This is a genomic window from Gordonia malaquae NBRC 108250 (assembly GCF_000344135.1).
GTDB lineage: Bacteria > Actinomycetota > Actinomycetes > Mycobacteriales > Mycobacteriaceae > Gordonia > Gordonia malaquae.
This window is the reverse complement of the sequence record NZ_BAOP01000005.1, coordinates 114,506-207,623: the sequence shown is the minus strand read 5'-3', so window position 1 is coordinate 207,623 and position 93,118 is coordinate 114,506. Positions and strand designations below refer to the sequence as shown.

At 67.0% G+C, this 93,118-nt stretch carries 78 protein-coding genes, 1 tRNA gene, 1 other RNA gene and 1 riboswitch (1 of these 81 only partly in view); of the genes, 31 read left to right on the top strand and 49 right to left on the bottom strand.

The window, feature by feature from the left end; all coding sequences use genetic code 11:
• Window positions 1-145 precede the first annotated feature (145 nt).
• On the bottom strand, window positions 146-1,123 hold the full coding sequence (locus tag GM1_RS05630; RefSeq protein ID WP_008377246.1) for a helix-turn-helix transcriptional regulator: 978 nt from the start codon (window positions 1,121-1,123) through the stop codon (window positions 146-148).
• A gap of 32 nt (window positions 1,124-1,155) precedes the next feature.
• Here GM1_RS05630 and GM1_RS05625 point away from each other — a divergent pair, with 32 nt between their 5' ends.
• A complete protein-coding gene (locus GM1_RS05625) occupies window positions 1,156-2,700 on the top strand; it encodes an MFS transporter (protein WP_008377245.1) in 1,545 nt (514 codons plus the stop codon).
• Between the two features lie 80 nt (window positions 2,701-2,780).
• Here GM1_RS05625 and GM1_RS05620 read toward each other — a convergent pair whose 3' ends face one another.
• The 3 genes from GM1_RS05620 to GM1_RS05610 all read right to left on the bottom strand — a co-directional run bounded on the left by GM1_RS05620 (window position 2,781) and on the right by GM1_RS05610 (window position 5,921).
• Window positions 2,781-3,848, bottom strand: coding sequence for an alpha/beta hydrolase (locus GM1_RS05620; RefSeq protein WP_008377243.1), 1,068 nt, complete (start codon window positions 3,846-3,848; stop codon window positions 2,781-2,783).
• A 30-nt stretch (window positions 3,849-3,878) separates the two neighbouring features.
• Window positions 3,879-5,381 carry a sugar porter family MFS transporter gene (locus GM1_RS05615; protein WP_008377242.1) on the bottom strand — a complete coding sequence of 501 codons (1,503 nt, stop codon included), beginning with the start codon at window positions 5,379-5,381 and terminating at the stop codon, window positions 3,879-3,881.
• A 63-nt stretch (window positions 5,382-5,444) separates the two neighbouring features.
• Window positions 5,445-5,921 carry a hypothetical protein gene (locus GM1_RS05610; RefSeq protein WP_008377241.1) on the bottom strand — a complete coding sequence of 159 codons (477 nt, stop codon included), beginning with the start codon at window positions 5,919-5,921 and terminating at the stop codon, window positions 5,445-5,447.
• Window positions 5,922-6,011: 90 nt separating this feature from the next.
• Between GM1_RS05610 and GM1_RS05605 the strand changes: the two genes are divergently transcribed.
• Together GM1_RS05605 and GM1_RS05600 are read left to right on the top strand one after the other, a co-directional pair.
• Entirely contained in the window at window positions 6,012-7,283 is a 1,272-nt protein-coding gene (locus tag GM1_RS05605) for a MurT ligase domain-containing protein (RefSeq protein WP_008377240.1), read from the top strand.
• Window positions 7,283-7,996, top strand: a complete 714-nt coding sequence (locus GM1_RS05600; protein WP_008377238.1) for a type 1 glutamine amidotransferase — start codon at window positions 7,283-7,285, stop codon at window positions 7,994-7,996. The genes GM1_RS05605 and GM1_RS05600 overlap by 1 nt, the downstream gene beginning before the upstream one ends.
• Before the next feature lie 26 nt (window positions 7,997-8,022).
• On the opposite strand, the gene GM1_RS05595 is transcribed toward GM1_RS05600, so the two are convergent.
• From GM1_RS05595 to GM1_RS05570, 6 genes are all read right to left on the bottom strand, one after another.
• On the bottom strand, window positions 8,023-8,577 hold the full coding sequence (locus GM1_RS05595) for a uridine kinase family protein (RefSeq protein ID WP_008377236.1): 555 nt from the start codon (window positions 8,575-8,577) through the stop codon (window positions 8,023-8,025).
• The gene (recR, locus tag GM1_RS05590; RefSeq protein WP_008377235.1) at window positions 8,577-9,188 is read right to left on the bottom strand and encodes a recombination mediator RecR; all 612 of its coding nucleotides are present in this window, start codon (window positions 9,186-9,188) and stop codon (window positions 8,577-8,579) included. The genes GM1_RS05595 and recR overlap by 1 nt, the downstream gene beginning before the upstream one ends.
• Window positions 9,189-9,197: 9 nt before the next feature.
• On the bottom strand, window positions 9,198-9,551 hold the full coding sequence (locus tag GM1_RS05585) for a YbaB/EbfC family nucleoid-associated protein (protein WP_008377234.1): 354 nt from the start codon (window positions 9,549-9,551) through the stop codon (window positions 9,198-9,200).
• Between the two features lie 23 nt (window positions 9,552-9,574).
• The gene (locus tag GM1_RS05580; protein WP_008377232.1) at window positions 9,575-9,904 is read right to left on the bottom strand and encodes a hypothetical protein; all 330 of its coding nucleotides are present in this window, start codon (window positions 9,902-9,904) and stop codon (window positions 9,575-9,577) included.
• A complete protein-coding gene (locus GM1_RS05575) occupies window positions 9,904-10,788 on the bottom strand; it encodes a pseudouridine synthase (protein ID WP_008377231.1) in 885 nt (294 codons plus the stop codon). Before GM1_RS05575 ends, GM1_RS05580 begins: the two co-directional genes overlap by 1 nt.
• A 62-nt stretch (window positions 10,789-10,850) precedes the next feature.
• Complete coding sequence (locus GM1_RS05570; protein ID WP_008377229.1) at window positions 10,851-11,288, bottom strand: SRPBCC family protein; 438 nt, start codon at window positions 11,286-11,288, stop codon at window positions 10,851-10,853.
• 124 nt (window positions 11,289-11,412) lie between these two features.
• Here GM1_RS05570 and GM1_RS05565 point away from each other — a divergent pair, with 124 nt between their 5' ends.
• Both GM1_RS05565 and GM1_RS05560 read left to right on the top strand, forming a co-directional pair.
• Window positions 11,413-12,825, top strand: coding sequence for an FAD-binding oxidoreductase (locus GM1_RS05565; protein ID WP_008377227.1), 1,413 nt, complete (start codon window positions 11,413-11,415; stop codon window positions 12,823-12,825).
• A complete protein-coding gene (locus tag GM1_RS05560; RefSeq protein WP_008377225.1) occupies window positions 12,822-14,090 on the top strand; it encodes a class I SAM-dependent methyltransferase in 1,269 nt (422 codons plus the stop codon). The genes GM1_RS05565 and GM1_RS05560 overlap by 4 nt, the downstream gene beginning before the upstream one ends.
• Before the next feature lie 4 nt (window positions 14,091-14,094).
• On the opposite strand, the gene GM1_RS05555 is transcribed toward GM1_RS05560, so the two are convergent.
• The 3 genes from GM1_RS05555 to ffs form a co-directional block, all read right to left on the bottom strand.
• Window positions 14,095-16,338 carry a DNA polymerase III subunit gamma and tau gene (locus GM1_RS05555; protein WP_008377224.1) on the bottom strand — a complete coding sequence of 748 codons (2,244 nt, stop codon included), beginning with the start codon at window positions 16,336-16,338 and terminating at the stop codon, window positions 14,095-14,097.
• A gap of 43 nt (window positions 16,339-16,381) precedes the next feature.
• Window positions 16,382-17,653, bottom strand: coding sequence for an aspartate aminotransferase type Ic (locus GM1_RS05550; RefSeq protein WP_008377222.1), 1,272 nt, complete (start codon window positions 17,651-17,653; stop codon window positions 16,382-16,384).
• A 62-nt stretch (window positions 17,654-17,715) separates the two neighbouring features.
• Window positions 17,716-17,810, bottom strand: an RNA gene (gene ffs / locus GM1_RS21865) — signal recognition particle sRNA small type.
• Between the two features lie 60 nt (window positions 17,811-17,870).
• On the opposite strand from ffs, the gene GM1_RS05545 reads away from it, so the two are divergent.
• Window positions 17,871-17,959, top strand: a tRNA-Ser gene (locus GM1_RS05545).
• Between the two features lie 101 nt (window positions 17,960-18,060).
• On the opposite strand, the gene GM1_RS05540 is transcribed toward GM1_RS05545, so the two are convergent.
• Window positions 18,061-19,299, bottom strand: a complete 1,239-nt coding sequence (locus GM1_RS05540) for a tyrosine-type recombinase/integrase (RefSeq protein WP_008377221.1) — start codon at window positions 19,297-19,299, stop codon at window positions 18,061-18,063.
• Window positions 19,300-20,640: 1,341 nt separating this feature from the next.
• A complete protein-coding gene (locus GM1_RS05535) occupies window positions 20,641-20,952 on the bottom strand; it encodes a putative quinol monooxygenase (RefSeq protein WP_003941073.1) in 312 nt (103 codons plus the stop codon).
• Between the two features lie 107 nt (window positions 20,953-21,059).
• On the opposite strand from GM1_RS05535, the gene GM1_RS05530 reads away from it, so the two are divergent.
• Together GM1_RS05530 and GM1_RS05520 are read left to right on the top strand one after the other, a co-directional pair.
• Window positions 21,060-22,001: a GlxA family transcriptional regulator gene (locus tag GM1_RS05530; RefSeq protein WP_008377214.1), complete on the top strand. Its 942-nt coding sequence runs from the start codon at window positions 21,060-21,062 to the stop codon at window positions 21,999-22,001.
• Window positions 22,002-23,024: 1,023 nt separating this feature from the next.
• Window positions 23,025-23,576, top strand: coding sequence for a hypothetical protein (locus GM1_RS05520; protein WP_008377210.1), 552 nt, complete (start codon window positions 23,025-23,027; stop codon window positions 23,574-23,576).
• Window positions 23,577-23,771: 195 nt separating this feature from the next.
• Here GM1_RS05520 and GM1_RS05515 read toward each other — a convergent pair whose 3' ends face one another.
• The 5 genes from GM1_RS05515 to GM1_RS05495 all read right to left on the bottom strand — a co-directional run bounded on the left by GM1_RS05515 (window position 23,772) and on the right by GM1_RS05495 (window position 29,150).
• Window positions 23,772-24,971 (bottom strand): acetate kinase, encoded by a 1,200-nt coding sequence (locus tag GM1_RS05515; RefSeq protein WP_008377208.1) that lies wholly within the window; start codon window positions 24,969-24,971, stop codon window positions 23,772-23,774.
• Between the two features lie 96 nt (window positions 24,972-25,067).
• Complete coding sequence (pta, locus tag GM1_RS05510) at window positions 25,068-27,143, bottom strand: phosphate acetyltransferase (protein WP_040519550.1); 2,076 nt, start codon at window positions 27,141-27,143, stop codon at window positions 25,068-25,070.
• Window positions 27,144-27,237: 94 nt separating this feature from the next.
• The gene (locus GM1_RS05505; protein WP_040519549.1) at window positions 27,238-27,786 is read right to left on the bottom strand and encodes a TetR/AcrR family transcriptional regulator; all 549 of its coding nucleotides are present in this window, start codon (window positions 27,784-27,786) and stop codon (window positions 27,238-27,240) included.
• Between the two features lie 22 nt (window positions 27,787-27,808).
• A complete protein-coding gene (locus GM1_RS05500; RefSeq protein ID WP_008377203.1) occupies window positions 27,809-28,180 on the bottom strand; it encodes a DUF5709 domain-containing protein in 372 nt (123 codons plus the stop codon).
• A 46-nt stretch (window positions 28,181-28,226) separates the two neighbouring features.
• Window positions 28,227-29,150, bottom strand: coding sequence for a cation diffusion facilitator family transporter (locus GM1_RS05495; RefSeq protein WP_040519548.1), 924 nt, complete (start codon window positions 29,148-29,150; stop codon window positions 28,227-28,229).
• A gap of 71 nt (window positions 29,151-29,221) precedes the next feature.
• Between GM1_RS05495 and GM1_RS05490 the strand changes: the two genes are divergently transcribed.
• Window positions 29,222-29,689: a hypothetical protein gene (locus tag GM1_RS05490; RefSeq protein ID WP_157435831.1), complete on the top strand. Its 468-nt coding sequence runs from the start codon at window positions 29,222-29,224 to the stop codon at window positions 29,687-29,689.
• A 145-nt stretch (window positions 29,690-29,834) separates the two neighbouring features.
• A complete protein-coding gene (locus tag GM1_RS05485; protein WP_008377198.1) occupies window positions 29,835-30,398 on the top strand; it encodes a hypothetical protein in 564 nt (187 codons plus the stop codon).
• Here the strand turns inward: GM1_RS05485 and GM1_RS05480 are convergent.
• Entirely contained in the window at window positions 30,395-30,958 is a 564-nt protein-coding gene (locus tag GM1_RS05480; RefSeq protein ID WP_008377197.1) for an HdeD family acid-resistance protein, read from the bottom strand. The two genes, GM1_RS05485 and GM1_RS05480, sit on opposite strands and share 4 nt — an antisense overlap.
• Window positions 30,959-31,165: 207 nt before the next feature.
• Here GM1_RS05480 and GM1_RS05475 point away from each other — a divergent pair, with 207 nt between their 5' ends.
• From GM1_RS05475 to GM1_RS05465, 3 genes are all read left to right on the top strand, one after another.
• Complete coding sequence (locus GM1_RS05475) at window positions 31,166-32,050, top strand: acyl-CoA thioesterase domain-containing protein (protein WP_008377195.1); 885 nt, start codon at window positions 31,166-31,168, stop codon at window positions 32,048-32,050.
• Window positions 32,051-32,072: 22 nt separating this feature from the next.
• Window positions 32,073-32,840, top strand: a complete 768-nt coding sequence (locus GM1_RS05470) for a deoxyribonuclease IV (protein WP_008377193.1) — start codon at window positions 32,073-32,075, stop codon at window positions 32,838-32,840.
• Window positions 32,841-32,990: 150 nt separating this feature from the next.
• Window positions 32,991-34,817, top strand: coding sequence for an acyl-CoA dehydrogenase (locus tag GM1_RS05465; RefSeq protein WP_008377191.1), 1,827 nt, complete (start codon window positions 32,991-32,993; stop codon window positions 34,815-34,817).
• A gap of 73 nt (window positions 34,818-34,890) precedes the next feature.
• Here GM1_RS05465 and GM1_RS05460 read toward each other — a convergent pair whose 3' ends face one another.
• From GM1_RS05460 to GM1_RS05425, 8 genes are all read right to left on the bottom strand, one after another.
• Window positions 34,891-36,306, bottom strand: a complete 1,416-nt coding sequence (locus tag GM1_RS05460; protein WP_008377190.1) for an ATP-binding cassette domain-containing protein — start codon at window positions 36,304-36,306, stop codon at window positions 34,891-34,893.
• Window positions 36,299-37,156: an ABC transporter permease gene (locus GM1_RS05455; protein WP_008377188.1), complete on the bottom strand. Its 858-nt coding sequence runs from the start codon at window positions 37,154-37,156 to the stop codon at window positions 36,299-36,301. Before GM1_RS05455 ends, GM1_RS05460 begins: the two co-directional genes overlap by 8 nt.
• Window positions 37,153-38,103 (bottom strand): ABC transporter permease, encoded by a 951-nt coding sequence (locus tag GM1_RS05450; protein ID WP_008377186.1) that lies wholly within the window; start codon window positions 38,101-38,103, stop codon window positions 37,153-37,155. The genes GM1_RS05455 and GM1_RS05450 overlap by 4 nt, the downstream gene beginning before the upstream one ends.
• Window positions 38,100-39,686, bottom strand: coding sequence for an ABC transporter substrate-binding protein (locus tag GM1_RS05445; RefSeq protein WP_008377185.1), 1,587 nt, complete (start codon window positions 39,684-39,686; stop codon window positions 38,100-38,102). Before GM1_RS05445 ends, GM1_RS05450 begins: the two co-directional genes overlap by 4 nt.
• Window positions 39,683-41,134: an MFS transporter gene (locus GM1_RS05440; RefSeq protein WP_223291306.1), complete on the bottom strand. Its 1,452-nt coding sequence runs from the start codon at window positions 41,132-41,134 to the stop codon at window positions 39,683-39,685. The genes GM1_RS05445 and GM1_RS05440 overlap by 4 nt, the downstream gene beginning before the upstream one ends.
• On the bottom strand, window positions 41,092-41,778 hold the full coding sequence (locus GM1_RS05435; protein WP_008377182.1) for a tRNA-dependent cyclodipeptide synthase: 687 nt from the start codon (window positions 41,776-41,778) through the stop codon (window positions 41,092-41,094). Before GM1_RS05435 ends, GM1_RS05440 begins: the two co-directional genes overlap by 43 nt.
• Window positions 41,778-42,602: a 2OG-Fe(II) oxygenase gene (locus tag GM1_RS05430; protein ID WP_008377179.1), complete on the bottom strand. Its 825-nt coding sequence runs from the start codon at window positions 42,600-42,602 to the stop codon at window positions 41,778-41,780. The genes GM1_RS05435 and GM1_RS05430 overlap by 1 nt, the downstream gene beginning before the upstream one ends.
• A gap of 155 nt (window positions 42,603-42,757) precedes the next feature.
• Window positions 42,758-42,849: riboswitch (SAM riboswitch) on the bottom strand.
• 125 nt (window positions 42,850-42,974) lie between these two features.
• Complete coding sequence (locus GM1_RS05425) at window positions 42,975-46,721, bottom strand: nSTAND1 domain-containing NTPase (RefSeq protein WP_008377178.1); 3,747 nt, start codon at window positions 46,719-46,721, stop codon at window positions 42,975-42,977.
• A 194-nt stretch (window positions 46,722-46,915) separates the two neighbouring features.
• Between GM1_RS05425 and GM1_RS22265 the strand changes: the two genes are divergently transcribed.
• On the top strand, window positions 46,916-47,080 hold the full coding sequence (locus GM1_RS22265) for a hypothetical protein (RefSeq protein ID WP_008377176.1): 165 nt from the start codon (window positions 46,916-46,918) through the stop codon (window positions 47,078-47,080).
• A 110-nt stretch (window positions 47,081-47,190) separates the two neighbouring features.
• Here GM1_RS22265 and GM1_RS05415 read toward each other — a convergent pair whose 3' ends face one another.
• Entirely contained in the window at window positions 47,191-47,514 is a 324-nt protein-coding gene (locus tag GM1_RS05415; protein ID WP_040519546.1) for an ArsR/SmtB family transcription factor, read from the bottom strand.
• Between the two features lie 91 nt (window positions 47,515-47,605).
• On the opposite strand from GM1_RS05415, the gene GM1_RS05410 reads away from it, so the two are divergent.
• On the top strand, window positions 47,606-48,820 hold the full coding sequence (locus tag GM1_RS05410) for an MFS transporter (RefSeq protein WP_008377174.1): 1,215 nt from the start codon (window positions 47,606-47,608) through the stop codon (window positions 48,818-48,820).
• 61 nt (window positions 48,821-48,881) lie between these two features.
• Here GM1_RS05410 and GM1_RS05405 read toward each other — a convergent pair whose 3' ends face one another.
• Entirely contained in the window at window positions 48,882-49,394 is a 513-nt protein-coding gene (locus tag GM1_RS05405; RefSeq protein WP_008377172.1) for a glycine cleavage system transcriptional repressor, read from the bottom strand.
• A 23-nt stretch (window positions 49,395-49,417) separates the two neighbouring features.
• Window positions 49,418-50,317, bottom strand: coding sequence for a LysR substrate-binding domain-containing protein (locus GM1_RS05400; protein ID WP_040519587.1), 900 nt, complete (start codon window positions 50,315-50,317; stop codon window positions 49,418-49,420).
• A 92-nt stretch (window positions 50,318-50,409) separates the two neighbouring features.
• Here GM1_RS05400 and GM1_RS05395 point away from each other — a divergent pair, with 92 nt between their 5' ends.
• A complete protein-coding gene (locus GM1_RS05395; RefSeq protein WP_008377168.1) occupies window positions 50,410-51,870 on the top strand; it encodes a malate:quinone oxidoreductase in 1,461 nt (486 codons plus the stop codon).
• Window positions 51,871-51,959: 89 nt separating this feature from the next.
• On the opposite strand, the gene GM1_RS05390 is transcribed toward GM1_RS05395, so the two are convergent.
• From GM1_RS05390 to GM1_RS05380, 3 genes are all read right to left on the bottom strand, one after another.
• Window positions 51,960-52,736: an SDR family NAD(P)-dependent oxidoreductase gene (locus tag GM1_RS05390; protein WP_040519586.1), complete on the bottom strand. Its 777-nt coding sequence runs from the start codon at window positions 52,734-52,736 to the stop codon at window positions 51,960-51,962.
• A gap of 63 nt (window positions 52,737-52,799) precedes the next feature.
• The gene (locus GM1_RS05385) at window positions 52,800-54,419 is read right to left on the bottom strand and encodes a VanW family protein (protein ID WP_040519585.1); all 1,620 of its coding nucleotides are present in this window, start codon (window positions 54,417-54,419) and stop codon (window positions 52,800-52,802) included.
• A 267-nt stretch (window positions 54,420-54,686) separates the two neighbouring features.
• Complete coding sequence (locus tag GM1_RS05380) at window positions 54,687-56,021, bottom strand: acetyl-CoA C-acetyltransferase (protein ID WP_040519545.1); 1,335 nt, start codon at window positions 56,019-56,021, stop codon at window positions 54,687-54,689.
• A 155-nt stretch (window positions 56,022-56,176) separates the two neighbouring features.
• On the opposite strand from GM1_RS05380, the gene GM1_RS05375 reads away from it, so the two are divergent.
• Together GM1_RS05375 and GM1_RS05370 are read left to right on the top strand one after the other, a co-directional pair.
• Entirely contained in the window at window positions 56,177-57,538 is a 1,362-nt protein-coding gene (locus GM1_RS05375; RefSeq protein ID WP_040519544.1) for a 3-oxoacyl-ACP reductase, read from the top strand.
• The gene (locus GM1_RS05370) at window positions 57,538-58,419 is read left to right on the top strand and encodes a MaoC/PaaZ C-terminal domain-containing protein (protein WP_008377159.1); all 882 of its coding nucleotides are present in this window, start codon (window positions 57,538-57,540) and stop codon (window positions 58,417-58,419) included. The genes GM1_RS05375 and GM1_RS05370 overlap by 1 nt, the downstream gene beginning before the upstream one ends.
• A 59-nt stretch (window positions 58,420-58,478) precedes the next feature.
• Here the strand turns inward: GM1_RS05370 and ctaD are convergent, their stop codons facing one another.
• The 3 genes from ctaD to GM1_RS05355 all read right to left on the bottom strand — a co-directional run bounded on the left by ctaD (window position 58,479) and on the right by GM1_RS05355 (window position 62,132).
• Window positions 58,479-60,137, bottom strand: a complete 1,659-nt coding sequence (ctaD, locus tag GM1_RS05365) for an aa3-type cytochrome oxidase subunit I (protein ID WP_052005326.1) — start codon at window positions 60,135-60,137, stop codon at window positions 58,479-58,481.
• Window positions 60,138-60,322: 185 nt separating this feature from the next.
• Window positions 60,323-60,931, bottom strand: coding sequence for a TetR/AcrR family transcriptional regulator (locus tag GM1_RS05360; RefSeq protein WP_008377154.1), 609 nt, complete (start codon window positions 60,929-60,931; stop codon window positions 60,323-60,325).
• A 25-nt stretch (window positions 60,932-60,956) separates the two neighbouring features.
• Window positions 60,957-62,132 carry a glycoside hydrolase family 3 N-terminal domain-containing protein gene (locus tag GM1_RS05355; protein WP_008377152.1) on the bottom strand — a complete coding sequence of 392 codons (1,176 nt, stop codon included), beginning with the start codon at window positions 62,130-62,132 and terminating at the stop codon, window positions 60,957-60,959.
• Between the two features lie 97 nt (window positions 62,133-62,229).
• Here GM1_RS05355 and GM1_RS05350 point away from each other — a divergent pair, with 97 nt between their 5' ends.
• Window positions 62,230-62,433, top strand: a complete 204-nt coding sequence (locus GM1_RS05350; protein ID WP_040519543.1) for a DUF2613 domain-containing protein — start codon at window positions 62,230-62,232, stop codon at window positions 62,431-62,433.
• Between the two features lie 4 nt (window positions 62,434-62,437).
• Complete coding sequence (locus tag GM1_RS05345) at window positions 62,438-66,805, top strand: alpha-(1->3)-arabinofuranosyltransferase domain-containing protein (protein ID WP_008377148.1); 4,368 nt, start codon at window positions 62,438-62,440, stop codon at window positions 66,803-66,805.
• On the opposite strand, the gene GM1_RS05340 is transcribed toward GM1_RS05345, so the two are convergent.
• A complete protein-coding gene (locus GM1_RS05340; RefSeq protein WP_040519541.1) occupies window positions 66,703-67,857 on the bottom strand; it encodes an acyltransferase family protein in 1,155 nt (384 codons plus the stop codon). The two genes, GM1_RS05345 and GM1_RS05340, sit on opposite strands and share 103 nt — an antisense overlap.
• A 38-nt stretch (window positions 67,858-67,895) precedes the next feature.
• On the opposite strand from GM1_RS05340, the gene pgfA reads away from it, so the two are divergent.
• Window positions 67,896-68,966, top strand: a complete 1,071-nt coding sequence (gene pgfA / locus GM1_RS05335) for a cell envelope lipid trafficking protein PgfA (protein ID WP_008377145.1) — start codon at window positions 67,896-67,898, stop codon at window positions 68,964-68,966.
• Here pgfA and GM1_RS05330 read toward each other — a convergent pair.
• Window positions 68,963-70,132, bottom strand: coding sequence for a polysaccharide biosynthesis protein (locus GM1_RS05330; protein WP_157435829.1), 1,170 nt, complete (start codon window positions 70,130-70,132; stop codon window positions 68,963-68,965). The two genes, pgfA and GM1_RS05330, sit on opposite strands and share 4 nt — an antisense overlap.
• A gap of 87 nt (window positions 70,133-70,219) precedes the next feature.
• On the opposite strand from GM1_RS05330, the gene GM1_RS05325 reads away from it, so the two are divergent.
• Both GM1_RS05325 and GM1_RS05320 read left to right on the top strand, forming a co-directional pair.
• Window positions 70,220-71,134, top strand: a complete 915-nt coding sequence (locus GM1_RS05325; RefSeq protein ID WP_008377142.1) for an HpcH/HpaI aldolase/citrate lyase family protein — start codon at window positions 70,220-70,222, stop codon at window positions 71,132-71,134.
• Window positions 71,135-71,137: 3 nt separating this feature from the next.
• On the top strand, window positions 71,138-72,823 hold the full coding sequence (locus tag GM1_RS05320; RefSeq protein ID WP_008377141.1) for an MmpA family trehalose lipid delivery protein: 1,686 nt from the start codon (window positions 71,138-71,140) through the stop codon (window positions 72,821-72,823).
• On the opposite strand, the gene GM1_RS05315 is transcribed toward GM1_RS05320, so the two are convergent.
• Window positions 72,766-73,893 carry a glycosyltransferase family 4 protein gene (locus GM1_RS05315; protein WP_008377140.1) on the bottom strand — a complete coding sequence of 376 codons (1,128 nt, stop codon included), beginning with the start codon at window positions 73,891-73,893 and terminating at the stop codon, window positions 72,766-72,768. The two genes, GM1_RS05320 and GM1_RS05315, sit on opposite strands and share 58 nt — an antisense overlap.
• A gap of 47 nt (window positions 73,894-73,940) precedes the next feature.
• Here GM1_RS05315 and GM1_RS05310 point away from each other — a divergent pair, with 47 nt between their 5' ends.
• On the top strand, window positions 73,941-74,687 hold the full coding sequence (locus GM1_RS05310; protein WP_008377138.1) for a class I SAM-dependent methyltransferase: 747 nt from the start codon (window positions 73,941-73,943) through the stop codon (window positions 74,685-74,687).
• A 106-nt stretch (window positions 74,688-74,793) separates the two neighbouring features.
• Here the strand turns inward: GM1_RS05310 and GM1_RS05305 are convergent, their stop codons facing one another.
• The 7 genes from GM1_RS05305 to GM1_RS05275 all read right to left on the bottom strand — a co-directional run bounded on the left by GM1_RS05305 (window position 74,794) and on the right by GM1_RS05275 (window position 82,877).
• On the bottom strand, window positions 74,794-75,285 hold the full coding sequence (locus GM1_RS05305) for a hypothetical protein (protein ID WP_008377136.1): 492 nt from the start codon (window positions 75,283-75,285) through the stop codon (window positions 74,794-74,796).
• On the bottom strand, window positions 75,282-77,831 hold the full coding sequence (locus GM1_RS05300) for an ABC transporter permease (protein ID WP_040519582.1): 2,550 nt from the start codon (window positions 77,829-77,831) through the stop codon (window positions 75,282-75,284). Before GM1_RS05300 ends, GM1_RS05305 begins: the two co-directional genes overlap by 4 nt.
• 14 nt (window positions 77,832-77,845) lie before the next feature.
• Window positions 77,846-78,628, bottom strand: coding sequence for an ABC transporter ATP-binding protein (locus GM1_RS05295; protein ID WP_052005325.1), 783 nt, complete (start codon window positions 78,626-78,628; stop codon window positions 77,846-77,848).
• Between the two features lie 224 nt (window positions 78,629-78,852).
• Entirely contained in the window at window positions 78,853-80,673 is a 1,821-nt protein-coding gene (locus GM1_RS05290) for a phosphoenolpyruvate carboxykinase (GTP) (RefSeq protein ID WP_008377131.1), read from the bottom strand.
• Between the two features lie 112 nt (window positions 80,674-80,785).
• On the bottom strand, window positions 80,786-81,088 hold the full coding sequence (locus GM1_RS05285; RefSeq protein ID WP_008377130.1) for a DUF6802 family protein: 303 nt from the start codon (window positions 81,086-81,088) through the stop codon (window positions 80,786-80,788).
• A 53-nt stretch (window positions 81,089-81,141) separates the two neighbouring features.
• Window positions 81,142-82,218 carry a hypothetical protein gene (locus GM1_RS05280; RefSeq protein ID WP_008377128.1) on the bottom strand — a complete coding sequence of 359 codons (1,077 nt, stop codon included), beginning with the start codon at window positions 82,216-82,218 and terminating at the stop codon, window positions 81,142-81,144.
• Window positions 82,215-82,877, bottom strand: a complete 663-nt coding sequence (locus GM1_RS05275; RefSeq protein ID WP_008377126.1) for a hypothetical protein — start codon at window positions 82,875-82,877, stop codon at window positions 82,215-82,217. The genes GM1_RS05280 and GM1_RS05275 overlap by 4 nt, the downstream gene beginning before the upstream one ends.
• 68 nt (window positions 82,878-82,945) lie before the next feature.
• Between GM1_RS05275 and trmB the strand changes: the two genes are divergently transcribed.
• The 5 genes from trmB to GM1_RS05250 all read left to right on the top strand — a co-directional run bounded on the left by trmB (window position 82,946) and on the right by GM1_RS05250 (window position 89,073).
• Window positions 82,946-83,731 carry a tRNA (guanosine(46)-N7)-methyltransferase TrmB gene (trmB, locus tag GM1_RS05270; RefSeq protein WP_040519540.1) on the top strand — a complete coding sequence of 262 codons (786 nt, stop codon included), beginning with the start codon at window positions 82,946-82,948 and terminating at the stop codon, window positions 83,729-83,731.
• Complete coding sequence (locus GM1_RS05265) at window positions 83,728-84,381, top strand: NYN domain-containing protein (protein ID WP_008377123.1); 654 nt, start codon at window positions 83,728-83,730, stop codon at window positions 84,379-84,381. Before trmB ends, GM1_RS05265 begins: the two co-directional genes overlap by 4 nt.
• Window positions 84,382-84,455: 74 nt before the next feature.
• The gene (locus GM1_RS05260) at window positions 84,456-87,482 is read left to right on the top strand and encodes an MMPL family transporter (protein ID WP_008377121.1); all 3,027 of its coding nucleotides are present in this window, start codon (window positions 84,456-84,458) and stop codon (window positions 87,480-87,482) included.
• 27 nt (window positions 87,483-87,509) lie between these two features.
• A complete protein-coding gene (locus GM1_RS05255) occupies window positions 87,510-88,658 on the top strand; it encodes a lysylphosphatidylglycerol synthase transmembrane domain-containing protein (RefSeq protein WP_008377120.1) in 1,149 nt (382 codons plus the stop codon).
• A 4-nt stretch (window positions 88,659-88,662) separates the two neighbouring features.
• Window positions 88,663-89,073, top strand: a complete 411-nt coding sequence (locus tag GM1_RS05250; protein WP_008377118.1) for a DUF3054 domain-containing protein — start codon at window positions 88,663-88,665, stop codon at window positions 89,071-89,073.
• 9 nt (window positions 89,074-89,082) lie between these two features.
• Here the strand turns inward: GM1_RS05250 and GM1_RS05245 are convergent, their stop codons facing one another.
• Window positions 89,083-90,732, bottom strand: coding sequence for an NTF2-like N-terminal transpeptidase domain-containing protein (locus GM1_RS05245; RefSeq protein WP_040519539.1), 1,650 nt, complete (start codon window positions 90,730-90,732; stop codon window positions 89,083-89,085).
• A gap of 198 nt (window positions 90,733-90,930) precedes the next feature.
• On the opposite strand from GM1_RS05245, the gene GM1_RS05240 reads away from it, so the two are divergent.
• Together GM1_RS05240 and GM1_RS05235 are read left to right on the top strand one after the other, a co-directional pair.
• Window positions 90,931-91,656 (top strand): pirin family protein, encoded by a 726-nt coding sequence (locus tag GM1_RS05240; RefSeq protein WP_008377115.1) that lies wholly within the window; start codon window positions 90,931-90,933, stop codon window positions 91,654-91,656.
• Between the two features lie 19 nt (window positions 91,657-91,675).
• On the top strand, window positions 91,676-93,118 hold the 5' portion of the coding sequence (locus tag GM1_RS05235; RefSeq protein ID WP_040519537.1) for a M13 family metallopeptidase. 552 nt of this gene lie beyond the right edge of the window; 1,443 of the gene's 1,995 nt are visible here — the first part of the coding sequence; the start codon lies at window positions 91,676-91,678; the stop codon falls past the right edge of the window.

Below are 93,118 nucleotides of genomic sequence, written 5' to 3'. Positions count from 1 at the left end.
CTCTCGGGCTCACCATCAGTCACGACGTCGGATACGAACTCTCACCGCGAGGTGCCGCGTATCTGGCACACCTCGACTCCGCTCGATGAGCCGAGAAAGCCCCGCTCGATGAGCTGAGTAAGCTCCGCTCGATGAGCAGGAAGGATCAGCGTTCGGCGAGGTAGAGGGCCCTCGCTTCGCGGGCATTGCGGCCCCGCAACTCGTGCAGCACGGCGGGCGGGATCTCGATGAACTCGTAGTCCGCGTCGAGGCCGCCCATGGCGACGGCGATCCACCTCGCGTCGTCCACCTGCATGGTGACCTCCGCGCCGTCAGCATGGTCGGCGACCTCGGCGTGACGACCGATCCGCGACCGGACCAGATCGGCGTCGGTGTGCACGAGCAGCCTCACGACATGCTGATCGCGTCCCGCCCGCAAGCTGTTCCGGACGTATGCCGCCGCGTCCCCGCCGGGGACCGTCCGAGGACCGAAACGACGTTTCTCCGGTTTGGCGTCGGCGAGCCTGTCCAGTCGGAAGGTGCGCCAGTCGAGGCGGTCGAGGTCGTACGCGAGCAGGTACCAGCGTCGTCCCACCGGGACCAGACGAAGCGGCTCCACACGACGGCGTCCGGGCACCCGCCCGTCCCGGGCCGCGGGCGCGTAGTCGAAAGTGAGTTCCGTCGAGTCACGGCACGCGAGCGCCACCGTCGTCAGGGCCTCCGCATCGAGCACCGGAACTTCCGCTTCACCCGGCAATGTCACGCTCATCGCGCGGACGGCATCGGCTCGCCGTCGAAGTTTGGGCGGCAGCACCTGCATCACCTTCGCCAACGCACGGACCGACGCCTCCGCCAATCCTGCGGCAGGGCCCGACGCCGCACTCCGCAGTGCCGTAACGATCGCGACGGCCTCCCCCTCGTCCACCACCAACGGAGGCAGCGCGCCGCCCGGCGCGAGCTGATAGCCACCACCTGCACCGCGCACCGACTCGACCGGGTAGCCGAGTTCACGGAGTCGTTCGACGTCGCGACGCACGGTCCGCTCGGTGGTGTCGAGTCGATCAGCAAGTTCGGCTGCCGCCCACAGCCGATGTGCCTGCAGGAGCGCAAGCAGCTTGAGTGTCCGCGTCGTCGTGTCGGCCATACAGTGATCCTCACCCCGGTAGCGGACAGAAAATGACCGGAATAGTCCCCGATCTTACCGGACAGATGTTGTCCACATTGCTTCGTAACGTCATCGGTGACCGAAAGACCACTCACCGGCAGGAGCACCTCGTGAGCACCACCCTAGACACCCCGGCGCCCGGCGCGCCGACCCTCGATTCCGGCCCGAACATCGGAGGACGAGCGCGCACGATCGCCCTCATCTGTCTACTCGCGGCGTCGTTCATGGAGCTCATGGACGCGACGATCGTGAACGTCGCGCTCCACACTCTGCAAGAAGACCTCGGGGCCTCCCCCGCCGCTCTGCAGTGGATCGTCGCAGGCTATCCGCTCGCCTACGCGATCGGACTGATTCTCGGCGCACGCCTCGGTGACCGGTACGGCAGGCGTCGACTGTTCATTCTTGGACTCGTCGCTTTCGGTGCGGCGTCCCTCGCCTGTGGTCTCGCCGCGGATCCGACCCAGCTCGTCACGTTCCGCCTCATCCAGGGCGCCGCAGCCGCATTGATGGTTCCGCAGGTCCTGACCAACATCCAGGTCCTCTACCCGCCGGCCGAACGCGGCCGCGCCATGGGACTGTTCACTTCGGTCATCGGTGTCGCCGCAGTCACCGGACCGGTGCTGGGCGCAGTGATCACCAACGGCGACTGGTTCGACCTCTCATGGCGTCCCGCATTCCTGATCAACGTCCCGATCGCCGTCGTCGCAGTGATCGCCGCTCGAATCTTCATCCCGGAGACTCACGCCGACCGTCCGGCGCCGATCACCCTCGGCTCTGTCGCACTGCTCGGAGGCTCGCTCGCCGCGATCATGGCTCCGATCACCCTCGGTCCTGAGAACGACTGGCCCGCATGGGGATTCGTCCTGATCGCGCTCGGTGTGGTGGGACTGGCCCTGTTCGGCGCTCGTCAGGTCGCCGCTGAACGTGCAGGCTCCGTGCCCATGGTCCCGCCGTCGGTGTTCGGCACGGTCTCGTTCCGCTCCGGGCTCGCCGCATTCGCAGCACTGTCGATCCCGACGGGCGGCTACTTCCTGGTGCAATCCCTGCACGTCCAGTTGTCTCAGGGCTGGTCCGTGTTGCACACCGGCCTCATGTGGATCCCGTTCTCGTTGGCCGTCCCGATCGCGGCAGGCCTGTCGGCCACAGTGCTCGCGGCCAAGTTCGGCAAGCACGTCCTCCAGGCCGGCGCGGCCGTACTGATCACCGGCATGACTTCGATGATCGTCGCCAACGGGTCCGCCCACCCGGGAATCTGGTTCGCGGTCGCTCTGACAGTCGCAGGTCTCGGTTTCGGACTGATCGTCGGCGCGGCCGGGCTGCTCGTTCTCAACGATGTCCCGGTCGAGCAGGCGGGCGCGGCCTCCGGTGTGTTCAACACGGTCCAGGCGCTGACGGTGGCGATGGGCGCCGCGGTGATCGGCACCGTGTACAGCACGGTGTCGGAGTCGTCCGGCTTCGACGACGCCTACCGCATCGCGATGTGGATCATGATCGGCCTCGTCGCCTTCGGCGCCGTGATCGCGCAAGCCATGCCGAAGGTGAAGATCACCATCTGAACAACACAAAGATCGCCCGTCTCGCGCGAGACGGGCGATCTTTGTGTTCGTTCAGGAAGCCTCCCCCACGCGACGGCAGGTCAGGAAGCTGCGTCCATCGCCGCCGCGGCAGCGGCAGCCATCGCGGCGACCACGTCGCGTGCGGTCGGGCTGATCAGCCCCATGTTCGCGAACCCGTGGATCATTCCGCCTGCACGGTTCACCGTCACGTCAACGCCCGCCTTCTCAAGAGCCGCGGCGTAATCAAGTCCTTCGTCTCGCAGCGGATCGAAGCCCGCGACCACAACGTACGCCGGCGGGAGTCCTGCCAGTTCGCCCTTCAGCGGCGACGCTCGCGGGTCGTCCACGTCGTCTCGTGACGGAAGGTACGTGTCGATGAAGAACTCCATGTCCGCCTCGGTGAGGAACAGGCCTTCGGAGAACTCCTTGATGGACCCACGCTTGGTCGACACGTCGGTCACGGGATAGATGAGGAGTTGGAGGCACGGCTGCACAACGTCGTCGCGCACCTGCTGCGCGACGACCGCGCTCAGATTGCCGCCTGCCGAATCGCCCGCGACGACGATGCTGCGAGGGTCGAGCCCCCACGTCGGCGCCTGCTCAACGGCGTATCGGAAGGCCGCGACCGAGTCGTCCACAGCTGCCGGGAACTGGTGCTCGGGTGCGAGACGGTAGTCGACGGACAGGACGTCGGCACCAGACGCGACCGCCAACGCCCGGACCAGTGAGTCGTGGCTGGCTCGACTTCCCACGACGAACCCTCCGCCATGCAGGAACACAATCAGGCCGCGGGCACCGGACTCGCTGACTCGGTATCGCGTCGCGGGGATCGGACCGTCCGCGGACGGAATGATCAGGTCCTCTTCGATCGCGAACGGCGGGAACGTCTGCGCCATCGATGCAGACGTCTGGTCGAGGATCGTCCGCGACTGCGCGACGTCGCCGTTCAGCAGTGCCGCACCCGGAAGGTGCCGAGAGGCCACCGCGATGACCGCCATCTCGGGAGCGAGGCTCTCGCCGTCGGAGTTGGTTCGGGTGGCCCGAGTGAGCGCGACGAGCACACCGCGCGGAAGCAGGCCGAGCGCCTTCATCGCCGGGCGCTGGGCGCGTGCTTGCAGGGACAGGCTGACTGACGTTGCGCGGCTCACAATTGCCGAACTTATCACCAACCGTTGTCACTATGCGTCGTCGGTCACTCCGGCGAGACGATCCATGTCCTCCAGCGACCGTCCTTTCGTCTCCGGTACGAACTTGGCCACGAAGAGGAACGACAAGAAGGCGAACGCCGCGTACATGAAGTAGCCGAAGGTCAGACTGAAGTCCTTGATCGCCGGGAAGGTCATGGTGATGACCCAATTCGCGGCCCATTGTCCAGCCGCTGCGACCGACAGCGCCGCAGCGCGGAACCTGTTCGGGAACATCTCACCGAGCAGAACCCACACCATCGGCCCCCAGCTCATGCCGAAGAAGACGACGAAGCCGTTCGCGGCGATGAGCGCGACGACACCCCACGCGCCCGGCAGAGTCTGCACCGCCTCGCCGTCCTTCATCACTACCTGACCGTTCTCGATCTTGTCGGTGAGCTGACCGAAGCACACCGCCACAGCGGCGAGCGTCACCGTCATGCCGACCGAGCCGACGAGAAGCAGTGGCCGACGCCCCACCCGATCGACGAGGGCGATCGCGACGAGTGTCGTCGCGATGTTGATGACCGAGGTGATCGTGGACGTGAGGAACGCCTGACTCTCGTCGAAGCCCGCGGCCTCCCACAGCACGTTCGAGTAGTAGAACACCACGTTGATCCCGACCGCCTGCTGAAAGACCGACAGCAGGAGACCGATCCAGACCACCGGGTAGATTCCACCCGCCGGGCGTTTGAGGTCGCGCCAAGACGGCTTCTTCTCGCTGTTCATGCTCGCCCGGATGCTGTCGATAGTGAGTTCGAGATCGCGTGCACCGAGAAGCCGTTCGAGCACGGCACGTGCTTCGGGAAGTCGTTGCTGCGAGATCAAGTAGCGCGGTGATTCCGGAATGGTGCCCGACAGCACTCCGTAGAGGATCGCGGGCACAGCCATCATCAAGAACATCCACCGCCAGGCGTCCATGCCGAGCCACAGCACTTCGTTCGCACCGCCGGCGATGTTGCGCAGCGCGAGGTTGACCAAGAACGACAGGAAGATGCCGAGCACGATCGCGAGTTGCTGCAGGGAGCCGAGCCTGCCCCGGATACCCGCAGGCGACGTCTCCGCGATGTAGGCGGGCGCGATCACCGACGCGACGCCGACCGCGAATCCCCCGACGACGCGGAACACGATGAAGAGCACCAGCCCGCCCGTTCCCCAGCTGGACGGCGCAAAGGCACAGCCGACAGCACTGAGGACGAACAGCACTGCGGCAATCTTCATCACCATCAGACGACCGATCCGGTCGGCGATCCGACCCGCGGTCAAGGCGCCTGCTGCTGCTCCGAGAAGCGCAGAGGCGACGGCGAAACCGAGTGCACCGGAGTTGATCGCGAAGTCTTCTTCAAGCGCCTTAGTCGCCCCGTTGATGACGGATGTCTCATAGCCGAACAGCAGTCCACCCAAGGCGGCGACGGAGGCGATGCGAACCACTCCGTGTCCGGTCCCCTGGTCGTCAGATGTCGCACCTGCGTCAGAGGTGGGGCCGGAGACGTTCATGTGCACCCTTCGAGAGACGGACGAGTAGTCCGATCGTATGACGATTGAGGAGTCTCGTGGTGCCTATCCCTCGCCAACGCTCGGCGCATCCGCATCGTCGATCCCATCGACTGGCGGCGCCGAGCCTCCGAGCACGCCGTGAAGCCCACCAGAAACGATCAGCGCCAGGGTCAGAAACATCGCAACGGGAAGCCCTGGCATGAAGAACACCAGGCCAGGAAGACATAACTGCGCCTCGGCGCATACCGCTGGATCGGTCAGCATGCGTGCCAGCACAAACGAGAGTCCGGCAACCATCAGCCATGCGACTACAAAGGTCCACGTGGCCCCGCCACTGGCCCCTCGTCGACGCAGCACAGCCGCATTGCACGCCAGGCCGAGAGCCACGACCCCCGCGCCGAAGGTGATCGTCGCCGACAGCCGGGCGTCCTCCTCCATGCTCGAAGGCCCTGCAGTGTTCCAGTAGATCGCGATGGTCAGCCACGGCGCCGACAACGCCACGACAAAATGGCAGAGTCGCCATACCGCGTTCGACGTCATCCTCACGAAACTCCTCCCGCCACGATCCTGTCACGACGCTCACAGCGAGCGCAGACTGTCGAGACCGGCGGGTGTGGGAAACTCGACGGTATGCCGGATGCCCCTCGCCTCCCGATTCGCACCCGTACCGCCCTCGCGGCCGCGGCGTCAGCCCGCTGGGCGTCGCGCACCGCAGGTCGCGGCAAGGGATCGATGATCGGTGGTCTGATCGCCGAGAAGATCGACCCGAAGATCATGGCTCGCCTCGCTGCAGGCAAGAAGACGGCGTTGATCACCGGGACCAACGGCAAGTCGACCACCACGCGTATGACTGCTGCCGCACTCGCCACCATCGGCGACGTCGCGACGCAGGAGGACGGCGCGAACATGGACGCGGGCATCATCGCGACGTTGACGCTGCACCGGCCCGCACTGCTCGCAGCCCTCGAGGTGGACGAGCTGCACGTGCCGAACGTCGCCGACAGCACCTCTCCCGCGGTGATCACGATGCTGAACCTGTCGCGCGATCAGCTCGACCGGGTCGGCGAAATCAACGTGATCGAACGCCGCCTGCGCGGCGCTGTTGATGCGCACCCGGAGTCGACGGTTGTCGCGAACTGCGACGACGTCCTCGTGACGTCGGCCGCATACGACGGCAAGAACGTCGTGTGGGTGGCCGCCGACGCGGCGTGGGTCGGCGACTCGGTCGGCTGCCCACGGTCGGGCGAACCGATCATCCGACGCGACGGCGACTGGTACTCGAGCGGCGCTCCGTCGTTCCGCAGGCCGACGCCCGACTGGTGGTTCGACGACGACAACGTCTACGGGCCCGACGGTTTCACCGCTCCCCTCACACTGAAGGTGCCCGGCCGCGCGAACCGCGGCAACGCGACGCAGGCGATCGCGACGGCCGTCGCCATGGGCGCTGATCCCGCTGCCGCCTCGAAGGCGGTCGGCACGGTCGGCGAGATCGCGGGCCGGTACGGAGTCCAGCGTCTCGGCGATCACCGCGTCCGCACGCTGCTCGCCAAGAACCCCGCCGGCTGGCAGGAGGCATTGTCGATGATCGACCCGGACGCCGACAGTCTCGTGATCGCGGTGAACGGCCAGGTCCCGGACGGCGAGGACCTCTCGTGGCTCTGGGACGTCCGCTTCGAAGAGTTCGAGAACACGAAGGTCATCGCGGCAGGTGAAAGAGCCGCGGATCTGTCGGTCCGCCTGTTGTACGCGGGTGCCGAGCACACCGTCGTCGACGATCCGTTGGCCGCGATCCGGTCCTGCCCACCGGGCCGAGTCGAGGTCCTTGCCAATTACACGGCGTTCCGCGATCTCGCGATCGCGATGAACAGGGCCGGCGCTGCTACGACGGTCGAGGAGAAGTGATGAGCGAGTCGACACTGCGGATCGGTCTGGTCCTGCCCGACGTGATGGGCACCTACGGCGACGGCGGCAACGCGCTGATCTTGCGCCAACGTGCGCGCATGCGCGGGTTGGACGCCGAGATCGTGGAGCTCACGCTGGACGACGACGTCCCCGACTCCCTTGACGTCTACACGCTCGGCGGTGCCGAGGACGCGGCTCAGCGCATCGCCACCCGGCACCTCGCCGAGCATCCCGGCCTGCAGCGCGCAGCGGAGAAGGGCACGCCCGTCCTCGCGATCTGCGCAGCCATTCAGGTACTCGGCCACTGGTACGAGACGTCGGCGGGCGAGCGCGTGTCGGGCATCAGCATGCTCGATCTGACGACGTCACCTCAGGAAGTCAGGGCGATCGGCGAACTCATCACCGATCCACTGCTCGACGGTCTCACGCAGCCGCTGTCGGGGTTCGAGAACCATCGCGGCGGAACGACGCTCGGGCAGGCAGCGAAGCCCCTCGGCCGGGTCAAGCACGGCGTCGGCAACGGCGGCGGCGAACCCGTCGAAGGCGTTGTGCAGGGCAGCGTTCTCGCCACCTACATGCACGGCCCCCTCCTCGCCCGGAACCCGGAACTCGCGGACTACCTGCTGGCGAAGGCCACCGGAACTGAGCTCGCTCCTCTCGACCTCCCCCAGGTCGACCGACTCCGCCGGGAACGTCTCGCAGCAGGACGCTGACCTTCGGCGAGGTCGCGGCGGATCGATCAGAGCTCGGCTGAGCCGAGCACCCGGCACCGGTCCCGCGTCTCGTCGACGGCGAACCAGCCGTCCTCGAACTGCTGCCACGCCGCGAGGTGCGCCCGGCTGGCTTCGCCGTCCCGTGCGACGGTCCGCTCGAGACGCTCTGCCGCGGACGGGCCGTCGATCCAGTAGGCGGTGGTGAGTCGATCGAACACGGTGCGCCGCGCCGACGTGACTCCCTCGATGATCAGGATCGGTTTCCAGCGGAGCCACACCGACGGGCCGACCTGCGGTGCCCCGTCCACCCAGATCCGCGGGTGATAGACGTAGTCGTGGCGTCGCTCGAAGGCGCGGATGACGTCGCGTTCCATCTCCGGCCACCACGCTGCAGGCTGATCCCACGTCGCGAAGTCGTCGGTGCTGACCAGCACACTCGACCGTCCACGGTCGGCGAGGGCACGCACCAGTTCGGCGCCGAACGTGCTCTTGCCTGAACCGGAACGACCGTCGATCGCGATCATGCCCTCGGTGAGACCGTCGCGGACCGCGACCTCGTCGGCGAGACGCGCCCAATCCATCAGACCAGCACGCGACGTCCGGACAACGCGCGGCCGAGCGTCAGTTCGTCGGCGAACTCAAGGTCGCCGCCCATCGGCAGGCCGGACGCGAGACGCGTCACCGACAGTCCGGGAAAGTCCTTCAGCATGCGCAGCAGATACGTCGCCGTCGCCTCGCCTTCGGTGTTCGGGTCGGTGGCGACGATGATCTCGCTGACGACCGAGCCGTCCGACTGCTCCGCGAGCCGTTTGAGCAGTTCACGAATGCGGAGCTGATCCGGGCCGACGCCCGACAACGGATCGAGCGCCCCGCCCAGCACGTGATAGCGACCGTCGAACTCTCGGGTCCGCTCGATCGCGTAGATGTCCTTCGGCTCCTCGACGACGCAGATCTTGGTCGCGTCGCGTCGCGCGTCCGCGCAGATCCGGCAGAGGCGGTCGGCGGCGATGTTGCCGCATTCAGCGCAGAAGGTCACGTCGTCGCGGACTTTGCCGAGGGCGGCGGTGAGCCGATCGATCTCGGCGTTCTCACCCGCCAACAGATGAAATGCGATGCGCTGCGCGCCCTTCGGACCCAGTCCGGGCAGTTTCGCCAACTGGTCGATCAGATCCTGAATGGGTCCTTCGTACATGAGGTCTGCTCAGCCCAGTCCGGGCAGGCCGCCCGCCAGCGGGCCCATCTTCTCTGCGGTGACGGCGTCACGATTGTGCGCCAGGTCGGCGAGTGCGCCGACGAGCAGGTCCTGCAGGGTCTCGATGTCGTCCGGGTCGACGACGTCGCGCTTGATCTCGACCCCGGTCACCTCACCCGTGCCGGTTCCGGTCACCGTGACGAGGCCGTTTCCCGCCTGGCCTGTCACGGTGGTGTTCGCGATCTCGTCCTGCGCCGCCACGAGCTTGGCCTGCATCTCCTGCGCCTGCGCGAGAAGTCCGGCCACCGGGTTGTCTCCGCCGCCGCCACCGAAGAGGGCGCTGGGATCGAATGCGTCAGTCACGGAGTCCAGGATAGTCGCTGCGGTCAGCGGAGCAGTCGCTCCACATGCTCGGCGAGTTGGTCGACGCTCACGTCACCGTCGGTGACGACGTCGAACGAGATCACCTCGTCGCCGAACAGCCGTGCCGCCCTGGGGATCAGAGCGAACTCGAACCGGTCCCCGACGCGGCGCCACTGGGCGACCGCGTCGTAGACGGGCGCACTCGCGCCCGTGGTCAGGCAGTACTCCGCAGACCTCGGCCGGCCCGGCAGATCACGTTGAAGTTGCACGCACGCATCCGACTCCTCGTCGAGGAACACGACGGCCTCACATCCGAGGTCCGGATGTCGCTCGTAACTCCCGATGATCGCCATCAGCCGATGCTACCGACGTGCGATTCCAGTGACAGGCCACTCGCGAAGTGCCTCGACGCCCCGGTGAAAGGGTCGTCGAATGTCACGGAGTATGCAAGGAGCCGAAGCGGCCTGGTGAAGTCGTCGACTGCGGCGTCGACCCGCTCCCGATCGACGACCGGGTAGAGCGGGTCGTCGACGATGGGCACCCCGAGTCCGGCCATGTGGAGTCGGAGTTGATGAGTCCGTCCGGTCGACGGTCGAAGGCGGTAGAGACCGAACCCCGACTCTCGAGTCTCGACCAGATTGATGTCGCTGACCGCGTTGATCTCGCCCGGCACGACACGAGCACGAAGGTCACCGGTGTTCTTCTCGATGCGGTTCTCGATGTGGACGCCGTCGACGAGCGCAGCATCGGCGTTCGCGAGCGCCCGGTACTCCTTCGTCACCTGCCTGGACGCGAAGAGATCCTGGTAAGCGGACCGCGCGTCCGGCCTGCGGGTGAAGAGCAGAACACCTGCAGTCAACCGGTCGAGCCGGTGAACGGGCGCGACATCGTCGCCGAACTCGCGACGAAGCCGGACGAGCGCGGTCTGTGTGACATGCGAGCCGCGGGGCATCGTCGCGAGGTAGTGCGGCTTGTCGACGACGATCAGCCGATCGTCGACGTGCAGGATCGGCATGTCGAACGGGACCTCGTGCTCATCCGGCAGATCGCGGTAGAGGTAGACGGGAACCGGCCTGCTGACGATCTGCGTCAGATCCACAGGCGCCCCGTCGACATCGACGATCTCCCCCGCGGCGGCGCGTCTGTCCAGGTCGTCGCGGGTCCAATCACTCAACGAGGGCGTCAGCAGCAACGTCTCGGCGACGCTGCGAGGGACGTCGTCGGTACGCAGAACCACCCGGGTGGCGTCGACACCGTCCCGGGCGGCCAGCGGTTTTGTCCGGCGACGTCCCCTGCGACTCACTTCTCGAGGCGAGCCTTCAGATTGCCCAGCAGCTCGTTCTGGATGCGGTTCAGACCCTTGGGCGCGAACGTGCGCTCGAAGAAGCCGCCGATCCCTCCGGCGCCCTTCCACGACGTGGTGGTCTCGACCTGCGAGCCCGCACCCGCCGCAGTGACGCGGTAGGTGGTCACCATCGTCGAATTGCGGTCGGTCTCGGTGATGGTGTCGCCCGTGACGGTCACGTCGGCGAGGACGTCGCGCGAACGCTTCTCGGTGGCCTGCAGGATCCAGTGCACAACGGTGCCTGCACCGACGCCGCCCTCGACGACGGTGTAGTCGCGGTAGTTGGATGGGAGGAGCTCGGCGCGAACCGATGCGTAGTCGGCGAGTGCCGCGGACACGGCGTCCACGGGTGCGGCGATCTGAACTGTTGCGGTGGCGGTGACCTGACCCACTTGAGGTGACTCCTTCATGAAAAACGCTGTTCTCGCGGCTTCAGTGTCGCGTGAACCTGTACCCCACCACGGTACTGGCGATATCCGCTGTTGCCGGAATCGTGACCAGCGCTACGGTGGCTAGGTGGCCGCCATACGTTCGGAGTACAACGTCGCCGCGTTCGATCGTGGAGTGAACCGTCTCGTGGAGAGCTACCGCGCGATCCCGCCGGGCTCGACAGTCCGGCTCGCCAAGAAGACGTCGAACCTGTTCCGCAAGCGCGCCGACGTATCCGCTCCCGGGTTGGACGTCTCAGGCCTGGACTCGGTGATCTCGATCGACCCGGCCACGAGGACCGCACAGGTAGCCGGAATGTGCACCTACGAAGACCTCGTCGATGCGACCCTCGCACACGGACTCGCGCCTACGGTCGTCCCGCAGCTCAAGACGATCACCCTCGGAGGCGCTGTCACCGGTATGGGCATCGAGTCCAGCGCATTCCGCGCAGGTCTCCCCCATGAGGCGGTTCAGGAGATCGAGATCCTCACCGGCACAGGTGAACTCGTCGTCGCACGACCCGACAACGAGTACCGCGATCTGTTCTTCGGATTCCCCAACTCGTACGGCACACTCGGATACTCGGTTCGACTCGCGATCACGCTGGAGGAGGTCGAACCGTTCGTCGAACTGCGCCACGTCCGGTTCACCGACCTCGACACCATGGAAGCGACGATGACCGCCGTCGCCGACGACCACGTCTACGACGGCGAACGGGTCGACTACCTGGACGGTGTCGTCTTCTCCGCCGACGAGTGCTACCTCGTGCTCGGCCGTCAGACCGACGAACCCGGCCCGGTCAGCGATTACACCGATCGCGACATCTACTACCGATCGATTCAGCACGACAACGTCGACACCCCGAAACGGGACCGTCTGACGATCCGCGACTACCTGTGGCGCTGGGACACCGACTGGTTCTGGTGCTCGCGTGCGTTCGGCGCCCAGAACCCGCGCATCCGCCGATTCTGGCCCAAGAAGTACCTCCGAAGCAGCTTCTACTGGAAGCTCATCGGCTACGACCACCGGTGGAACATCGCCGACAGACTCAACGCCCGCAAGGGACTGCCCGCCAACGAGCGGGTGGTCCAAGACATCGAGGTGCCCATCGATCGGACCGCCGACTTCATGCGCTGGTTCCTGCGAGAGGTGCCGATCGAACCGATCTGGCTGTGCCCGCTCAAACTGGCCGAACCGTCGCCCGGAGCCGCCGAGCAGCCGTGGCCCCTGTATCCCCTGCAGCGCGGTCGCACCTACGTGAACGTCGGCTTCTGGTCGGCGGTCCCAGTGACCCCCGGGCATCCGGGACACACGAACAGGCTGATCGAAGAACAGGTCAGCGAGTTGGGCGGCCACAAGTCGCTGTACTCGGAGTCGTTCTATCCGAAGGATGAGTTCTCCCGCCTCTACGGAGGCGAGGCGTATTCGGCATTGAAGAATCGGTACGACCCGGACGGCAGACTCCTCGGCCTCTACGAGAAAGCGGTGAAGCAGCAGTGAAACTGGCGCACATCTTCGAAAAGCTCGTCGGGCACGAACTCGGCATCCGGGTGACCGCGTACGACGGCAGCAGCGCCGGTCCGGCCGATGCAGACTACGGCCTGCACTTGAAGAACCCACGCGGCACGACGTACTTGGTCACCGCCCCGGGTGATCTCGGTCTGGCGCGGGCCTACGTCTCGGGCGACCTGGACTTGGTCGGCAGCCATCCCGGCGACCCGTACGCGACACTGCAAGCTCTCGCGGGCGACCTCAAGTTCACCAAGCCGGGGCCCCTCGAACTCGCGCAGATGGCGCGCGACATCGGTGTTGAGCATTTCAAACCGATCGCGCCGCCGCCGCAGGAGTCGCTGCCGAAATGGCGACGGTTCGCCGAAGGACTCCGCCACAGCAAGGAGCGAGACGCCGAGGCGATCAGTTACCACTACGACGTCTCCAACCGGTTCTACGAACTCGTCCTCGGTGAGTCGATGACGTACACGTGCGCCGTGTATCCGACCGAGGACGCGACCCTCGAGCAGGCGCAGGAGAACAAGTACCGCCTGATCTTCGACAAGCTGCGGCTGCAGCCCGGTGACCGCCTGCTCGACATCGGGTGCGGCTGGGGCGGCATGGTCCGGTACGCGGCCCGCCGTGGCGTCCACACGCTCGGCGTGACGCTGTCGCAGGAACAGGCTCAGTGGGCGCAGGCCGCGATCGTCGCCGAAGGTCTGTCGGAGTTCGCCGAGGTACGGCACAGCGACTACCGGGACGTCCCTGAGTCGGGGTTCGACGCCGTCTCCTCGATCGGCCTCACCGAGCACATCGGCGTCGCGAACTACCCGAAGTACTTCACGTTCATGCGCGACAAGGTCCGGCCCGGAGGGATGATCCTCAACCACTGCATCACCCGGCCGGACAACCGTCACAAGAGCAAAGCGGGCCCGTTCATCGAGCGGTACGTGTTCCCCGACGGCGAACTCACCGGTGCCGGCACGATCATCTCCAAGATGCAGGATGTGCCGAACCTCGAAGTGATCCACGAGGAGAACTTCCGCATCCACTACGCGATGACGTTGCGGGACTGGAACGCCAACCTCGTGAAGAACTGGGACGAGGCCGTCGCCGAAGTCGGTGAGGGCACCGCACGGCAGTGGGGCCTCTACATGGCCGGGTGCCGGATCGGTTTCGAACGCGACATCGTCCAACTCCACCACGCCCTGGCCACCCGTCTGGACGAGGACGGCGCACAGACGCTCCCCCTCCGACCGTGGTGGGACGCCTGACGGGCTACTCGACGGGTCGCGCTCCGAGCTCTGACTTGAGCAGTTCGAGCGCGACCTGATCGGGGTCGAGTCGGGCGTCCGGGCTCGCGTTGTGAGCCTCGGCGACCATCTCGTCACGCTCGTCGTCGGTGAGGTCTTCGTCCGCTGTGAGCGGCTCGGGTTCCGGCTCCGGTTCGGGTTCGGGCTCGGGCGCCTGCTCCTCCTGCGGACGGCTGGGCCGAGTGAACGTCTGACGCTTCTGCGGTTCCTGCGGGGCGACTGTCTTGACCGCGGCGGGCGCGGAGTCCGGCGTCGCCTGAACGACGCTCACGCTGTTGCCCGGCCCGAATACCTCTCCGATCGCAGTCGTCAGTGCCCGCAGTCCGCGTTCGTCTGCGAGACGCCCCACGAGTGCACTGTGCGGGTGTCCGAGGACGATCTCGGTTCCCGCGACCGCGTGCACAAAAGCCGCCGACAGCATCGCTTCAAGGACAGTGCTCTGTGTTCGGACGGCAGCTCGGATGTCGGGCCACCGCGCCGACACCTCGTTCACCGTCAGTCCACTCGCCACAGGCTGAGGCTCCGGTTCCGGCGTCGGCTCGGGCGCACGACGACGCGGGGCGTCGTACGGCTCCGGCGGCGCGTCCATCGCAGGCTCCGGCGGGAGCGGGATGTCGTCGACGGGATCCGGTCGACGTTGCTCGCCCTGCGATTCCGAACGCTGGGGTTCGGCGCGCTGGGGTTCGGGGCGCTGGGGTTCGGGGCGCGTCGGTTCCTGCCGAGGAGGCTCCGGTCGGGGAGATTCTCGACGCTCAGGCTCCTGCCGCGGGGCCTCTTCGCGCTGCGGGTCCGTACGGACGGGCTCGGAAGCCGAGGGCTCGACCCGAGTCGGCTTCTGTTCGGGCTGCGGAGCCGGAGCCGGATCGGTTCGCACCGGCGCCGTCTCTGCAACAGGTGGCGCGGCGGGGGTCGCAGGCTCCGGCGCCGGAGTCTCCTCGACCGCCTTGCGCTGAGACGGACGGACGAAACGCGACGGCGGCTCGTCGGGCCGCGGAGCGGCGGGAGCCGAGGGACGTTCAACGGCGGGAGCTGAACCTGCAGGTCCGGGTGCCACTCCGGCCGGACGTCGTTCCAGGGTCTCAATGCGTTGCAGGAGCGCCGCAGCGTCGGAGGACGCACCGGGCAGCAGCATCCGGGAGCACATCACTTCGAGGAGCAGGCGCGGAGACGTGGTGCCCCGCATCTCGCCCAACGACGCGTGCGCCACCTCCGCATACCGAGTCAAGGTGGCCGCACCGAGGTGATCGACTACAGCGCGCATGCGGGTGAGCTGATCGTCGGGGGCCTCGACGAGGCCCCGTTCTGCGGCGTCCGGCACTGCCTGCAAGAGGATCAGGTCGCGGAAACGGTCGAGGAGGTCGATCGCGAACCGGCGCGGATCATGTCCTGCGTCGACGACACGTTCGACGACCTCGAACAACGCCGATCCGTCGCCTGCGGCGAGCGCGTCGACTGCGGCGTCGATAAGCGCGGAGTCCGTGACGCCCAGCAGGGAGAGGGCACGGTCGTAGGTGACGCCGTCGACGTCCGCGCCGGCGAGGAGCTGATCGAGGATGCTGAGCGAGTCTCGCGGCGATCCGCCTCCCGCGCGGATCACCAGCGGGTACACCTCGGGTGCCACGAGCACGTTCTCCTTGGCGCAGATGCCTTCGAGGAGTCCACGCATCACCGGCGGCGCCAGCAGACGGAACGGGTAGTGATGGGTGCGCGACTTGATGGTGGTGAGCACCTTTTCGGGCTCGGTGGTCGCGAAGATGAAGATCAGGTGCTCCGGCGGCTCCTCGACGATCTTCAGGAGCGCGTTGAAGCCCGCCGACGAGACCATGTGCGCCTCGTCGATGATGAAGACGCGGTATCGCGATTCAGCAGGTGCGTAGAACGCGCGGTCGCGGAGGTCACGGGTGTCGTCGACACCGCCGTGGCTGGCGGCGTCGAGTTCAACGACGTCGAGGTTCCCCGCACCGCCGGGGCCGAGCGACTCGCACGAGTGGCAGACGCCGCACGGTGTGGACGTCGGCCCCTCAACGCAGTTCAGGGAGCGCGCGAGGATGCGCGCGGACGACGTCTTGCCGCAGCCGCGCGGCCCCGAGAACAGGTACGCGTGGTTGATTCGGCCCGCATCGAGCGCTCTGCTGAGCGGGGCGGTGACGTGTTCCTGGCCTACGACTTCAGCGAACGTCGCCGGGCGATACGTGCGATAGAGGGCCACACGTGAAGCCTACCGGCGGCCTCCGACAGCGGTGCCGGACGGCCTACTGCTCGCCGAGCAGGACTTCGGTGGCGCCGAGCAGCGCGCAGGTCGCGACGCCGTCCATGGCGGTCCGGAGTTCGTCGATCGGCGGGAACGTCGGAGCGAGTCGGATGTTCCGGTCGTGCGGGTCGTTCTTGTACGGGAACGTCGACCCGGCCGCGGTGAGCGCGATGCCCGCTTCTTTCGCGAGGGCGATGGTCCGTGCCGCGGCGCCGTCGACGACATCGAGGCTGATGAAGTAGCCGCCCTCGGGGGTGGTCCACGACGCGATCTTCGACTCGCCGAGACGTTCCTCGAGGATGTCGAGGACGAGGGCGAACTTCGGGGCGATCAGCTCGCGGTGCCGGTCCATGTGAGCGCGCACGCCGTCGGCGTCTTTGAGGAACTGCAGATGACGCAGCTGGTTGATCTTGTCGGGGCCGATGGTCGACGCCGAAAGATGCTTGGAGTACCAGTCCAGGTTGGCCTTGGACGACGCGAAGAACGCGACGCCCGCGCCCGCGAAGGTGATCTTGCTGGTGGAGCCGAACACGTACACCCGGTTCGGGTTGCCGGCCTCTTCGGCGAGGTCGAGGATCGGCAGGGGCGGCGGTGCGGCGTCTACCAGAGTGTGGACGGCGTACGCGTTGTCCCAGTAGATGCGGAAATCGGGTGCCGCGGGGAGCGCGAGGAGTCGGCGTGCGACGTCTTCGGACACCGAGTACCCGGTCGGGTTCGAGTAAGTGGGGACCACCCACATGCCCTTGATCGACGGGTCGGCGGCGAGGAGTTCGGCGCAGGCGTCCACGTCGGGGCCGTCGGGGTTCATCGGGACGTTGATCATCTCGATGCCGTAGAGCTCGGTGATGCCGAAGTGGCGGTCGTAGCCGGGGACGGGGCACAGGAACTTGATCGGTTCGGCCGACCACGGCTTCGCGGAGTCGACGTTGCCGTGCAGGAGAGAGAACACGGTGACGTCGTGCATCGACTGCAGGCTGGCGTTGCCGAGGGCGAAGGTGCGGTCGGCGCCGGTCCCGAGGAGTTCACCGAAGATCGCGCGCAGTTCGGGGAGTCCGGAGACGCCGCCGTAGTTGCGGGTGTCGGTTCCACTCGGGCTGCGGTAGTCGTCGCCGGGCAGGGACAGCATCGGGTTCGACAGGTCGAGCTGGTCGGGTCCGGGCTTGCCGCGCGTGAGGTCGAGGTTCAGGCCTGCGGCTTTGAGCGTCTCGTAGCGCTGGCGCAGGTCGTCTCGGGTGGTACGGAGCTCGTCGACACTCATCGAGTGGTAGTTCAACGTGGAGCCTCTCGCGCTGTCCCGGTCAGGCCGGGGACGCCTCGTTGTGGAACGCCTGAAAGATAAGAGGATCCCGCGCACCCGGCAGAGCCCGTTGACCCTTGCTGCCTTCCGGCCCTGGGGGAGTTCACAGGATGCTCGCCGCGCGGGATCCGTAGACCAGTGTAGCGGGGCCGTTTTGAGATCCCAACCCGGGACCAGCTAGCATCTTGGTGCTGGAGGATTCGCCTAGTGGCCTATGGCGCTCGCCTGGAACGCGGGTTGGGTTAATAGCCCTCAGGGGTTCGAATCCCCTATCCTCCGCCAGGAACAGACCGCCCGTGACCTGCACTAAGCAAGGTCTCGGGCGGTCTCGTTTCCCGTGTCATGCAACGACCTATGCAACAAGGTGCCGGAAATCGGGCCGATCAGCTACCCGACAGCGCCTCAGCAAACCGCTCCGCCGCCGCCCGTTGCGCGCCCTCGAGCACATGCGCATACGTGTTCAGCGTCACGGTGGGCGTCGCATGTCCCAACTGCTTCGCGACCGCGTGCACCGGCACGCCCGCCGCAAGGAGGATCGATGCGTGCGTGTGCCGCACGTCGTGCAGCCGAATAGCCGGCAACGCATCCTCGCCCAGCGCAGTCCGCGCGTTCTTGATCCGAGTTCGCCATCGTCGCGACACCTCGTTCGGCGACCGCGCTGCACCCGTAGTCACGTTCGGAAACACGAACGCCGTCGGCCGCGTGTAGTCGAGGGTCACCGCGCCGAGCTCGCGACGCCACGCCTTCACCACGCCCATCGTGTCCATGTCGACGTCGACCGTCCGCACACTGCCTGTCTTCGTCGCCTTCGTCGTCCCCGTCGGCGCAGCAGTGTCGAGTGCGCGGCGGATCGTCACCTGCCCCGCAGTTAGGTCGACGTCGCGCCACTGCAGCGCGAGGAGTTCCGACCGACGCGCGCCCGTACCGGCGGCCAGCACCCACAGCGGATACAAGACGTCGTCTGTGTCGACCGACCACTGCAGAAACGACCGCAGTTGCGGCCCCGTCCACGCGTGCACCTCTGGCCTGCTCGCGCGGATCGTCAGGCCAGTGGGTGCGTTCACGATCCCGCGGCGGCGTGCGACGTTCACCGGCATCAGCCCGTCCTCGACTGCCGCGTCGAGGACCGATGCGAGAAGCGCGTGAACTTTGCTGACGCTATTCTCCGACAGCGCTTTGCCCTGTCCCTTGACGTCGCGTCGGCCCGACTGCCGCAGTTCGGCGTAGTGACGAGCGATCATCGTCGGAGTCACCTTGTCGACCGCTGTCGATCCGATCCGGTACGGCCGTAGGCGGTTCTTCACGATCCGCTCGTAGGCCGCGATCGTCGACCGCTCCAATCGTCGCGCGGCAATCCACGCGTCGGCATAATCGCCGACCGTCGGCACGTTCTTCGCGAACGACTGCCGCGCCTTGACCTTCGCCTTCGCGTCGTCGAGCGCTTCGTCAGCCTCCGCAGCCGTTGCGAATCCAGCCTTGCCCGACTGTCGCAGTCCGCTGCCTGGATCGGCCCAGTCGACAGGCACCCACAGTTGGTAGCGCCAGCGGGTGCCAGCCTTCGTCGTGTAGCTCGTGATCGACCCGACTCCACGACGCCGGCTCGACGCTTTCCGCTTGGTCACCGCTCTCCTCCTTGTGGTTTCTGACTTGGCTTCGTGCGTCTCCGGTATCCAGCGTCAGTCGCTTGTTGTATCGCCCGTCGGGCCGTGCTTTCACTTACGTGCAACCGTGCCGCGACAGCCTTGTGCATCGGCATCCCGGCCCCGCGTGCCTCCTCTGCGATCCGCGCGACCTCCATCAGCTCTGAGGGGCTTCGGCGGGGGCGTCCGCGCGTTCGCTTGGGCGCGTCATCCGGCGCCTCCACAAGCTCGGTCGCAGTCAGGTCCGGTAGTCCGACGCCGGGAGCGTGGTTATCGCGGTCGTTCACGTGAACATGCGCGGCCGCGGCAGCTAGTCGACGGGCCGGGATACGCCGCAGATCGTCGCGCGTTATCGGCCCCCCGTCGGTCCTGCGCATCGCGAGGTCCATGAGGGCCGGGCCGTCTTCCGTAATCGCAGCGCGGACGTAGTAGACGACGTCGTGTTCGGTGAGTTCGTGCCGTAGCCGCCCGACAGCACGTCCGCCACACCGAAACGGCGTACAGCCTCAACGCACCCCAGTACGCCGCCCTGTACGCCGTACAAGGCCGAACGTGCGCCATCTGTCAACGAGCCACCGGCAAGACCAAACGACTCGCCGTCGAGTCGTTGTCCGGTCACGCGCAGACCGAGGCCGTCGAGTCGAGCGAAGGCGGTCAGGTCAGGGCGGCCGAAGCCGGCCGGCGGGGTTGTGTCGGTCACGTCGAGGTCTTTCGGATGGATGGCGTAGGAACCTCCGTCGTCGGGAGACCTCGACGTCTATCTGCGGACCGACGCGCCCGGCCGACCTACACCGGCATCTGAGAAAAACGTCTTCGACGAAGACGGGACCGGCGAGGAGGAGGGCGCGGTGAGCTAAAGAATGGAGCTTGCTCGGCTTCGACGCCGCCGCAAGCTCCGGTGAAACGGTCGGTACTGGTCGGTCGTCGTCGGTCACCACCGGATGGCGGCGTCCCACACGCTCGGCGTTTGCGCAGGTCAGCGGCTCGTTCGCCCAGTGGGCGCATCAGGCGATAGACGCAAAGCCGACGTGATTAGGTCGTCGGTTCGATTCCGACAGGCGGCTCCGGCGAACAGCCCCTGACCTGCGGAAACGCAGGGCAGGGGCGGTTCGGTTCTGGTGGTCGCGCGATGCGCTGGCCTCACGGCTCTGCCCGACACCGACGTCGCTCTCCTCTGCGACGGACCCCTCGCCGGCTGAGCGCTCGCGGCCGGCATCCTGTCCGTGTGCCGATAGGCCTCGCACCGCTCGGCAACGCAGCGTGGCGTTGCGTCGCGACCTCGCGACGGCTCGGCGGGGCGCGATCGTCTCGTGCGTTGGCGGACTACGGGAGCTTGGACGCGAGGACGTCGGCCGCCAGGATCTCGGGTGCTGCGCCGAGGAGGTGCTGGTTGGCCATCAGGGCTGCGACGATGGCGCCGTTGGCGTGGGCGTCGCGAGCGGCCTCGTCGGGGAATGCATCGAAGATCCAGAAGGTGTCGGCGTGGGTCCTGACCGCGAACCAGACAATCGTTCCTACTTCTTCGTTGGCGAGCGCGACAGCGCCGGCGAGCAGATCGGCGAGCGCGTCGTGCTGTCCATCGGCCGCGACGATCTTGGCGACGAAGGCATACGGAAGTGATGCGGGTGTGGACATGAGGGACTCTCCTTGAAATCGGGGTTCTTCGTGGGACGAGTTCAGCGTATGACGAGCAAGGGCATGTGGGAAGTGGCGTATACGGCAGTATTGCTATTGTTTACGTCATGCGTATTGGACTGATCGCGATCGACGGCTGCTTCGGTTCGGCTATCGCGTCGATCATCGACATCGTGCGGGTGGCCGACGGAGCCCGCAGCGATATCGACCCGCGGATCGACCCGATCGAACTCGCCATCCTCGGACCGAAACGGCGAGTGACCACGACGGCATCGATGACCCTGTCGGTGGACCACCCGCTGTCGGAGTCCGCAGAGTTCGACGTGGTCGTCGTCCCTGCGCTTGGAACCCTCACGGCCGCCGCGACCCACGACGCCCTCCAGAGCCGAGATGCTCGTTCGGTCATCGCCTCGCTCGGGCGCCTCGACGAGGCGACCACCCGGATCGCCGCGGCGTGCACCGGCGTGTTCGCCGTCGCCGAGACCGGACGGATGCATCATCGGCGGGCGACGACCAGCTGGTTCCTGGGGCCGGAGTTCCTGAAGCGCTATCCGACCGTCGCCCTCGATCTCGACACCATGGTCGTGGTCGACGGGAACCTCGTCACCGCCGGCGCCGCGTTCGCCCACATCGACCTCGCGCTCTCACTCGTGCGATCGATCAGCCCCGACCTGGCCCAACATGTCGCCAAGCTCCTCGTCATCGACGAGCGTCCGTCGCAGGCGGCCTTCGTCGCCTACGAACATCTCCGGCACGAGGACCCGATCGTCGTCGAGTTCGAACGCTTGGTGCGCGCCCGCCTGGACGAACCGTTCAACGTCGCCTTCGTCGCGCAGTCGCTCGGCACCAGCCGGCGCACCCTCGAACGACGAGTCCGTGCGGCGCTCAACCTCACTCCGCTCGGCTTCGTCCAACGGCTTCGCATCGAACGAGCTCGGCACCTCTCAGCAACCACGGACCTCACCTCCGCCGAGATCGCGCTACGGGTCGGCTACGCGAACGCCGAGACTCTGCGCTCCCTCCTGCGTAGGGAGCGACGCCGTTCCTGACCTATCGCCATGCCTGTAGCCGGTGTCCTAGTGCTCGACTGGAACCACCTCTGAGCACGTCGCGTCGACGCTCCTGCGTCGCCCCTGGACGACCCACTCGACACGCCCGCAGCACAGGCCATGTGACGTGTCCCGGCTTCCCGGACGGTCGGGGTTGGGTGGCTGTGATGTCGCTGCGTTCTCGTCGAGGGGGTCAGCAGACTCGATCAGGGTCGATTGGGATGAGACGCGAAGGCGGTCAGGTCAGGGCGGCCGAAGCCGGCCGGCGGGGTAGCGTCGGACACGTCGAGGTCTTTCGGATGGATGGCGTAGGAACCTCCGTCGTCGGGAGACATCGACGTCTATCTGCGGACCGACGCGCCCGGCCGACCTACACCCTCATCTGAGAAGACCCCCAATCGCATCGGGGAGCGCTCGTTCAGTTCTTGCAACGAACCATGCAACACCACAGATGCATGGCGATGTGCTCGGATGCACCTACACGACAGCTGTCAGCGGCCCGCCGCACGTCAGCGGCGTTTCCATGCCCCGCCTGGTACCGCCATGCGTCTACGCCCGCGAGAGTTCGAATCCCCTATCCTCCGCCAAACGCAAGAACCCTGCCTGAGGAACGAAGGCAGGGTTCTTGCGTTTATTGGGCACAGCGGATTCGGGAGGAGGGGCGTTCGGAGTCGGAGCCCTTGCGGTGGCATCGACGGTCGCGGTTATCTGGACCGACGATCGTTCCAGGTCCGCAGCGGAGACGTCGACCGCCGCTTCCGCGGATTGGACACCGGAGTCGGTCAGGTCCGCGACGTCCGGTTCATCGAATCGCGTGGAGGCGGTGAAGCGCGTTCGCGAGGCGGACCGACGCTTGAGCCTGCTCGACGCGAAGCGCCTGGTCGACCGATACGCCGGCTTCTGACATCGCATCTTCTTCACGCGTGCCGCGTAGCTTCCCGCTATTCGTCGGACAATTAGCGGGAGTCTTCGCATCATGCGTGAACCGCCGAGCCGACCACGGCGGGCTGCAAGTATGAACGAATGAAGCAGACATTCGGATTTGCGCTCTTCGGCGGGTACCTGGGGTTGATGACCGCCTCGCTGACAGTGTCGATGCGGATCATCTATCCGTTCACCGCGTACACACCTCTAACGAGCCACGCCGACGGAACAGCAGACTTCATTTCGAGCAGTGTCGGTGTGGCGGGCGAGGGAGTGTTCACCGTGCCTGTCCTCGTCGGCGTGATCGTGGGCGGCGTTGTGGGGGTGCTGACCCGACTGACCGGGCTGGTGATGCGGGGCCCCGATCGCAACTGTTTCGTGCGGGTCGGCGTCGCCGGCCTGGTCGGGGCCGGGATCGGCGTAGGACTTGCGACCACCGTCGCGTTCGGCGGACTGGTCCGGCCGGCACCCGACACCGGCACGGTTCTCGCGATCTACGCCGGTTGTGGGCTGCTCGCTTATGCCCTTGCGCTCGCCGCGATCTACGGCGTCCTACGGATGTCGGACGACGACCCCACCGTTCCCACGGTGAAGACAGCGGCGTGCGCTCTACCGATAGGGGGCGCTGCGGCGACCGGTGTCGGCATGTAGGTCGCGAGCCTGTCCGACTTCGGCGTCTCGACGGCGACGTGGGTCGCGGTCATCACGTCTGTGGTGCTGATCGTCGCGGCGACGTTGGTCGGCGCCCGCACGGTGGCGATCCGAAGCCGGGTCTGACACGAACTTCGGCACTCTCCGCCGCGGTATGCGCGGTGGAGAGTGCCGAAGTTGTTCGTGAGGAGCGAATCAGGCGCTTACGACCCCCACCGCTGCTCGGGCGATGGCGAGTTCCTCGTTCGTCGGCACCACAAGCACGGCGACGGCCGAGTCGTCGGTGGAGATCAGCCGCGGGTCGGGCGAGCGGACCGCGTTCCGATCCGCGTCGATCCGGATTCCGTAATTCTCGAGACCGGCGAGAGAGTCGGCACGGACCGGCGCGGCGTTCTCGCCGACGCCCGCGGTGAAGACGATCGCGTCGACCTTGCCGAGCTCGATCATGTAGGCGCCGATGTACCGACGGAGTCGGTGCAGGTAGACGCGGTACGCGCGCTCGGCAGCATCGTCCCCCTCCGCGACACGTTCCAGAATCGAGCGGAAGTCGTTGTCGCCGCACAAGCCCTTCAGGCCAGACTTCTTGTTGAACAGCGTGTCGATGTCCTCGATCGACATCCCCGCCACCCGTGACAGCTGGAAGACGATGCCTGCGTCGATGTCGCCCGTCCGCGTCCCCATCACGAGACCTTCAAGGGGCGTCATGCCCATCGTGGTGTCGATCGGTGCCCCGCCGCGGACAGCCGACGCCGACGCGCCGTTGCCCAGATGCAGGACGATCTGATTGATGTCGGCGACGTCGCGCCCCAAGAAGTCGGCGGCGCACCGCGACACGTACTCGTGGCTTGTCCCGTGGAACCCGTAGCGACGCACGGCGTACTCCCGCGCCACCTCGGCGTCCAAGGCGTACGTGGCGGCCTCGTCGGGGAGATCGCTGAAGAACGCGGTGTCGAAGACTGCGACAGCCGGGACGTCGGGCAGCAACGCGCTGACGGCATTGATCCCGGTAAGGTTCGCCGGATTGTGGAGCGGCGCCAGCGGCGAGATCCGCTCGATCTCGGACCGCACCTCATCAGTGATGAGAGTGGGAGCGAAGAAGCTCCGACCACCGTGGACCACACGGTGTCCGACAGCGGACAGACCTGAATCGGCGATGTCGACGCCGTCTGCCTTGAAGAGGTCGAGGACCAACGCGATCGCCGCCTCGTGGTCCGGCAGCGCAACCTCGCGGCGTACATCGTGACCGCGGTACCAGTGCTTCACCGACGACATCGGCTCGCCGATCCGCTCAACGAGTCCGTCGGCGATCACCTCCTCGGTGACCGGATCCAACACCTGGTACTTCAACGACGACGACCCCGCGTTCACCACGAGGACCGAGCCTTCGACGATCATGAGTTCTCCTTCTCGACTTCGCTCGAAGAGCAGGTGGGACGGCCCGAAGAGCAGACGGAATGGCTTGAAAGAGCAGGCGGGGCGGCTCGGCGCACTCTAGATCATCTGCGCTTGGATGGCGGTGATGGCGACGGTGTTGACGATGTCGGAGACGAGAGCGCCGCGCGAGAGGTCGTTCATCGGCTTGTTGAGGCCCTGGAGAACGGGACCGATCGCGATGGCGTTCGCGCTGCGCTGGACGGCCTTGTACGTGTTGTTGCCGGTGTTGAGGTCCGGGAAGATCAGCACCGTCGCCTTGCCTGCGACCGGCGAGTCGGGCATCTTGGTGGCGGCGACGCTCGGCTCGATCGCGGCGTCGTACTGGATCGGACCTTCGACGAGCACTTCCGGTGCCCGCTCGCGGACAAGCGCCGTCGCCTCCCGAACCTTGTCGACGTCTTTGCCGGAACCGGATCCTCCGGTCGAGTACGACAGCATCGCGACCCGTGGTTCAACGCCGAACGCCGCAGCCGTGCGCGCCGACGAGATCGCGATGTCCGCGAGTTCCTCCGCGGTCGGATCGGGCACGATCGCGCAGTCGCCGTAGGTGAGCACCTTGTCGGCCAGACACATGAAGAACACACTCGACACCGTCGACACACCCGGCACGGTCTTGATGATCTCGAATGCCGGTCGGATGGTCTGCGCCGTCGTGTGCACCGCTCCCGACACCATGCCGTCGACACGTCCGGTGTGGAGCAGCATCGTGCCGAAGTACGACTCGTCGCGCACCACCTCGAGCGCACGCTCCCGCGTCATGCCCTTGTGCTTGCGGAGTTCGGTGTAGGCATCGGCGAACTCGTCGATCAAGTCCGATGTCGTCGGGTCGATCACGTCCACGCCCGACAGGTCGATGCCCAGTTCGTTCGCACGACGACGGACCGCGTCGACGTTCCCGAGCAGTGTCAGTTCGGCGACGCCCCGCCTGCGGAGTCGGTCGGTGGCACGGAGAATCCGGTCGTCGCCGCCCTCCGGCAGCACGATGTGCTTGACGTCCGACCGGGCCTGCGCCATCAGCTGGTACTCGAACATCTGGGGAGTGACCACTTCGGCGACGTGCAGTTTCAGCTCGTCGATCAGCTCTGTGGTCGCCACGTGGCGTTCCATCAGTGTCATCGCCGCGTCGATCTTCCGCGCCGAGCCGGACACCATCCGCCCGCGTGTGTGCGACGCGATGCGCGCCGTCTCGTACGTGCCGTGCTCGCTCGACAGGATCGGCAGCGTCGGTCGAAGCCCCTTGACCAGCGCGTCGATCATGGGGTGCGGTCGAAGCCCGCCGTTCATGACGATGCCGGCCAGCCGCGGGAAGCCTTCTGCCGCGTTGGCGTTGACCAGGGCGAGCAGAACGTCGGATCGGTCGGCGGGCGCGATCACCACCATCGACTCGCTGAGGCGTTCCAGGATGTGTTCGACGGTCATTCCGCCGACCATCACCTCGACCGCCTCACGGTCGAGCAGCGCGTCGTCGCCGCTGTAGAGAGTGGCGCCGAGGGCAGTCTGCAGTTCGCCCATCGTCGGGGCCGTCAGCACCGGGTCTTCCGGCAGCGCCCATCCGCGGACTCCGGTGCTGGTCAGGGCACTCGCCTGCGCCGCGACCCGGTCGGGGTCGCATCGATTGGCGACTACGCCGACAGTCGTCGCATGAGCGGCCTTGATGTCCGTCATCAGCATCTCGGCGATGGCCTTGACCTCGGCGGGCTCACGGTCGAGGGCCTTCACCACGAGGATGATCGGCGCCGACAGGTTCGCGGCGATCCGCGCGTTGTATCCGAGTTCGGACGGTGACGCGACGTCGGTGTAATCCGACCCGATCACGAGCACGTTGTCGCATTGTTCGGCGACGACGTGGTACTTCGCGACGATGTCGGCGATCGCGGCGTCCGGATCGCGGTGCACATCGTCGTACGTGACGCCGAGGCAGTCGTCGTACGGCACGTCGACGGATGTGAACTGCAGCAGCAGGTCGAGGATGTAGTCACGCTCCCCCGCCGCCGCTCGGGAGATCGGCCGGAACACACCGACGCGACCACCGGTCGCAGCGAGCAGTGCGAGCACTCCCAACGCGACGGTCGACTTGCCGGTGTCCCCCTCGGCCGACGCGATGTAGATGCTGCGGGCGCCAGAGCCAGTCATGGGCTCCACATTAGCGTTCATCTCGACTCCGCTCGATGACCAAGAGGGCTGCGCTCCGCCTGAGCATGAGGGCCGCGCTCCGCCGAGCGAGTGGTCAGCGGATGACGGCGCGCACCACCATGTCGGCGATCTCCTCGTCGCTCATCGACGACGACGGGACGAGCATGCACGAGTACACGGTCCGGACCATGTACTCGATCCCCGCACGCGGGTTGGGATGAATGACGGCGGCTTCGTCGTCGGTAATATCTTCCATCGCCGAGTCGACGATCAAATCGATCAGCGACGGTCCGCCCGCGCCTTCGACGGTCACGAGAGATCGGACGACTTCTTCGGGCTCGTTCCGCAGAACGTACTGCAGCGCCTGGTGGTCGCGGATGTAGCCGAGCGAGCCGATCACCCGTTTGCGCACTCGCTCTGCGACATCAGGTTCGTCGGCGGCCCAGCCTGTGAGTTCCACCCGCAGGCGCTCGCGCTCATGAGAGACGATGGCCGAGACGAGCGCCTCGCGGCCGCCGAACATCCGGTAAGCCGTGGCGCGCGCCACCCCGGCATGCCGCGCCACCGACGTCAGGCTGAGCGCCTTCGCCCCGAATCGCGACACCAGCGCGACGCCGACTTCCACCATCCGGTCACGGTCCATGCCGAGAACCGTATCGAAATCGTCAGTCGATGATGTGCATGGCGGCCTCTTCGGCCGAAGCACCTGCACCGTCGACGCCTGCGTCACGACCGAAGACGTCGGAGTCGCCCGCGATGTCGGATGCGACGATCCGGCCCGCACGTGAGTTCCCACATTCAGCCTGTTCCGGAAAGTCCGGGTCCGCGTCGTCATCGTTCGCAGCGACATCCGGTTCCTCTTCGGCCAGCCGCGAATCCAGAGTCTCGTGCTCGTGGTTCCCGGGCGCGTAGTCGGGCGGCGAGTAGCCGCGGTCGAGGATGTCACCGACCTCGGCGTCGTCAAGAGTGTCCTCAGGCTGCAGCTGATCACTCTCGTCGAGGTCGTACTCGCCGTCGTAGTCGTCCCGGGAACTCATGGTCTCAGGGTAGGTCGGTCCTGGCGACGGCGTCACGCGATTGCGGTCAGCGACGCCACGGTTCATAACTGCGCGGGTCGTCGATCGGTTCGAGGTGAATGGTGGGACGCAGGTCGTCGACGGCGTCGTGAAGCGCGGCTTCAACCTCTTCGACAAGATCGTGGGCCTGTTGGACGGTCCACGTCCCGGGGACGAGCATGTGCATTTGGACGAACCGCATGTGTCCCGCCTCCCGGGTGCGGACGTCGTGGAAGTCGACTCCGTCGCCGCGGAACTGGTCGAGGACTTCGTCGACCGCATCGCGTTCGGACTCGGGGATCACGGTGTCCATGAGTCCCATGGTGGAGTCTCTGACGAGTCGCCATCCGACGAGGATGATGTTCACCGCGACTGCCATCGCGACGAGCGAATCGAGCGGCGGCCATCCGGTGATCCCGACAAGAGCGACGCCCCCGATGACCCCGACGGTGGTCCAGACGTCGGTGAGCAGATGCTTTCCATCGGCCTCCAGCGACATCGACCGATGGGCGCGGCCGACCGTGATGAGCTTCCAAGCGACGAGGCCGTTCACCACGGTCGCGCCGACCGAGATCAGCAGACCGATCCCGACGGCTTCGAGCTCTTGCGGGTTGATCAGCCGTTCGACGGCTGTGTAGAGGATGACGCCCGCGGCGACCACGATCATCACGCCTTCCACGACCGCCGAGAAGTACTCGCTCTTCGTGTGCCCGAAGTTGTGGTCGTCGTCGGACGGCCGCGCCGCGACCTTGAGCGCGATGAACGCGCCCGCAGCCGCCACCAGGTTGACGACGGATTCCGCGGCGTCCGACAACAGACCCACCGATCCAGTGATCCACCACGCATAGGTCTTCAGGCTGATCGTGACGACGGCGGCCGCGACGCTGAGCAGCGCCCACTTGCTGAGATCTCCACGTTCGCTCACCTGTCGATCCTCCCACCGCGAAGTCATTCGCACGCAGTACTGCGTCGTCGAACGCCTTTACGGTCAGTGAAACGTCACTGTCAGGAGGAACCGTGATCGTGAATCCCGTACGCAGCCGAGTCGAGCCACGAGTCGCGTTCCGAGTCGACGTCGTCGTCACCGTCGCCGGGCTGCTCACTGCGGCGGGTGCACATCTCCTCCCCTGGTATGCATCGGCGACCCGCCCGTCGATGACGGTGAACGGATTCGGGCAGATCAGCGAGCCCGGATACCAGGCGCATGTGAATCACCTGCAGTGGATGATCGCTCTCGCCACGATCGGAGCGATCATGCTGCTCAGCGTACGCGCGACGGGCGGAACGGACCGTGCGTGGCGGCCGATCGCCAGTGCTGTCGCGACGCTCGCGGTCGTGGGTGCACTGTTCTCGGTGATCGCGGTCCCCGAGACGATGCTTCGGGCCGACGGAGTGTGGATCGCGGCGGCGGGTTCGCTGGTCACCGCACTCGGAGTGCTCCTGCTGCGGCGTACCTTCAGTTTCGCCGCCGAATGTTCCCCGAATCCGTGACGGACACCCGAGTCTCCCCCGTTCTGCGGCGAATCGGGGAACATTAGACCGCGCTGTGAACTCATCCGCCGTTGAGCGACGCCACTGCCGACAACGACTGTCCGTTTCGCTTCGCAGTCGGCCCCCGAAAAGGCACGATGGAGGCATGCTCGACGAACTGAACTCACAGGCCCGCTCGTTCTACGACGCAGGCGAGTTCACGCACGCGCTCGCCGACTACTCGGTCCTCCGCGAGATCCGATCCCGCCGCGAAGGGCCGTACTCGGTGAAGTACCTCGCCGCCCTCCACGACTGTGTGCGCTGCATGTCGCATCTGAGCCTGTGGTCGGACGCCGATCTGCTGTGCAGCGAACTGCACGCCAAGTACGTCAGAACGCACGGTCGCGGAGGCATCGACACCGTGGACGTCGCACGCCACTGGGCGTGGGCGATGGTTCACCTCGATCAAGCCGATCACGTCGCGGCGCTGTGCATGACCACCGCGGACGCGATGTGGGACACCGACCTGCTCGGTGCCGACCGTCTTCTCGGTGCAGCCGCCGCGCAGTCGGAACGATCGGTGGAACTCGCGGGCACCGGCCTCATCGACGGTGTCGCCCTCCGGCACGCCGCAGACCTGGTAGCCGGGCTGAACCGCTGGAATCAGAGGCTTCTCGACGCCCCTGCACGGACGTCGGTCACCGCAGACTCGCTGGCTCCCACCAGCTAAGCGTCGCGCTTCTTGGGAAGCGTGAGGAGGGTTGCGAGGCTGACCGCGATCAACATGACTGCGAGCACCCAGAGGATGGTCGAGAGAGTCGAGATCGCGGGCAGGACGATCATCGCGATACCTGCACCGATCGAGATCACAGCCGACAGGACAACAAGCCAGCGCGGGACGAGGAAGTTCGCCAGTCGCATCTCGAGGAGGTCCTGGAGTCCACCGAAGATCCAGCCGACACCGATGAAGATGCCGAGCAGCGTCAACGATTCGGCGGGGTTCAGAATGGACAGGACACCTGCGGCGAGCACGATCGCGCCGAACGCTCCGAGCACCACGCGCAGTACGAACGGCGCCTCCGTCGTCGCGAACGCGAGGAACAGTCGAAGGAGACCGGCGACGACAAGCGACGCACCGAAGAGTACCGCCACGACGGTGAGCGTCGCCGCGGGCCAGGCGAGCATCGCGATGCCGAGCGCGATGCCGACGACGGACGACGCGAGCAGGAACGAGCGCAGAGCGTTCACTGCATTGTCGGGGAGCGCGGGTGTTTCGGGGAGCACAGTCATGCGCCAAGGGTACTTGTGCTGAGCGAGCCCGCGAGACGAAGTGCTCGTGCTGAGCGAGCCCGCGAGACGAAGTGCTTGTGCTGAGCGAGCCCGCGAGACGAAGTGCTTGTGCTGAGCGAGCCCGCGAGACGAAGTGCTTGTGCTGAGCGAGCCCGCGAGACGAAGTGCTTGTGCTGAGCGAGGTGGGCACAAGTACTGTCGGAATGCATGTCGACGAAGTCCTATTTCATTCACGGGGAGTCGGGCCGGGTGGTCCCCACTCCGCTGGCCCTGAGTCTGTGGGGGCCGGACGCACTCAACGGACCAGCTGTATGCGGTCTCGCCGCGTACGCTGCGGAACGAGAGCACGGTCGCGAAGGCTGGTTGCCCGCCCGATTCACGCTGGAACTGTTCAAGTCGGCACGGCGAATCCCGACGAGTCTGCAGACCGAGATCCTTCGGGACGGCCGTCGGATCCGGGTCGTTCAGGTGAGTGTCCGTCAGCACGACGGGGACGACGACGAGGGCGTGTTGGTCGCCCAGGGCAACACCGTGTTTCTCAAACAGGGCGACAACCCTCCCGGCGCGCGCTGGTCGCGTCCGACGACCGACTACAACCTCCCGGAAACCGACCCGTCCGACTTCCACACGTGGTTCTACAACGACGAACTCGGGTGGAGCTCGGATATGTCGGCCTATCAGAACGGCGGACGGCGGCGCCTGTGGAGCCGTCCGGTGAACGTACTTCCCGACGTCGAGTTGACGCCGTTCCAGCGGGCCGCGATCTCAGCCGAGGGCACCAGTCTCTCGACGAACTGGGGCGAGGGCGGTATCGGCTTCATCAACGGCGACCTCACGCTCGCCTTGAGTCGGCTGCCGGTCGGCGATCGGCTCGGAGTGGAGTCCGACCATCACCTCGAGGACGCAGGTGTGTCGGCAGGCACCGCCACCCTGTTCGACGAGCACGGACCGTACGGCATCGGATTGGTGACCGCCGTCGACAACACCCGCGCGATGATCGACTTCACGAAAGTCTTGCCGTCGTCGGCGTACAAGGGCGACGGCCCGTTCACACCCGACGGTGAACGTCGCGGAGACGACCGGAACGTCTGACCCCGCGGCTATCGTTGACCGTATGCGCATCGGAGCCCACCTTCGCCAGGACGAGAACCCCGTCGCCACCGCCAACGAGCTCGGGATCGACATCTTCCAGATGTTCGTGACCGATCCGCAGAGCTGGAAGAAGCCGGAGATCCATCCCCACGCGGAGGAGATCCGAAACTCCCCGATCGACGTCGTGGTGCATTCGAGCTACCAGATCAACGTCGCGAGCCTGAACAATCGACTGCGCATGCCGTCGCGGAAGGCCGTCGAACAGCAGGCTGCCGCGGCGAAGGACCTCGGAGCGATCGGACTCGTCGTCCACGGCGGTCACCTGCGTGACGGTGAGGACGCTGCGGCGGGCTTCGAGAATTGGCGCAAGCTGTTCGAGCGGCAGGCGGACAAGGGCGGGTTCGGCGTCCCGATCCTGATCGAGAACACTGCGGGCGGGTCGCATGCGATGGCGCGCACCCTGGAGTCGATCGAACGTCTCTGGGATGCAGTCGGCGACTTCGACGAAGCGGGCTTCTGCCTCGACACGTGTCACGCCTGGGCCGGCGGAGAGGACCTCGTCGGCCTGGTCGAACGCATCAAGGCGATCACCGGACGCATCGACCTCATCCACCTGAACAATTCGCGCGACGAGTTCGACTCCGGCCGCGACCGGCACGCCAACATCGAGTCCGGTCACATCGACGCCGACGTGCTGCTCGAGCTGATGAAGACCGCCGGCGCACCGGGCGTCTTGGAGACGCCGTCCGAAGGCGTCGCAGCCGACCTCGAATACCTGCGGTCGCACTGACCTCTGAGGAACGAGACCGACGCTTGCAATTGTTAGCGCCGCCACACTCCCGACCGGTTGTTCCGCGCTGAGTCGAGGGCTATTCTGTCAATAGTTACCGGCAAGTAACATGTCCGGTCAGCCCCAGTACCTCACCGGTTAGGAAGAACCATGGGCCATTACAAGTCCAACCTCCGCGATCTCCACTTCAACCTCTTCGAGATGTACGAGCTCGACAAGGTCCTCGCGACGGGCGCCTTCGGCGACCTCGACCACGAGACGGCCGTCGACATGCTCCGTGAGGTGAAGACACTGTCGGAGGGTGTCATCGCCGACTCGTTCGTCGATGCCGACCGCAACCCGCCGGTCTTCGACCCGACCGATCACAGCGTGACCATTCCCGAGAGCTTCAAGAAGAGCTACAACGCTCTCATCGAGGCCGGCTGGGACAAGGTCGGCGTCGACGAGGAACTCGGCGGACTGCCCGCTCCGCGTTCGCTGTACTGGGCCATCGGCGAGATGATCCTCGGCGCCAACCCGCCAGTCTTCATGTACGCCGCGGGCTCGGGCTTCTCGAACATCTTCTACGACAACGGCACGGACGAGCAGAAGAAGTGGGCTGCGATCTGCTCCGAGCGCGGCTGGGGCGCCACGATGGTCCTCACCGAGCCCGACGCCGGCTCGGACGTGGGCGCGGGCACCACCAAGGCCACCCTGCAGGAAGACGGAACCTGGCACATCGAGGGTGTGAAGCGCTTCATCACCTCGGCCGACCAGGACATGACCGAGAACATCTTCCACCTGGTCCTCGCGCGCCCCGAAGGCGCCGGACCCGGCACCAAGGGCCTGTCGCTGTTCTTCGTTCCGAAGTTCCACTTCGATCACGAGACCGGCGAACTGCAGGACCGCAACGGTGCATTCGTCACCAACGTCGAGCACAAGATGGGCATCAAGGCCTCGGCCACGTGTGAGGTCAGCTTCGGCCTGCACGGCACCCCGGCCAAGGGCTGGCTCGTCGGCGAGGTCCATTCGGGCATAGCGCAGATGTTCGACGTCATCGAGCACGCACGCATGATGGTGGGCACCAAGGCCATCTCGACACTGTCGACCGGCTACCTGAACGCTCTCGAGTACGCCAAGGAGCGTGTCCAGGGCGCCGACCTGACCCAGATGATGGACAAGGCCGCACCGCGTGTCACCATCACCCACCACCCCGATGTCCGTCGTGCGCTGCTCACGCAGAAGTCGTACGCCGAGGGCCTGCGCGCCGTGTACCTGTACACCGCGTCGCACCAGGACCCGGAGGCCGCCGCGATCGTCTCCGGCGCGGATGCCGAGCTCGCACACAAGGTCAACGACCTTCTGCTCCCGATCGTCAAGGGTGTCGGCTCCGAGCGCGCTTACGAGAAGCTGACCGAGTCGCTGCAGACTCTCGGCGGCTCGGGCTTCCTGCAGGACTACCCGATCGAGCAGTACATCCGCGACTCGAAGATCGACTCGCTGTACGAGGGCACCACCGCCATCCAGGCGCAGGACTTCTTCTTCCGCAAGATCATCCGCGACAAGGGCCAGGCTCTCGCCCACGTCGCAGGCCAGATCCAGCAGTTCATCGACAACGGTGAGGGCTTCGACGACGAGCGCGCACTGCTCAAGACAGCCCTCGAGGACGTCCAGGGCATGGCCGCCAAGCTCACCGGCTGGCTGATGGCCGCCCAGGAAGACCCGAAGCAGTTGTACCTCGTCGGTACCGCATCGGTTCGCTTCCTCATGGCGGTCGGCGACCTGGTCATCGGCTGGCTCCTGCTCCGCCAGGCAGTCGTGGCCGCTGCAGCTCTCGCGAACGGCGCCTCGGGCGACGACGTCGCCTTCTACCAAGGCAAGATCGCCTCGGCGACCTTCTTCGCGAAGAACATGCTGCCGCAGCTCACCGCTGTGCGCCACATCGTCGAGAACAACGTCGACAACGACCTCATGGAGCTCGACGAAGCAGCTTTCTGATCAAGTCCTCACCAGCTTGATCTGAAGAAGAAGGACCCTGCCGACTCATGTCGGCAGGGTCCTCTGCATTCAGTCAGGTCGCGACGACCTCAAGCTCCGTCGCGACGCCGCGTCGGACTTCGACTGTGCGGTGCGCGATGTCGGCGGCGACCGTCCGGTCGTGCGTGACGAACACGTAGGCCGTGCCGTGCTCACGTTGCAGACGTGCCAGGATGTCGAGGACCGTCGCCTGCGACACCACGTCGAGTGCGGACACCGCTTCGTCGAGAACCACGATCGCCGGGCGAGCGGCGACCGCTCGAGCGATCGCCACGCGCTGACTCTGCCCTCCGGACAGCTCGTTCGGGTACCGATCGGCGAACCCGCGGCCGAGTCCGACGTCGTCGAGAGCCTCCCTCACCCGGACAGCGCGTTGATCCGAGGTGAGACCCAACGATGGATGCAACGATTCGGCGATGATCCGCCGCACGGTCCATCTCGGATCCAGTGCGGTGAACGGGTTCTGTGCGACGAGTTGCACGCGTCCTCGCGTGTCCACCGTGCCTGAATCAGGCGTAGTCAGACCGACGAGGACCCGAGCGAGCGTGGACTTCCCCGAACCAGACGGTCCGACGACGGCGACCGTCTCACCACGGTGCAACGTCAGGTCGACGGCGTCGAGAGCCGGCAGGCTGCCGAATCGCTTGGTGATCGACCTCGCCGTCAGCACCTCGTCTCGCGGTTCAGGTACCGGTGCGGGCCGCCGTCCTCCCGGGATCGCCGCGAGCAACGCTCTGCCCGCCGAACTCGACGGCGAGGACACGAGACGCTCCGACGTAGACGACTCGACCACGCGGCCGCCGTCGAGCACGACGACGCGGTCCGCACGACGTTCGACGACGGTCAGATCGTGCGTCACCAGCAGGAGTCCGGAGGTCCGTCCGACCTGAGACGTCAGGGTGTCGAGCACCTGATCAGCGACGTCGGCGTCGAGCGCACTCGTCGGTTCGTCGGCGACGATGAGGCCCGGCCGTCCCGCCAGCGCCATCGCGATCAGGACCCGCTGGCGCTGACCGCCGGACACCTCGTGGGGATACCGCTTCAGGAAGTCCGGAGACAGTCCCACCTCGGTCAGACGAGATTCCGCTTCGCGTTCGGAGTCCGCTGATCCGGAGTGCCGCAACGCCTCCCGGACCTGCGCCCCGATTCGCCGCACCGGGTTGAGAGAGCTTCCCGGGTCTTGCGGCACGTAGCCGATCCGCTGGCCTCTGACGGTCCGCCATCTCTTCGATCCGGGAGCGGGCAGATCAGTGTCTCCCAGGCGCAAACGCTGCGCAGTGACGTGCACGTCTTGTCGATGGAGACCGAGAACGGTCCGCGCGAGAGTCGATTTTCCGCTGCCCGACGCTCCCACGACGGCGACGGTCTCTCCCGGCTCCACGTGGAGATCGACTCCTTCGAGTACCGGCGTCCGACCGATCGTCACATCGAGTCCGGAGATCTCAAGCACGGGTCTCTCCGATCACACGCGACAGTCGGTAGGCAGCGAGAACAACCGCGGTGATGACCGCGGCGGGCGCGAGAGTGAGCCACCACGAGTCGGCGAGGAACGCGCGTCCGTCGGCCACCATCGCACCCCACTCGGGGGCCGGCGGAGGCGGCCCGAAACCGAGGAAGCCGAGGGCTGCCACCGCGAGCACCGCCTGACCGAACTCCACGGATGCGACGGCCGCGGTCGTCGGCCACAGGTGCGGCAGGACATGTCGGGTGATGACCGTGGGCCGTCGCCATCCGCTGACGGTCGCGGCTTCGACGAATGGCACTGACCGGAGCTGTTGGGTGCGGGCGCGGACCACCCTGGCGGCTCCCGCCACCCCGGCGATTCCGACCGCGACTCCCAACTCCAGAGTTCCGCCGCCGGTTGCCGCGATGACTGTCATCGACAGGAGCAGCGCGGGGACCGCGAGGAGGACGTCCACCAGTCGCATCCCGACCCTGTCCGTCCACCCGCCGACGTAGCCGGTGGTCACTCCGATGACAACACCACCTGCGACGGCGACCCCGACTGCGGCGAGAGCCGCCGTCAGCGACGCACCCGTTCCGTGAACGACTCGAGTGAGCACGTCGCGACCGAGTTGATCCGTGCCGAACGGGTGGGCGAACGACGGCGCCTGCAGCCGATCCGCGGGAGCCACTGCGAGCGGATCGCCACCGGTCAGGAGTCCTGGCGCGACGGCGGCGATCACCGCGAGCGCGAGTACCGCGGCAGCCACGGCGACGCTCGGCCTCGGCTTGCTCAGCCGTCGCGCCCACAGCGGCAGCCTGCGGTCTCGCAGCGCGACTCCGGCCACGCCCGTCATGACGTGCTCCGAGCACGCGGGTCGACGAGCGGACCCACGATGTCGACGACCGCCGTCACCACCACGAAGATCGCGGCCGACACCACAACCGTCGCGAGCATCACCGGTCCGTCGTGTGCAGCGACCGCCTGCTGCGTGAGACGCCCGAGCCCCGCACGTGAGAACACCGTCTCCACCACCACCGCACCGGCCAAAGCCGATCCGACGAGCACTCCGAGCGCCGACAGCGTCGGCAACGCCGCGGCGGGCGCCACGTGGCGCAGGTGGACGGTCAGGTCAGAAGCCCCGGTGGCCCGTGCGACGTCGACGAACGGTTGGGCGGCGGCCTCACGCATGCCGGAGGCCATGAGCTGCCCCAGATAGCCCGCGATCGGCACGGCGAGCGTCACGGCGGGCAGGATCGCCGACGCGGGAGTCCGGTCGCCGAATCCCGGGAGAACTCCGAGCCCGAACGCGAACACCTGGATCAGGACCAGTCCGACCGCGAACGTTGGCAACGACACCAGCACGGACGGGATCTGTCCGATCACCCGGGACGCGATCCCGTTCGGACGGTATGTCGCGGCGAACGCCAATCCGAATGCGACGACCGCGCCCAGCGCCAAGGCTGACACGGCCAGGACCGCCGTCGACGGGGGGGCGTCGAGCAGTGTCGTGGTGACGGGACGACCGGTCACCACCGACGTCCCCCAGTCACCGCGTACAAAATCACCGACGGCAGACAGATACTGCTGCCACAGCGGGCGGTCGAGCCCGTACTGCGCGCGGAGCGCGGCGAGCGTGGCTGGTGACGGCGGAGCTCCACCGGAGTCGGCGTCTGCGGCGAGGGAGACCGGATCGCCCGGCAGCACCCGCAACACGAGGAAGACGAGGGTGAAGACCGCCCATACGACTGCGACTCCAGCCGTAAGACGCGACCCGACGCGGCGTGCGAGTCTCCCGGTCATGAGTCCGTGTCTGGGTACTGCAGGCGCAGAACGCCGGACGCGTCGAAGCCGATCCCGCCGAATCCCGAAGCGACCGCTGCCACCTGCGACAGTTCGACAACCGGAATCGCGTATCCGGCTTCGATCAACCGGGTCTGCAGGGTGTCGACGAGACGCAGACGTTCCGCCCGGTCAGCGACACCCGCCTGTCGGGTCAGCAGCGGATCGATCTGCGGGTCGAAACCGCGACGCGAGTAGTTGGTTCCCTCGAAGCCGAGCCGCGAGCGGAGGATGTCCGGGTCGGCGCGCGTGACGTTGTAGTAGACCGCGTCGGAGTCGCCTGCCTTCCGTCGGGACAGGAAGTCGTCGTTCGACAACGCCGTGATCGTCAGGTCGATGCCAACCGATGCCAACTGGCGTTGGACGAGCTCGAGGACCGGCTTGTTGCCGTAGAACTCCGGCGAGTAGATGACGTCGAACGACAGCTTCTTCCCGTCCTTGGACCGTGTCCCTTCTCCGGACGACCGCCAGCCCGCGGCGTCGAGGAGCCGAGCGGACTCGGCACGGTCGAGCCTGATCGCGGGGTCGGCTCGGTACCCGGGGGTGGTGGACGCGAGGACGCTCGTCGCGGGCTTGAACGAGTCTCCGAGGACGGTGTCCACGAGTTCCTTCCGGTCCAATGCCGTGGTCACGGCACGACGGACGGCCGCATCGGCGAGAACACCGCGCGACACGTTCGACTGGAAGACATACGGGAGGCCCGGGTTGGGACGTGACGTCAGTGCGGCGCCGGACGCTTCGATCGCGCTTCGGTCCTGTGGCTGAGGATCGGCACTCGCGTCCAGTTGCCCGGACGTGACGCTTCCTGCGCGGACGCCGGACTCGGGCACCACGCTGAACTCGACCGTGCGGTAGCGCGCGTGGTCTGCGAGCCCGGTGTCCGGGGTCCACCGGTAGTCGTCTCGCCTGGTGAGCGTCGCCGATCGGTCCTGCTCCCACCCGCTGTAGGTGTAGGGCCCGCTGCCGATCACCGTGCTCGCCGTGCACCTGTCGTCGAACGACGCGGCGACCGTCGACGGCGCGAGGATCCCGAGCTGCGTTGTGGCGGCGGCCTGCAGGAACTGCACATTGGGCTCGGCGAATCGGACGATCGCGGTTCGCTCGTCCGGCGTGTCGGTCCGCTCGTAGCCGAGCAGGAAGCCAGACGCCTGCAGCGTTCGGGTGGATGTCGACTCGTCGGAGGTCAGCGCGTCGAAGTTCTTCTTGACCACATCCGACGTCAGCGGCGTCCCGTCGCTGAAGGTCACGTCGTCGCGGAGTGTGAACGTGAAACTCCGGCCGTCAGGCGATGCTGCGAACCGTTCCGCAAGCCACGGAGTGAGCTCACCGGTGTCCCGGTTCTGGTCGACGAGCGAGTCGACGACTTGGCGGGACACGTTGACGGTCTGGTTGGTGCTCGACTGCGCTGGATCGGCGCAGCTCGGTGCCGACGACAGTCCGTAGCGCAGGACGTCGGACTCCGCGTCGTCTCCCGCGCAAGCAGCGATCGGCAGGCCGGTCGCGACGGCGAGAGCGGCGACTGCCGCACGGGTGCTGTTCTTCATCGGGAAGTCTCTTCTCTGGAACCGTCGACGCCTGAGGCCTCGACTGTGGAATGCGAATCAGGAATCAGAGCATTGGCCGCGAGCGCGACGACCGCGCCGACCAGCAGGAACACCGCGGTCGAGGTCAGTCCGCCGTCGGCGTCGGACGCCGCGTACAAGGCTGCGGCGACTGCCGCGCCGAGAGCACCGCCGAGGTTGTGGAACGTCCAAGAGGCGCCGATCGCAAAACCCGCCTCACCGGTGGGGACCGCCGACAGCGCAGACAGCGTCGCGGGTGCCAGGATCAACGCCCACCCGAGGCCGAAGAACACGAAGCCGACGAGCAGAACGGCGAGTTGCGCCGAGAGCGCACCAGCGAGGAGCGCACCAGCCGACACCGCGAGCGAAGCGAATCCGAAGCGAAGCGGCCGGGACGGGCCACCGTGATCGACCCAGCGGCCCACACGCGGCGAGGCGAATGCCATGGTTCCACTGACGAGGAGCAACGACACTCCGATCAGCCGCTCACCGAGATCGTGGCGGTCGGCGAGGTACTGGGGCAGAACGAGGAGGGCAGACGTGTAGAACGCCGCCAGGAAGAAGTCCGACAGAAGCGCGGCTCGGAGTCTGGGATGAGCCAGCAGGTCGACACGCAGGAGCGGATCGGATGACCGTCGTTCCACCGCGACGAGCAGTGTCACCGCAGCCACCGCGACCACGCCCGATGTGATCACCGGGACACTCAGCCACCCGGAGCTTGCAGGCAGCGAGACGAACGCGACGGCCGCAGCAACCGCGACGGCGAGTGCCGCTTGACCGGGCACGTCGGTCCCGCGGTCCGACTCCGGTGCAGGCGACGGGACCGCACCGAGGATCAGACCGACGGCCACCAGCCCGAACGGGACGTTGATCCAGAAGACCGACGCCCACCCGAACGCGGGAACCAGAAGTCCGCCGAGGACCGGGCCGATCGCCAAGCCGACACCGTTGACCGCGTACAGCCAACCGACCGCGCGTCCACGCTCTCCCTCCGGGAACAACTGTTCCACCAGCGTGGACGTACCGGTGTAGAGCACCGCGCACGAGGCGCCCTGCACAAACCGTGCGACGATCAACCAGCCGATACCCGGAGCGAGCGCCGCACCGACCGACGCCAGGACGAACACGCCGAGCCCCGCCAGCAGCACGGTTCGGCGCCCCAGTTGGTCTCCGATTCGGCCTGCGGTCACCATGAACATCGCAAGAGCCGTCAGGAATCCGCTGAGCACGAGTTGGGAGACCGAGATCGACGTACCGAGCTCACGGGTGATGGCCGGCAGCGCCGTCGACACGATCGTCAGATCGATACAGCCGAGGAACGACGCCGTGGCCAGTCCGACGAAGCCCGCAGTCCGTCTGCCCGTTGTCACCCCGGTCTCGGTGATGCTCATCGCGCCGACTTCCGCTTCTTGAAACGAAGCGGCAGCCACGCGGCCCCCTCGGCGACGAACAGGTCACGTGTCGCCTGCATCGCAGTGGAGATCTGCTGTGGATACACCACGAAGTCGTATCCCTGTTCCGCCCACAACGGTTGGATGATCGGCACCTCCTCCAGGAGGTACGTGCGGCAGCCGTTCCGGATGCGTTCCTCGTCGGGGATGTCGTTCCCTCGTCGTGAGACGAATCGGTCGATCGTCGAATCGATCGCCGCCGCGTAGTCGGAGTTCGTCTCGTACGCGGTGCGCACCTCATCGAGGGCATGCGGATACGCGGGATCGCTGAGCGCGGTGTCCCATCGCAGGACGTCGACGTCGGCGGTCAGCAGATCCAACAGGGGGCGGTTGCGCGCGATCCACTGATCGCCCCTGCGACGCGAGAGTCGGTAGGCCTCCCCGGGCGGAACGTCCAGGTTGTGGCGCTGGAGCGTGTCTGCGACGGCGACGGTGACCCGCGAGAACCCGCTCCGGTTCAGAAGATCGACGGTCGCGCCGAACTTCTCGCCTTCGTGGTAGTCGGCGCCGACGCTGACCAGCAGGATCGTCGATCGACCCTCGTACTCGTAGTGCACGCCCTTCAGGTCTAACGCCGCCTTGTGCGACGTCGAGCCGACCGGCGCGGTGATGGCGAGTGTCATCAGCTCCACACCGCCAACGGCTGGTCCTGGCCTCGGACACCGACGAACAGACCGACAGTCACCCTCGGTCGATCGTGAGACGGCGCGACCGCGTGCACGCGGCGCGGATCGATGAAGATCGCCTCCCCGACTCCTGGTCGGACGACCAGTGCCGGATCGCCGACGGTGTCGCGGTCCACGCCCCACACCCGCTCACCCGAGAGCTCCCGATAGTCGTCCTCGGTCGGGTAGGCGTCCCAGATCTCCAGCTCTCCCCCGTTGTCCGGAACATCGAGGTAGACGTTCACCGACAACTGTCGTCGAATGTCCAGGTCGTCGTCTGGCAGGTTCCGCGCGATGTTGTCGGTATGCGGTTCCAGGTCGACACCCGCCTGCTGGTATCGCGCCACTCCTGCGAAGAACTTCTGGCTCTCCGAGGTGAGCAGTGTGGTCCCTGTCGGCCACGCCTCGTCGAGCAGGATTCGCACCGCGTCCGACGGGTACTGGTAGGGCGCGGCGATCTCCCGCAGATGGCTCCGATGTGTCGCCGCGTCGGCGAAGTACTGGCCCTGATCGGTCGGCGCGACCTCAGAGAAAGCGTGCCCGATACGGCGGAACTGCGGATCGGTGGCGAGCGGCCCGTGGTCATCGCGTCCGACGAAGCGTTCCCGGAGTCCGGCGAGGGCCTCCCCTGACACGAGTCCACGCACTCGGACGGCGTAGACGTCGCCCTTCAGCAGGCGCAGCAGGTGATCTGCTGAGAAATCGGCGACGGTGGTCGTCGCCACCCGGTTGTGTTCCTCGTCGGCGCCACTGGTGTGCGGCGCGCTCAGTGTGGTTGTCATCTGTGCCCCTCCCCTGTCCGGCTGCGACCGGACTCGAATCGTGTGTCGTCGCCCGCGTTGTGGTGCGGACGGCACATGCATCGATCACGAGCGGCTGCACCGGAACAGGTGACGGCCATGCAGACTCGAGCCCCGGCCTGCGGGGACGTCGAGATCGTTCATCGTCTCTGGCATTAGCACCTAGTGGGTGGTCCCACCGGTTGCTGCGGCGTCAAAGAGCCAGTCTCTCAGCCGCTCGTGATGAATTCTGTGCTGGTCAGAACGTAAGCGGCACAATCAATTGCGGCAATCGCACCGACGCGTGAACCGACGCGGATCCGCAGGTGAGGACCAATTAATCAGGGCGGGCCGAACGACACCGCGGCGTGCGGATCAACAGGCGTCGTCGCCCTCGGCGACACGATGTCGGTCCGCTTCCTGCGCGTTCAGGGGCGCGGTGACGGCGCAGATCCAGTCGCGCCCGTCGGAGGGGTCGAGCGACTGGGCGTACAGCAGACCCGTGGTCTCACCGGCGGTGAGGAAGAACCCGGGTGCTCCCGCGGTGACGGCCGGGAACCGCCACCGCGCAGTCGGCGCCCGCGATCCACCGAACACCGGGGTCACCACCCTGCGGTCGGATAGGCCGCCGCCGTCGCCGATCCGATAGGCCACCACGCTCCGCGCACCGGTCCCCATCAGGAGCGTGTCCCCTCCCATGACCGACAGGAGGTCTGGATCGTCGACGTCGATGCGCGTCAGGAGAGACCGGTCGTCGAGACTCCACTGTGTCAGGGTGTCCGCGGCAACGAGGATCGACTGACCCATCGGATCGAACACGACGTCACTCGCCGCGGTGCCGACCGCGATCGTGCGCAGTCGTTCGCGCGTTGCGACGTCGTACACGTAGACGTGCCGGTCGTCCGAGGTGATCGCGACACGAGTGCCGGCGGCATCGACGGCGATGGCCGTGATCAGGTCGATCGGACCGCCCACCGGGTCGCCGATCATCGTCGGCGCGGCGGCATCGGTCACATCCCACATCGCGATCTCCGTGTCGGATGATCCCCCGACCAGCACATGACGGCCGGGGATGAAGTCGATGACGGCCGTGTACCGCGTGTTGGTCGGTATCCGCGAAGCGAACCGCGGTCGGTCCGGCTCACTGATGTCCCACAGCTCGATCGATCCACCGTTGTTGTTGGCCGTCGCGACCAGCTTCCCGTCATCGCTCATCGCGACACTCGGCCGGTCGTTGACGCGCCGCTCGATGCCGACGGAGCCGCGCATGTGCCACATCGCGTCGCGCCGAGTCCAGACGTTGAGGCGCGTGTCGCTGCCCACTGTCGCGACGACGTCACCGCTTCGACTCTGCGCGATACCCGAGACCACCGCCGCCCGATCGGGGGCGGCCTGAGCCGGGATTCGCCATACGTCGATCCCGCCGTCCGACCGGCCGACCGAGAGCTCACCGCCGCGCGGGTTGAAACCGACGCTGAATGTGCGGATCGAACCGCGTGCGGCGGACCGTTGCAGGTCCCATACGATGGGCGGCGACGTCGTCGACGCGACGTTCCACACGTGGACCACACCGTCGACTCCAGCGAGAGCGATGAGAGGCGACGTCGGATCGGCGGCCATCGACCACGAGCCCGCGGTCACGCCCGACAGCCCCGAGTTCTCCATCCGAGGGGCCGCCGGATCGGCGACGTTCCACAGGGTCATCGTCGGACTGTCCCCTGACACGGCGAGCACGTCGCGTCCGGGCAGAAACGCCATCGAGTGTGTGATGCTCGGGAATCCGCGTATCGGTTCGCCCGCCGAGACGACGTCGTCGCCGGTCACCCGCCACAGGTGCACCGTCTGATCGTCGCCTCCGGAGGCCAGGAGGCGGCTCGTGGAGTCGAAGGCGACCGCACGGACCGGACCACTGTGGCTCGCAAGCTCGATGGGCGCGCGAGGCGCCGACACCGCGTCGGCGATGCGATAGACCGCGACGGTCCCGTCGTCAGACGTGGTGGCGAGCCACCTGCCGTCCGGGCTGAACCGAGTGAGGTACGACGTCCCACTGCCCGCCCGCAGTTCTGCGACCTTGCGCGGCTCGGCCGGATCCGCGACGTTCCACAGTCTCACCGCGCCGTCTCCACTCGATGCGGCGAGCAGCGGCAGCGTCGGGGAGAAGGTCACCGAGGTGGTGAAGTTGTCGAATCCGCCGAGCACCGCGGTCTGCACGAAGGGCGCTGCACCGTCGGGCGTACGTCGCCAGATCCGCACGCTGCGGTCGTTGCTCGACGATGCGAGCAGTGAACCGTCCGGTGAGTACGCGACGTCGTACACGGGCGCGCTGTGGCCTTCGAGGGTGACCGCGAGCGGCGTTGACGCCGCGGAGGTGAGCAGGGCGTGGATGGCCGGATCGTCGGGGAACCTGCGGTCCGCGGCGAGGGCGAGTCGCGCCGCCGTCGACGGGTCGGACGACACAAGCCCGTCGATGTCGGACAGCAACGCGTTGTGCTCCGCGTAGTTGCGCTGTTTCTCCAGGTCGCCTGCCTGCCGGTTGACCGTGACGGCCGCGATGCCCGCGACCAACGCGAGGATCGCGATGAGCGCCACCGCGCCGATCTGGAGACTCTTGAGGCGACGCCGACGACGGACCGACGCGTCGATGAAGTCGAGGCCGCTTGGCGGCAGCACATCCAACCGGAGTTCGCCGAGTCTCTCGACGTTCTCGAGGGATTCGACGAGGCGTCCTCCCGAATACAGGAGGTCGGCGTCTCGGTTGTCGTCTGCCCACCTCGCGGCGTCGTCGGCCAGTCGCTGACTCCAGCGAAGCATGTCCGCGTCGTCCGAGACCCACGTGGCCAGGCGAGGCCACGCTGTGAGAACCGCATCGTGGATGAACGTCACTGAGGTGCCCGCGGTGATCAGACGCGCATCGGCGAACACGTCGACGATCCGATCGGCACTGTCCGGAAAGCGCCGCCGGAGGTCGGCGAGATCGGCCCACGCGCGCAAGGGCACCCCCCGTGGACCGAACTGCACCAGCGACAGGAGAAGCGCGCGGGCCGCGTCGTGATCCTGCGGCGCGATCGTCGTCCACGCGTCCTCCGCGGTGTCCGCGATGGCCGAGGTGATGCCGCCCAGTTTGCGATAGGTGGCGACCGTGATCAAAGTGCCCGACCGCATGGCCCACAGCCGCTCGAGGGTGTGCGCCAACAACGGCAGTCGGCCTGCGTGGTCGTCCGTCTCGGTGGTGTCGTGCAAGTCGCGCACGAGAAGCTCGGCGAGACCGGGGTCGATACGTCCGCCTGCGAGTCGGATCGGTTCGCGGATCACCTGGTCGAGTTGGGCCGACGTCATCTCGCCGATGATCACCGACCGGTGCTGCCACGCCTCCGCGAGGAAGCCGATGTCGAGACAAGCGTCGAAGAAGTCGGCGCGGATGCCGAGAATCAATGTGGTGTTCGTGGCCAACCGTTGCACGGCGGCCATCACGTCGTCGCGCACCGACTGCTCGAGTGCGAAGACCCCCTCGAATTGATCGATCACCGCCAACGCGGAGAGCTCGGCCCGATCGATCTGCAGTCCGTCGTCTCCGATCGCCAGCCGGGTCGGCCGGTTCCACGGTTCCGGCGCTGCGGCGAGTCCTGCTCGCAGAACGGATGACTTCCCCGCTCCGGACACACCGGTCACGATCACGATGCGTGGACCGTCCGACGACGCGACTGCCTCCAACTGCTCGACCAACGCAGCCACCACCGACGTCCGGCCGAAGAACACGTCCGTGTCTGCCTCAGTCATCGGAGCGAGACCGCGGAACGGGGCGCTCGTCGGAGTCTGCGGAGTCGTCGGCACCGTGGACCCGCTCTGCGCCGCCGCCCAGAGTTCACGCCACGCGGGCAGCGGCAGCACGTCTCGCGCCCCGGCGTCGATCGCCCGGAAAGTCAACCACGCGACCAACGGCTCGACGACCGCGTAGTCGCGGGGGATGTGGCGGCCGTTCCGCCAATCGCTCACCCGTTGCCGGGACAGGGAAGGACCGTTCTTCGATGCTGCCTTCGCGGCCGCTTCGAGTGTTGGTCGGCCTGCTTGAGCGAACAGCGTGCGCAGCGCGGCACCAAATGCGTCTGACTGCGTCGAGGTCACGCGCTCAGCCTAGTTGGAGACCGCGCGAGGACCCTCATTTGTCCGGACCGGACAAATGAAAACATGGCCTGACCTGCCACGACACCGGGAGGAATTGCCGAGTGTTCGCCACGGGCCTCGAGTGCGCCCTAGTGTCGTCTGTGTCGGTCGACGACCGCCGAACGCCACGTACACCAGCCTTGAGGACCACCACGATGACCAGAAGCCTGCAGCTCTCACTGCTCAAGCTCGCTGCCGTAATCGTGATGGCGATAGCGCTGGTGATTCTGGTGGTGACGGGTCCGGCGCTGGAGGGAGACGCCGGACACTCGTCTGGATCGACACAAGACTCGGTGAGGCCCAACGGGAGCCTGGGCTGACCCGACGCTGACGCTGCCGTCATCATCCAACGGGGGGATGGTGACGGCAGCGTCGTCTCCAGAGTCGGGGTCGGGAACGCCGTTCTGGTTCGAGTGCGTCGCGGACGGTGTCAGTCGGCGCCGCGATCGACGTCGGCGGCCGACAGGACTGCTGTGAGCAGTCCCGGGAACGCGGCCTCGACGTCGTCCGACCGCAAGGAGTATCGAGCACTCTGCCCGGCGGCTCGGCGCTGCAGCACTCCCGCCTCCCGAAGGATCTTGAAGTGATGGCTCGCGGTCGCCTTGGTGACCGTGTCGTAGAGCTCCGAGCACGACAGCGAATCGACATGCTGCAGGCGACGCGCCATCTCCAAGCGCACCGGGTCGGCGAGAGCGGACAGCACGGCGTGCAGATCGGCGACCGGCTCGGCCGTCGCGGTGTCACTGCTCGTCATCGTCGACTCCCCAGAAATTAGTTCGATGAACATCGAACACTCGTATAGTCTCGAACCGTTCGATAATCGTCAAACATACTCGGAGGTCGCCATGACTGCCACTGTCACCGGGACTGGCGTTCCTTCGCCGTCGACCACGGTTCATCCGCAGCGTTGGTCGTTCGCCCTCCTCCTCGCACTCCTGGCTCTCGCGCTCGGCGTCTCCGGATTGCCGTCGCCGCTGTACCCGATCTACCAACAGGAGTGGCACCTCAGCCCGGTGTCGATCACCATCGTGTTCGCCGTCTACGCGATCGGCGCCCTCGGCTCGGCGCTCACCGTCGGACCGATCTCGGATGCAGTCGGGCGCAAGCCGGTGCTGATCACCGCGCTCCTCGCGATCCTGGGCGGCCTCGGACTGTTCTTGATCGCGACCTCGGAATGGCAGTTGATCGTCGCTCGCTTCCTGCACGGCGGCGCCATCGGAGCCATCACGGTTGTCGCAGGCGCTGCACTGCTCGACGTCCGTCCGCACGGCGGCGCCCGGAACGGCATGCTCAGCGGCGTGGCCTTGAACGTGGGCATCGCGATCACCGTCTTCGGCGCGGCCGCAGCGGCCCAGTGGGCGGCCAACCCGCTGCGCATCCCGTTCGCGATCGTCGGTGTTGTGGTGGCGGTGATGCTGGTGGCCGTCATCGTCCTCATCGAACCGCACACCGAGAAGACCGGTGCCCGCATCCGGATCCAGAAACCGTCCGTGCCCACTCCCATGCTCGCCGACTTCTGGTTCTCCGGCATCGGCATCCTCAGTGCGTGGTCGGTGCTCGGCGTGTTCCTCAGCCTCTACCCCGCCCTGACTCAGCATTCGACCGGGCACACGTCGATCATCTTCGTCGGGATCGTGGTCGCCGTGATGGCCGCGGCATCCGCCGTCTCCCAGTGGGTCGGTGGCCGATTCGACCCTCGCACGTCCGCGGTCGTCGGGCACATCGGCATGATCGTGTCGCTCGGCGGCGCAGTATGGGCTCTGAACACCGGTTCCACGGCGTTTGTGCTGGTCGACTCGATCGCTCTCGGAGTGGCCTTCGGCCTCGCGTTCGGCGGGTCGCTCCGACACCTCAACGACGTGACGCCGGCAGATGCTCGCGGCCGCGTGATGAGCGCGTACTACCTGCTCGGATATCTCGCGATGGGCATTCCCACGGTGATCGCGGGCGCGCTCGCGTCCCAGTACGGCACTGCCGAAGTGTTCCCCTGGTTCGCCGGAGCCATCTCGGTCGCCTGCCTCGGCGCGGCCGTCATGGGCACGCTCGGCGCGCGCCGCTAGCATCTGCGACAACTTCGGCACTCTCTGCCGCGCTATGCGCGGCAGAGAGTGCCGAAGTTGTTCAGTTGAGGTCCAGGTCGACGAGGAGTTCGGCTGCGATCCGTTCGAGGTCGGCACGAACGGCGTCGAGTTCCACACTCGGCGGCACCATCACGTGGAGTTCGGCCTCGAAGAGCATCCCGCCCGCCATCGGCGCCTCTCGAGTGCCGGTGGTCATGTTCTCGATGGTCACCCCGCTGGCGCCGAGTGCGGCGGACAACTCCTGCACGATGCCCGTGCGGTCGTTGCCGAGCACGGCGATCGTCAGCGAATCCCAGTCACCGTCTCGCGACGCGGCGACGTCTCCCGAATGGACGGCCACTTCGAGCAGTCCGTCGAGTCCGGTGACCGCCTCGATCAAGCCGTCAGCCCGGTCGGACGGCACCGCCACCACCACGATGCCTGCGAACTTTCCGGCGAGCTGAGCCAACTGACTGCGCTCCCAGTTTCCGCCGTTGGACGCGACCGCATCCGAGAGCGCCGACACCAGACCCGGCCGATCGTCACCGATCACCGACAACACGAGATTCCGCATGCACGAAGAGTATCGATGATTCCTCACGCGGGCGGGCGCACCGGCAGGTTCTCCTCGATGAACCGGCTCAGTCGGTCGACTGCGGGAGTTCGGATGGTCGACGCCCAGGCGAGGCCGATGTCGCGCTGCAGGCGTTGCGGCCGCACCTGCACCTCGACGACACCCGGCGTCTGACGTCCCGCGCGTGGTAGCAGGGCCACACCCAGCCCGCGTTCGACGAGCTCTCGGATCGTTGCGAATTCGGTGATCTCGACAGCTATGTTCGGCGCGAATCCCACGGACGCGCACCATTCGACCGTCGCTGCCCGAAGGTGGAAGTTCTCGGGATTCGCGATGAAGACCTCATCGACGAGTTCGTCGAGCGAGACATGGTCCCGCTGCGCCGCCCAGTGGCGCTCCGACGTAGCGACCACGATCTCCTGCGACCCGATGAGTACATGCGCCGTCTCGTCGGCGGGTGGGATCGTGATCGCCAGATCGAGTTCGCCCGCACGCAGATCGGCGATCAGCTCCGCGCCGTGCGCCTGCTTGAGCTGGAGATGAACGTGCGGATTCCGGTGATGAAATGCAGCGAGCACCTCCGGAACGTCGCCGGAGCCCATAGTCAGCGGGAATCCGAACCGGATCCGGCCCGACTCAGCGTCACCGTCGCTCGCTGCGCGTTCGAGCGCCCGTTCCACCTCGGCCAACGGTCGCCGAAGGTCATCGAGGAGAGATCTGGCAGCAGGCGTCAGGCGCACGTTTCGGCCCTCTCGCACCAGGAGCGGAACCGACAACCGCTCCTCGAGCGCATGCAGCCGCCTGCTCATCGAACTCTGTGAGACGCCGAGTGCTTCGGAGGCGACCGTCATCGATTCGCCGTGGGCGTCGAGCGCCGTCAACGCTCTCAGCAGCGGCGCGAAGTCCCGCGTCCATTCATGCATATTCGGATGATACTTCTCCATCTGCACATTGGACGGATCGATCAGGGGGGCAGAAGTATCGAGTCATCACCGGTCACGAGCTAGGAGAACTCATGCGAACCCGCACCGCACCCGTCGATCTGCCCGCCGGAGACGTCGTCCTCGTCGGCGCCGGAATCATGTCCGCGACTCTAGCCTCGATGCTGCGTGTTCTGGAGCCTGCATGGTCGGTCGTCGTCCTCGAGGCGGCCGACCAGGTCGCGGACGAGAGCAGTAACCCGTGGAACAACGCGGGCACCGGACATTCCGGCTTCTGCGAGCTGAACTACATGCCCGACCCGACAGACGACTCGAAGCCTGCGAGCGTCGCCGAACAGTTCCTCCTGACGCGCCAGTGGTGGGCCTCGCTAGCGGCGGCAGGCGCTGTCGAACCGGACAGGTTCATCCGGACGAGTCCCCATTTGAGCGTCGTCTTCGGTGACGCAGACAGCGAGTACCTGCGCCGGCGACACTCGACGCTGCGCGGCAACCCGTTGTTCCGAGAGCTCGAGTTCACCGACGATCCGGCCGTGCTCGCGGGGTGGGCACCGCTGGTGACCGACGGGAGGTCTCTCGGCCGCGTCGCCGCGACACGACACCCGCGCGGAACCGACGTCGATTTCGGTGCGTTGACGTCGCAACTCCTTGGAGCATCCCGCGCGTCGGTCCTCCTCGAACACGTCGTCCATCGAATCAGACGGACGACCGACGCCGGGGTCGTCGTCACCGGTCGGAGCCCTTCAGGCCGCTTCCGCATCCGCGCTCGTCACGTTTTCGTCGGCGCAGGCGGACAGGCGCTGCGCCAACTGCAGCGGGCCGGAGTCGATGATGTCCGTCAATACGGCGTGTTGCCGGTCGGCGCGGCGTTCCTCAGGTGCGGCCGTCCCGAGGTCGTTGCCCGTCTCGACGGCAAGGTCTACGGGCAGGCGCCTGTCGGCGCGCCACCGATGTCGGTGCCGCATCTCGACCGCCGGACAGTCGACGGACGCGACTACCTCATGTTCGGTCCGTACGCCACGTTCAGCACCCGACTGCTCAAGCACGGGCGGCTGACAGACTTCTTCACCACCCTGCATCCGCGGAACATGTGGACCGTCGTGTCCGCGAGCGCGACGAACTGGCCGCTGATCCGCTTCCTGGTCTCCGAGCTCCTCGCCGGCCGCCGCAAGAGGTTCTCCCAGCTGACGCAGTACTTCCCAGACGCACGCGACACGGACTGGACGATGATCCCTGCCGGACAGCGCGCACAGCTCGTCACACCGGGCCCGCGGTCCGCAGGCGTCCTACAGCAGGGGACCGAACTGATCGTCAGCTCCGACCGGCAAGTGTCTGGCCTGCTCGGCGCATCGCCTGGAGCGTCGACGGCGGCGCCGATCATGCTCGAGATGCTGGAAAGGACGTTTCCCGACGAGTGGTCGCATCGTTGGGCGACGGTCATGGCCGACGCCGTGCCCGGACTCGCCGTCGAACAGTGGACTGACGAGGACGTCGAGCAGGTGACCACGGACACGGCCAGAGCCCTTCGTCTGATCTGAAACGCAGTTCGTCCGCCAGTTGTGACCACATACGTGACACAACTGGCGGACGAAACTTCTCGACTGCGCTCGAAGAGCAGGAAGGAGTCCTACTTCGGGGGCATCCGGATGCCGCCGTCGACGCGGACGACCTCGGCGTTCATGTACGAGTTGGTGATGAGCTCTTCGACCATCGAGGCCAGCTCGTCCGGCACACCGAGGCGCTTCGGGAACAGGACGCTCTCACCGAGCTTCGCCTTGAAGGCCTCCGACGCCTCGCCGGTGCCGTAGATCGGGGTGTCGATCAGGCCGGGGGCGATGGTGTTCAGGCGGATGCCGACTGCCGACAGGTCACGCGCGACGGGCAGGGTCATGCCGACGACGCCGCCCTTCGACGACGAGTAGGCGGCCTGGCCGATCTGGCCGTCGAATGCGGCGACCGACGCGAGGTTGACGATGGCGCCGCGCTCGTTCGACGGGCCGGCCTCGTTGCGGCTCATCGCGGTGGCGGTGAGGCGAACGACGTCGAAGGTGCCGATGAGGTTGATGCCGATGACCTTCTTGTACAGCTCGAGGTCGTGGGCCGACGAGTACTCGCCGTCCTTGCCGATGGTGCGCTGCGCCCAGCCGACACCCGCCGAGTTGACGACGGCCTTCAGCGGGCCGAGCTCGAGAGCCTTGGCGATCGCCGCCTCGATCTGCTCGGTGTTGGTGACGTCGACGTTGACGAACGCGCCGCCGATCTCGGCCGCCAGGGCCTCGCCGTCTTCTGCCTTGAGGTCGGCGATGACGACCTTGGCGCCGCGGTTCGCGAGACGACGGGCAGCCGCCGCGCCGATGCCCGACGCGCCGCCGGTAACGATTGCACTTGCTCCAGTGATGTCCATGTTCGCGAGCATAACCAATCGGTGACCCCACCCACAGGCCGGGTGTGGAACACGTTCCACAGATCAACGACAGCGAACGACGGGCTCCGGTGCGTATCGGACGGTCCGCGTGTGCCGGTTGATCTCACGTCCGGTCCGGTGATCGCGGATCACGCGAGTGTCGGACGCGGTGAAGCCGGGCAGCCCACTGCTGGCGATGCAGTCGTCGCCACGCGGAACGGTCACCGTCTCCGGCGACGTCGGCAAGGTGCGGTCACCGGTGATCGACTCGACGTCGCGCGTCTTGGTGCTCCACAGTCGGACGGTCACGCTCGACGACGACCACTGCGTCTCGATGAAGACGCCGTACTTGGTGTCGTTCTTGAACTTCAGGTCGATGAGACCCTCGAAGACCGTCGCTTCACGAGCCTCCGGGTACCGCGAAATGTAGTAGGCGTGCTCGGTGTGGTCCACATCCTGCAGGCCGGCGAAGTACGCGGCGTTGTAGAGCGTCGTCGCGAACTGCGAAATGCCGCCTCCGACAGCGGTGGACGGCCTGCCGTGGTCGATGATCCCCGACTCGACGTAGCCCTGTGCCGAGCCACGCGGACCGGTGTACCCGTTGAGGGAGAACGTCTTTCCTGGAAGGACGACGGCCCTGTCGACCTTCTCCGCGACTATCCGGATGTTCTCGCCCGACGGACCGCTGAACCCGCCGGTGGTGAACTCGGAGACCATCTCGGTGACACCGAGCCGTTTCGCCGCCGACGTGGTGAGCTTCGGCTTGGAGACTGTGTACTCGACGTCTGTCGTCCGGGTGTCGGCGATCGACGCGGACGCGATCGCGTCGGCCGTCTTGGTCCAGTCCACCTTCGCGCCTTCGACGGACGGCACCACCTTTGGAGCGCCGCCGACCAGTCGGAACGTCGCGCTGACGGGTTCACTCTCGGTGCGAGCGGTACGCGCGGACAACACTTTCTCGGCGTCCGCCGCTTTCACATGTGGGACGAGGCCGCCCTTGCCGTCGGCGACGAACGTGACAACCGACCCGAGTTCTCGAGGTGTCAGCATGATGTCCCGTCCCCGACTCTTGAGCCGGAGCGGCGACGCCGTGACCTGCGGCGCGACGTCGGCGACGGTGGCGTCGACGGTGGCCCGGGCGACTGTCGGGGAGAACGGCTCCATCGCGAGGTCGAGCGGGCCGCCCTCCAGCCAGTGCTCTCCGACCGCGATCACTCCGGCGTCTCGGTCGATCCGCATCCCGGTGGCCGGGTAGTCGGCGACCGGACGCAGGCCGTCGAAGTGGACGCCGCCCTCAACGGCCGCCTTCTCGAGCGTGGTTCGGCGGGCATCGAGCGCCTTGTCGAACGATGCGCGGTTGATGTCGACGACGGGTGCCACATCACGATGCGCTCCGAAGAGCGCAGCGAGGCGGGTGAACGGATTCGCGGGCTGTTCTTTGAGTCGAGCGAGCGTGCCCTCGACGTCGAAGGAGGCGCCCAACTCGGCGGGGTCGATCGCTGCCGAACCCGAGTCCGTGCGGACGGTGATCGGCCCGTGCGCGACGACGGAGATCTGCTGGAGGATCGCCCGGGCCTGGTCGTCCGACTTCCCGCCGAGATCGAACTCGGCGATCTGCACACCACGAGCTGTCTTGCCGTGGCCGAGGGCGTAGTCGAATGCGAAGACGAGAGCTGTCAGCATGATCGCGGCGAGGAGTCCTCGCGCGATCCATCCCCGTGCGCCGACACGACGCTTCACCGATGAACTCACAACAGTCACGATCTTAGGCGGAAGACAGAACTCCGGCTGAACCGCCGGGTCGGGGGTCTGGCGGTTCAGCCGGAGCTATCTTGTCTATAGGTCCAGGTGACCGCGGCGTTACACCTTCCGGGAAGATTTCTCCGCTTGGCACGCAGAAGGCCCCGGACCGCTCGTTTTCACGAGGGTCCGAGGCCTGTGCGATGGATGTCAGCCTTCGACGATCGCCGTGACGCCCTGGCCGCCCGCGGCGCAGATGGAGACGAGGGCACGACCGCCGCCGTTCTCCTTGATCTGCTTCGCGGCCTGCGCGATGATGCGTCCGCCGGTGGCCGCGAACGGGTGACCGGCCGCCAGCGAGGAGCCGTTCACGTTGAGCTTGCTGCGGTCGATGGCGCCGAGCGCCTTGTCGAGGCCGAGGCGCTCGCGGCAGTACTCATCCGACTCCCATGCCTGCAGGGTGCACAGGACGACCGAGGCGAACGCCTCGTGGATCTCGTAGAAGTCGAAGTCCTGCAGGGTGAGGCCGTTGCGCTCGAGCAGACGCGGGACGGCGTAGGTCGGCGCCATGAGCAGACCGTCCGGGCCGTTCACGTAGTCGACGGCCGCGGTCTCGGTGTCGACCAGGTAAGCCAGGACGGGAAGCTTCTTCTCCGCGGCCCACTCGTCGCTCGCCAGCAGCACGGTCGACGCGCCGTCGGTGAGAGGGGTCGAGTTGCCCGCGGTCATCGTCGCGTCGCCGAGACTCACACCGAACGCCGGCTTGAGCGTGGCGAGCTTCTCGACGGTCGATCCGGGACGCAGGTTCTCGTCGCGGGTCAGGCCGTGGAACGGGGTGATCAGGTCGTCGAAGAAGCCGCGATCGTAGGCAGCGGCCATCTTCTGGTGGCTGGCGGCCGCCAACTCGTCCTGGTCGGCACGGCTGATGCCGAACTCCTTGGCGGTGATCGCGGCGTGCTCGCCCATCGACATACCGGTGCGGGGCTCGCCGTTGCGCGGGATCTCGATGCCGAGCTTGGCGACGAGACCGAGCGCGGCCTTGATGCGGTCCGGGGTGCTCTTGGCGCGGTTCACTTCGAGCATCTGGCGACGCATGTCCTCGGAGACGCCGATCGGGGCGTCGGAGGTGGTGTCGACGCCGCCGCCGACCGCGACGTCGTAGCGACCCGAGGCGATGCCGTCGGCCACGGCGGCGATCGCCTGGAGACCGGTTCCACACGCCTGCTGCAGGTCGAAGGCGGGCGTGTACGGAGACAGGCCCGAACCGAGGACCGACTCGCGGATCAGGTTGAAGTCACGCGAGTGCTTGAGCACGGCGCCGCCGGCAACCATGCCGAGCTGCTCACCCTGCAGGTTGAAACGGCTCACCAGACCCTGGAGTGCTGCGGTGAACATCTCCTGGTTGCTGACTGTCGCGTACGCCTTGTCCTGGCGAGCGAACGGGATGCGGTTGCCGCCGACGATCGCGACGGGACGCAGCTGACGGGTTTCCGGCTTGCGGGGCGTGAACGATGCCACGGGTTCTCCTGAATACTCGGGGACCATTGTTGTCATCATTCTTACTCCAGAGTAAGTTCGATGTCGACCTCGACGGTATGCGGTGAACGTCACAGGTGCTGACCGGTGCACGCAGCGGCCAGACGCACTTATTGTCACCGGCAGACCTCGAATCGACTCTTCGACTACTGAAGGAGCCCGCAGTGGCAGGCAACACCGATCTCTACTCGTCTTTCGTCAACTCCGGCCCCGGCGGATTCATCGCCAGCCGCGTCGGCCTCCCTCAGCCGCCGCACCTGCGCCGCTACTCGCCTTCCGCACCGGCACTCGGCGGCCCCGTGCTCCTCGGCGGACAGGGACGCCTCGTCGAACCGATCCGCGAGATCCTCACCGCCGGTGACGATTACACGCTCGTCGAGAACAACACCGGCGGTCGCAGCGCAGACAAGCTCGGTGCCGCAGTGTTCGACGCCACCGGCATCACCAAGGCCGCCGAGCTCGAGCAGCTCTTCGAGTTCTTCACCCCCGTCATGCGTTCGGCGGGCAACTCCGCACGCTTCGTGGTCATCGGCACCACCCCTGAGCTCACCGCGGGACCCGACGAGCAGATCGCTCAGCGCGCGCTCGAGGGCTTTACCCGCTCGCTCGGCAAGGAGCTCCGCAACGGCGCGACCGCACAGCTCGTCTACGTCTCGCCGAAGGCCAAGACCGGCCTGTCCGGCCTCGAGTCGACCCTGCGCTTCCTGCTGTCGGCCAAGTCCACGTACGTCGACGCCCAGGTGATCCGCGTCGGCGACGCCAACGGCACCAAGGTCGCGAACTGGGACAAGCCGCTCGAAGGCAAGGTCGCCCTGGTCACCGGTGCCGCACGCGGCATCGGCGCGACCATCGCCGAGGTCCTCTCGCGCGACGGCGCCCACGTCATCTGCGCTGACATCCCCGCTGCGGGCGAGGCCCTCTCGGAGACCGCCAATCGTGTCGGCGGCACCGCGCTCCCCCTCGACGTCACCGCAGCCGATGCGGGCGAGAAGGTCGCCGAGCACGTTCTCGAACGCCACGGCGGCCTCGACATCATCGTGAACAACGCGGGCATCACCCGCGACAAGCTGCTCGCCAACATGGACTCGGGCCGCTGGAACTCGGTGATCGGCGTCAACTTGATCGCACCGCAGACCCTCGTCAACGAGCTCGTCGAGCGCGACGCGCTCCGCAAGGGCGGCGCCGTCATCGACGTCTCGTCGATCGCGGGCATCGCGGGCAACCGCGGCCAGACCAACTACGGCGCGTCGAAGGCGGGCGTCATCGGCCTGGTCGACGCCTACGCCCCGATCCTGGCCAAGAAGGGCATCACCATCAATGCGGTCGCGCCGGGCTTCATCGAGACCGCGATGACCGCCGCGATTCCGCTCGCCACCCGCGAGGTGGGTCGTCGCATGAACTCGCTGCAGCAGGGCGGTCAGACCGTCGACGTCGCCGAGACCGTGGCGTACTTCGCCAACCCGGCCAGCAACGCCGTCACGGGCAACGTGGTCCGCGTCTGCGGTCAGAGCCTCCTGGGCGCCTGATGTCGACAGTCACCTACACGTCCCTGCCTGGGCCTGCGCAGATCTACCCGAAAGCCGTCGCAGCGATGCTGCCGGTGATCGGCAAGCCCGCGCGGGTCTCGGCGGACGCCGTGGTCCCCGACACCGTGCACCGCATCGAGAACGTGCGCATCGACCTCGATCAGCTGGCCGACTACTGCCACGCGACGGGGCTTCCGTTCGGATCGACGGTTCCGGTCACGTACCTGTTCGTGTTGCAGTTCCCGTTGGCGATGTCAGCGATGGTGGACCCGAAGTTCCCGTTGGGTGCCATCGGTTCGGTGCACATCGAGAACACGATCGAACGGTTCCGGGCGATCGGCGTCGACGAGCCGCTGACCATCGAGACGCATGCGGAGAACCTGCGCGAACACCGCAAGGGCCTGCTGGTCGACATGATCTCGGAGTTCTTCGTCGGGCGGGAGCGTGTCGCGCGGCAGACGAGCACGTTCCTCAAGCAGCAGCGCACCAGCCTGTCCGGCGGCGAACGCGGACCTGCGCCCAAGGAGACGGCTGCACCGTCGCCTGACCGAGTGCTGTCGGTGGATCTCGGACTGATCCGCAAGTATGCGGAAGCGTCCGGCGATCGCAACCCGATCCACATGGCGGACGTCACGGCCAAGGCCTTCGGGTTCAACCAGGCGATCGCCCACGGCATGTGGACGGCGGCCGCGTCACTGGCGAACATCGAGGGCGCGCTGCCCGGCGCAGTCGTCTACTCGGTGCGCTTCGGCAAGCCGATCCTGTTGCCCGCCAAGGTGAACGCGTACGCGTCACATGCCGACGGCGGCTACGACGTTTCGGTTCTCAACCGCAAGAAGGGCTACCCGCACCTGACGGGTACCGTCCGACGAATCGGCTGAGTCGACGTCGACCCGTGAAACGCGCCTCCCGCTCATCGAGCAGGAGGCGCGTTTCGCGTTCAGCCGTGTCTGCGGCCGGCATGGGCCTCGGCCCGCATGCGTTCGACCATGAACGGATAGTGCAGTTCGAAGGCTGGACGTTCCGATCTGATCCGGGGCAGTTCGGTGAAGTTGTGGCGCGGAGGCGGGCACGTCGTCGCCCATTCCAGGGAGTTGCCGAATCCCCAGGGGTCGTCCACGGTGACCACTTCACCGACTCGGCAGGAGACGAAGATGTTCCAGACCACGAACAGTGTGGAGACGCCCAGGATCAGCGAGCCGATCGACGACACCATGTTGAGCACGGTGAAGCCGTCACTCGGCAGGTAATCGGCGTACCGCCGCGGCATGCCCGCGTTGCCGAGCCAGTGCTGGACGAGGAACGTCATGTGGAAGCCGATGAACATGGTCCAGAAGTGGATCTTGCCGAGGCGTTCGTCGAGCATCCGGCCGGTCATCTTCGGGAACCAGAAGTACAGTGCCGCGAAGCCGGCGAAGACCACCGATCCGAAGATCGTGTAGTGGAAGTGCGCGACCACGAAGTAGGTGTCGGAGAGGTGGAAGTCCAGCGGCGGACTGGCCAGCAACACGCCGGTGAGGCCGCCGAACAGGAAGGTGACCATGAAGCCGGCGACAAAGAGCATCGGCGTCTCGAACGTCAGGTTGCCGCGCCACATGGTGCCGATCCAGTTGAACATCTTCACGCCCGTCGGCACGGCTATCAAAAAGGTCATGAACGCGAAGAAGGGCAGCAGGACTGCGCCGGTGACGTACATGTGGTGTGCCCACACCGCGATCGACAGCGCGGCGATGGACAGTGTCGCGTAGACGAACCCCGAGTACCCGAACAGCGGCTTTCGCGCGAAGACCGGGACGATCTCCGACACCATGCCGAAGAAGGGCAGCACGAGGACGTACACCTCGGGGTGCCCGAAGAACCAGAACATGTGCTGCCACATGATCGCGCCGCCGTTCGCCGGATCGAACAGATGCGCACCGAATTGCCGATCGACTTCCACACCGATCACCGCCGCGGCGAGCAGCGGGAAGATCAGCAGGATCAAGACACTCGTGACGAGGATGTTCCAGGTGAACACCGGCATCCGGAACATCGTCATCCCGGGCGCTCGCAGGCACACGATCGTCGTGACGAAGTTGACCGCCGAGAGGATCGTCCCCATCCCGCCGACCGCCACCCCGATGAACCAGAGGTCGGCGCCGAGTCCGGGTGAATGCGTGACGTCGCCGAGCGGCATGTACGCGGTCCAGCCGAAGTCTGCTGCGCCGCCGGGTGTGAGCAGTCCGAAGGCGACGACCAGGCCGCCGAACAGGAACAGCCAGAATCCGAGCGCGTTGAGCCTGGGGAACGCGACGTCGGGGGCACCGATGTGCAACGGAACGAAGTAGTTGGCGAAGCCGAAGGCGAACGGCATCGCGTACAGGAGGAGCATGATGCTGCCGTGCATGGTGAACAGTTGGTTGAACTGCTCGTTCGAGACGAACGACTGACCGGGCATCGCCAGCTCGAGCCGCATCACAAGAGCCATCAGACCACCGACGGCGAAGAACCCTCCCGACGCCCAGAGGTACATCAGGCCGATCATCTTGTGATCGGTCGTCGTCAGCACTCGATACAGCAGAGAGCCCGGCGCACGCCTGGCTCCTGCAGTCGGCCGCACGGCCGCAGCCGGAGCCTTCCGTTCCTCGACGGTGTCTGTCACTTCGTCCCCTTGAACCCGATGGTCGAGCAGAAATCTCGCAGCTCAGACGTTACGAAGGGAAACGACGCGCACACAGGGCCGCAACGGCCTGCTGTCGGGATCGAAAGCCCTTGCGGGCGAGGGGACTTAGGTTGTGTACGCGGTCAGTCGTCGGCGTGGGAGCCGACACCGCGCAGACCGCGCCACGTGATGCCCAGCAGCAGATCGGTGGCATCGTCCAGGTCGACGTCGCCGTCGGACATCCGATCGGCGACGGCCTCCCCCGCGCCCACGAGCGCCACTGCGGTGAGTTCGAAATCGACGTCGCGGGCGCCCTCGACGGTGGTTCCGCGGCGGATGAGGTCGGTGATCATCGCGGTGACACCGCTCCGACTCTCGGTGACGATGTGGGCGAACGCAGCGGTGCCCACAGAGACGCGGTACAGCACCCGCCATGACTGCGCGTTCTCGTGGACGAACCGCAGGAATTCACGGACCAGGATGCGTGCCTGGTCTCGCTGGCGCAGCTCGGGATCGAAGCCTGCACTCATCGACTGCATGAACCTGCCGGACTCGCGGGCGATGCACGCGGCGAACAACTCGTCCTTGGAGCCGTAGTAGAGATACAACATCGGCTTGGAGATCTCGGCCTGCGCAGCGATGGCGTCCATCGAACTGTCGGAGAATCCGTGTTCGGCGAACACGGTGATCGCCGCGTCCAACATCTGCTGCTCGCGGACCGCGCGAGGCAGCCGCTTCGTTCCGCTGGCCATACCCCTAACTTACCACTCGGTAAGTTCAGGTGCAGGTGATCACTCCCTTGGCCTTGAGGATACGGAGCACCGACGTGTCGATCCGCTTGCGGTTCAACTTCTTCGACTCGACGGCTTTCTCCAGCGAGTCGAGTACTGCCGAGACTTTGTCGGTCGACAGCCACAGCCCGACATCCGACCCGGCATTGATCGCCTTCCGTACCGCCACGTCGATCGGGAACTTGTCGCTGATCGCCTTCATGCCCGACAGGTCGTCGGAGAACACGACACCGTCGAACGGGACGCCACCGTAGCGAGTTCCCTTGCGCAGCATGCCGATGGTCGCCGGGCTGATGCTCGACGGCGTGTCCGGTCCGGTCAGACCGGGCACAATGAGGTGACCGACCATCACGCCGACGTTGCCGGGGTTCTTGAGGAGGGTCTTGTAGGGGACGAGATCGCTGGTGATCAGCTCGCTCAGTGGCGGCGTCCGGACGGTCCCCGTGTGCGAATCGCCCGAACCGTGACCGTGTCCGGGGAAATGCTTGTAGACGGGCATGATCCCGGCGTCCAGCAGGCCCTGCGCGTAGGCGCCCGCGTACTTCGCGACGACGGCGGGATCGTTCGAGAACGACCGATCACCGATCACCTCGTCGTCCGGCTCATCGCTGACGTCGGCCGACGGCGCGAAGTCGACTGTGATGCCCAGCGCTTTCATCTTCTTGCCCGCCGCCTTGGTCATCGCGCGGACTTCCTCCGGCGTCTTCGTCTTGGCGAGTTCGCGCGGAGCCGGCATGTCGATGCCGAGCTTCGCGAGGCGGCTCACGCGCCCGCCCTCCTGATCGACTGTCACCATCAGCGGAATGTCCTGTGCGTCCGACAGCTTCTTCGCCGAACCGTCGCTGAGCATGGACATGTCGGTCCAGCTGCCGATGAAGATGCCGCCGAGGTGCTCGCGTTCGACGACCTGCTTCGCGTCGGCCGCGTCGGCCACTCCGACGACGAGCAGCTGTGCCAGCTTCTGGCGCAACGTCAACGATGCGAGTTCGTCGCTTCCGCACGACTTCGGGCCCGCCGAGGTGGACGTGACCTTCGACGAGGTCTGCTTCGTCGTCGTCGGACTCGGCGACGACACTGCGTAGTTCGGCGAGTCGGAACACGCCGACACCGCGAGCAGAGACGCGGCGGTCAGAACGGCGACAAGTGAACGAGATCCACGCATGACGACAGTCTCGCACGCGACACCGCGCCGATGCCGTCGACATGCGCCGGCTCGCGGAGCAGTCGTCCGGACGGATGAGGATGGTATTTTGGGCGGCATGGTTCGCGACCGATTGATCTATGGTGCCCTCGCCGCGGTCGCCGGCGTGATCGTCGGCATCGGCGGCGTCTTCCTCGGCGGTGTGCTCGCGTCGGAGACGAAGCCGTCGACCGACATCAACAGCGTCAACGGGCAGGACGGATTCGTCCAGGGCTCCGTCGAGTACGGCACACGCGGCGGATCCACCAGCGACAATTCCTGATCGTGTGCTGACGCGCCGCGGCACGTGCGTGGTCGGCGTCGTCTTCCTCGTCCTGTCGTTCTGGCAGGCGCCGGGCCGCGTCGCCCCAGACACCAAATTCGACCTCACCGCCGATCCGATCGGTTTTCTGGCTCGCGTTACAGCATTGTGGTCGCCCACCATGCCCATGGGCCAGATCCAGAACCAGGCGTACGGGTACCTGTTTCCGCACGGTGCGTTCTTCGCCGTCGGCGACCTGTTGCACCTTCCACCGTGGGTGATCCAACGACTGTGGTGGGCCGTTCTGCTGACCGCCGGATTCATCGGCGTGGTGCGGCTCGCCGAAGCCCTGCGGATCGGCTCCCCGTGCTCTCGGCTGATCGCCGCCGCCATGTTCGTCGCGGCGCCCCGCGTGGTGACGACGCTTGGAACGATCTCGTCCGAGACTCTGCCGATGATGCTCGCACCGTGGGTGCTGCTGCCGGTTATCCGTGCGCTCGAGGATCGGCGGCGTTCGAGTAGCGGAACGACCGGGCGGCCGCTGTGGCAGGAGGCAGCACGGTCGGCCTGTGCGGTGGCGCTGATGGGCGCGGTCAACGCCGTCGCAACCGTCGCCGCGGTGAGCGTGGCCGTGCTGTGGTGGATCGCGGCGACCGTTCCCCGCAGTGGGCGTCGCACCGGACTGATGTTCGGCGGTTGGTGGGCACTCGGTCTGGCTGCGGCGTCCCTCTGGTGGATCATTCCCCTGCTGATGCTCTCTCGCGTCTCACCGCCCTTCCTCGACTTCATCGAATCAGCGCAGGTCACCACCGAGTGGACGTCTCTCACCGAGGTCCTGCGCGGGACGTCGTCGTGGACACCTTTCGTGTCCGCCGAGCGCGCAGCGGGCGCCGTCCTGGTGTCTCAGACCGCCGCCGTCATCGCGACCGGAGTCCTCGCGGCGGCAGGCCTCGCCGGATTGACGATGCGCGCGATGCCAGACCGCGGCCGATGGCTGGCGATCCTGTGCGCCGGCCTCTTCGCAATCTGCCTCGGCTATCCCGGAGCGCTCGGCTCCCCGATCGCCGAGAGCGTCCGAACCTTCCTCGACGGCGGCGGCGCCGCACTGCGCAACGTGCACAAATTCGACCCGCTCATCCGACTTCCCCTCGCCCTAGGCGTCGCCCACCTGCTGGCCCGAGTTCCTGTTCGATCGCTGCTGGCGAAGCCGTCGGCGTCGAACGGGTGGGGCAGACCCGCGGCAGCTCTGATGGTGGTTGCGGTCGCCGTGTTCGGGTCCGGTTCGCTGGCCTGGACGGGTGGGCTCGCTCCCGCGTCGAGCTACCGCGCGATCCCCGACTACTGGCAGCAGACCGCCGACTGGCTCGACTCGCACGCCGCAGGCGTCCGCACTCTTGTGGTGCCGGGAGCCCCATTCGCCGACCAGGTGTGGGGCCTCACCCGTGACGAACCTCTGCAGGCGCTCGGGTCGACCCCGTGGGCGGTCCGCGATGCGATCCCGCTGACCCCGCCGGGCGCGATCCGTGCGATGGACTCGGTGCAGCGCACCCTCACATCGGGTCGCGGGTCGACCGCCCTCGCCGACACCCTCACCGCCCAGGGCGTCGGATTCATCGTCCTGCGTGCCGACCTCGACCCGGCGACGTCCCGGTCGGCGCGCCCGTTGGTGGTCGCCGGCGCATTGCGCAGGTCTCCCGGCATCACCGTCGCGGCGCGCTTCGGGCCGGACGTCGCGCCTCCGACGATCGACGGCATCGTGGTCGACGACGGATTGCGCCCACCGATGCCCGCGATCACCGTCTACCGCGTCGGCGACGCGCGCGGCACGGGCCCGCTGCTGACCCCGCTCGACAGCATTCCGCGTGTCACCGGGGGTTCCGAGTCGCTCGCCGCGATCAACGAGGCGCGCACTCGCGACGGAAGGCCTGCGCTGGGGACCGCGTTGCTCTCCTCGGACGCGCGCAGAGCCGGAGTCGGAGACGGTCCGGGCCTCATCGTCACCGACACCCCGGCCGACCGAGAGACCGATTTCGGGAGGGTCGACGACCACTCGTCGGCCATCCGCGGTATCGACGATCCACGTCTGACGAAGAACGCCGCCGCCGACTACCCGGTCGACGGAGCGTCACTCGTCTACGGCCAGTGGCTGTTGAACAACACGCCGGATCGAGTGCGGGTGTCGTCGTCGGGGTCCGCGGCGGACGCGACCCAGCCCGGTCGGACGTCGCCCGCATCGTCGGCGGCAGCCGCGTTCGACGGCGACACGCGCACCGCATGGGTCAGTCGCGGCCTGGAGTCTGCAGTCGGACGATGGCTTGCAATCGAGTTCACCGAAGCACACCGCAACCTGGCCCTGACGGTGACCACGGCCAAGGCGTTGGGTCCGGACGTCACGTCGCTGCTGGTCACCACCGACGCGGGCAGCACTGTCGTGTCCGGTGTGACGCCGGGTGAACCGACGCGGATCGTCGCTCCCGCCGGTCCGACGAAGCGAGTGGAGATCCGCGCCATCCGAACTTCGGACGGTGGAGGAGGCAACCAGTTCGCCGTCGCCGACGTCCGGGTGGCCGACGCGGGCACCGGCCTCGGTTACTCGATCAGGCACCGCGTGGTGCTGCCTTCGTTGGACGCCGCCGACCGGGTGAACGAGTGGGTGCTGTCATCGGAGTTGGGCTCACGGTCCGAGTGCACGTCCGTCGGGGACCGTGTCCGCTGCGCTCCAGCGCTCGGTTTGGATCCGGAGTCGCCCGGCGTCTTCGGTCGCGCCCTGTCGGTGCCGTCTGCCACCGACGTGACCCCGACGGTGATCCTGCGCCCTCGGCCGGGGGGCACGCTCACCGATCTTCTCGAGGTGCCTGGACAGATCCGAGCCGAGGGCGCGTCGAGCGTGACCGATCCGCGAGGGACCGCTGCGGCGGCCGTCGACGGCGACCCGACGACAGTGTGGACTGCCCCGGAGGCTCCGGCGCCCGCAGACAAGGCGAAGGACAAGAAGAAGACGACCAAGCCGCATCTGGTGTTGCGCTTGCCCGAGCCGCGAACGGTCTCCTCACTCCGGATCTCCGGCCCCGGCGACTACCCCGCGACTCCGACCTCCGTGACTGTCGACCTCGGGACCGGGCCGCAGCGAGTGTCCGTCGGCAGAGACGGCGCTGTGCCGTTGACCCCGGCACGAACCGACCGAATCACGGTCACCGTCACCAAGACGACCGACCTGATCGATGTCAACGACCTCGGCTTCGCTCGGCAGTCGCCGCCCGGCATCGCCGAGATCGCGGTCCTGCCCGGTACCGGATCGGCCGTTCCGGACGTGGACCGTCCTATCGAAATCGGATGCGGTACCGACCCGGCGGGGCCGCTCGGCATGGGACTGTCGGCGGGCGGCGAGGTTCACCGCCTTCAGGTGTCGACGACCGCGCGTGCGCTGCGCGACGGGGAACCAATCGTCGCGACCCCGTGCCCCGGCCCAGGAGTACATCTCGCCGCGGGCGAGCAAGAGGTGTCGGTGAATCCGGGCGACGCGTTCACCGTCGACTCGGTGGACCTGCGTGCGGGCCCCGACGCCGTCGGCGTCAGCACCCCGGCGGAGACCGGGCGATGGGATGCCACCGAGCGTGAGGTGAAGGTCGACGCCGCCGGCACCGCCCGAGTCCTGTCGGTGCCGGAGAGTACCAATCCGGGATGGCACGCACGACTGGGCGGAGTGGAACTGACGCCGATCGTCGTGAACGGCTGGCAGCAGGGATGGCTGCTTCCCGCGGGCGCCGCGGGCACGGTGGCGCTGACCTTCGACCTCGACACTCCCTATCGATGGACGCTTCTCCTCGGTCTCCTGCTCGTGGCCGCCCTCTTCATCGCCGCCGCTGCTCGCCGATTCCGCTCCCCACTGCTCGTTGAGCCGGACGGAGCGCCAGCGAAGTCCGAGTCGAAGCGCCCGCACCCGAACGAAACGCGCGCGGAGGCCTCCCCCCTGCCCGTCGAACCAATCGAAGCGCGCACGGAGACCTCCCCACTGCTCGTTGAGCCGGACGGAGCGCTAGCGAAGTCCGAGTCGAAACGTCGGCACCCGGCACGAATCCCAGCAACCCTCGCCGTCGCTCTGATCGCCGCGTACCTGCTCACCGGTCCGTGGGGCGCAGCGGCGGCCGTGGTCGCGGGTTTGATCGCAGCGGCCGTGACACCCCCCGTCCGCGTGGTCGTGACGTTCTCCGCCATGCTGATCGCGACCGTCGCCCTCGCGACAGGTCCCTGGAACTCCGGGGCGGTGTACGCCGGGTACGACGCACTTCCTCAGTTGGCGGCGATCGTCGCCGTCTCTACCGCCGTGACCTCGGCGGTCCTGCCCTCGCGACGCTTCAGCGCCCGCCGGAGAGGTTCTTCGACGAAGGCGTAACCGGCCGCCGACACCGGCACCGTGATGACAGCTGTGAGGAGCCAGACGGTGACGAAATGACCGTCGAACGCGGCGATCCCGAACAAGCCGAACACCGACGCCAGAATCGCGACGTGCCAGACGAAGATGCCGTACGACCATCGTCCGAGAGCCGCCATGACCGGCGAGTCGAGGAATCGGAACCTGCCATCGCCCAGTACGAGCGGCGCGAGGACCGCGTACGCCCCGATGCCGCCGAGGAGCATCTTCGCCGCGTACTGGGCGTCGGACATCGGAGCGAGGCCGACGGGACCGGCGATCGGCGTCGACGCCAGGCCGTACGCCACGACGAACACCACGAACATGACCGGCCGGTTGGCCGACCAGCGCGCATCGACGCCAGACGCCGAGAGTTCGGCGAGGATGAGTCCGGCAGCGAACCACGGCAGATGACCGAACACCCAGTTGTGAGGTTCGACCCCGGCCTGCAGCGGCAGGAGTCCGGCCACCGGCCCCCACGCCAGGCTGAGGGCGGCCACACCGAGCAACACCGGAACGCGAAGTCGCGCCCGAGGTCCGCGCATCCGGATCAATGCATAGCCGAACACCGGCAACAGCAGGTAGAACGCCACTTCCACGGACAGGCTCCACATCTGGGTGAGTCCGGGAGCCAACGTCAGGGGAACGAACACCTGCGTGAGTGTGAGGTTCGCGATCCACACGGTGGCCGACGAACCGCGAGCCTGCGGCACCAGGAGCAGAACCGCGATCACGACCACCGCGTACGCGGGCCAGATGCGGACGAATCGGTGCCGCAGATACCGACCGACCGCAGGCGGTGGTGCATCAGTACGCGCGGCGACCGCGTACGGACGCCACAGCAGGAAACCGCTGAGCGCGAAGAACAACGCAACGGCGAGATCGAGTCGCCCGAGGATCGGGCCGATGATCGGGACGTCCAGCGTCGCGGTCTGGAATGCGACGTGCGTGGTGAGGACGCCGAGCGCGGCAACCGCCCGCATGCCTTCGAGCTGCGGGTAGAAGAGCCGAGGTGAGTCCGCGGTGGCGTTCATGTCCTGACCGACACTAGCGCCCGGGTACGGTCTGGAGCATGGCCGAGACCCCCACGCCTCGCTGGACGACACGTGATCTGCTGGCTCCGACGGCGTTCTTCCTCGGCGCGCTGCTGGTGGCGGCGGCGATCGCGCTGGGACCGGTCGTCGGCGACCGGTTCCGCGCCGTCCGCCTCGACATTGACGCCACCTGGGTGGCTGATGGGGCGGACGGGTCGCGAGTCCTCGATCGGTGTTCTCTCGACCGCCCGACCGCGCGGGTCCTCGACGCGCAGGTGCAGCAGCGGCGCCGGATCGTCGCCGTCCGTCCGTCGGACGCCGACGTGGTGACGCTGCAGGCCGGAACATCGCTCGGCGTCGACCACTACATCGTCGACGGGAAGTCGGTGAAGGCGAAGGACGTCTGCGAGGAGCAGACCCTGGCGGCGACGATCGACAGGGTCACGATCGACCGGATGACCGCACTGCCAACCGGTGACGCGTCCGAGATCCAGTTCGACGACAAGAAGGGCGCGGTGTCGATCCCCGACCGGACGGGTTTCACCTACCTTCTGCCATACGACTTCGAGCTCACCTTCCCGCGATACTTCGACGTGACGACTCGCCGATCGGTCCCCCTTGCCCACACCGGCAACGAGACCGTCGACGGCCGCAACACCGCCCACTTCACCGCGACAGTCTCCGACACCGACCTGTCGCAATTCGACACCCGCGCCGTCGTGACCCGTCCGGCCTCGTGGTTCGGAACGTTCCGCGGGGTCGCACCCGACGAACCCTTGACTGCCACGCTGCATCATTCTTCGGTGCGCGACCTGTATGTCGACGTAGCGACCGGCGTGATCGTCGACGAGCGCGTCCACATCTCCGAGGAGTTCCGTTTCACCCCGGCCCTCGCCGCCCGGTCGCGCGAGCTGCGCGACTTCCGGTTGGTCAACATCGAGTCGACGCTGACCGGCGATCGTCAGTCGCGGCAGGACGCCGGCGCCGCAGCCGCCCGCCAGCGCCCGGTCACTCTTGTCACCGTCGTCCTGCCCATTGTTCTCGGAGTGCTCGGCGTCGGCGCGATCGCCGCGGGTGTGGTGATCAGTCGCCGTTCGGCGCGGAGCTAGGCCTCGGACGACTCCGCGAAACGGAGCCACGCACTGGTGACCGCGACGGCGGCCGCCGCGGAGGACGCGGCAATCACCGCCAGAGACGTGACAGAGTCGGCGAGGGTCGCGATGAGGGCCACTTCGACCACGAGGACGCAGAACGCGGGCAGGGCGCCGCGGGCACGATTGCGGGCGATCGCCGCGAGCAGCATCAGCTGGAGGATCGCGAGCAGAGCTCCGGTGAGTGCGAACAGCCACATCAGTGTCGACACGGACCGGTAGTCGTCGGAGATGATCGTGGGGACGATAGGTCCGGCGAGCGCTGCCGCGCCGATGACACACACCCCGATGCCTGCGAGGACGACGAGCGCCCGGCGCAGGGCGTCCGACGAGCGAATCGGATCGGCGAGCCGCGGATACACCACCACCCCGATCGCCTGAGGCAGCCAGAACGCCGCCTTCGTCGCGACCGCGCCCAGCGCGTAGACACCCGCGTCCGACGAGGAGAGCACCGCGCGTGACAGCAACAGGTCGACGGACACGGCGACGATCATCACGAATTGGACTCCGGACGCGGCCAACACGTCGCTGAGCGACACTCGAGCCCGGTCAGACGTGTCGGAGCGGTATCCGTCTCGTGCGGCGACGCCGGCGACCATCGCGGCTGCCACCGCGGTTCCGGCGGTTCCGGCGGCGAGTGCACCGGTCGGGCCGAGGCCTCCGTACACGGCCGCCACCACGGGAACGGTCCTCAGCACTCCCACCCCGGCGAGAACCGCGCCGAGGGCCCCGAACCGCCCGGTCCCTTGCAGGAGCCCCTGCCCGCCCGCGACGACCGCGAGCGGGGCAGCGGCCAGCAAAGCCGCGGTCGTCGACGCGAGCGACGTGTGCGCGAGTTGCATCATGACGGCGACGCCGACGACCGACCCTGCAGCGACCGCCACGGCGACGCTTCCGATCAGACGCCGCAACCGTCGCCGAGACGTCCCGGCGACGACCTCGCGAGCGACGATCGCCTGCAGAGCGAGCGCCGGTACCGAGAGGATCAGCATCGCCGCGCTCAGGACCGAGTACTCGCCGAAACCGTCGGCGCCGAGCGCACGACTCGCGGGCACCTGCACGAGGTAGGCCAGGAGATTCGCGAGCAGCGTCCCCGCCGTCACCGCCCCGACTGCCCGCACCATGCCCACCAGTGTGCCGGGTCTGGTGAGGGTAGACTTCATCGACTGCATTGACCGACCTTCACCGCACGAGTAGGCCCTTCACCTGACATGTACGACTCCGAACCATTCCACGAGCCCGATCCCGCCGACGTCGGATCCCGGATCGATCCGGTACTGGCGCGCAGCTGGCTGCTCGTGAACGGCGCCCAGCACGATCGATTCGAGGCCGCGGCTCGATCGCGGGCCGACATCGTCGTCCTGGACATTGAGGACGCGGTGGCGCCGAAGGACAAGGACAGCGCTCGTGCGAACGTCGTGCGCTGGATGGAGGACGGCCATTCGGACTGGGTCCGCATCAACGGGTTCGGCACTCCGTGGTGGGCCGCCGACATCGAGGCACTGGCCCCGACGTCGATCGGCGGCGTGATGCTGGCGATGGTCGAGTCCGTCGATCACGTGACGGAGACGGCGAAGCGGCTTCCGAACATCCCCGTCGTCGCACTGGTCGAGACCGCACGCGGCTTGGAGCGGATCACCGAGATCGCGTCGGCCAAGGGCACGTTCCGCCTGGCATTCGGCATCGGTGACTTCCGCCGCGACACCGGCTTCGGCGAGAGTCCGATGACTCTGGCGTACGCGCGTTCGCGATTCACGATCGCCGCGAAGGCCGCGAACCTTCCGTCGGCGATCGACGGCCCGACCGTGGGCTCCAACCCGCACAAGCTCAGTGACGCCACCGCAGTCAGCTCCGAGTTCGGCATGACCGGCAAGATCTGCCTCACGCCCGACCAGTGTGCCGCGGTGAACGAGGGTCTGTCACCGTCGTTGGACGACATCAACTGGGCGCGAGAGTTCTTCACCGAGTTCCAGGCCGACGGCGGAGAGATCCGCAACGGTTCGGACCTCCCGCGCATCGCACGTGCGACGAAGATCCTCGACCTGGCACGCGCATACCAGATCGTGCCGAACGACTACGGGATCTCGGATCATTCTCCCGCACCGACAGACACCTACCACTTCTGAGCTGTGCTCTTCGCGGTCAGCGGCCTGCTCACGGCACTGATCTGCGCGCCGTTCCTCGGCGGGCATCTGATCTACCGTGACGCGGTCGCGGTTCCGCGGTTCGCGCTGACCCCGTCCGCGTTCGGCATCGACGGCTCCGCCCCGCGGGCGGTTCCGCAGGACGCTGTCCTCGGTGTCACGTCTCGTGTGGTCGACGGCGGCTGGCTGGTCGCCTTGCTCACCGCCGCAGCATTGTTCGGCGCCGGCGTCGGCTACGGAAGACTCGCGCGACGACTCGTGCCGTCCGCCGGAGCCGCGGGCTCGGCGGCCGCCGCGGTCGTGGCGATCTGGAACCCGTTCGTCGCCGAACGTCTCCTCCAAGGCCAGTGGAGCCTGCTGATCGGTTACGCCGCGCTGGCCCCGACAGTTCTCGCCGTGCTGTCCTGTGCGTCCAGCCCCGGTCGCCGAGGGTTGTCGAAGTGCATCGCTCTCTTCGCCATCGCGGGGTTCACCCCGACCGGCTCCGTCCTCGCCCTGATCGTCGCCGTTGTCGTCATGGTCGCGGTCCGGCTCCCCCGCCGCACGGCGGCCCTTCTCCTCGCGGGTTGGCTGGTCACGGCCTCGCCGTGGCTTGTCGGTGCCGTCGTCTCGTCGGCGTCGGCCAGTTCGGGCGGCGCGGGTGCCTTCGCGGTGCGGGCCGAACCCGGGCTCGGATCATTCGGCACGGCGTTGGGATTGGGCGGCATCTGGAACGCCGACGCCGTGCCTGTCAGCCGGACGTCCTGGTGGGCCGCGGTCGCCACCGCTGCCTTCCTGGGTGTTGTCATCGTGGGTTGTGCGGAACTGCTGCGGCGTCGGACGGATCCAGTCGTCCGCGCCCTCGCGATGCTCGCGGCGGCGACCGTTGTCCTCGTGTCACTCGCGGCGACCGGTCCGGGCGTCGACCTCATGGACGCCGCCCTTGCACACATTCCTGGCACCGGACTGCTGCGCGACACCCAGAAGTACCTCGCGCTCGCGGTTCCGTTCGTGGCGATCGCGGTAGCCGCGGCGGTCGCCCGCCTTCGACGGCTGATCCCAGCCGGGTTCGCCGTGTCCGCGGTCGCGCTGCTTGTGATCGCTCCGCTGCCGGACCTCGCGTGGGGAGTGGGCGGCGCGATCCGCCCCGTCGCGATTCCGGCCGAGTATGCGACTGTGACCGCGACGATCGGCTCCGACGACCGCACGGTGGCCCTCTGGCCGACAGCCACCGTCAGAACTCTGACCTGGACGAACGGTCCGTCACTGAGTCCGCTCCCCCGGATGGTCGACGCACCGATCGTCTCCGGCGCCGGACTCGTCGTCGACGGGGACACCTTCGACGCGCCGACCGGACGAGACGCCGACGTCATCGCCTCACTCACCGCAGGGGACACTGCGCGACTCGCCGCACTCGGGGTCGGGTGGGTGATCGTCGAGGAGTCCGCACCACCGCCGGGGCTCTCACCATCCGACGAGATGTTTCACGGCGAACATCTCCGACTGTTCCGGATCCCCGATGCCGTCCCCGCGCCTGCTCCGAGCGCGGCCGCGTGGACCGCGGCGATCACGGCGACAGCGACGTGGTTCGCGGCTCTGATCGTCGGAGCCGTGGTGAGTCTGGTCGAGGTCGTTCAGCGCAGACTGCGGAAGACGTCGGCGAAACCGTCGGCTGCGAGCGACCACGAGTAGTTCTGCGACCGCAGTCGCGCGGCGTCACCCAGCGTCGCCAGTCGCTGCGGGTCGTCCACCAGCGCAGCCACGGTGTCGACGAGTTCGTCGACGCCGTCGACGAGCACTCCGGTCACCTCGTCGACGACCGAGTCGGTCAGGCCCGCCGAACTTCGATATCCGACGGTCGGGACGCCGTGTTGGGCGGCCTCTATCACCGCGAGGCCCCAGCCTTCCTTTCTCGACGGCATCAGGTGGAGGTCGGCGGCGGCGAGGAGTTCGTGCTTGCGGACGTCGTCGACGTGACCGTGGAAGACGACGCGGTCGTTGATGCCCAGTCCGGTGGCCGCACTCCGCAGCTCGTCGGCCCACCATCCGCCGCCGACCACATCGAGGTGCGCGTCGACCCCACGGTCGCGGAGGCGTGCGACCGCGATCAGTGCGTCCTCCACCTGCTTGTGCGGGACCAACCTGGAGACGACGATCAGCCTGCGTCGGGCACGATCCACACGCGCAGGCACTCCGGACGGCACCGGATCCACGCCGTTGCGGACCACGGTGATGCGGTCACGGTCCACGCCGAGGTCGACGAGTTCGGCGGCTGACGGCTCGGACACCGTCACATAGCGGTTGCGGCGGTGCACCCGAGGCGACAGCCGCGACTCCACGAACCAGCCGATCCGCGACAGCACCGGACCGGCGACCGGCCACTGCTCTCGGTGGCAGTGATGGACAAGAACGACTGTCGGCGATCCGGTGACGGCTGATGCGAAGAAGGGGACACCGTTCTGCGTGTCGACGACAACGTCCGGCCGATAGCCCGCAAGACGTCCGCGTCCGACACGTGCCGCGCCGAGTGTCAACGCCGTCCGTAGGTACACCGTCAGACGACCGCCGCCACGCAGCACCCGCATCCCGTCGGACATCTGCCGACGAGGAGCGCCCGGATAGCCGGCGGTGACGAGGGTGACGCGGGATCCTCGGCGGGCCAGTTCTGCCCCGACCCGCTCCAGGTAACGCTCGCTGCCGCCGCCCTGCGGGTGCCCGGTGTCGCGCCAGCAGAGGAGCAGGACGTCGACCGGGGGATTCACTCGATCCAGGATATGCGACGTCAGGGCACATCCCCTACGCTGGGCCGATGACCGCGTCCAGCTTCGCTCGCCGAGCCACCCTGGCCCGCTCGCGACGACTGTTCCGGGAGTTCGGCTATGAGCAACCCGACCCGGACCGCTTCTACAGCGCACTCGCCGACGACACCGCGACGATGATCGCCGACCTGCACAGCACATCGCTGGACGGTGCTGCGGTGCTCGACGTCGGCGGCGGTCCCGGCTTCTTCGCCGACGCGTTCACCGCCCGCGGCGCCGATTACCTGTCGGTCGAGCCGGATGCGGGTGAGATGCACGCCGCCGGAATGGACCACCGGACCGCGGTCCGCGCGCAGGGCCAGCATCTTCCGTTCCGGAGCGGCAGCGTGGACGTCTGCTATTCGTCGAACGTCGCCGAGCACACCGCGACGCCGTGGGAGATGGCCGACGAGATGGTCCGAGTGACCCGACCTGGAGGCACGGTGGTGCTGAGCTACACCCTGTGGTGGGGACCGTTCGGCGGCCACGAGATGGGTTTGACGCACTACGCCGGCGGTCATCGGGCCGCGCGCTGGTACACGAAGCGGCACGGACACCCGCCGAAGAATCTGTTCGGGGAGTCGCTCTTCCCGATCACCGCCGCAGCGGGCCTCCGATGGGCTCGAGAGACCCCCGACGCCACCCTCCAGGCGGCGTTCCCGCGCTATCTCCCACGTTGGGCGTGGCCTGTGGTGACGGTCCCCGGACTACGCGAGTTCGCCGCCACGAATCTTGTCCTCGTGCTTCACCGGCACTGACGCTTCGACTCGCTTCGCTCGCTCAACGAGCAGTGGGGACTCCCTCCTGCGCGTTGGGCACCTTCCTGCTCGTTGAGCGAGCGAAGCGAGTCGAAGCGTCGGCACGTCACCTCGGGAGCGTCGCGCCGCAGGAGATGGGCCCGCCCGACGACGTGGACGACGACAGGAGTTCCTCACCCTGCATGATCGTGCAGGTGATCGGACCGCGGATCACGATGCCGGTGAGCCGCGCACGACGGTCAGTGACGGTCGTCTTCTGCTGCCACGGGGTCCCGGTGATCGCGACGACCCGCATCGTGGAACCGCTGCGGTACGACACTCCGACGACGTCACCGCTGCCGGTGAGCTGGTAGGTGACGGTGCCCGGTTCGCCGGTGGGCCGGGTGTGAGTGCTCGTCGGCGTCGACGTGGTGGTGGACGACGACTCAGTCGTCGACGACGTGGTGGACGAGGGCGCGACAGTCGTCGTGGCGGCACCGTTGTCCGGCGACGATCCGCCACCGAACACCAGTACCGCCACGACGATCAGAACCACGAGGGAGAGCGCCACCACGAGGGACAGGACAACTGTCCGGCCGGTGTTCTTCCCAGTGCTCATCCTTCGACGATAGCCTCCAACGGTCTGGTCCGGGCCGCGGTCACGGCAGGCCACAACGCTGCGACCACACCGACGACCGCCGCTCCGACCAGGGTCCCGCCGATGAGCGACCACGGTATGACCACACCTTCGAGGCCCCAGTACGCAAGGGTCCGGACCAGCGGCACTCCGATGGCGAGACCGAGGACGGCGCCGAGGAGCGCACCGAACACCGCGATATACGTGGACTCGAGGTAGATCGACCGACGCACCTGTGCCCGGGCCATACCGACGGCGCGGAGCATGCCGATCTCACGTTTGCGTTCGACGACCGACAGGGCGAGCGTGTTGATGATGCCGAGGACGGCGATCACCAGAGACAGACCGAGGAGGGCGTACAGCGTGATCATCATCTGATCGATCTGCGACGAGATCGCGTTCTTGAACTGCTCGCGGTCCTGGATCTGGGCGATCAGGTACGGCGCCGTCACGTCTTCCAGTTGGCTGCGGAGTGTGTCGGCGTCGACGCCGGGCTTTCCCTTGACCCAGATGGGCTGCACAACACGCATGGCCTCACTGGGGACCAGCTTGTCGTATACGTTCTGCCCGATGAGGCGAGGTCCAGCGATCTCGGAAGGTTCGTAGATCCCGACGATCGGAACGGTCACATCGGTGCCGGTCAGGGACGTGAGCTTCACGTCGTCGCCGATCTTCCACCCCTGTTCGCTCGCGGTGGGCTGGTCGACGGCCATACCGTCGGCGGGAACGTCCACCACACCCTCGACCGGCGTGACGACGGCGACGTCGGACAGCTTGCCGCCGAGAGGCGCCGTCATCCACAGGTTCTTGCCGTCGAGCTTGGCGATCGCGATCGCCTGACTGACCACGGTCTGCGCATCGGGGGCCTTGCGGACTGCGTCGGCCAAGCCGAGCGGCATCTGCCCGCCGTTGGTGCCGGTGATGATGAAGTCTGCCTTCACACCCTTGTCGACGGCCGAGTTGATCGTGCCCTTGAACGACGATCCGAGCGTGCCGATCACAACAACGAGCATGAGCCCGAGAGTGAGCGCGAACGCCGTCGCCGCACTGCGCCGCGGGTTGCGGACGGCATTGGTGCGGGCGAGCCGCCCGACAGTCCCGAACGGCTTCTGGAACACCCCGCCGAGGGCGCCCACGAACGGCTGCGACAGTGCGGGCGCGGCGAGCACGACGGCGACGATCGCCAGAACAGCGCCCACCGCGACGATCAGTGCGGGTCCGGACCCTTCACCGAGACCACCGACGACCAGTGCCGCGACAGCGAGGACACCGAGGACGGCCCCGATGAGGGTGCGCTTGCGGAGCGAACCCGCGCCCGGTTCGACAGTGCTCTCACGCATCGCTTCGACCGGTGGGATTCGCGACGCGCGACGAGCCGGAATCCACGCACTCAGCATCGTGACGATGATTCCGACGAACACCGCGGAGGCGATCGCCGACAGTCCCACTTCGATGCCGTTGGACGGCAACCCCTGCGACTTCGTGAAGGCGAGCATGCCTGCCGCGATGGCCGCACCGAGACCGAGGCCGATGGCGCCGCCGAGCACGCCGACGAGCAGCGCTTCGGTGAGAACGGAACGCGACACGTCCTTGCGGCTGGCGCCGATCGCGCGGAGCAGTGCGAGTTCGCGGTTCCGCTGCGCGACGATCATCGAGAAGGTGTTGTAGATGATGAACGTGCCGACGAGAAGTCCGATGCCTGCGAAGGCGAGGAGGATGTAGCGGAAGATCGTCAGGAACTCGCTGATCTCAGCTTTCTGATCCGCCCGGACCTGGTCACCGGTACGGACCTTGTACAGCTCGTCCACGGTCTTCGCGTCGCCGAGTGCGGTGTGGACCCGGTCGCGGAGTTCCGAGTCGGACACCCCGGGAACTGCGGTCATGTCGACGACGCCGATGTAGTCGCCGTCGGAGAAGTAGTCTTCGGCCGTCTGCTGGTCGAACTGGATGCCGACGTAGCCGCCGGTCGACGTCGGCAGATCGGTGAGTCCGACGATCGTCACGTCGATCGGGTCGGACACTCCGGTGCCGAGGACCACCTTGGTCGTCGATCCGACGTGCAGGCCGGCCTTGTCGGCCGCGTCCCGATTGATGGTGATCTCGTTCTCCGACGCCGGCGCCCGGCCGTCGACGAGGGTCATCGGATCGCCGATGCCCTCCCCTTCGGGGATGAACGCGGACGCGACGCTCGGAGCTCCACCCGTCTGAATGGCCTTGCCACTGGAGTCGGCGACGGTCACGGGGCCGCCGAAGTTCTCGACGAGCCGATCGATGCCGAGCTCGTTCTTGGAGTCGCGGAGCTTCTCGACGAGCTCGACCGGGACGCCGGGCGCATCGGATTCGGCAGCCGTGACCTCGACCGACACGCCCTGCGCGACGTTGTCGAAGATGGCGTTGAACGCGTTGGAGACGGTCGAGGTGAAGATGACTGCCGCGGCGACGAAGCTGGTTCCCAGGACCACCGAGAACACGGTGAGGACCAGACGCAGCTTGTGGGAGGCGAGACTCCGGGTGGAGACCTTGCGCATCACCGATCCCATGATCACTGCGCTCCCGCGCTGGTAGAGCCGCCCGCACCATCGAGGTTCTTCATCACTTCGAAGACGTCGTCGGCGGACGGCGAGAACAGCTCCTGCACGAACTGGCCGTCGGCGAGGAACACCACGCGGTCCGCGTAGGCCGCGGCCCGCGGGTCGTGCGTGACGATGACGACTGTCTGCCCGAACTCGTCGGTGGCCGCACGCAGGATGTCGAGGACCTCACCAGACGACCGCGAGTCGAGGTTGCCGGTCGGCTCGTCGCCGAAGATGATGTCGGGCCGTCCCACGAGTGCACGTGCGCACGCCACACGCTGCTGCTGACCGCCGGACAGTTCGCTCGGTCGATGCGCGAGGCGGTCCCGAATGCCGAGTCGGTCGACGACCGTCGAGAACCAGTCCTCGTCGACCTTGCGGCCTGCGATGCCCTGCGGGAGCGTGATGTTCTCCTCCGCGGTCAGGGTGGGAACCAGGTTGAACGCCTGGAACACGAACCCGATGCGGTCACGTCGCAGTTTGGTCATCTCTTTGTCGTTCAGGCCCGCGAGTTCCACGTCGCCGATCCGGACGCTGCCTTCCGACGCGGTGTCGAGCCCAGCCAGGCAGTGCATCAGGGTCGACTTCCCCGAACCCGACGGTCCCATGATGGCCGTGAACTGCCCTGTCTGGAAGCCGATGGACACGCCGCGCAGAGCGTGCACGACGGTGTCACCCGACCCGTATGTCTTCGTCAACCCGTCGGCGCGTGCGGCGACCTGCTGGGCCTTGTCTGAGGCTGCGTGTGTCATACCGAACAGGTTTCCAAACATCTCGGGCCCGCGCTATCAGGATTGACCCTGACGTCGTCCCGGAGAAAGACAGAAGACCTTTCGACTCGCTCCGCTCGCTCAAGGAGCAGGCGGAGAGCTCGCACCGCTCAAGAAAGCACGTGGGCTCCGTGGAGCGGGCGGCTTACCTGCTCCTTGAGCGAGCTTGCGAGTCGAAAGGTCTTCTGGTTACAGCGTTACTCGCGTCAGCCGAGACGTCCGCGGAGGACGTCGAGCTGAGCGGTGAGCTCTGCGGGGAGCTTGTCGCCGACGAAGTCGAACCACTCCTCGATGCTCGGGATCTCGTTGCGCCATTCGTCGACGTTCACCGCGAGAGCCTCGGCGACATCGGCTTCCGAGACGTCCAGGCCGGTCAGGTCCAGTTCCTCGGGCTTGGCGACGATGCCGATCGGGGTGTCGACGCCTTCGACGTTGCCCTCGATGCGGTCGACCATCCACTTGAGGACGCGGCTGTTCTCGCCGAATCCGGGCCACAGGAAGCGGCCGTCTTCGCCACGACGGAACCAGTTGACGTAGAACACGTGCGGCATCTGAGCGCCCTCGGTGCGACCGATGTTCAGCCAGTGCTCGAAGTAGTCGCCGACGTGGTAGCCGAGGAACGGCAGCATCGCCATCGGGTCGCGGCGGGTGGAGCCGACCTTGCCTTCAGCGGCAGCGGTCTGCTCAGAGCCGACGGTCGCGCCCATGAACACGGCGTGCTCCCAGTCACGAGCCTCGGTGACCAGCGGAACGGTGGTCTTGCGGCGTCCGCCGAACAGGATCGCCGAGATCGGCACGCCCTGCGGGTCGTCCCACTCGGGGGCGAGGGTCGGGCACTGCGACATCGGCGTGCAGTAGCGCGAGTTCGGGTGTGCGGCCTTGTCTGCGGAGTCCGGCGTCCAGTCGTTGCCACGCCAGTCGATGAGGTGATCGGGGGCATCGCCGATGCCCTCCCACCAGACGTCGTTGTCGTCGGTGCGGGCCACGTTCGTGTAGAGCGTGTTGCCGACCTCGATGGTCTCCATGGCGGTCGGGTTCGAGTCCATGCCGGTTCCGGGGGCGACACCGAAAAAGCCGAATTCGGGGTTCACCGCGTAGAGGCGGCCGTCCTTGCCGAAGCGCATCCAGGCGATGTCGTCGCCGACGGTCTCGGCGCGCCAGCCCGGGAGGGTCGGCAGGATCATCGCGAGGTTGGTCTTGCCGCAGGCCGACGGGAACGCGGCGGCGACGTAGTACACCTTGTCTTCGGGCGAGATGAGCTTGAGGATGAGCATGTGCTCGGCCAGCCAACCCTCGTCGTGGGCCATCGCCGACGCGATGCGCAGTGCGTAGCACTTCTTGCCGAGGAGCGCGTTGCCGCCGTAGCCCGAACCGTACGACCAGATGACACGGTCTTCGGGGAACTGGACGATGTACTTCTCAGGGTTGCACGGCCAGGGCACATCGGCCTGTCCCGGCTCGAGGGGCGCGCCGACCGAGTGGAGCGCCTTCACGAAGAAGCCGTCGTCGCCGAGGGTCTTGAGGACCTCGGGGCCGACGCGAGTCATGATGCGCATCGACAGGACGACGTACTCGGAGTCGGTCAGCTCAACACCGAGCTTCGGGTCGTCGGAGCCGAGCGGGCCCATGCAGAAAGGCACCACGAACATGGTGCGCCCACGCATCGAGCCGCGGTACAGATCCGTCATGGTGGCGCGCATCTCGTCCGGGTCCACCCAGTTGTTGGTGGGCCCGGCGGCTTCTTCTGTCTTGGAGCAGATGAAGGTGCGCGATTCGACGCGGGCGACGTCGGCGGGGTCGGAGAGAGCCAGGAACGAGTTCGGCTTCTTCTCGTCGTTCAGCTTCACCATGGTGCCGGCCTCGACCAGCTGTGCGGTGAGTCGGTCCCACTCCTCGTCGCTGCCGTCCGACCAGACGACCCGATCCGGCTGCGTCAGTTCGGCGACTTCGGCGACCCAGGCGAGCAGCCCGGGGTGATTGGTCGGGGCGTTCCCGGGTTCGAGGCCGGGAATGGTCGCAGCGGTCATGCGGAGCTCCTTGGTAACGGCGATGCCTGCGCACCGTTGCTCACCGGGCGCAGTTGTACACAGGGTACGCGCCCCTAACGGACATCCGGCAGTCGGTACAGCGAGGAATTCGTCACTCCAACCGACCGAGTGACGTAGGACTCCATGGGAGACGCTCCGCGGTCACGTCAGCCACGTCGACCGTGCCGTCCGTGTGCAGCGTCGTGACACGATCGACCCGCCCGTCACCGTCGGTGTCGGACAACAGGACCTGGTCGCCGTCGAGTTCGCTTGCGCGCGACTCCGGCGTCCCGTCACCGTCCGCGTCGAAGTCCGCCGGGCCGAGGTCCCACAGGGAGCCGTCCTCGTAGGTCCAGAGCGAATCGGCGGGGCCCACGGGGGCGTCGCCGGAGTCGGAGACGAACCAGTCCTCCATCCGCACCCTCCCAGCCGTTCCCCTCGACCCGCTTCACATCTCTCCTCTTAAGGTTAGACGCGCCGGGACGGCATTCGGTTCCATATCTCGCGGCTGACATGCGCTTCGACAGTCCCGACCCGGGCCACGAGGCGATGTTCGAGGGCAGTCCTCGACAAGCCGACGGTATCGGCGGTCCAGCGTCGAAGAGCAGCCCGCACCGCCGCTGTGCGCCGGACTCCGACGATCCATGCGGCGATCGCGAGCCCGACCGCAGCGGTGACGAGCCCACCGAGAAACCAGCCGTCGACGATCGGGGCGACGAGCATCCGCCCGATGCCGAAGCCCGCGCTCACGCCGAGCAGGAGGACGACGGCGTCCTCACCTCCCGCTGTCCGGTGAAGCGGCGGCGGAGGCGGACGCAGCGCCGGCTCTGACGCCATCTGCCCCGCATCCACACCGGTCAGCCCGATCGTCGCGACTCTCCGTACTTGATGGAGGCGATCGTCGAGCTCGGCTTCGGCGGAGAGCTCGACGGTGCTGATCGAATCGGTGAGCCAGGCCGTGTACGCCGCAGCGTCCCGCCGTCCGAGAGTTCCGCATGCACGATCGGCGGCCACCGCGAGCGCCTGCACCGACTCACGAGCCGCGGTGACCGTCTCAGTCCGCGCCGCGGCCACACCCGCACGCAGGCCTGCCAGGCGGTCCGCCCGCGGCGGCCCGGAGGATCGCCGCGCGGACCCATCGAGTCGGACGACGGGAGTCGGGGTGTCCGGTCGCCGGACCGGCGGCCCAGTGTCCGGCTGCATGCACCAGGCGACGAGCGCCTCGACTCCACCGCCGTCGTCGGTAGCCACTGCGAACACCGCGAGGTGTCGCTCGGGATCGAGTTCCTCACGGGCGCGCGCCATCGCTTCCGGCCAGTCGGGATGCCGCTGGACACCTCCCGCGACGAGAGCCGTCGGCACGGCTTCACTCGCCAGGCGATCGAGCATCGCGCGCTCCTCGAAACCGATGTCAGACGACAGGTCGACGGCGACGATCGCAGCACCGTAGCCCTCCGTCGCGACCTCGACACCCGACTTCCGCAGCAGGTCCGCGAGACGATCGGGTTCGGCGCCGGCCAGTGCGAGAATCAGCACCCCGGTCACGACGCGACTCCCGCGAGCGCCGATTCGACCAGCTCCCGATCGACGGCTCGAGCTGCCGCCAAGCGCAGTTCGGCACGCATCCGGCGGTCACGACCTGCAGCGATGTCCGTCGACATCGACCTGATCGCGGCGGCGACCGCGTCGATCCCGCTGACCTCTCTCAGCCGGGCTGTCAAGACCTCCGCGGGAACCACACCGAGCTCGCGTGCCCGGGCTACGCCTTCGACGCCGAACCGCCGCAGTACGTCGGGATCGACCGGATCGGATCGGAGGAGTGCCATGTCGCCCGGAACGACGGTCACCGAGGCGAGCAGGCCCGACACCGGAAGCACAGGCACGCCGAGTGTCTGGGCGGCGATGTCGGCCAGCGCGCGCGGGTCGCCGCGCAGGTCCGCTTTGCCCGCGACGACGATCATCGCGCCGCCGGAGGCGACCGCGGCGACGTCACACCGGCGGGGCTGAGCTCCGATCACTCGGATTGTCAGGTCGACATCAGGCGGTGGACCTTCGTCGTCGGCCACAACTGTGGGCAGTCGGAATCGAGCGCGGATCGCCGCGGCCAGTGTGCTCCTCCCCGTCCGTCCGTGTCCGCCGACCGCCACTGACAGCGGCGCGTTCCGGCGCGTCAACGCTCGTGCGACTGCATCGTCCACGGTCACCGCAGACCACCTCCCCCAAGGTCGAATTCGACGCTACCTGCGGTGTCGGTTACCTGCAGCGCTTTCGAATGCGACACCATATAGAGGTGAACAACGACGAGAACCAGGACAACTCTCGCCTCTACCCGCGCGTGACGAGCTTCCGTTTCCGCCGTGGCGCACTGACCACCGGTCAGAAGCACAACTGGGAGACACTGTGGCCCACACTTGGCCGCGACCTCCTGACCGGCGACAATGCCGCAGATGAGCCCCCGTTGAACCGCGAGGAGTGGTTCGGACGCGACGCGCCGCTGATCATCGAGGTCGGCAGCGGTACGGGCATCTCGACGGCCGCGATGGCCGCCGAGGAGCCCGACAGCGACGTCGTCGCGGTCGAGGTGTACCAGCCGGGTCTCGCGCAGTTGGTCGGCCTCGTCGACCGCGGCGGCTTGACGAACGTCCGGATGATCCGCGGCGACGCGACGGTCGTCTTCAGTGAACTCGTCGCACCGAACAGCCTGACCGGTGTTCGAGTGTTCTTCCCGGACCCGTGGCCGAAGACTCGCCACCACAAGCGGCGTTTTCTGCAGTCGGGAACCATTGAGCTGATCGCAGACCGGCTCAAGCCGGGCGGCGTGCTGCACATCGCGACCGATCACGCCGATTACGCACTGTGGATCGCGGAACTCCTGGCCACCCAGCGGCCAGATCGCGCGCATGTCGTGCCGTTGACCTTCGATTCTCCGATCCTTCTGGAGCGTCCGACGACTAAGTTCGAAGGGCGAGCCCAGGTGGAGGGCCGTGACGTCAACGAGTTCGTCTACGTCAAGCCGTTCCCGCGGCAGACCGATCGAAACCAGGAGGATCAGGCATGACCGACCCCGAGGCCGATGCGATCAACGGGACGAGCGACGTGAAACGCGTCCTGCTCATCTGGGACGCGCCCAACATGGACATGGGTCTGGGCAGCCTGCTCGGCGGACGTCCGACGGCGGCTCACCGTCCCCGGTTCGACGCGCTCGGCCGATGGATGCTGCAGCGCACGTCGGCGATCGGCGCCGCGACCCGCTCGGACGTGGAACCCGAGGCGACGGTCTTCACGAACATCGCCCCCGGAAGCGCCGATGTGGTGCGCCCGTGGGTCGAGGCTCTCCGGAACGTCGGCTACGCCGTCTTCGCGAAGCCGAAGCTGACCGAAGACAGCGACGTCGACGACGACATGCTCGATCACCTGCAGGTGAGAAGGCACACACCGGGCCTGGCCGGGGTGATCATCGCCTCTGCCGACGGGCAGGCGTTCCGGGAGCCGCTGCTCGAACTCGCTGCCGAGGGCGTGCCGGTCACAGTTGTCGGTTTCCGTGAACACGCGAGTTGGGCGCTCACCGCCGATGAACTGGAGTTCGTCGACCTGGAGGAGATTCCCGGAGTGTTCCGGGAGCCACTGCCGCGCATCAGCCTCGACTCGCTGCCCGACGACGGTGCATGGCTCACGCCGTTCCGTCCGCTCAGTTCCTTGCTCAAGTAGCAGTTACCGCATTTTCTCAGGCGACCCTGCGACAATCGGAATTTCGAGTGTCCGCGACAAGGAAGGAAGTCGGCGTGTTCGGATCGATCGGCTCATTCGTGTACCGAATGCGCTACACCGTCATCGCTGTGCTCATCGCATTGATGGGCGGCCTCGGACTCTACGGCATGGACTTGCCGAAGCACTTGTCGCAGAGCGGCTGGTTCGACCCCAACTCGGAGTCGGTCAAAGGCTCCGTCGTCGCGGACACCGCATTGGGGCGAGATCACAAATCCGACGTGATCCTGCTCGTCAGCCCGCCCGACGGGACGCTTGTCGACGACGAGTCGTTCAACACGTCCATGCAGAAGATCGTCGACGATCTGGTCGCGCAGCACCCGAACGTGGTGAGTCGCGAGGTCGATGAGGGCCACGCCGGCCTGATCAGCCCGTTCGACAAGATCAACAACTCGGCCGATCAGGCCGCCGCGGACATCAAACGCGAGCGGATGTGGACCGCCGACCGTAAGCACGGGTTCGTCTCGATCGGTGTCGCAGGCAACGACGACACGACGATTCTGAACAACTACAAGGAGATCGAGCCGTTCTTCGACGGCCTCGCCGAACGCTACGACCTTCCCGGCACCCAGTTCGAACTCGCAGGCCTTCAGCCCATCGCCGGCGCGATGAGCGCGGGCATGGACGCCGACATCAAACGCGCCGAGATCATCGCGCTGCCGGTCGTCGCGATCATGCTGCTGTTCGTGTTCGGCGGTGTGGTCGCCGCGGTCCTGCCGGTCTTCATCGGCGGACTGACAATCGCCGGCTCACTCGGCATCACCAAGCTCATCGCGCAGGCCACCGAACTCAACATCTTCGCTCAATCGGTGATCACGCTCATCGGCCTCGGCATCGCCATCGACTACGGCCTGTTCATGGTCAGTCGATTCCGCGAAGAGATCGCCGAGGGGTACACGGTCAAGGCTGCAGTCAGACGGTCGGTGATGACCGCGGGCCAGACGATCGTGTTCTCAGCAACGATCATCGTCGCAGCACTCGCCTGCCTGCTGATGTTCCCGCAGGCGTTCCTGAAGTCGGTCGCCTACGGCGCGATCGCGTCGGTCGGGCTGGCGGCCATCCTGTCGGTGACCGTCCTGCCCGCGATTCTGGCAATCCTCGGACGTCGCATCGACGCCCTGAGCGTCCCGTTCCTCAAGCGCACCAAGACCCGCGAGGAAGTCGAAGCCGGCTTCTGGGGCAAGCTCGCGACCTGGGTGATGAAGCATCCGCTGAAGACGGCGATCCCGACCGTGCTGCTGCTTCTCGCGCTGATCATCCCGTTCGGCAACATCGCATTCGGCGGTCTCAGCGAGAAGTTGCTCCCCCCGGACAACTCGAACCGCGTCGCTCAGGAGCATTTCGACAAGCTGTTCCCGACCGAACGCACCGAAGAACTCAAACTGATCGTCGTCTACGACCCGAACAACGAAGAGGTTGGAGGCAGTCTGCAGGCGATCGCCGACGACGCCAACAAGATCCCCGGATTCACCAAGAAGTTCTCCACGGAAGCCGCAGGCGGAGCCCAGGAAGGCGTCCTCGGCGACGACGAGACCGGCCAGGGTGTTCTTCAGATGTCGGCGGGTCTGGTCAATCGGGACACCGCAGCGGAGTCGATCAAGGAGCTGCGGGCCATCGACCACCGTGGTCTCCAGGTCTACGTCGCCGGCACGCCTGCCCTGACACAGGACTCGATCGACTCGCTGATGGCGTTGCTGCCCTACATGGCGATCCTGTTGGTGTCGGTGACCGGTCTGCTGATGTTCCTGGCGTTCGGTTCGATCATCCTGCCGATCAAGGCGGCGCTGATGACCGCGCTCGGCCTCGGGTCGACACTCGGCATCCTGACCTGGATCTTCATCGACGGCAACGGCTCGTCGATCGCCAACTTCACTCCGGGACCGCTGTTCGCCGCGATCCTGGTGTTGATCATCGCGATCATCTACGGCCTCTCGACCGACTACGAGATATTCCTGTTGTCTCGCATGGTGGAGGCCAGACACAACGGCGCGTCCACCACCGAGGCGATCCGCACCGGTACCGCGCACACGGGCGGCATCATCACCGCCGCCGCCGCGATCCTGGTGGTGGTGACCGGCGCGTTCGGCCTGTCGGACATCGTGATGATGAAGTACATCGCGTACGGCATGATCGCGGCGCTGGTCCTCGACGCGACCGTCATCCGCATGCTGCTGGTCCCGTCCGTGATGAAACTGCTCGGCGACGACTGCTGGTGGTCGCCGCGCTGGATGCAGCGCCTTCAGCAGAAGATCGGTCTCGGCGAGACGATCCTGACCGACGAGCCGGATGAGAAGGAGCACACGCGTTACGCGGTGGCCGCTGTCAGCTCGGGCGGCGTTGTGGCCGCGGCCGAGGCTCCGACCACAACGATGAAGAGCATCAGTGTCGACCGCGCACCGTCGGACGACACGAGCGAGGCGAGAAGTCCGCGCAGCCGGACGGCGGACGAACCGGCGGGTGTCGAGAGCACTCTCGACGAACTGATCGACGACGCACCGAAGGCCCCCGTCGAGCCCGCACGCAAGAGCAGCGGTCCGGACACCGGCTCGTGGCGTCTGGGCGCGGGAGGCGTCCGACAGGCGTCGCGTGACCTGCGACCCAAGCCTCCGGCTCCACGTCCCGCGAACGGACCCGAGTCGGCGCCTCAACCTCCGGTGACCGTGACCAAGACCCAGACGCCCCGTCCGCAGCCGCAGGCACAGACGCAGGTCCGTCGTCCCGCCGGTCCGCCGCCTCAGCAGCCCGTTCAGCCGCCGCAGCAACGGCCGCAGGCACCGTCGCGGCCCCCGTCGGGACCGACTCCGGCACAGCGTCCGGCGCAGGCCCCGCGGCCCGCTCCGCCGCAGCGACCGACACCTCAGCAGGCCCCGCCCGAACAGCGCCCGACACCGGCACCCACGCCGAGGCCGGCACCGCCGGTCGAGGACCAGACGGCGACACGTGCGGCGCGGGAACTGCGGCCCGACCGCGGTGACGAAGGGAACCAGATCAGCGTCCAGGAACTGCTGAGGCGAAGCCGCGCTCGTCAGTCGGACCAGGACTGACAGGACCCATGCCCTAGGCTGGACTCCATGTCTGACGACGCCACGGCCGACGCCCCCGACGCTACGTCGGGAAAGCGTCGGCCGTGGCGTCGCTGGCTTCGGTGGGGACTGATCGTCGTGGTGATCGTGATCCTCGGCACCGAGGGATACCTGATCTGGCCGAAGCTGAAGGACACGTGGGCGCGGATCGGTGAACTCGAGTGGGAATGGGTTGTCGCGTGCATCATCGCCGCAATCCTGTCGATGGACAGTTACGCGCACGTACAACGGGTCCTGATGCGGTCGGCCGGCGTTCGTGTGAAGCAACGTGAGTCGCTTGCGGTGATCCTCGCGTCCAACTCGGTATCGCAGACGATGCCCGGCGGACAGGTCCTCTCCCCCGCCTTCATTTACCGGGAGAGCCGCAAGTGGGGCGCGACTCCAGTCGTCGCCTCCTGGCAGTTGGTCATGTCCGGCCTCCTCGCAGGTGCCGGTCTGGCGATTCTCGGCCTCGGCGGCGCCCTTCTCGCCGGCGCAAAGACCAGCCCGTTCTCGGTGATCTTCAGCGTCGCGGGTTTCCTTGCATTCATGGTCGGTGCCCAGTACCTGGCGAGCCATCCGCAGTCTCTCGAGACGATCGGGCTGCGCGTACTCGGCTGGATCAACAACATCCGTGAGAAGCCCGCAGATCACGGAACCGCTCGACTGAAACTGACTCTCGAGCAGTTGCAGGCAGTGCATCTCAATCGCCGCGACGGCGCCGTCGCGTTCGGCTGGAGCTTCTTCAACTGGGTGGCAGACGTCGCATGTCTCGCTTTTGCATGCTGGGCAGTTGGATCGCATCCGTCCATTGCCGGCCTGATGGTGGCCTACGCAGCGGGCAAGGCCGTCGGCACCGCCGTACCACTTCTGCCTGGCGGACTCGGCGTCGTCGACGTCATGTTGATTCCAGCTCTCACGTCTGCGGGCATGACAGCGGCTGACGCGTTGACCGCGGTCCTGATCTACCGCATGATCAGCTATGTCTTGGTATCGGTCATCGGATGGATAGTCATCGGCGTCCGCTACCGCGGCAGGTTCAAGTCGGGCGACTCCCTGGACCGCGAGCTCGAGCAGGACCGGGAACATGCAGCCCAGAATTCTGACCTCCCCGAAGACGGCCGCGACGAAGAGCAACGGGGCGGCTCGCTACCGTAGTGGCATGTCCTCGTCTGCTTCACCGTCTCGCGGTCTTGTCGGTCCACTCGTCGTCGCCGGATCATGCGACCTGATCGCATTGGTCGTGTTCGTCGCCATCGGACGTCGCAGCCACAATGAGGCGGGATCGGTGACAGGATTCCTCACCACGTTGTGGCCGTTCCTCATCGGCGCGGCGATCGGCTGGGCGGTCGCATACGCGCTCACGCGCTCCGACGTGTTCCTACCGTCGCGGATCGTGCCGAGCGGCGTGGTGATCTGGGTGTCGACGGTGATCGCCGGCATGATTCTCCGTGTGGTGTCCGGACAGGGCACCGCGGTCTCGTTCATCATCGTCGCGACGATCGCGACGGGCGTCCTGCTCATCGGCTGGCGCGCCTTGACCGCCTTCTCCGAAGCCCGCCGCAGTCGCTGACAGTCCAGGTCAGCTCTTCGACACGCGGAAGTACTTCTGCGCCACCTGGAGGGCTGCGGTTCCGGACTTGTCGCCCTCGCAGTACACGACGATCACCTTGCCGCCTTGCAGTCCGACGAACCAGCCCGGCCCCTTGGGCCCGTTGGTCCCGACAAGGGCGCGCAGTCCCGGTGCGCCAGTGATGTCGCTCGCGTCTCCCTTGCGCGCGATCGTCGACATCTGCGCGAGCACGTCTTTCGCGACTCCACGGTCGAGGGTTCCGAGGTCGCCGGTGCTCACCTTGGTGGTCGCACCCTTGATGACGAACGGCGGCACCGCCTTGTCCTTCCCCGCGTCGGCTCGGGCGAGAGCGACACCGAGCGCACCCATGTTCAGGATCGACGCGGTGAAGTCGTTCGGGGAGAACCGTGCGGTCGACACCGTCGGCGACACCTGACGCGGCAGGCTCACACCCGGCGCGACAAACGTGACTCCGAGCCCGAGGTGATGAAGAACGTCGTTCGCCTCGCGCGTGTCGTCCTGCGCTCCGGGGACGGCGCGGGTGATCGCGTCGAAGACGGGCTTCAAGGTGCTGCCCGTGGCGTACCCGAGCCCGGCCTCGACACGTGACGCCGCGGCGGCGTCGTTCTGAGCCATGGCCAGAATGCCGCCCGACATCGAGTCGAAGACCATCATGGTCGCCGGTTGTGCGACGTCGACGACGGAATCGCCGAGTACAAGCTGTTGGTTCTGATCAATGGACGTGGCGACGTCCTTGCCGGGAGGGCCCTGTTGGCCGGCGAGGCGCCGCGGTTTCGCGCCCGGCGCCGCGAGCTGCACCTGCCAACCCGCGGTGGCGTCACGGATCGCGTTCCAGTAGTTGGTGAGGCCGACCTCGAGCGGGCTCTCGAGGCGACGGTCGTTCATGACGAGGCGACCGGTGCGGCGGACGGTCACGCCGGTGATGCGTTCCGGATCGGACGCGAGCACCTTCATGTCCTCGTCCCGGAGGGTTACGGCGATGATCGGCTGCCCTTGCGCCCGATCCACCTCGTCTCGAATGGTCCGGGCGGTGATGAGCGGCGCGATCGGCCGGATCGACGCCGACAGCGCGGAGATCGCGGCGTCGACCTTCTTGCCCGCCGCGGACGGATCGAACGTGATCTCGTTGACGGGTTCCATCTGCATGAACGGCTTGCCGGTCCGGCTGTCCACCGTCGGCGCGGGTTTGGCGTCGGTGCGGATGCGCTGAAGTCGCGCGCCTGCGGGCAGTCCTTGGAACAGGAGGTTCGGATCCCACTGGACCTTCCAACCGCTCGACAGTTTGCGGACCGTACCCGATGTCGTGGTGGCGTATGAGCTCTCGTCCTGCCAGCGCCACGTGGTCTTCATGGTGAACGACGCAGTGCCGTCGCTGTACTCGACCGGACTGTCGACCGACGTGCTCACCGACTGCGGGTCCATTCCCGAAATGGTCGCGGCGAGCGCTTCGGATGCTTGCGCCGGTGCGCTGGTGAACGTCGACGCCGCCTGGACGTCGAGCCGTTCGACGGCATCGGCGAACTCCCCTGCCACGCGTCCCGCGTCGGTGGTCTCCTCCGAACCACAGGCAGACACGACCCCCACCGCCACGACGACAGCAGCCGCCGCGCTCACTGTTCTTGTTCCCCTCCACGCCATGCATCAATTTTCACTCGTTTCACATGCGTTTCACCAGTCACAGCCTCACATTCGAGGATCAATGCGGTCACGATTCCGCATCAGCGCTGGTCGGCGAGCCTCTCACGCACAGACTCCGCTGTACCGAATTCGAACAGTTCCCGCAGTTCATCGCCACACCCGTTCTCGACCCGTCCGCCGAGCGACCATAATTGCGACATGGCTCCGACGATTCTGCGTGCGTCCGATCGTGCAGCGACGACGACGGACTGGTTGACGTCGTCGCACAGCTTCTCTTTCGGCGACCACTACGACCCCTCGAACACCCACCACGGCGTGCTGATGGTGCACAACGAGGACGTCATCGCTCCAGGCGAAGGCTTCGACACGCACCCGCACGCCGAGACCGAGATCATCACGTGGGTGTTGTCCGGTTCCGTCGTCCACCAGGACTCTGAGGGACACACCGGAGTGATCCATCCGGGCCTCGCACAGCGGATGAGCGCGGGCACCGGCATCCTGCACTCCGAGCGCAACGACCACGCCGAGACCGGTGACGAACCCGTGCACCTCGTCCAGATGTGGGTCGCACCCGACGAGCACGGGCTCGATCCCGGCTACGACCAGCTCGACATCGGCGCCGACCTGGCGCCGGGGGCACTGGTTCCCGTCGCTTCTGGCGTTCCGTCACACGACTCGGCGATCCGTATCAACAATTCGGGTGCAACCCTCTACGCGGCCCGGCTCAACGCAGGCCAGAGCATCACAGTCCCCGCGGGCCGGTTCACGCATCTGTTCGTCGCAGCCGGTTCGATCAGCGTCGAAGGCGAGACTCTGATGTCGTCCGACGCACTGCGCGCCACCGATTTCGGCGGGACCGTGGCCACGGCGCACACGGATTCGGAGGTCCTCATCTGGGCGATGTCGAAGCGGCTCGGGGAATAGTCGCGGCCGCTCATGCACTATGGAGTGCGTGACTATCGAACGCAGTGGCACCGACCTGACTTCGGGACTCGATCTGGAATGGGTGGACGATTCAGTTCGGATCGCCGACGACCTCTTCGCTCACGTCAACGGCCGATGGCTCGACACCCATGAGATCCCCGGCGACCGAAGTATCGACGGCGCGTTCCACGTGCTGCGCGACAACGCCGAGGCCGATGTCCGCGCCATCGTCGAGGAATGCGCGGAGACGCCGGCCGGCCCGACGTCGACCCTGATCGGCGACCTGTACGCCTCGTTCATGGACGTCGACCGCATCGAAGAACTCGGGCTCGACGCCATCTCCGAGGATCTGAACGCAGTTCGCGCGATCTCCTCGACATCAGAGCTCGCCCACACGCTCGGCGCACTCGAGCGAGTCGGCGTCGGGGGCCTGTTCGGCGTGTACGTCGACACCGACGCCCGACAGTCCGACCGGTACCTCGTCCACGTGGTGCAGCGCGGCCTCGGACTGCCCGACGAATCGTACTATCGCGAGGAGAACCACGCCGAGACGCTCGCCGCGTACCGCGAGCACGTCGCCGCGATGTTCGCCCTCGCAGGCGTGGATGACGCCGATGCGGCCGCCACCACGGTCGTCGATCTCGAGACTCAGATCGCTTCCCACCATTGGGACGTGGTTCGACGCCGTGATGCGGAGGCGTCGTACAACCTGCGGACCCTCGCCGAGTTCACCGACGGAGCCACCGGATTCGATGTCGCGGCGTGGCTCGACGGACTTGCGGCACCGAACGACGAGACGTTCGCCGAGGTCATCGTCGCGCAACCGTCGTTCCTCGAAGGCGCCGCCGCACTCGTCGCGGATCGCCCGCTCGACGATTGGAAGGCGTGGCTGACGTGGCACCTGCTGCACACCGCCGCACCGTCGCTGTCGAGTGCGTTCGTCGATGAGAACTTCCGCTTCTACGGCACCACTCTGACCGGTGCCGAAGAGATTCGGGACCGCTGGAAGCGAGGCGTGGGCTTCGTCGAGTCCGCGGCAGGATTCGCCGTCGGCGAGCTCTACGTGGCGAAGCACTTCCCGCCCGCCGCGAAAGCGCGGATGGACGAATTGATCGCGAACCTCGTCGAGGCGTACCGCCGCAACATCACCGACCTCGAGTGGATGACACCCGCGACGCGTGAGAAGGCCCTCGCCAAGCTCGATCGCTTCACTCCCAAGATCGGCTACCCGGCAGCCTGGATCGATTACTCGGCACTCACCGCCGACCGGACCGACCTGATCGGAAACTCGCGTCGCGCCGCGTCGTTCGAGACCACTCGCGAACTCGCGAAGATCGGCAAGCCGGTGGACCGCGACGAATGGTTCATGACACCGCAGACGGTGAACGCCTACTACAACCCCGGCATGAACGAGATCGTCTTCCCGGCCGCCATCCTGCAGCCCCCGTTCTTCGACCCCGAG

What these genes read in the sequence shown, in the direction of transcription:
- GM1_RS05630 (WP_008377246.1), bottom strand. Translation starts at nt 1,123, where the DNA reads ATGGCCGACACGACGACGCGGACACTCAAGCTGCTTGCGCTCCTGCAG.
- GM1_RS05625 (WP_008377245.1), top strand. Translation starts at nt 1,156, where the DNA reads ATGACCGGAATAGTCCCCGATCTTACCGGACAGATGTTGTCCACATTG.
- GM1_RS05615 (WP_008377242.1), bottom strand. Translation starts at nt 5,381, where the DNA reads ATGAACGTCTCCGGCCCCACCTCTGACGCAGGTGCGACATCTGACGAC.
- GM1_RS05610 (WP_008377241.1), bottom strand. Translation starts at nt 5,921, where the DNA reads ATGACGTCGAACGCGGTATGGCGACTCTGCCATTTTGTCGTGGCGTTG.
- GM1_RS05605 (WP_008377240.1), top strand. Translation starts at nt 6,012, where the DNA reads ATGCCGGATGCCCCTCGCCTCCCGATTCGCACCCGTACCGCCCTCGCG.
- GM1_RS05600 (WP_008377238.1), top strand. Translation starts at nt 7,283, where the DNA reads ATGAGCGAGTCGACACTGCGGATCGGTCTGGTCCTGCCCGACGTGATG.
- GM1_RS05595 (WP_008377236.1), bottom strand. Translation starts at nt 8,577, where the DNA reads ATGGATTGGGCGCGTCTCGCCGACGAGGTCGCGGTCCGCGACGGTCTC.
- recR (WP_008377235.1), bottom strand. Translation starts at nt 9,188, where the DNA reads ATGTACGAAGGACCCATTCAGGATCTGATCGACCAGTTGGCGAAACTG.
- GM1_RS05580 (WP_008377232.1), bottom strand. Translation starts at nt 9,904, where the DNA reads ATGGCGATCATCGGGAGTTACGAGCGACATCCGGACCTCGGATGTGAG.
- GM1_RS05535 (WP_003941073.1), bottom strand. Translation starts at nt 20,952, where the DNA reads ATGTCCACACCCGCATCACTTCCGTATGCCTTCGTCGCCAAGATCGTC.
- GM1_RS05530 (WP_008377214.1), top strand. Translation starts at nt 21,060, where the DNA reads ATGCGTATTGGACTGATCGCGATCGACGGCTGCTTCGGTTCGGCTATC.
- GM1_RS05520 (WP_008377210.1), top strand. Translation starts at nt 23,025, where the DNA reads ATGAAGCAGACATTCGGATTTGCGCTCTTCGGCGGGTACCTGGGGTTG.
- GM1_RS05515 (WP_008377208.1), bottom strand. Translation starts at nt 24,971, where the DNA reads ATGATCGTCGAAGGCTCGGTCCTCGTGGTGAACGCGGGGTCGTCGTCG.
- pta (WP_040519550.1), bottom strand. Translation starts at nt 27,143, where the DNA reads ATGACTGGCTCTGGCGCCCGCAGCATCTACATCGCGTCGGCCGAGGGG.
- GM1_RS05505 (WP_040519549.1), bottom strand. Translation starts at nt 27,786, where the DNA reads ATGGACCGTGACCGGATGGTGGAAGTCGGCGTCGCGCTGGTGTCGCGA.
- GM1_RS05500 (WP_008377203.1), bottom strand. Translation starts at nt 28,180, where the DNA reads ATGAGTTCCCGGGACGACTACGACGGCGAGTACGACCTCGACGAGAGT.
- GM1_RS05495 (WP_040519548.1), bottom strand. Translation starts at nt 29,150, where the DNA reads ATGACTTCGCGGTGGGAGGATCGACAGGTGAGCGAACGTGGAGATCTC.
- GM1_RS05485 (WP_008377198.1), top strand. Translation starts at nt 29,835, where the DNA reads ATGCTCGACGAACTGAACTCACAGGCCCGCTCGTTCTACGACGCAGGC.
- GM1_RS05480 (WP_008377197.1), bottom strand. Translation starts at nt 30,958, where the DNA reads ATGACTGTGCTCCCCGAAACACCCGCGCTCCCCGACAATGCAGTGAAC.
- GM1_RS05475 (WP_008377195.1), top strand. Translation starts at nt 31,166, where the DNA reads ATGTCGACGAAGTCCTATTTCATTCACGGGGAGTCGGGCCGGGTGGTC.
- GM1_RS05470 (WP_008377193.1), top strand. Translation starts at nt 32,073, where the DNA reads ATGCGCATCGGAGCCCACCTTCGCCAGGACGAGAACCCCGTCGCCACC.
- GM1_RS05465 (WP_008377191.1), top strand. Translation starts at nt 32,991, where the DNA reads ATGGGCCATTACAAGTCCAACCTCCGCGATCTCCACTTCAACCTCTTC.
- GM1_RS05455 (WP_008377188.1), bottom strand. Translation starts at nt 37,156, where the DNA reads ATGACGGGCGTGGCCGGAGTCGCGCTGCGAGACCGCAGGCTGCCGCTG.
- GM1_RS05450 (WP_008377186.1), bottom strand. Translation starts at nt 38,103, where the DNA reads ATGACCGGGAGACTCGCACGCCGCGTCGGGTCGCGTCTTACGGCTGGA.
- GM1_RS05445 (WP_008377185.1), bottom strand. Translation starts at nt 39,686, where the DNA reads ATGAAGAACAGCACCCGTGCGGCAGTCGCCGCTCTCGCCGTCGCGACC.
- GM1_RS05435 (WP_008377182.1), bottom strand. Translation starts at nt 41,778, where the DNA reads ATGACACTCGCCATCACCGCGCCGGTCGGCTCGACGTCGCACAAGGCG.
- GM1_RS05430 (WP_008377179.1), bottom strand. Translation starts at nt 42,602, where the DNA reads ATGACAACCACACTGAGCGCGCCGCACACCAGTGGCGCCGACGAGGAA.
- GM1_RS22265 (WP_008377176.1), top strand. Translation starts at nt 46,916, where the DNA reads ATGACCAGAAGCCTGCAGCTCTCACTGCTCAAGCTCGCTGCCGTAATC.
- GM1_RS05415 (WP_040519546.1), bottom strand. Translation starts at nt 47,514, where the DNA reads ATGACGAGCAGTGACACCGCGACGGCCGAGCCGGTCGCCGATCTGCAC.
- GM1_RS05410 (WP_008377174.1), top strand. Translation starts at nt 47,606, where the DNA reads ATGACTGCCACTGTCACCGGGACTGGCGTTCCTTCGCCGTCGACCACG.
- GM1_RS05405 (WP_008377172.1), bottom strand. Translation starts at nt 49,394, where the DNA reads ATGCGGAATCTCGTGTTGTCGGTGATCGGTGACGATCGGCCGGGTCTG.
- GM1_RS05400 (WP_040519587.1), bottom strand. Translation starts at nt 50,317, where the DNA reads ATGCATGAATGGACGCGGGACTTCGCGCCGCTGCTGAGAGCGTTGACG.
- GM1_RS05395 (WP_008377168.1), top strand. Translation starts at nt 50,410, where the DNA reads ATGCGAACCCGCACCGCACCCGTCGATCTGCCCGCCGGAGACGTCGTC.
- GM1_RS05390 (WP_040519586.1), bottom strand. Translation starts at nt 52,736, where the DNA reads ATGGACATCACTGGAGCAAGTGCAATCGTTACCGGCGGCGCGTCGGGC.
- GM1_RS05385 (WP_040519585.1), bottom strand. Translation starts at nt 54,419, where the DNA reads ATGCTGACAGCTCTCGTCTTCGCATTCGACTACGCCCTCGGCCACGGC.
- GM1_RS05380 (WP_040519545.1), bottom strand. Translation starts at nt 56,021, where the DNA reads ATGGTCCCCGAGTATTCAGGAGAACCCGTGGCATCGTTCACGCCCCGC.
- GM1_RS05370 (WP_008377159.1), top strand. Translation starts at nt 57,538, where the DNA reads ATGTCGACAGTCACCTACACGTCCCTGCCTGGGCCTGCGCAGATCTAC.
- GM1_RS05360 (WP_008377154.1), bottom strand. Translation starts at nt 60,931, where the DNA reads ATGGCCAGCGGAACGAAGCGGCTGCCTCGCGCGGTCCGCGAGCAGCAG.
- GM1_RS05355 (WP_008377152.1), bottom strand. Translation starts at nt 62,132, where the DNA reads ATGCGTGGATCTCGTTCACTTGTCGCCGTTCTGACCGCCGCGTCTCTG.
- GM1_RS05350 (WP_040519543.1), top strand. Translation starts at nt 62,230, where the DNA reads ATGGTTCGCGACCGATTGATCTATGGTGCCCTCGCCGCGGTCGCCGGC.
- GM1_RS05340 (WP_040519541.1), bottom strand. Translation starts at nt 67,857, where the DNA reads ATGAACGCCACCGCGGACTCACCTCGGCTCTTCTACCCGCAGCTCGAA.
- pgfA (WP_008377145.1), top strand. Translation starts at nt 67,896, where the DNA reads ATGGCCGAGACCCCCACGCCTCGCTGGACGACACGTGATCTGCTGGCT.
- GM1_RS05330 (WP_157435829.1), bottom strand. Translation starts at nt 70,132, where the DNA reads ATGGTGCGGGCAGTCGGGGCGGTGACGGCGGGGACGCTGCTCGCGAAT.
- GM1_RS05325 (WP_008377142.1), top strand. Translation starts at nt 70,220, where the DNA reads ATGTACGACTCCGAACCATTCCACGAGCCCGATCCCGCCGACGTCGGA.
- GM1_RS05310 (WP_008377138.1), top strand. Translation starts at nt 73,941, where the DNA reads ATGACCGCGTCCAGCTTCGCTCGCCGAGCCACCCTGGCCCGCTCGCGA.
- GM1_RS05305 (WP_008377136.1), bottom strand. Translation starts at nt 75,285, where the DNA reads ATGAGCACTGGGAAGAACACCGGCCGGACAGTTGTCCTGTCCCTCGTG.
- GM1_RS05300 (WP_040519582.1), bottom strand. Translation starts at nt 77,831, where the DNA reads ATGCGCAAGGTCTCCACCCGGAGTCTCGCCTCCCACAAGCTGCGTCTG.
- GM1_RS05295 (WP_052005325.1), bottom strand. Translation starts at nt 78,628, where the DNA reads ATGACACACGCAGCCTCAGACAAGGCCCAGCAGGTCGCCGCACGCGCC.
- GM1_RS05290 (WP_008377131.1), bottom strand. Translation starts at nt 80,673, where the DNA reads ATGACCGCTGCGACCATTCCCGGCCTCGAACCCGGGAACGCCCCGACC.
- GM1_RS05285 (WP_008377130.1), bottom strand. Translation starts at nt 81,088, where the DNA reads ATGGAGGACTGGTTCGTCTCCGACTCCGGCGACGCCCCCGTGGGCCCC.
- trmB (WP_040519540.1), top strand. Translation starts at nt 82,946, where the DNA reads ATGCGACACCATATAGAGGTGAACAACGACGAGAACCAGGACAACTCT.
- GM1_RS05265 (WP_008377123.1), top strand. Translation starts at nt 83,728, where the DNA reads ATGACCGACCCCGAGGCCGATGCGATCAACGGGACGAGCGACGTGAAA.
- GM1_RS05255 (WP_008377120.1), top strand. Translation starts at nt 87,510, where the DNA reads ATGTCTGACGACGCCACGGCCGACGCCCCCGACGCTACGTCGGGAAAG.
- GM1_RS05250 (WP_008377118.1), top strand. Translation starts at nt 88,663, where the DNA reads ATGTCCTCGTCTGCTTCACCGTCTCGCGGTCTTGTCGGTCCACTCGTC.
- GM1_RS05245 (WP_040519539.1), bottom strand. Translation starts at nt 90,732, where the DNA reads ATGGCGTGGAGGGGAACAAGAACAGTGAGCGCGGCGGCTGCTGTCGTC.
- GM1_RS05240 (WP_008377115.1), top strand. Translation starts at nt 90,931, where the DNA reads ATGGCTCCGACGATTCTGCGTGCGTCCGATCGTGCAGCGACGACGACG.